We start from the raw sequence: 110,406 nt of genomic DNA on the forward strand, positions 1-110,406 counted from the left end.
TCTCCTCCGCGTACCGCAGGTCGGCCAGGCGGTAGGCCCTCTGGAAGAACCTCAGGTGCTGCCGGACGGTGAGCGCGTCGTTGAGGACCACGTGCTGCGGGCAGTAGCCGAACCGTCCGCCGTGGCGGACCACGCCCCTGGCGGGCCGCAGCTCACCGGAGAGGATCCTCAGCAGGGTCGACTTGCCGGCGCCGTTCTCACCGACGATCCCGCACAGGGACCCCGGCCGGAGCCGCAAGTCCACGCCTCGCAGGACCACCCGCCGACCGTAGGCGTGGTGCACGCCCTCGACATCCATGCCCGACATCCCCACCAATCCCGCCATGGCCCCGCGCCGCCCCCTTAACGGCCGAGGGGACCGGAACGACACGGTTGCCCGGCCGTCGCGCGGCCGGCGACCCCCGCCCCGCGGCCGGGCGCACCCCGGTCTCCCCGGCGGCGGAGCCCGGAGCGGCAGGCCGGAGGCCGGGTACGGGGGGCGCCGCACCGCGTACGGCGAGGACGCGGGGCGTACGGCGAGGACGCGGGGCGGACGGCGGCCGGGGCGCGGCACGCCGGCCGGGGCCGGGGTTCCTTCGCCCGGCCCCGCGGCCGTCGACGACGGTCCCGGCCGCTATGACCGGCCGGTGTGGCTCCCGTCGTCCGGCGTGCCCATGCCCCCGAGGAGGCTGCGCAGGCAGCGCACCGCCAGGTCGGCGGGGGAGCCGGGGCCCTGGGTGGCCGCCTCGGTGCCGGACCAGGTCTCCAGGGCGATCCGGATGGCGTCGGTGGCGGCGGCGGCGATCAGGCGCACCTCCAGCGGCTCCCGGCGGCCGTCCGCCAGCCGGGCGATGACCGGGACGAGCAGCTCCTCCGACTCCTGGTTCACGCGGTACCAGACGGCGCGCAGAGCGGGGTCGTCCGCGGCGGCGCGCAGCAGGCCGCGCGTGCGCAGCAGCGCCTCGACGGCCTGCGGGTCCGGTGTCGCCAAGGCCTGTTCGACCGCGTCGCGCAGGGCCGGGCCCAGCGCGTCACCCGGCCGTGCCCGGGCCAGCAGTGCGCGCCAGCGGTCGGCGCCGACCGTGAGCAGCGGGCCGACGGCGTCCTGCTTGGAGCGGAAGTACCGGTAGAAGGTCCGCAGCGCGACCCCCGCCCGCCGGGCGATGTCCTCCGCGGTCGTGGCCTCCGGGCCTCGCGTGGCGAAGAGCTCTGCCGCCGCGTGCGCGATGTCGAGCTGGGTGGCGGCCTTGCGGCGTTCGGTCAGCGACGGGGGAGGCGGCTCGGTGCTCACCCCAGAAGCGTACGGCCTGCGACCACCGGACGGCACGCCGTGACGTTGTGGCAAAACGTGCCACCAAGGCGTACGGTGACGCACATGAACCACCTGCATCGTTACGAAGGCCGCCGCGCGCTCGTCACCGGCGGCGGATCGGGCATAGGCCAGGCCACCGTGCTGCGGCTGCTCGCCGAGGGCGGCTCCGTCGTCGCGGCGGACGTCAGCGAGCCGGGTCTGAAGGACACCCTGGACAAGGCCGGGGCGGACGCGGACCGGCTCACCACGCTCGTCGTCGACATCGCGGACGAGACCTCGGTGCGCGAGGGCGTCCGGGCGGCGACCGACGCGCTGGGCGGACTGGACGTCCTGGTCAACGCGGCCGGCATCCTGCGCTCCTCGCACACCGAGCAGACCGGCCTCGCCGACTTCACCCGCGTCCTGACGGTGAACCTCGTCGGCACCTTCCTGGTGATCCGCGAGGCGATCCCGGCGCTGCTCGACGGCCGGGACGCGGCCGTCGTCAACTTCAGCTCGACCTCGGCGGCGTTCGCGCACCCCTACATGGCGGCCTACGCGGCGAGCAAGGGCGGCATCCAGTCCATGACCCACGCCCTGGCCGGCGAGTACGCCGGACGCGGCATCCGCTTCACCGCCGTGCAGCCGGGCTCGATCTCCTCGGGCATGACGGACGGCAGCGGGGCCAGCGGGCAGAGCGTCGGCCCCGGGCTGCCCGAGGACGCCGACATGGCCCTGTTCGCGAAGCTCTCCCCGGCGCTCGGCCAGGGGTTCGCCGGCCCGGAGACGGTCGCGTCGGTCGTCGCGATGCTGGCCTCCGAGGACGGCCGGTTCATCACCGGCACCGAGATCCGCGTCGACGGCGGCACCCACTTCTGAGGGCGTCGCCCCGGGATCCCGGAAAGGAAAGGTACGCACCATGCACGACCTGACCGGCAAGAACGTGATCGTCACCGGCGGCGCCCGCGGCCTCGGCGCGGCAGCCGCCCGGCAGGCGGTCGCCGCCGGAGCCCACGTCCTGATCACCGACGTCCTGGACGAGGACGGCGAGCGCACCGCCCGCGAACTCGGCGACCGCGCCCGCTTCCTGCACCACGACGTGACCTCGGAGCGGGACTGGCGGCGGGTCGCCGACTTCGCCGTCACCGAGTTCGGGGCGCTGCACGGCCTGGTGAACAACGCCGGCATCTCGACCGGCAGCCTGCTGGAGGCGGAGTCCGTCGAGCACTTCCGCAAGGTGCTCGACGTCAACCTCACCGGTGTCTTCATCGGCATGAAGACGGCGATCCCCGCGCTGAAGGAGGCCGGCGGCGGGTCGATCGTCAACATCTCCTCCGCGGCCGGCCTGACGGGCCTCGCCCTCACGGCCGGCTACGGCGCCTCCAAGTGGGGCGTGCGCGGCCTCACGAAGATCGGCTCCGTGGAGCTGGGCACCGCCCGCATCCGCGTCAACTCCGTGCACCCGGGGATGACGTACACCCCGATGACCGCGGCCACCGGCATCGAGCAGGGCGAGGGCAGGTACCCCAACACGCCCATGGGCCGGGTCGGGGAGCCCGAGGAGATCGCCGGCGCGGTCGTCTTCCTGCTCTTGGACGCCGCGTCGTACGTGACCGGTGCCGAACTCGCGGTGGACGGCGGCTGGACCGCCGGTCCGACCGTCGCGTACGTCATGGGGCGGTGAGCCCCGGCGGGGACGCGGGCCGGCGTCCCCGCGATGCCGTCAGTAGACGAGCGCCTGGGTGTCGTCGGCCAGGGCCTCCTGCACGAAGACCTGCGCGCCCGCGATCCGCACGCCCTCGATGACGTCCTTCTCGGTGAGGTCGCGCCGGGCCGCGCACTGGGTGCACAGCGTCACCCGGCCGCCCGCCAGGAGCGAGTCCAGCAGGTCGGGCAGCGGCGCGGCGTGCGGCAGCTCGAACTCGGCCGCGCGCCCCGGCACCGCGAACCAGGCGGACTCCCCGGTCAGCCACAGCGACACGTCGACGCCGCTGGCCACGGCCACCGCCGCCACCGTGAACGCCTGAGAACACCGCTCGGGCGCGTCCGCCCCCGCCGTCACCTTGATCACGAGCTTCTTCGCCATGCCGGAAGCGTAGCCCGCGCGGGGGTCGTCAGAACCGCGAAGGTGATCGTCACCAGCGGCGTCGCGACGCACAGCACGGTGGGACGGGCCGCCGACGGTGGCACCGTCCAGCCGTGCGCCGCCGGTGCCGGGCCCGGTGCCGACGGGACGGGCCTCGGCGGGCGGCTCATCCCGCGCGCTCCTTGCGCCGGTTGCGGGCGCAGGACGTTCGCGTCCGACACCGCGCCGTGGTCGAACGCGCGCGGGCGGTCTCCCGCCGGCCGGCGGGAGAGGCGCGGGCGGCGCAGCCGGGGACGGGCAGGGGCGGCCGGTCCAGTTCGCCGGGGGCCCGGGACGTGGCGAGCGTGCGCTCGTTCGCGGCGCGCAGACTCGCCCCGAGGCGCTCGCGGTCGGTCGCGGGGCGCGGCGCGGCCGGCTCCGCCTCCCCCTCCCGCCCGCCCCCGAGGGACCGGAGCATCACGCGCGACCCGCGGTGACCCCGGTACCGGTGCTGCGCACATCACTGCGCGACGTGGAGGCGTGGCGGGAGCAGCCGGCCCGCTTGGCCGAGACGGCCGAGCGCCCGGACATCACTCTCCAGGTGCTGCCTTGCAGGGCGGGCCCGCACGGTCTGATGAACACCGCGGTGAAGTTCCTGCGGCTGCCGAACGGCCGCGTCGTCGCCTGTACGGAGAACGCGACCTGCGCGGCGAGCGGCGGCGAGTGCGTCGAGGTCGTCGCCCCCGACCTCCCCTCCCTCGTCCCCGTCCGCGGCAGCGAGGATCCGTCCCGCGGCGCGCTCCTGTTCACGGCGCCCGCGTGGGCCGCCTTCGTGGGCGGAGTCCGACGGGAAGCGGGCGAAGGGGCCGCGTAAGCTGGGGGCGGCCCTGTCGTATGCCCCCCGCTCAAGGAGCACCCCGTGGAGATCTTCTTCGAAGCCCTGCTGGTCCTGGTCTGCGTCGGCGTTCTCGCCTTCGCCGGTCTGACCGTGAAGAAGCTGTACCAGGGCCAGCGCTGATCACCGACGCCAGGAAGTAAGTCCGATCATGATCGAGATCCCGTCCGACCTGCACAAGGACCTCGTCCCCCTCGCCTTCCTCCTCGGGAACTGGGCGGGCGCGGGCGTGCACGACTTCCCCGGCGCCGAGAAGTGCAACTTCGGCCAGGAGGTCTCCTTCACCCACGACGGCCGGGACTTCCTGGAGTACCAGTCGCACACCTGGGTGCTGGACAACGACGGCAACAAGGTCCGCCCCCTGGAGTCCGAGCACGGCTTCTGGCGCATCGACGCCCACCGCAAGGTAGAGGTCACGATGACCCGCGACGACGGCGTCATCGAGATCTGGTACGGCGAGATGGCCGACAAGAAGCCCCAGATCGACCTGGTCACGGACGCCGTGGCGCGCACCGCGGCCTCCCAGCCCTACACCGGCGGCAAGCGGCTGTACGGCTACGTCAAGAGCGACCTGATGTGGGTCGGCGAGAAGCAGACCCCCGAGGTCGAGCTGCGCCCCTACATGTCGGCGCACCTGAAGAAGGTCGTCACCCCGGAGGACGTCGAGCGCTGGGCCAAGGCCCTGCCGGACGACATGCCGGACGACGGGATCGCTTTCTTCAAGTAGTCCTAGACTCGTGGTGTGGTGAGCACCGACTGGAAGAGCGACCTCAGACAGCGTGGCTACCGGCTGACCCCGCAGCGGCAGCTGGTGCTCGAAGCCGTGGACACCCTGGAGCACGCGACCCCGGACGACATCCTCGGCCAGGTGCGCAAGACCGCCTCCGGGGTCAACATCTCCACCGTGTACCGCACGCTGGAGCTGCTGGAGGAGCTGGGCCTGGTCAGCCACGCCCACCTCGGGCACGGCGCTCCCACCTACCACCTGGCCGACCGGCACCACCACATCCACCTGGTCTGCCGGGACTGCACCCACGTGATCGAGGCCGACCTGTCGGTGGCCGCCGACTTCACCGCCAAGCTGCGCGAGCAGTTCGGCTTCGACACGGACATGAAGCACTTCGCGATCTTCGGCCGGTGCGAGAGCTGCTCCCTGAAGGGTTCAACTACCGACTCGTAAGCGAGTCGTAGGCTGGGCGTATGAAGAGCCCTCTGCTGTCCCTGCCCGGCGCCGTTCCCGCCGAGGGCGTGGACGAAGGCGTCGCCGCCCACTACGGCGACCTGTTCCGCGAGCAGCGTGCCCTCGCCGACGGCACCGGCTTCGTCGACCTCTCCCACCGCGGTGTCGTCACCGTCACGGGCGAGGACCGGCTGAGCTGGCTGCACCTGCTGCTCACCCAGCACGTCAGCGACCTGCCGCCCGGCCGGGCCACCGAGGCGCTGATCCTCTCGGCGAACGGCCACATCGAGCACGCCCTGTACCTCGTCGACGACGGCACCACCGTCTGGGCCCACGTCGAGCCCGGCACCCAGGAGGCGCTGATCGCCTACCTGGAGTCGATGAAGTTCTTCTACCGGGTCGAGGTCGCCGACCGCACCGCCGACACCGCCGTCGTGCACCTGCCGGCCGGTTCGATCGCCCAGGCCCCCGCCTCCGCCGCCGTCCGCGAGACGCCGTACGGCCGTGACCTGTTCCTGCCGAGGGAGGAGCTGGAGGCGTTCGCCGCCCAGGCGGGGCCCGCGGCCGGCATCCTCGCCCACGAGGCGCTGCGCGTCGAGCAGCACCGCCCGCGCCTCGGCTTCGAGACCGACCACCGGACCATCCCGCACGAGCTGGGCTGGATCGGCACCGCCGTGCACCTCCAGAAGGGCTGCTACCGCGGCCAGGAGACCGTCGCCCGGGTGCAGAACCTCGGCAAGCCGCCGCGCCGGCTGGTCTTCCTGCACCTGGACGGCAGCGAGGTCCACCTGCCGCCGAACGGGGCGGAGATCCGCCTCGCCGACGACGGGCCCGACGGCCGGAAGATCGGCTTCGTCACCACGTCCGTGCGCCACCACGAGCTGGGCCCGGTCGCCCTCGCCCTGGTGAAGCGGAACGTGCCGGTGGACGCCCGGCTGACGGCCGAGGACACGGCGGCCGCGCAGGAGACCGTCGTCGAGCCCTGAGGGGCGGGGCTCAGACCTCCACGAGAACCGTGAACGGGCCGTCGTTCGTCAGGGAGACCCGCATCTGCGCGCCGAAGCGGCCCGTCGCCACCGTCGCGCCCAGCGCGCGCAGCCGCGCGACGACCTCGTCGACCAGCGGTTCGGCGACGTCGCCGGGCGCGGCGGCGTTCCAGGTGGGCCGGCGGCCCTTGCGGGCGTCGCCGTACAGGGTGAACTGGCTGATGACCAGGAGCGGGGCGTCCACATCGCTGCACGACTTCTCGTCGTGCAGGATCCGCACCGACCAGAGCTTGCGGGCCAGCTGCGCCGCCTTCTCCTTGGTGTCCTCGTGGGTGACCCCGACCAGGACGCACAGGCCCTCGCCGTCGATCGCGCCCACGGTCTCGCCGTCCACGACGACGCTCGCGCCGTCCACCCTCTGCACCACTGCACGCATCCCGCAATGATGCCGTGCGCCCCCCGGGTGTGGACGGGCGGGCCCGTAGGGGGTTTTTTTCACTCCCTAACCCCCCATCTGGGGCCGATCGGGGCCTATCGGGGGCACTCGGTCACATAGTGGCCGCGCGGGGTGGCACGATGCTCCCAGACGCCGGGCGAGGGGACGGTTGAGGCACATGAGCACACCGAGTACAGGGCGGTCGTTCGGGACTGCATCGTTGACATGTCCGGGCGGGGCCGGTGGTTCCGGGGGGCCGGGCGGACCGGCCGGTCTGGAGACGCCCAGGGCGCCCGTGCAGCGCACGGACAGTCCGGAGCTGCCGAAGGACCCCCCGGAGCGTGACCTGACCGCGCTGAGCCTGCCGGAGCTGCGCACGCTGCGCCGGGACGCCCAGCGCGAGGAGGCCGACCTCAGCTACGTACGGCGGCTGCTGCAGGGGCGTATCGACATCCTGCGCGCGGAGCTGGCGGAGCGCGGATCGACGAAGTCGTCGGCCGTGGTCACCACCGCGGCGACCGGGTCCGTGGTCGAGCGGCTCTCGGAGATCCTGGCCGACGCACCGGCCCGGCAGCGTTCCTCCGCCCGCCACGTGACGCTGGCCACTCCGCGCAGCGAGGAGTGCCGGCGGCTGGCCGCGGAGATGCTCGGCGAGGTGGAGCTGTCCGACCTGACGGCCCGCACCGACGGGGAGCTGGCCGCCGGGATGGGGCGGCTCGTGCGCTACGAGCAGCAGGTTTCCGGGAACCGGCAACGGCTCCAGCGCACGGCGGACGGCTGCAGCGCGGAGATCGCACGCCGGTACCGTGAAGGGGAAGCACACGTCGACGACCTGCTGGTGTGACACGGGGGGCGGCCATCCGCACCGCCTCCGGGGCCCGGTGATCCCGGGCCGTCGCAGTGGGGGGTCGCCCGTTCGGAAGGCCACCGCCGATGCCCGCGCCCCAGCCGCAGCAGTCCCAGCCGTCGCAGTCCTCGTACGAGGGCCAGTCGTCGCCCGCTGACCAGTCGTCGCCGACGGACCGGTCCGCGCCCACGTCCGCGCTCTCGCCCGTCGTGCCGCCCGTCCTCGCCGAGGTCGTCCGGTCCGGCTTCGTCGAGGGACGGCACCGGGGCAGCCTGGTGGTCCTGGGCGCCGACGGGGCCGTGGAGCTGGCCCTGGGGGAGGTGACGGCGCCGGTCTTCCCGCGGTCCTCCAACAAGCCGATGCAGGCGGCCGGCGTCCTGCGGGCCGGCCTCGACCTCGCGGGGGAGCGGCTGGCGCTGGCCGCCGCGAGCCACTCCGGAGAACCGTTCCACCGCGACCTGGTCCGCAAGATGCTGGACGAGTACGGCCTGGACCCGGCGCTGCTCCAGTGCCCGCCCGACCTGCCGCTCGACGCCGAGGAGCGGGACACGTACCTGGCGTCGGGCGCGGTGCCCGACCGCGTCACCATGAACTGCTCCGGCAAGCACACCGCGATGCTGGCGGTCTGCGCGCAGCGGGGCTGGCCGCTGGAGACCTACCTCGACCCGGAGCACCCGCTCCAGCGGACCATCCACAGGGTTGTGGAGGACGCGGCGGGCGAGCCGGTGGCGTCCGTCGGCACGGACGGGTGCGGGGCGCCGCTGATGGCGATCAGCCTGGTCGGCCTGGCCCGCGCCTTCCGGTCCTTCGTCGCAGCCGAGCCCGGGTCGGCCGAGCGCCGGGTCGCCGACGCGATGCGCGCCCACCCGGAGTACGTCGCCGGCAGCCGCCGTGCCGACACCTGGCTGATGCGCGAGGTGCCCGGCACGCTCTCCAAGATGGGCGCCGAGGCCGTCCAGGCGGTGGCCCTGCCGGACGGCCGCGCCCTCGCCTTCAAGGTCGAGGACGGTGCCACCCGGGCGCTCGGCCCGGTCCTGGCCCGCGCCCTGACGCTGCTCGGGGTGGAAGGTCCGGTCGTCGACCGCATCGGCCGCGCACCGCTGCTGGGCGGCGGCCGCGAGGTGGGAGAGATCCGGGCGGCGTTCTGAGGCCCCGCTTAATCCCCGCGACGGGGGCGGGCACGGCGTTCTACGGTGAGCGCATGAGCCGCCGCACCGAGATCGACGTACGCCCCGTCACCGACGACGAGTTCCCCGACTGGAACCGGGCCCTGAACACCGGGTTCCTGCAGCCGCCCCTCGTGGCCGCGGAACAGGTGGAGGCCCGGCGCCGGCAGTTCGTGCCCGGCCGGTCGCTCGGCGCCTTCGACGGCGACCGGTGCGTGGCGACCTACCGCTCCTTCGACCAGGAGCTGACGGCCGTCGGAGGCCGCCCGGTCCGGGCCGACGCGATCTCCAACGTCACCGTGACCGCGACCCACCGCCGCCGCGGACTGCTCACCCGGATGATGGCGCAGGACCTGGCCGCGGCGAAGGAGCGCGGGGACGTCGTCGCGACGCTGATCGCGGCGGAGTACCCGATCTACGGCCGGTACGGCTTCGGCCCCGCCACCACCATGACCGAGTGGACGGTCGACGTGCCCCGCGCGGGTCTGGACCGCCGCTGGGCGGCCCCGGAGGACGGCGGCCGGATCGACCTCGTGGACGGCGAGGACGTCCGCAAGCTGGGCCCCGAGCTGCACGAGCGGCTGCGCCGGGCCCAGCCGGGCGCGGTCAGCCGCACCGAGCTGTGGTGGCAGTCCCGGACCGGCGTGGTGAACATGAACGGCACGCCGTGGACCGAGCCCTACTACGCCATGTACCGCTCGGCGGACGGCGAGGTCGAGGGCCTGGCCTCGTACCGGACCGACGACCACTGGGGCGACGCCAAGCAGCCGCTGAACACGGCGACCGTCGAGTGGCTGATCGGCGTGGCCCCGGCCGCCGAGCGCGCGCTGTGGCACTACCTGTGCTCGATCGACTGGGTCCAGACGGTGAAGAGCGGCTGGCGTTCCCCCGACGACCTGCTCCCGCTCCTCCTGCCGGACCCGCGGGCGGCCCGCATCACCACGCAGGCCGACTGGCTGTGGGTGCGGATCCTGGACGTCGCGGCGGCGCTGGAGGCGCGGACGTACGACGGGCGGGGAGCGGTGGTGCTCGAGGTGGCGGACCGCGGTGGGCTCACCGGCGGGCGGTGGCGGCTGGAGGCGGGGCCGGACGGGGCGTCCTGCGTGCCGACCACCGAGAGCGCCCATGTCGTGCTCGACGTCGGCGACTTGGCGGCGCTCTGGCTCGGCGACGAGTCGGCCGTACGGCTGGCCGCGCTCGGCCGGGTGCGGGAAGAACGAGCGGGCGCCGCCCGTGTGGTCGACGCCCTGCTGCGTACGTCCGGACGGCCTTGGTGCCCGGACATGTTCTGAGGTGACCCCCTTCCGCCGGTGACGGTGGACGTGTGCGCATCCGTAGCGCGTGCACGTGGATGCGCACCTCCCGCGCGCTTCCACGTGCTCTTCAGTTGTGGTTGTTGTGCGTGGTGCCCGCCGCCGGCCGGGCTCCCGGCTCCCCTCCGGAAGGGGGCCCGGCCGGCGGTGCGTCGGTTCAGCCGGACTGGGCGAGCAGCATGACGAGGATCACCGCGCCCACACCGCTGATCATGGTGTTCTTCGCCTTGATGCCGACGGACAGCGCGACGAACGCGATGAGGCCCATCGGTCCGTATTTCCACTGCACGAGCTGCTCGAACCCGATGGCCAGAGCCGCGACGACGATGGCGATGAGCGGCATGGTGGACCCCCTGTCACCGTGGTGGCCAACCCCCGTGAGGCTCGACCACGTTGCTCAAGTTGGCTGCCAACTTCTCTTTAGTTATCTCCGCTTGGAGGCGACTCATAACCACCTTTCGGTGAACTGCCCAAAGATGGCGAGAAGTTGTGGTGTTTGGTCGTGGAGCCGGAACGCACCGTCGCCGACGGGCGGAAGAGACCGCAGCGGCCCCAGACGACACATCGGGAGGTGGCCGACGAGCTGCGCGCCCGGATCAGGTCCGGGCGGCTGCCGCCGGGCCGGCGGCAGTCCGCGCAGGCCGAGTTGGCCGCGGAGTTCGGCGTGGAGCGCGGCACCGTCCGCCAGGCCCTGCGCATCCTGCGGTCGGAACATCTGCTCACCGATGTGCCCAAGGGGAGCCCCGGGACCGTCGCGCCCGCTCCGTACGGCCCCCGGGGCGGCCCCGGGGCGGCGCCGATGCCCGCCACCGCCGCCCTCGCGCCGCGGATCGCGTCGGTCTTCGCCGCCGACCACGTCGAGTTCGACGCGCTGTGCCTGACCTCGGTTCTCCCTCACCCTCCCCCTCGGGGAGGCGCTGAGGCGGGTCCACGCCGGGCGAGCGAAACCGGCCAAGGTCCACGTCCGGGTCCTGCTGCCGGGCGGTGACGTCGGTCTCGCCCTCCCGGTGGCGGCGGCGGGCGGCGCGGTGCACGAACGATGGCTGGCGATGTGCAACGTCCAGGGCCGGGTGCTCGGGCACAACCTGCTGAGCCCGCGTGCCACGCACGGCATCGACGTGCGGACTCGACCCTGTTCGCCCTCGAGCAGGGCACCGACCGGCGCGACGGCGTGTTCGTGGAGCAGTCCCGGCTGCCGTTCGACGCGCTGTGGGAGACGATCGGCCCCGAGCTCCGGCTCACGGGCCGACCGTCCCGCTCACAGCGCGGGCCCCGCGACCAGGAGGGCCAGCAGCACCGCGCCGGCCGAGCTGACGGAGGGGCTCTTGGCCTTGATGCCCACGGTGAGCAGGAGCAGGCCGACGATGCCGGTGGCGCCGTACTTCCACTGGACGAGCTGCTCGAAGGTGATGACGAAGACGGCGGAGACCAGGGCGAGGACGGGCATGGATCGTTTCCCCCCTTTCGGGACGTGCGGGAGGCCGAACTTCCGCCAACCGCGCGAAGTTGGTAACCAACTCTACCTAGGTTGTCCCCACTTGGTTGCTATCTATAAACAAGTTTCAAACAACTCCCTGTAGGTAGGTCGAAGTTGTAACGTTTGGTCGTGACTCAGGAGAACGTGTCCGTGAACGGCAGCAGAAGGCTCTCGTCCCAGGAGATCGCCGAGGCCCTGCGGGAGCGGATCCGCGGGGGGGACCTCAAGGCGGGCGACCGTCTGCCCACCCAGGCGGAGCTGGCCGAGGAGTTCGGCGTGGAGCGCGGCACCGTCCGCCAGGCCCTGCGCGCGCTCCAGGAGGACGGACTGCTCACCAACGTCAGCAAGGGCAGCCCTCCCCGCATCGCCGAGCCCGAGCCCGCCCGGGGTGATCTGCCGCAGCAGGCGATGCAGGCTCTGGGGCCCCGTCTGGCGAAGGCGTTCTCGGCGACCAACGTGCGGGTCGACGTCGTGAGTCACACCTCGGAGACGCTGGGGCTCGCGCTCAGTGAGCCGCTCCGCCTGATCCAGGAGGGGCGTCTGCACCCGGAGACGATCGAATTCCGGATCATGCTTCCGGCGCGGGACATCGCGCTGGCCTTCCCCGTCCTGGTCGGGGACGAGCAGGACGACCCGGTGCACCGGCGCTGGCTCGAGATGCGCAACGCTCAGGCCCACGTTCTGCGGCACAACCTGCGCTCCGCCGGATCCACCCACCACATCGACGTGCGGATCGCCTTCCGCGCCCTGCCGTTCACCCCGCCGATGAAGCTGTACCTGCTCAACGGCGAGGAGGCCCTGTACGGCTACTACACGGTGACCCGGCGCGAGGAGGAGTACGAGAGCCGGACGCTGGAGATGTACGACGCGCTCGGCTCCGAGTCGCTGCTGTTCTCGTTCCTCAAGCGGGCCGGCGGCCGGGACGCGGTGTTCGTGGAGGAATCACAGAAGTGGTTCGACGCCCTCTGGGAAACCATCACCACGGACATGACACTCTCCTAGTGACTTCCGACCCAGTGACTTCCGACCCAGTGACTTCCGATACGGAGCAGAAGACGGCACCGGTGAGCGAGCGGGACGAACGGCGCGAGCAGTGCGAGCACGAGCGGTCCGAGGACCTGCGGAACCTGGTCCTGGGCGCCCGGGTCGTCCTGTGGGACTTCGACGGGCCCCTCTGCAGACTGTTCGCGGGCCACTCGGCCGCCCGGGTGGCGGGCGAACTGGTGGACTGGCTGGAGACACAGGGGCTCGCGGAGCCGCTGACCCAGGAGGAGCGGGCCCGCCCCGACCCGCACGTCCTGCTGGGCGCGGTCAGCCGCAGGCACCACCGAGGCGACCTGGTCGCCGAGTTCGAGGAACGGCTGACGCGCGAGGAACTGCGCGCGGTGCCCACCGCATGGCCGACCCCGTACGCCGACCCCCTGATCCGCACGTGGTCCGCGCTCGGCGTCGGTCTCGCGGTCACCACCAACAACTCGCCCCGCGCGGTGAGCGAGTACCTGGCGACCCGGGGTCTGCTGGACTGCTTCGCCCCGCACCTCTACGGCCGCACCCGTAACCCGCACCTGCTCAAACCGGACCCGTACACCCTCGACCGCGCCCTCGGCGCGATGGGCGTCGCGCCCGCGCAGGCACTGATGGTCGGCGACTCCGCGTCCGATCTGGCCGCCGCGGAGCGGGCCGGGGTGCCCTTCCTGGGGTACGGCCACAACGAGCGGAAGACGAAGATCCTGAAAGATGCGGGCGCGCGAACGGTCGTGCACTCCCTGGAGCCGGTCCTGCGGCTGCTGTGGGAGCGGCGGTACCGCTGAAGCGCGGGGTCGTCAGTCGCAGAGCGACAACGCGTCGGCCGCCCGCAGGACGGGGAGGTACGAGGCCAGCACCGCATCCGCGCCGCCCCGCACCATCCGCAGCGCGCGTCCCGGGTGGTGGGTGAGTCCGAGGAAGCCGGTCCCGGCCGCCCGGGCGGCCTCGAGGTCGGTGAGCTGGTCACCGATGAGCAGGCAGTCGGAGGCGGGCAGGGCCAGGTGGCGCAGGGCACGGTGCACGCAGTCCGGATGCGGCTTCATGAGCCGGGCGTCGTCGGGTGACCGGCCGAAGACCCCGTCGAAGTTCGGCGCCAGTCCGAGACCGGCGAGGTACTCCCTGATCGGCCCTTCCGCGTTGTTGCTGACCAGGGCCAGGCGCTTGCCGTGGTCGAGCAGCAGGTCCACGAGGGCGTGCAGGTGCGGCGTGGGGAGCGCGGTGCGCACGGCCCGCCACTCCAGCGCGGTGACGGCGGCCTCGGCGCGTTCCAGCGGGAGGGCGCTGAGCCTGGGGACGGATCGCTCGTACATGTCCCTGAGGGGACGGAGGATGCCGTGGGAGTCGTCGCACTTCTCGACCGCGGGGTCGAGCGGCCCCCAGTACCGCCGGGCCGTCCGCTTGATCCGGTCTGCCACGGCCACCGTGGTGGAACCTGCGAACAGATCGCAGACGGGCCCATCGAAGTCGAACAGCACCGCGCGTGCGGCCCCGACCGCGCGCAGCGTTGCGGCCGGGTCGTCGAAGGGTCCCCGGTCGGGGCCAGTGTCGGTCACCGCGGCAGTCTCCCGCACGGGGCGCGAACGAGCCGTCACGACACGGACCTTCGGAGTAGGGTGACGCACCCTGTCACCGCACCGGCTCCTCCAGGTTGAGCGGAGCGCAGAGCATGACACTGTTCCAGGGGTCCGCCGCCCGCATGCGGGCCGTCGAGACCAGCGGCGACGCGAGCGCGGTCGAGGGCCCGCTCCGCGATTACCACCAGGAGACGTACGTGGTTTTGCCGCCGCGTGCGCTGCGCACTGCGGGCGAGGCCCGCTGGAAGTGCCGGGAGCCGCAGAGCGGCCTGCGGTGGTTCGACCGCCGGTGCTTCGTGTCGGAGGATCGGCTGCTGCGCGCCCTGCGGGGCCGGATCACCCACGTACCGGACGTCTTCGAGTTCGACGGGCTGCACCTGCAGCGCTTCATCGAGGGACAGACCCTGGGAAGCCTGCACGCAGCCGGTCACGCGGTCCCCCACGAGCTGCTGCGGCAGATCGTGCGGCTCTTCGGGCAGACGGCGGCGGTGACGCCGGGGGCGCTCACCGTGGAACGGCTGTGCCGCCCCGAGGACCGGCCGGAGGACGGCGACAGCGACGGCTTCATGGAACGGCTCGTCCGCTTCACCGAGGAACGGGTCTACGCGGCCAACCTGGGGGAGTTCGGGTCCCTCTTCGCGGAACTGGGGCTGGACGACGGCGCGTTCGAGAGGCTGCGCGAACACGTCGCCGGGCTCCGCGAGCGTCCCTTCTGCCTGCTCCACGCCGACCTGCACCGCGAGAACTTCATCGTGGACGCGGACCGGCGGCTGTGGACCATCGACTGGGAACTGGCATTGGTCGGCGACCCGCTCTACGAACTGGCCACCCATCTGCACCTGATGCGCTACCCGTCCTGGCAGCGCCGTCAGGTGATGGAGGGCTGGCGGCGCGCGGTCGAGGCCGCGCGCCCCGGCGGTACACACGGCTGGCGGCACGACCTGGACCTGCTCCTCGGGTACAAGCGGGCGCAGTCGGTCTTCACCGACGTCGTCAGGGAGGCCGTCTCGCTGGGCCGCGCCGGGCGCTCGCCCGGCCCCCGGGCCGCGCTCGCGGCGGAGCGTCTGCACGGCATCCTGTGCGCCGCGGCCCTGCCCCTCGGGCTGGAGCCGGTGCCCGGGCCCGCCGAGATCGGCACCGCCCTGGTGCGCTGGAGCCGCACCCGCACGGAGGGGGTGTCCTTCCCGGGCACCCTCTAGGCTCGGCCCATGAACGCCCCCGCCCCCGGCCTGCGCGAGCGCAAGAAGCAGCGGATGTTCCAGACGCTCTCGGACACCGCCGTCGAACTCTTCCTGGAGAAGGGCTTCGACGCGGTGTCCGTCGCGGAGGTGGCCGCCGCGGCCGAGGTCTCCAAGCCGACGCTCTTCCGGTACTTCCCGGCGAAAGAGGACCTCGTCCTGTACCGCATCGCGGACCACGAGGACGAGGCGGCCCGGGTGGCGCGCGGCGCGCCGGCGCCGCTCGACGCGCTGCGCCGGCACTTCCTGGCCGGGCTGGAGCGGTGCGACCCGGTGACCGGGCTCAACGACCACCCCGCCGTCCTCGCCTTCCACCGGCTGCTCTACGGCACCCCCGCCCTGGTCGCCCGGATGCACACGCAGCTGGAGCGGTCCGAGGCCGCGCTCGCCGAGGTGCTCGGCGGCGACCTGGAGGCCAGGCTGGCCGCCGGGCAGATCATCGCCGTGCAGCGCGTCCTGGCGCTGGACAACTGGCGGCGGATCGCCGGCGGGGAACGGGTCGAGGACGTGCGGGGGGACGCGGTGGCGGCGGCGGAACGGGCGTTCGCCGGACTGACCGCCGGACTGCCGGGACTCACCGCGGGGGCGGGCGGCAAAGCGGAGTGACGAAGTAAAAAATGTAACCGAGTAACGTCATTCCTCTATGCTTGCTGGAATGACGTCGACCGACCCCGCCCTCCAGCACACTCTCGACCACGAACGCGCCCACCACGAGCACTGCCGCACCGTCCTCGCCGCGATGGTCGAGGGTGCCCAGGAACACGTCGTCGCCGGCGAGGACGTCTCCGCGTCCGGTGCCGACGCGGAGGTCCTCGGACACCGGCTGCGCAGCCGGGCCAAGGAGATGCGCGAACTGCCCGAAGGGCCGCTGTTCTTCGGCCGGCTCGACTTCACCGAGCCTGAGGCGGACGGGGAGGGGGCCGGGCGGGCGCTGCACATCGGGCGGCTGCGGATCACCGAGCACCCGGCCGCCCCGCCCCTCGTCGTCGACTGGCGCGCACCCGTCTCCCGCGCCTTCTACCAGGCCACCGCCGGCGACCCCCGCGGTGTCGCCGTCCGCCGCCGCTTCGGATGGGCGCCCGGCAGCCGCGGCGACTCCGCCGACCTCACCGGTATGGAGGACGAGCACCTCGCCCGGGGCGAGTCCCGGGACAGCGGGATCGTCGCCCGGGAGATCGAGCGGCCCCGCGTCGGTCCCATGCGGGACATCGCCGCCACCATCCAGCCCGACCAGGACGACCTGGTCCGCGCCGGCCTCGGCGACACCGTCTGCGTCCAGGGCGCCCCGGGCACCGGCAAGACCGCCGTCGGCCTGCACCGGGCCGCGTACCTGCTCTACACCCACCCGCAGCGCATCCGGCGCGGCGGCCTGCTCATCCTCGGCCCCAACCCGACCTTCCTCGCGTACATCGCCGAAGTGCTCCCCGCCCTCGGCGAGACCGGCGTACGGCAGTCGACCCTGGCCGAGGAGATCGCCCGGCACCCGGTCACCCGCACCGACGACGCCCGGGCCGCCGCCCTCAAGCACGACGCCCGGACGGCCGAGGTGCTGCGCCGCGCCCTGTACGCGCGCGTGGACCCCGGCGCCGCGGGCGACCTCGCCGTCCCGGACGGTTCCTACCGCTGGCGCGTCCCGGCCGAGGCGCTGGCCCGCGTGGTCGCCGACGTCCGGGACGAGCAGCCGCCGTACACCGTCGGGCGCGAGCGGGTCCGGGCCCGGATCGTGCGGTACGTCCAGGAACGGGCCGAGCGGCGCGCCGGGCCGCGGACCAACGCGTGGCTGCGCCGCGTCGAGCGGTCCCGGGCCGTCGGGACCGCCCTGGACGCCGTATGGCCCCGGGTGCGCCCGGAGGAGGTGCTCGCGCCGCTGCTCACCGACCCGGAGGTGCTGGCGCGGGCGGCCGACCGGGTCCTGGACGCCGACGAGCAGCGGTCGCTGCTGTGGACGGGGCGGGCACCGCGGTCGTGGAAGTCGGCCCGCTGGTCCGCCGCCGACCTGCTCCTGCTCGACGAGATCGCCGGACTCCTCGAACACCCCGAGGGCTACGGCCACATCGTCGTCGACGAGGCGCAGGACCTCTCCCCGATGGAGTGCCGGGCCATCGCCCGCCGCTCCGCCTTCGGCTCGCTGACCGTCCTCGGCGACCTCGCGCAGGGCACCACGCCGTGGGCCGCGCGCTCCTGGCGCACCGCCCTGGCCCACCTGGGCCGCCCGGACGCGGCGGTGACGCCGCTGACCACCGGATTCCGGGTGCCGCGGGAGGTCGTGGGCCTCACCAACCGGCTCCTGGCCCGGCTCGGCGTGGACGTGCCGCCGGCCCGGTCCCTGCGCGGGGACGGCGAGCTGACGCTGCGCGAGACCGAGCCCGGCGCCGTGGCGGAGGCGGTCGTGGACGCCGTACGGCACGCGCTCGGCCGTCGGGGTTCGGTGGGCGTCGTCGCCGCCGACCCGGACGTTCCCCGGCTGCGGGCGGCCCTCGACGCGGCCGGCATCGAGGCCGCGGGACCCGAGGCGCTGGACGCCCGGGTGGCCGTCGTACCGGCGAGCGTGGTCAAGGGCCTGGAGTACGACCACGTCGTCGCCGTCGAACCGGCGGCGATCGCGGCTGCGGAGGGACCGGGAGGCCGCGGCCTGCACCGCCTGTACGTGGTCCTCACCCGCGCGGTCTCCCGACTGACGGTGATCCACGCCCACCCCCTGCCCTTCTGACCCCGCCCCCGCCCACTCCCGTGCACCGGGCGCCGGGCCCGGTGTCCGGCATGTCCCTCCTCGGTTCCGGTGTGGGTGCCGCCAGGATGGACGCACTATTGCAAGCAGCTTGCTTGCAATAGTTAGCGTAGTGCTGCATGGTGGAGGCATGGCATCGCTCAACGTCGGCAATCTCGGTGAGTACCTGCGCGAGCAGCGGCGCAACGCGCAGCTGTCCCTGCGGCAGCTCGCCGATGCCGCGGGCGTGTCCAACCCGTACCTGAGCCAGATCGAGCGCGGGCTGCGCAAGCCGAGCGCGGAGGTGCTCCAGCAGGTCGCCAAGGCGCTGCGGATCTCCGCCGAGACGCTGTACGTCCGTGCGGGGATCCTCGACGCCGAGCGGGACAGGGACGACGTGGAGACGCGTGCGGTCATCCTCGCCGACCCCTCGCTGAACGAGCGGCAGAAGCAGGTGCTGCTCCAGGTCTACGAGTCCTTCCGCAAGGAGAACGGGTTCGGGGCAGACACCGATGCCGATACCGACTCGGGTGCCGACGCCGATGTCGCTGTCGACGGGGCTGAAAAAGTAGAAAACCCTCATTCATAGGCAATTCCGGAGGACCATCACCATGGCCATCACCGACGACCTGCGCAAGACCTTCAGCGACCCCACCCCGCTCTACTTCGCCGCGGGCACCGCCGACCTCGCCTTCCAGCAGGCCAAGAAGGTGCCGGTGCTGGTGGAGCAGCTGCGCGCGGAGGCCCCGGCGCGGATCGACGCCGTACGCAACACCGACCCGAAGGCCGTCCAGGAGAAGGCGACGGCCCGCGTCAAGGAGACCCAGGGCAGCCTCCAGGCCAAGGCCAACGAGCTCTTCGGCTCCCTCGACGCCGACTTCAAGAAGCTCGGCGAGACCGCCCAGGACCTCGCACTGCGCTCCGTCGGCATCGCCGCCGAGTACGCCGTCAAGGCCCGGGAGACCTACGAGAAGGTCGCCGAGCGCGGCGAGCAGGCGGTGCGCACCTGGCGCGGCCAGGCCGCCGACGGCATCGAGGACCTCGCCGAGGACGTGGAGGACCTCGCGGTGGCCGTCGAGCCGGCGAAGCCCGCCCCGGCCAAGCCCGCCGCCAAGCCCGCGACGGCCAAGTCCGAGCCGGTCCGGGTCACCGAGGACAAGTCCGCCACGGCGAAGAAGGCCCCCGCCCCGCGCAAGGCCCCGGCGAAGAAGTCCACCACCGCCAAGAAGACGACGCCGCCCGCCAAGTAGTGGGGCGCGTCACGAGTGGGGAGCGGCCGGGCACCCTTGGGGTGTCCGGCTCGTTCTGCGGGTACGGTGACCGCGTAATGAAGAACCGAGTCTGGTGGTGGACGTTGTGCTGATGCAGGGGTTCGCGAACTTCCTGGGGCTGCTGAACATCGCCCTGATGGTCTTCACCGGTTTCGCGTTGATCGACGCCGCCACGCGCCGCGAGGACGCCTACCGCGCGGCGGACAAGAAGACCAAGCCGTTCTGGCTGATCATCCTCGGGCTCGCCTTCGTGGTGAGCCTGATCTTCCCGATCCTGTCGTTCCTGCCGATCATCGGCCTCATCGCGACGATCGTGTACATGGTCGACGTACGGCCCGCCCTGCGCGGCCTGTCCGGCGGCGGCCGCAGCAGCCGTCGCGGCTCCAGCAGCGACGGCCCGTACGGCCCGTACAACGGCGGACGCTGACCCAGCGGGAGGCCGGGCGGCTCAGGCCGTCCGGTCCAGCAGGACCACCGCGACGTCGTCGGCCAGTTCGCCGCCGTTGAGTTCGCGGACCTCGTTGACCGCCGCCCGCAGCAGCTCCTCGCCGCGCAGGCCCTCCGCGCGCTGACGGCGGACCATCTCCACCATGCCGTCCTGACCGAGCCGCTCCCGGCCCGCGCCGACGCGGCCCTCGATCAGGCCGTCGGTGTAGAGCATCAGGCTCCACTCGGCGCCCAGCTCCACCTGCATCCGCGGCCAGCGGGCGCCCGGCAGCAGCCCCAGCGCCGGGCCGTTGTTGTCGTACGGCAGCAGGCGTGCGGGCACGCCGGGGGCGGCGACCAGCGGGGACGGGTGCCCGGCCAGGCACAGGCCGGCGCGGCGGCCGTCCGGGGAGATGTCCACGGCGCACAGCGTCGCGAAGATCTCGTCGTCCGAGCGCTCGTGCTCCAGCACCTGCTGGAGGGTGCCGAGCAGCTCGTCGCCGCAGAGCCCCGCCAGGGTCAGCGCCCGCCAGGCGATCCGCAGTTCCACGCCGAGCGCCGCCTCGTCCGGGCCGTGCCCGCAGACGTCGCCGATCATGGCGTGCACGGTGCCGTCCGGGGTGCGGACGACGTCGTAGAAGTCGCCCCCGAGCAGCGCGCGCGAGCGGCCCGGACGGTAGCGGGCGGCGAAGCGCAGCGGGGAGCCGGCCAGCAGCGGGGTCGGCAGCAGACCGCGCTCCAGACGGCGGTTCTCCTGCGCCCGCAGCCGGCCCTCGGCCAGCCGCCGCTCCGCCGAGTCGGACCGCTTGCGCTCGACGGCGTAGCGGATCGCCCGGCTCAGCAGGCGCCCGTCCAGTTCGTCGCGGAACAGGTAGTCCTGCGCGCCGACCGCCACGGCCTCGGCGCCGCGCTCGGCGTCGCTGGAGGAGGTCAGCGCGAGCACGGCGTGCCGGGGCGCGAGCTCCAGGACGTGCCGGAGCACCGCCAGCTCGTCGTCGTCCTCCGCGTCACCGCTGCCATGGGCCGGCGTGGACAGGGCGAGGTCCAGCAGGATGCAGTGGACGTCGTCGGTCAGCAGCCGGCCGGCCTCGGTGAGGTTGCGGGCGGTGCGGACGCGGATCGGCTTGCCGGCCTGGTCGAGCAGGTCGGGCACGATCGGCGAGCCGGCCGGGTCGTCCTCGATCAGCAGCACCGTCAGGTTCGTGGGCGCCGCGCTCTCGGACCGGGCGCTCCGGGGCCGGTCGGTGCCGGTGGGAGCGTCCGTGCCGGTGTGGGTGCCTGTGCTGGTGTCCGTGGAATTCTCGCGCTTCTCCGTGGTGGTCTCTCGGGCTTTCTCGCGCCGGGTGGCGGGGTTCTCGGCCGGGCGCGTCCCGGGCGGGGCCTGTTCCTTGGGAGGGCCGCTGTCCGGGGACGCGGCGGGCGCCTGACCGCACTCCACGGCCGGGATCGCCCTCTGCCGCGGTACGGGTACGGGCATGGTGTCGGTTTCCTTCCCTCCCCCCGAGGGCATGGCGGGGCGAGGGACCTCGACCCACCGACGGGGACCATAGCGGGTGACGGCACCGCTGCGGAATGGTCCAGAACACGTCGGGCGGCCTTCGGCCACCGTCATATGCCGCGTTATCCCCCGCAGTTGGACACGTCGGCCGGGGACCTGGGATGACGAACGTCACGCGGGGCGGGGCGCCGGGCGTGGACTGGGTCACGTGGCCCGCTTCACGCCCCCGGGGCGGGCCGGCCGCTCGGCTGGGCCCGGTCCGGGGCGCGCCGCGTGGCCCGCGTCACTGCCCGGGAGCGGGCGTCTGCTCCGGGGCCGTGTCCGGCCGGACCACGCCGAGGATCGGCATCGAGCCGGCGCCCGCGAGGGTGATCGAGCGCCCAGGACGCGGGGCGTGCACCATGGAGCCGTCGCCGACGTACATGCCGACGTGACTGGCGTCGTCGAAGTAGATGATCAGGTCGCCCGGGCGCATGTCCTCGACGGCGACGTGCCTGAGCTGCTTCCACTGCTGCTGCGAGGTGCGCGGGATCGCCTTCCCGGCCGACACCCAGGCCTGCGAGGTCAGGCCGGAGCAGTCGTACGACTTCGGGCCCTCGGCGCCCCACTGGTACGGCTTGCCGATCTGCGCCGTGGCGTACTCGACCGCCTTGCGGCCCCGCCCGGTCGCCTCGGCGTCGAGGTCCTTCAGGATGCCGGAGTCGAGCCAGGCGGTCTGGGCCTTGGCCTGCGCCTCCCGCTCCAGCTTGGCGAGGCGCTCCTTCTCCTCCTTCTCCAGCTCGGACTCCAGCTTCTCGGCCGCCGCGATCTGCTTCTCGACCTTCTTCCGGGCCTTGGCCTTGGCCTTGCGGTTCGCCTCCAGCTCCTTGAAGCGGGCGGAGGCGTCGGCCGCGTAGGTCTTCAGGTCCTCCTGGGCGCGGGTCAGCTCGCCGAGCAGGCCCTTGGTGGCGCGCTGGCCCTGGATCACCCGGCCGGTGCCGTCGAGGAAGTCCTCGGGGTCGTCGCTCAGGACCAGCTTGGCCCCGTCGGGCAGGCCGCCGGTGCGGTACTGGGCGCGGGCCGCGGCCCCCGCGCGGTCCTTGAGGCCGTCCAGCCTCTCCTGGCCCTTGACGATCTTCTTGGCCAGCTCGACGATCTCGGCGTTCTGCTTCTCGGCCTTCTCCTCGGCCGCGTTGTACTCCTCGGTGGCCGAGGCCGCCGCGCGGTAGAGCTCGTCGAGCTTCTCGCGTACGGCTTCCAGGTCCTTGCCGGGCGTGGCGGCCGGGGCGGCCGCCGACGGTGACGGAGAGGGTGACGACGGGGGCGGGGACGAGGGGCCGGGGTCCGCGAACGCCGTGCCCGGTGCGGCCAGCACGGTGACCGCGCAGACCACGGCCACGGCCGCGGTCGTCAAGCCACGCTTCCCCGTACGCATACCTCGCCCCCAGACTGGTTAACCGTCAGTAACATAGCCCGCTCGAGGGATCGTGCCATGCCGGCGCGAAAAGCGACAGAGGGCGGCAGAGGCCGTGCTTTCCTCCAGCTCGCCTCCTGCTTTCCTCCCGCTTCCCCGGTGTGGGACGAACGTCGTACGGAGATCGTTCCCGGCTCGTCGGTCGCCGCCGTCGCCGGTTCACGCGCGGGGCGCCAACGCCTCCCACCGCACCGTGACTTCGCCCTGCCGCCACCGCACCGGCCCGTCCGTCACCGGCCAGTCGGCCGTCAGGTCCCGCACGGCCCGGATCCAGCGCTGCCGGGCGCCGTAGGAGGCGTAGGGCGCGGCGGCGGCCCAGGCCCGGTCGAAGTCGCGCAGGAAGGCGTGCACGGGCTCCCCGGGGACATTGCGGTGGATGAGCGCCTTGGGCAGCCGTTCGGCCAGGTCGGACGGGCGCTCCAGGGAGCCGAGCCGGGTGGCGAAGGTGACCGTGCGCGGACCCTCGGGGCCGAGGGCCACCCATACGTGCCGGCGCCCGATCTCGTCACAGGTGCCCTCGACCAGCAGCCCCCCGCGCGAGGACTCCGACGCCGGTGCGAGCCGCGCACACAGCCGCTGCCAGACGGCGGCGACCTCGCCCTCGTCGTACTGGCGCAGCACGTTCGCCGCGCGGATCAGCAGCGGTGGCCCGGGGACGGGCACCTCGAAGCCGCCGTGCCGGAAATCGAGCCCCGCGCGCGCGTACGGCTGTGCCGCCGCCACCCGGGCCGGGTCGATCTCGACGCCCACCACGCGTGCGTGCGGCGCGACCGTACGCAGGCGCAGCAGCAGTTCCACGGCCGTCCAGGGGGCCGCGCCGTAGCCGAGGTCGACGGCGACGGGGGCGGCGGCACGGCGCAGCTCGGCTCCGTGCACGGCCGCGATCCAGCGGTCCATGCGGCGCAGCCGGTTGGGATTCGTCGTCCCGCGCGTGACCGTGCCCACGGGTCGGGTGGCGGGGGCGCGGGATGGCATGCCTACGAGGGTAGGCGGCCGTCCGTGCGGCACCGGTCCACGGAACGTGGGGACCCGTCAGGGTCTCGAACGGTTGAGCGATGGGCGGTAATGATTCGGCAAAGGCCGGAAAACCGGAATGGAGCACCACCCGTCCGGTGTTCCCACCCCTTGGAGGGCACGGCAGGTCCTCCCACCGGCATGCCCGCAGCGAGGAGGAACGGCTCGTGAGCCAGTACGTCAGCAGGCTCGGGCGTCGTTCACCGGCGGCCTCCCCGCGGCTGCGGCTGCTGCGCAGGCCGCGCCGCGTCGCCATGCTCTCCGTGCACACCTCACCGCTGCACCAGCCCGGCACCGGCGACGCCGGCGGCATGAACGTCTACATCGTTGAGCTGGCGCAGCGCCTCGCCGCGATCAACATCGAGGTCGAGATCTTCACGCGTTCGACCACCGCCGCCCTCCCGCCTTCCGTCGAACTGGCGCCGGGCGTCCTCGTCCGGCACGTCGACGCGGGCCCCTACGAGGGGCTGGCCAAGGAGGAGCTGCCCGCCCAGCTCTGCGCCTTCACCCACGGCGTGATGCAGGCCTGGGCCGGCCACCGCCCCGGCCACTACGACCTCGTGCACTCCCACTACTGGCTCTCCGGCCACGTCGGCTGGCTCGCCGCCCAGCGCTGGGGCGCCCCCCTCGTGCACGCCATGCACACCATGGCCAAGGTGAAGAACGCCAACCTGGCCGACGGCGACACCCCCGAGCCCGCCGCCCGCGTCATCGGCGAGACCCAGATCGTCGCCGCCTCCGACCGGCTCGTCGCCAACACGGCGGAGGAGGCCGACCAGCTCGTCCGCCACTACGCCGCCGACCCCGGCAAGGTGGCCGTCGTCCATCCCGGCGTCAACCTCGACCGGTTCCGCCCCTTCCCCAAGGGCTCCGTACCCGGCCCGGGACAGCACGGCAACGCCCGCGCCGCCGCCCGCGCCCGCCTCGGCCTGCCCCAGGACGCGCTGATCCCGCTCTTCGCCGGCCGCATACAGCCCCTGAAGGCGCCGGACATCCTGCTGCGCGCCGTCGCCGTGCTCCTCGACGAGCGCCCCGAGCTGCGCTCCCGCATCGTCGTCCCCGTCGTCGGCGGCCCCAGCGGCAGCGGCCTCGCCAAGCCGGAGGGCCTGCAGAAGCTCGCCGCGCGGCTCGGCATCGCCGACGTCGTGCGCTTCCGCCCGCCCGTCGGGCAGGAACAGCTCGCCGACTGGTTCCGGGCCGCGTCCGTCCTCGTCATGCCCTCCTACAGCGAGTCCTTCGGCCTGGTCGCCATCGAGGCCCAGGCGGCGGGCACGCCGGTGCTCGCCGCCGCGGTGGGCGGCCTCCCGGTCGCCGTACGCGACGGGGTCACCGGCCGCCTCGTCGACGGCCACGACCCCGCCGCGTACGCGCGCGTGCTGCGCGACTTCGCCGACAACCCCGAGCTGACGCCCCGCATGGGCGACGCCGCCGCCCGGCACGCCCAGTCCTTCGGCTGGGACAGCGCCGCCGCCGCGACGGCCGACGTCTACACGGCCGCGATCCAGTCGCACCGCCGTCGCGTACGCTCGCACCATGGCTGAGGCACCGGAGAAGGCAGCACAGGTCGTCGAGGCGGCCCTGAAGGACGCCGACCTGGAGTGGGAGAGCCCGGAAACCGGCAACTACGTCGTCAAACTCCCCGGCACCCGCAAACTCTCGACGACGGTCTCCCTCCTCCTCGGCCGCCACTCCCTCTCCCTCAACGCGTTCGTCATCCGCCACCCCGACGAGAACGAACCGGCCGTCCACCGCTGGCTCCTGGAACGCAACCTCAAGCTCTACGGCGTCGGTTACGCCGTCGACCGCCTCGGCGACGTCTACGTCACCGCGAAGCTCCCCCTGGCCGCCGTCACCCCCGACGAGATCGACCGTCTCCTCGGCCAGGTCCTGGAGGCCGCCGACGGCGCCTTCAACACCCTGCTGGAGCTGGGCTTCGCGTCCGCCATCCGCAAGGAGTACGCGTGGCGGACCTCGCGCGGCGAGTCGACGCGGAACCTGGAGGCGTTCCAGCACCTCATCGAGCGCTCCGGCGCCTGACCGAACTCAGCCTCCCGGCGCTCCTCGCGCGCCGCTCACCCGGTACCGCCCGGGGGTGACCCCCACCAGACGCTTGAAGTGCCGGGTCAGATGGGCCTGGTCGTAGAAGCCGGTGGCGCCCGCCACGTCCGCCGGGGACCCTCCGGCCAGCAGCAGCCGCCGGGCCCGGTCGACGCGGCGGGACATCAGGTACTGGTGCGGCGCGATGCCGTAGGCCCGGCTGAACGCCCGTACGAGATGCGCCGGGTGCGCGGACACGAGCGCGGCCGCCTCCTCGAGTCCGATGCCCGCGACGACCCGCTCGTCGAGCAGTTCGCGCAGCCGCCGGGCGAGCACGGGGTCCCGGCGCGCGGCGTCCGTGCCCTCCGCGGGGCGCAGATGGGCGCGGAGCCGCTCGCCGATCAGCGTCAGCCGGCTCTCGGCCTCCAGCTCGTCGCCGGGGAGGGCGAGCGCGGAGTGCAGCTGCCCGACCCGCCGCCGCAGCACCGGGTCACGCAGGTCGGGCGCGTCCACGGCCGCCCCGATCAGCTCGTCGCCCAGCCGGGAGGCGTCCAGGTACAGGACGCGCTTGCGGAAACCGTCCGGGGTGGCGGGGGAGCCGTTGTGCGGCACGTGCGGCGGCAGCAGCGACACCGTGTCGTGCGGGGTGCCGTGCTCGTGCCGGTCCAGGTCGTACCGTACGGCGCCGTCGTCGACGATGAGCAGCGTCCAGGCGTCGTGGACGTGCATCGGGTAGGCGTACTCGGTGTAGTGGGCGTGGAAGACCTCGACGACGCCCGGGACACCGGGCCGCCAGGCGGAGACGTTCGGCTGGGTGCTCCGCTGGTCCTTCCGTCCGCCGGCCATGCAAAAAACGTACAAGACCGGGAGGGACGCGGACCGGCAGTCTCACGGTATGAGCACGCACGACGCAGCCCCCGAGGCCACGGAGACTCCCGGGGCCGAGACCCCCGTCCGCTTCGACACCAAGATCGCCGTACTGCTGCGCGAGGACCTGGAGACCTGGCAGCGCCTCAACGTCACGGCCTTCCTGGTCAGCGGCCTGGGCAGCCAGTTCCCCGAGATCGTCGGGGAGCCGTACGAGGACGCCGACGCGGTCGGCTACCTGCCGATGTTCCGCCAGCCGGTCCTGGTCTTCGAGGGCACGAAGGAGACGCTGACGACGGCCCACGCGCGCGTGCTGTCCCGCGCCCTGCCCCGCGCCCTGTTCACGTCCGACCTCTTCGCCACGGGCAACGACCGCGACAACCGCGCGGCGGTACGTGCCGTGGCGACGGCGGACCTGGACCTGGTGGGCCTCGCCGTGTACGGCCCGAAGAACGCGGTGGACAAGGTGATGAAGGGGGCGCGGATGCACCCGTGAGCGGGGCGCGGGTGCACCCGTGAGCGGGGGTCGGGTGCACCCGTGAAGCGGGCGGGCGGGATCAGACGGCGCCGGCGTCGACCCGGGGTGCGGGGGCACGGGACGTTTCCCGGGCAACCGGTGTCTCGTCGTCGTCCGGCAGCCCCCGCATGAGCCCCCAGTACCCGGCGGCGGCCACCGTGCCGACGACGGCGCAGATGCTCCACAGCCACTCGGCGCCCCAGTGGTCGATGACGAACCCGGACATCAGCGGCGCGACGAGGGCGGCGACGGCCCAGGACATGGTGTACATGCCCTGGTAGCGCCCGCGCCCGTGCACGGGGGAGAGACGGACGACGAGCCCGGTCTGGGTCGGCGCGTTGACGATCTCGGCCAGCGTCCACACGCACACGGTGAGGGCGAAGGCCCCGACCGACCCGGCGAAGGCGGTGAGCCCGAAGCCGTACCCGGCCAGCAGCGAGGAGACGACGAGCAGCAGCCGCGGATCGCGGTGCTCGATGAAGCGGGTGACGGGAATCTGCAGGACGACGATCAGCACGCCGTTGACGGCGATGGCGAGCCCGAAGTCGGCGGGCGTGAACCCGGCCTCGCCCATGGCGACGGGCAGTCCCAGATACCCCTGCTGGAAGATCACGGCGACGAGGAACGACAGCCCGACGACGCTCATGTACCGCCCGTCGCGCACCACGGTCCACAGGGAGACGGCGGTGTCCTTCTCGCCGGCGTCGGCGGCCCCCGTCCGCTGCGGCCGGGACTCGGGCAGCTTCACGAAGACGAGAACGGCGCAGACGAGCGTCATCCCGGCCTCGATCAGGAACCCGGCGAGATAGCTGACCTCGGCGATGAACCCGGCCGCCATGGAGGAGACCGCGAAGCCGAGGTTGATCGCCCAGTAGTTGAGCGAGAACGCCCGGACCCGGTCCTCGGGCCGCACGATGTCCGCCATCATCGCCTGCACGGCCGGCCGGGAGGCGTTGCTCGCCATGCCGACCAGGAAGGCGACGGCGGCGATGGCCACCGGGTCCCGCACGAACCCGAGCAGCGCGACGGACAGCGCGGTGGAGGTCTGCGCGACGAGCAGCGTCGGCCGCCGCCCCATCCGGTCGGTCATCACCCCGGCGCCCAGCGAGGACACGACCCCGCCGAGCCCGTGCAGGGCGGCGACCAGACCGGCGTACGAGGCGGAGTAGCCGCGGTCGATGGTCAGGTACAGCGCCATGAAGGTGGCGACGAAGGCACCGAGCCGGTTGACCAGGGTGCTGGTCCACAGCCACCAGAACTCGCGGGGGAGCCCGGAGACGGTCTCGCGTGCGGCACGTCTGAGTCCGGCGACTGGCATGGTTCCCCCGAGGTGACTGAGGCTCGTGTAAGCGTCCGATGCGGTGAGCACAACTTACGAATCCGCGGGGGCGGGGGGCCACTCGATTAACACTTCCCGTCAACCGTCCGCCCACCGGGCGCCCGCGCGGGGGACCGGGCCGTTGGATTACGCTCAGTCGTATGGCCGACGCACCGTACAAGCTGATCCTCCTCCGCCACGGCGAGAGCGAGTGGAACGAGAAGAACCTGTTCACCGGCTGGGTGGACGTCAACCTCACCCCGAAGGGCGAGAAGGAGGCGACGCGCGGCGGCGAGCTGCTCAAGGACGCCGGCCTGCTGCCCGACGTGGTCCACACGTCCGTCCAGAAGCGCGCGATCCGCACGGCCCAGCTCGCGCTGGAGGCCGCCGACCGCCACTGGATCCCGGTCCACCGCCACTGGCGCCTCAACGAGCGCCACTACGGCGCCCTCCAGGGCAAGGACAAGGCCCAGACGCTCGCCGAGTTCGGCGAGGAGCAGTTCATGCTGTGGCGCCGCTCCTACGACACCCCGCCGCCGCCCCTGGACCGCGACGCCGAGTACTCCCAGTTCTCCGACCCGCGCTACGCGGTCCTCCCGCCGGAGCTGCGCCCGCAGACGGAGTGCCTCAAGGACGTCGTCGGCCGCATGCTGCCCTACTGGTTCGACAGCATCGTCCCCGACCTCCTGACCGGCCGCACGGTCCTGGTCGCCGCCCACGGCAACTCGCTCCGCGCCCTGGTCAAGCACCTGGACGGCATCTCGGACGCGGACATCGCGGGCCTGAACATCCCGACGGGCATCCCGCTGTCGTACGAACTGAACGCCGAGTTCAAGCCCCTGAACCCGGGCGGCACGTACCTCGACCCGGACGCGGCTGCGGCGGCGATCGAGGCCGTGAAGAACCAGGGCAAGAAGAAGTAACGCCCACGAGTTGGCCCCCTCCCTGCGGTTCTCCGCTGGGAGGGGGCTTCTCTCTGCCTCTGGGGGCAGGACGACGGAGCCGTGCGCTCTCCGGGCTCCGGCTCCCGTCTCCACTCCGCAGTCTCATTGCGTCGGCCAGGCATCCGCGACCACGAACGAGAGCTGGGTGACGTCCAGCAGGTCCTGGACCTGGAGGAGGCCAGGCTGCGACAGGTCAGAGACCGTGCCGCGGCGACTGGGTGAGGTGGGCATCGGTTTGCCTCGATCCGGGTTCAGTCCGGCCGGGCAGCAGGCCTGAGCCCGTCCATCAGGAGGTTCAGCAGTCGGTCGGCCATGGCTTCCCGCTCAGGCCGGGGGGCCACGGTGAAGATGCCGATGAGGGATGCGGCAATGTCTTCGGCGGTGACGTCGCGGCGGAGGTCGCCCGCCGCGCGGCCGGCGTCGAGAATCGCCGTGATGGCCGTCAGAAGCTCGGTCCGGGTCTGTGCATGGGCGATCTCGCCCGACTCGATCATCGCGAGCAGCGTGTCGAGCATGCCGTTCTTGGTCGCGATCCAGTCCCCGAACAGGTCCATCCAACGCCGCATCGCCGCAGCCGGGGGCAGTTGACCGAGCAGATCGCGCGCGCCGCTCGTCAGCCGCGTGACCTGGCCCCGGTAGACCGCATCGACCAGCGACTCACGGGTCGGGAAGTGCCGGTAGAGCGTGCCGATGCCGACCCCGGCTTCCCGGGCGATCGCACGCATCGACGGCTCGGCGTCTGCCGACGCGAAAACACGGCTCGCCACCGCGAGCAACTGGTCGCGATTACGGGCCGCGTCCGCCCGCGGCGCGCGGGCCTCGGACCCGCCCGAAACGGAACACGCTCCGGTTGTGTTACGGTCATTCATGTAAACGGAGCATAGTCCGTTTAGGGGACTTCCAGCTCAGTCACAGGGAGGCATGCGCACATGCAGGAACGGAGCAGCAGGGCGGTCCGCCTCGACTCATTCGGCGGCCCCGAAGTCCTGGACGTCCAGGAGATTCCCACTCCGCAGGCCGGCCCCGGACAGATCCGCGTGCGCGTCTCCGCGGCCGGCCTGAACCCGATGGACTGGAAGATGATCGCCGACGCAGACACTGCGGCCCTCTTCGGCTTGAGTCTCCCGACTGGGTTCGCGACCGACTACGCGGGAGTGGTTGACCAGGTGGGCGACGGGGTGACCGGATTCGAGCCGGGCGACCGGGTGTTCGGAGGGGCCTTGTCGCGCGCGGCCGCCGACTTCGTGGTGGTCGAGCCGGACGGGTCGATCGCGGCGAACGAGGCGTACCACACCCCTGATGGCGTCGACGACCGCACCGCGGCCACCCTCACGATCGCCGGCCGCACGGCATCCGCCGCCCTCGCCGTGGTCGGCCTGGGCCCGGACGACACCGTGCTGATCGGCGGCGCCGGAGGCGGGGTCGGGGTGTTCGCCGTGCAGCTGGCGCGGATCGCAGGAGCGCGCGTGATCGGGACAGGATCTCCCGCATCGGCCGATTACCTGCGCGAACTGGGAGCTGAGCCGGTCGCCTACGGCGAGGGCCTGGCCGACCGAGTCCGGGCCCTCGCGCCTGGCGCTGTCACCGCCTCCCTCGACCTGCACGGAACGGACACGGTGCACGTCGCAAGGGAACTCGGCGTCCCGGACAGCCGTATCTGCACCATCGCCGGGCAGGTCGACGGCGTGCCGACGGGCAACGGCGCGAACGCGGCTCCCGGTGCCCTCGAAGAGATCGCCGGCCTGGTCGCGGCGGGCCGGCTGCGGGTACCCATCGCGGCAACCTTCCCGGTCGAGCAGATCCGCGAGGCGGCGGAGCTCCAGGCCGGCCACCGGGTGAAGGGCAAGGTCGTCGTCGATCTCTAGCTGCATCCAGGGTCTGACAGGCACGCGGCGTGCCAGTGAGCGCCGGGCTGCGGGGCATCCCCCGACTTCTCGCCCGGCACTGCGTCACTGACGAGGTTCCCGTGTCCCACTCCCATGCCCGGCTCACCGTCCACGGCAGACCGCCTCGGCGACGTCTACGTCACCGCGAAGCTCCCCCTGGCCGCCGTCACCCCCGACGAACCGTGGACTACGTTGTGCAGTCATGACTGCCGGGACGGCTGCGCGCCACGCAATGGATTGATGACCCGGTGCTCCTCTGAGCACCGTAGGGGCCGGTGTCGGCCTGCTGCTGGGACGAGGAGCCCGCGCCGCCGCGAGGGCTGTGCCTCCGTCGTATTGATCACAGGCTCGCCCCATCAACCGCGACAGGCGAGCACCGTGTCCGGCACCGACACCTACGACGCCGCCGGGTCGCGGCGCCACCGGGACCGCCTGCTGCCCCTTCTCGGCCGCACCCTGGCGAAACGCTGAGGCCGCGGCCCTGAGGCGGGTGAGGCCGTCGCGGTCACCCCGGTCAGGGAGCCGGGTCGGACGGTTCCACGATTGCGCGCAGTGCCGTCAGGTGGCCCTGGTACGCGGTCCGGCCCCGCTTGGTCAGCCGGAGCCACACGCGCTGGCGGGTGTCGCGGACGGCTTTGCGCTGTTCGACGTAGCCGGCGTCCATCAGGACCGTGACGTGCTTGCTCAACGCGGAGGCAGAGAGGCCGAGTTGGTTTTGGACCAGGGCGAATTCCGCCTCCCCGGCGCCTTCCAGCAGCGCGCAGATGCGCAGGCGGTGCGGGGCGTGGATGGTGGTGTCGAAGCCGTCTAGCGGGTCGCCGCCTGCGCCGCTCACGCGGTCCTCCGGTGCAGGCGGACGAAGGCGAGGTGGAAGCCGACGGACACGGCCGCGCCGATCAGGGAGGCCGCGATCAGCCACACCAGGTCTCCCGTGGCGCCGAAGGCGTACGGCCCCCCGACCAGGAGGAGCGGAAGGCCGATCATGAGCGGCAGCGTCGCCCGCTTCGGCAGGACGTCCAGCCGCAGTGCCACGCCGGTCTTGTCGCGCCACGCCTTCGTCGCGACGGAGAGCAGCGCCGCGTAGAGCGCGGTGAGGGTCAGGAGGGTGGCCATCCAGGCGGGGCGCGGCAGCAGCCAGTCGCCGTCGGCCATGATGCCGCCGAGGACGATCGGAAGTACGGCGACGTAGAGCGTCAGCGTGACGAAGAACCAGGTCGGCCATGGTGTGGCCGTCAGTGCCGTCGCCGAGGCCCGGACGCGCTCGGTGTCGGCCAGGGCGGCGCGGGCCTGCTCCGGCGTGAGGGGTACCCCGTTGGTTTCCATGTCGGAAACAGTAGCAGCCTGTTTCCGACATGGAAAGTGGCGAGTTTCCGGAGTGGCAAGTGGGTGGTTTACGGTGCCGCGGGGCCTCAGTTCCCCGCGGGTGGCGCCTCGGAGCCGGCCCCGGCCTCGACCGCGTATCCGGGGACGGACGGCCACCGCACCGTCAGCACCACGGACTCCTCCTCCGCGTACCAGGAGTGGTCGACGCCCCTGCCCCACACGACGTAGTCGCCCTGTTCGGCGAGGACGACGCTGCGGCCGGGGAACTCCACCCGGAAGCGGCCGCTGACGAGGACCTGCAGGGCGGTGCGTTGCTCGCCGGTGACCCAGTGGGCGCGCTCGTCGCCCTTCGGGTGGACGCCCCACTTGATCTCCACGTCCTCGCTGTGCCGGGGATCGGAGACGTCCTTGAAGTGCCCCAGCAGCCATCCCCGGTCCAGTGCCGCGTCCTCGCCCGCGTTGCCCACGTACACGTCGTCCGTCATGGTCCCGCAAGCTAGCAGCCGCCTGTCCCGGGGAACCGCTGTCGTCAGGCCGGTTCCACCGGCAGCCACAGTTCCGTCGTCGCCGTCGTGAAGTCGTCCGACCGGTCCAGGACCGTGACGATCGACGGGCCGGGGCGCAGGCGCCACGGGTTGGACGGGAACCACTCGGACGCGGTGGCCGCCCAGGTGGTCTGAAGGGCGTCCGGGTAGGGGCCCGAGCTGCGGAAGACCGCCCACGTGCCGGCCGGGACCTCGATGGCGTCGAGGTCGTCGGGGGCCGGGGTGCCGGCGGAGACGGCCACGCCGTGGAGGTAGGTCAGCTCCGTGCCCTCCGGACTGTCCTGGGCCACGTCGTCGGTGACCTGGAGCAGGCCCGCCGGGTCCGTGTCGCCGAGGGACTTCAGACGGGCGTGGGCCTCCTGGGGGAGGGCGGCGATGTGCTGCCGGATGTGTGGGTTGACGCCCTCGTGGATGAGCGGGACGCGGGTCGCGTGGCCGATCAGGCGGAAGGCGGGGCGGTCGGTGAAGCGGGTGTCCATGGGGGTGCTCCCTTCGACGGTCAGGCGGAACCTGAGCTGCGGCTGTGTCCGAAGGGGGCCGCCGTCGCGGCGTACCTCGCGCGGGGCGGCGCCGTGGACCGACCGGAACGCGCGTCCGAACGCCTCCGTCGAGCCGTAGCCGTATCGGACGGCGATGGTCAGCAGGTCGTCCTCGCCCCGTACGACGTCGGCGGCGGCCACCGTCATGCGGCGCCGCCGGACGTACTCCGACAGCGGCATGCCCGCCAGCGACGAGAACATCCGGCGCAGGTGGTACTCGGTCGTGCCGAGGCTCGCGGCCAGCGCGGGGACGTCCGGTTCCTCGCCGAGGTGGTCCTCGACCAGGTCGGTCAGGTGGTTCAGTGCCGGGATCATGCGGCCTCCCTTCGGCATCCACCGTGGCAGGGGGCACACCGGCGGCGCCCGATCGCTGCGGTCCGGTTCGGTCGGCCGCGGTCGGTTCGGTCAGGAGGGCACCGGCAGCGGGGGCTGGTGAGGCCAGGTGAAGGCGTACGCGAGGGATTGACCATCCGGTCATGCCGAGCGCCGAGACGACACCGATGGCGGACTACGTCCGGCCGTAGGCGGGTCCGCCCGCTCAGCTCGCCGGTGTCAGGTGTCCGCGGTTGCCGCGGCGGCCCCGCAGGGTCTGCCACACCGCCCCCAGGGCCAGCGACTGGACCAGGGCCGAGAGCACGATGCCGCCGACGAAGAACCACGCCGGGGTGTCGCCGCCCCAGCCGGCCTCCCCGAGCCAGGCCACGAAACCGAAGGCCGGGAAGGTGAACAGGGCCGGCCAGACCCAGACGAGGGACGCGTCGGGGCCGCTCGCGAACAGGGGTTGTGCCACGGCGAGCGCCATCGCACCGCCGACCGCGGTGAGGTACACCGCCGAAACGCGGTTCGCGAGAGCCAGGCGGACGACGGTGCGTATGCGGTGGGTCCGGTCGGTCCGGTCGGTCCGCCGGGTCCGGGCGTTGTTCGGCTGGGTGCTGTTCATGGGTTCCGGGCTCCCCGGGGTGGTGGTCGTGGTCGTGCTCCTGAACCAGGGTCGACCGGGAGCCCGCCCCGGGCCTGAGTACCCGTACTCAAGTCCGGGGTGACGCGGTACCCGCCCGCGGGAGGCCTGCCCGGCCTATACCGACAGTGGGACCTCGTGGATCTCGTCCGCCTTGTGGCCCGCGCGTTCGTGCACACGCTGGACCGCCTCGGCCGACGGCCCCTCCGAGAGGCAGTAGATGGTGCCGGAGGCCGGGTCCGCCCACGCCTGTTCGAAGTGGACGTTCTCGTCCTTCTCCAGGGCCAGGTCGGCCTGGTGGGCCTGGTGCAGCTGGTCCGAGGTGATGCCGTGCATCCCGTGGTGTACGTCCATGAAGTGAGCCATGGCGCCTCGCACCCCCTTCAGGGTCCTTCTTCCAGGGTGCGCCCGTATGGCGGCCGGGGCGACCCCGGCCGTCACACCACAGTCCACCGGTACCGCGTGCGGGTGGACCGCTACCGCCTCAGCCGCACTGGCAGGGGCTGCCCGACTGGCAGCCGCAGCCGCAGCCCGAGCCGCAGCCGCACGCGGCGATCAGCGGGAGGCTGCGGATCTCGGTGGGCTGCTCGGTGGGGCGTTCCTGTGCGGGGTCGGGCTTCGTGCTGGGGGAATCGGCCATGGTTCCTCCTGGAAGCGGGCGCGTGGATCTACGGGTCCCTGGATCCCTGCGATTTCTGGCTCTCGGGTCCATTGCACGCCCCCAGCGGCCGTCGCATCAACGGCGCACGGGAGCGAACGCGCGCCCCCGGCCCGCTCCCGCGCAGGCTTTGCTCAGGCCCCCTCGACCTGCGTCGCCGGCTGGATGTCCGACTGGAGGTCGTCCGCGTGCTCGCCGGTGACCAGGTAGACCACGCGCTTGGCGACCGCGACCGCGTGGTCGGCGTACCGCTCGTAGTAGCGGCCCAGCAGGGTGACGTCGACCGCCGTCTCGATGCCGTGCTTCCAGCGGTCGTCCATCAGGTGCTGGAAGAGGGTGCGGTGCAGGAGGTCCATCGCGTCGTCGTCCTGCTCCAGCTGGAGCGCCAGGTCGACGTCCTTGGTGATGATCACCTCGGCCGCCTTCGCCATCAGGCGCTGCGCGAGCTGGCCCATCTCCAGGATGGTGGCGTGCAGGTCGTGCGGCACCGCACGCTCCGGGTAGCGCAGCCGGGCCAGCTTGGCGACGTGCTGGGCCAGGTCGCCCGAGCGCTCCAGGTCGGCGGACATCCGCAGCGAGGTGACGACGATGCGCAGGTCCGTCGCCACCGGCTGCTGGCGGGCCAGCAGGGTTATCGCCCGCGCCTCCAGCTCGTGCTGGAGGTCGTCGACCTTCTGGTCCGCCTCGATGACGGCCTCGGCCAGCTTCAGGTCGGAGTCCAGGATCGCGGTCGTGGCGCGTCCGATGGCCGACCCGACCAGCCGGGCCATCTCCACCAGACCGTCACCGATCGAATCAAGTTCCTCGTGGTACGCGTCCCGCATCAGGGTTCCCTCTCGTACGTCCGTTTAAGGGGCTCGAAGAGCGGCCACGCGCCCCTCGCCGTGCCCCCACGCTTACACGTTCCGGCCTGTACGCGTCCGTTTCCGGCACCCCAAATGAACCGTCCCTGGCTCCAAGGTGAACTCTGGGCGACGAGTGTTCGAGGTCGCACCCGGATGGCTGGGGCCCGGACGTACCCCGTGCCTAACCTGGAGACATGGACGTGAACGCGGCGGTCGCCGCAGTGGCGGCGATCGCCGGAGTACTCACCGGTGTCATCGCCATGCTGGCGTTCCGCTGGAGCGAGCGGGAGCAGAAGCGCCCCACGCGCACCTCGCTGCACACCGATCCCGTGCTGCCGCCGGGGGTCGACACCGTCCTGTCCGTACTGCGCTCCTCCGCCGTCGTCCTCGACGAGGCCGACGCGGTCGTCAAGGCCAGCTCGGCGGCGTACGCCCTCGGCCTGGTCCGGGGCGGCAAGCTCGCCGTCGAGCCCATGCTGCAGATGGCCAGGGACACCCGGCGCGACGGGGAGATACGGCAGGTCGAGCTGGACCTGCCGCGGCGCGGGAACGGGCGGGGGGAGGCCCTCGCCGTCTCCGCGCGGGTCGCGCCCCTCGGCTCCCGGCTGGTGCTGCTGCTGGTCGAGGACCTCACCGAGGCCCGCCGCATCGAGGCCGTACGCCGCGACTTCGTCGCCAATGTGAGTCATGAGCTGAAGACGCCGGTGGGGGCGCTGTCGCTGCTGTCCGAGGCCGTGATGGACGCGGCGGACGACCCGGAGGCCGTGGAGCGGTTCGCCGGGCGCATGCAGATCGAGGCGACCCGGCTCACCAACCTCGTGCAGGAGCTCATCGACCTCTCCCGGGTCCAGAACGACGACCCCCTCGACGACGCCGAGCCCGTCCGGGTGGACGAGCTGGTCGCCGAGGCCATCGACCGCTGCCGGCACGCCGCCGGCACGAAGCAGATCACCATGGCCGCCGGAGGTACGGCGGATCTGCACGTGCGCGGCAACCGAGGACAGCTCGCCGCCGCCCTCGGCAACCTCGTCGAGAACGCCGTCAACTACTCGCCGGCCCGCACCCGCGTCGGCATCGCCGCCCGCCGCGTCGCCGCCACCGGCGGCGACCTGATCGAGATCGCCGTGACCGACCAGGGCATCGGCATCTCGGAGAAGGACAAGGAGCGCGTCTTCGAGCGCTTCTACCGCGTCGACCCGGCCCGCTCCCGGGCCACCGGAGGCACCGGTCTGGGTCTCGCGATCGTCAAGCACGTGGTCGCCTCGCACGGCGGGGAGGTCACGGTGTGGAGCGCCGAAGGCCAGGGCTCCACCTTCACCCTGCGGCTGCCGGAGGCGGGTCCCGCCCGCGACCGCGCGCAGCGGCGGTCCGACCGCGCCGGGCTCAGTGGCGAGACCGAGCGGTCGTCCTCATCCCCCCATTCCCCCCATACATCCCCGTACGAAACATTTCCCGCCCCGGAGGTCCTTCCGTGACCCGTGTGCTCGTCGTCGAGGACGAGGAGTCCTTCTCCGACGCCCTGTCGTACATGCTCCGCAAGGAGGGCTTCGAGGTCGCCATCGCGACCACCGGCCCCGACGGACTCGACGAGTTCGAGCGCAACGGCGCCGACCTCGTGCTCCTCGACCTGATGCTGCCCGGCCTGCCGGGCACCGAGGTCTGCCGCCAGCTGCGCGGCCGCTCGAACGTTCCCGTGATCATGGTGACCGCCAAGGACAGCGAGATCGACAAGGTCGTCGGGCTGGAGATAGGGGCCGACGACTACGTCACCAAGCCCTTCTCCTCCCGCGAGCTGGTCGCCCGCATCCGTGCCGTACTGCGCCGGCGCGGCGAGCCGGAGGAGGTCGCCCCGGCCGCCCTGGAGGCCGGTCCCGTCCGCATGGACGTCGACCGGCACGTGGTGACCGTCGGCGGCACCAAGATCGACCTCCCGCTCAAGGAGTTCGACCTGCTGGAGATGCTGCTGCGCAACGCCGGCCGGGTGCTGACCCGCATGCAGCTGATCGACCGGGTGTGGGGCGCCGACTACGTCGGTGACACCAAGACCCTCGACGTGCACGTCAAGCGGCTGCGCGCCAAGATCGAGCCCGACCCGGGCGCGCCGCGGTACCTGGTGACGGTGCGCGGGCTGGGGTACAAGTTCGAGCCGTAGGCCGGCCCACGGGTCGCAGGACGTGACGAAGGGCGGGGCCTCACGGAGAGGTCCCGCCCTTCGGGCGTACGTGTCGTCGTACGTGCGTGCCGGCCTACGGCGCTCAGTGGCCGGCTTCGGCGTCCGCGCCGGTGCCGTTCTCCTGGGAGGTGCCGTCGGCCGAGGTGCCGTCGGCCGGGGCACCCGACTCGCCCGAGGGCGCACCGGCGGACTCGCCGGTCGAGGGGGCACCCGAGGACTCGCCGTCGGCCGGCTCGCCCGAGGCGTCGGCGGAAGCCGTGCCGGAGGGCGTCGCGCCCGGGGCCGACGGGACGTCGCTCGGACCCCACTCGGTGAAGTAGCTCTCGGCGGGAACGACGAGGGCGCGCAGGCTCACCTCGCCGGTCTTGCTGAAGGTGAAGGTGATCTTCTGGGCGTTGCCGTCCTGGAGCGCCTCGCGGCTGCTGGGCAGCACGGCGGCGGCGTTGCCCTCGCCGCCGAGGATCAGGGAGCCGCCGGCCGGGACGACCAGGTCGCCCTTCTCGCCCTTGGCGGGCTTCAGCTCGGCGGACTTGCCGGCGTCCGGGACGGTGACGGACTCGAGGGTCTGGTCCGTCCGGCCGTTGTTGAACAGGGTGACGGCGACCACGGCCGGGCCGGTCGACTCCAGATCGGGCTGCGTGATGACGACCGCGTTCTGCACCTCGATGTCGCCGACGGTCGTCGCAGCGTGGTCCGGCTTGATCTCCAGCGTCTGGGCGTTGTGACCGGCACCGCACGCGGCGAGCGAGGCGATCGAGAACGCGATGGCGGCGGCGGCGAGGGCACCGCGTCGAAGGCTGCTGCTCACGGCGGCGGCAACTCCTTGGACTCGAGCGTGGTGGCGGCAACGGATAAAGCCGCCCTAAGTGGCTGTCAGCGGCCTTAGGCTACCGAGCCGTTCTCGGGCCGCCGCACCCGACCCTCCCCGAAGTCGCCCGGCTTCGCTCGGCAGGCGGTAGGGCGCGGGCGCGGTCGGAGCCGGGTACGGGCGTGGCCCCGACCGCGGTCCGGGGGCGGGCCGGGTGCGGCCCGGGTGGCGTTCGGGGTCGTTCCGTGCGTCGTTTTGCGGCTCGTACTCGTCCGACATTCAGCTATGAAGCCCTCCGCCATACCGGCCGTGGATCGGTACGCGAAATTTCCGTGAAGGAATGCGCGGGCGGCCAGGAAATTGATCACCGGTGGGCCCGGCGGGGCACCTCGTGATCAATTCCGGATTCGTCCGGAACCCCGCCACGGCCACCGAACGGAGTAGCGGAAGTCGCACACGCGGAACCGGACATATCGGTCTCTTCGGGCGCACGGTGTCGGCTCCGGGAGCGTGTGACGTGCGTGTTTCGGGCGGCCGGAACAGCCGCTCCGACCTGCGAATACTTTCTTCCGCTCGCCCGGCGCAGCACGTTCCTGTTGCTGTTGTCAAGCCCCGAGATATGCCCTGACCTGCGAAAACGCCATTCAGAAGACGCCGTTTCCGTGTTACCCTGGATAGCCACGGAAGGGGTACCTGTCACATGACGTTCAAGGTTGGCGACACCGTGGTCTATCCCCATCACGGGGCCGCGCTGATCGAGGCTATCGAAACTCGCCAGATCAAAGGCGTGGACAAGACCTACTTGGTGCTGAAGGTCGCCCAGGGCGACCTGACGGTACGTGTGCCAGCGGACAATGCGGAGTTCGTCGGCGTGCGTGATGTGGTCGGTCAGGACGGGCTGGACCGGGTCTTCGAGGTGCTGCGCGCGCCGTACGCCGAGGAGCCCACGAACTGGTCGCGTCGTTACAAGGCAAACCTGGAGAAGCTCGCCTCCGGCGACGTCATCAAGGTCGCGGAAGTCGTGCGCGACCTGTGGCGGCGCGAGCGCGAGCGCGGACTCTCCGCAGGTGAGAAGCGCATGCTCGCCAAGGCCCGCCAGATCCTGGTGAGCGAGCTGGCCCTCGCGGAGAACACCAACGAGGACAAGGCGGAGGCCCTGCTCGACGAGGTGCTCGCCTCCTGATCCAACCGGTCCCGACCCGACCGGATCCGAGGTGAGGCGCAGACCGTCAGCCGCTCGGTTCAGCGCACTGAAATGCCGCGGTGCCCGATGACATCCTTGCTGTCGCCGGGCGCTGCGGCATGTTCGTACCCGGGTACCCGGACACGGTTTCCGGCATCCGGACGTCCGGATGCCCATGATCCTCGTACGCTCGTCCCGGGAGGCTTCCCCGGATCCTGGCGTGCCGGGCCCGGGCTGCTGGCTCGACCAGGGTCACGGAAGGGTCCGGTCAAGGCGTCGCGCCCGGCACGGTGAGGCCATACCCAAGTAGGTCGAGCACACAAACCTGACAGGAACCGATGTCTGACGAATCGCGTCCCTCGCCCGCCCGGCAGGCGCCCGCCACCCGTACGAACACACCGACCGCCGCCGTGATTCCGGCCGCGGGCCGGGGCGTGCGGCTCGGCCCGGGCGCCCCCAAGGCCCTGCGCGCGCTGGGCGGTACGCCCATGCTCATCCACGCGGTCCGGGCGATGGCCGCCTCCCGCGGCGTCTCCCTCGTCGTGGTCGTCGCACCGCCCGACGGTGCGGCCGAGGTCAAGAACCTCCTCGACACGCACGCGCTCCCCGAGTGGACGGACTTCCTCGTGGTGCCCGGCGGCGAGACCCGGCAGGAGTCCGTACGGCTCGGCCTGGACGCGCTGCCGCCCGAGTACGACATCGTCCTCGTCCACGACGCGGCCCGGCCGCTCGTGCCGGTGGACACGGTGGACGCCGTGATCGAGGCCGTACGGGAGGGCGCGTCCGCCGTGGTGCCGGCCGTGCCGCTCGCCGACACCGTCAAGCAGGTCGAGCCCGCCGCGGCGCCCGGCGAGCCGGAGCCGGTGGTGGCGACGCCGGAGCGGGCGCGGCTGCGTGCGGTGCAGACCCCGCAGGGCTTCGACCGCGCCACGCTGGTGCGGGCCCACGAGACGGTGACCGACGACGTCACCGACGACGCGAGCATGGTCGAGCAGCTGGGGCTCACCGTGGTGGTGGTGCCGGGGCACGAGGAGGCGTTCAAGGTGACGCGCCCGCTGGACCTGGTGCTCGCGGAGGCGGTACTGGCGCGCAGGAGGCTGAACGATGGGTTCTGAAACGGCTGGGACGTCCCGGGCGGACGCGCGGGTGCTGCTGCCGCAGGTCGGGATCGGTACGGACATCCACGCCTTCGAGGACGGGCGTGAGCTGTGGTGCGCCGGGCTGAAGTGGGAGGGCGAGGGCCCCGGGCTCGCCGGGCACTCCGACGCGGACGTCGTCGCGCACGCGGCGTGCAACGCGTTGTTCTCGGCGGCGGGGCTCGGTGACCTCGGGCAGCACTTCGGCACCGGGCGGCCGGAGTGGTCCGGTGCGTCCGGGGTGACGCTGCTGGCGGAGGCGGCGCGGATCGTGCGGGAGGCGGGGTTCCGGATCGGGAACGTCGCGGTGCAGGTGGTCGGGGCGCGGCCGAAGATCGGCAAGCGGCGGGAAGAGGCGCAGGGTGTGCTTTCCGCGGCCGCGGGGGCGCCGGTGTCCGTGTCGGGGGCGACGACGGACGGGCTGGGGTTCCCCGGGAGGGGAGAGGGGCTGATGGCGGTGGCCACGGCGTTGGTCGTGCGGGTGGCTTAGGTCCTGTCCCGGCGGATCAGGTCGCAGGACAGGCACGGCACCTCGTCGACGCCGGTGAGCGAGGTCTGGTGCGTGCAGCCGCAAGGCGGAGGAGGGCGTCGACGCGGAGCGTCGGCGACCGACGACAACGCCGCGGACGCGCGTGCCGGGCCCCGCGTCCGGGGCATGATCCGCCGGACAGGCCCTGGACGGCGGGTGGCTCGGACGGCGGGTGGGTCCCCCCGCGTCGCCCTGCCGTGCGGGGCTCCGCACGGCGCCCCGCCAGGGGCGCCGCCCCTGGACCCCGCCTGTGTCCGCCCACCGCCCGACCCGGTCGCGCAACAACGCGGCACGCGTGCCCTGGGCACTGTCCGGGGCCTACTACCCTGGACTCGTGACTATTCGCCTGTACGACACCAGCGCCCGGCAGATCCGTGACTTCGCCCCCCTCACGCCGGGCTGCGTCTCGATCTACCTGTGCGGTGCCACCGTGCAGGCCGCCCCCCACATCGGGCACGTCCGGTCCGGGCTGAACTTCGACATCATGCGCCGCTGGTTCGCGTACCGCGGCTACGACGTCACGTTCGTCCGCAACGTCACCGACATCGACGACAAGATCATCAAGAAGGCGGCCGAGCAGAACCGCCCCTGGTGGTCCATCGGGTACGAGAACGAGCGGGCGTTCAACGACGCCTACGCCGCCCTCGGCTGCCTGCCGCCGACGTACGAGCCGCGCGCCACCGGCCACATCACCGAGATGGTCGAGATGATGCGCGGCCTCATCGAGCGCGGGCACGCCTACGAGGCCGACGGCAACGTCTACTTCGACGTACGGTCCCTGCCGGGCTACCTGTCGCTGTCCAACCAGGACCTCGACGACCTGCGCCAGCCCTCCGAGGACGGCGAGACCGGCAAGCGGGACCCGCGCGACTTCGCCATGTGGAAGGCGGCCAAGCCCGGCGAGCCGAGCTGGGAGACGCCGTGGGGCCGGGGCCGGCCCGGCTGGCACCTGGAGTGCTCCGCGATGGCGCACAAGTACCTGGGCGAGGAGTTCGACGTCCACGGGGGCGGGATCGACCTGATCTTCCCCCACCACGAGAACGAGATCGCCCAGGCCAAGGGCTTCGGCGACGCCTTCGCCCGCTACTGGGTGCACAACGCCTGGGTCACCATGAGCGGCGAGAAGATGTCCAAGTCGCTCGGCAACAGCGTGCTCGTGAGCGAGATGGTCAAGAAGTGGCGGCCGGTCGTGCTGCGGTACTACCTCGGCACCCCGCACTACCGCTCCACCATCGAGTACAGCGAGGAGTCCCTGCGCGAGGCCGAGTCGGCGTACGCGCGCATCGAGGGCTTCGTGCAGCGGGTGACGGAGCTGGCCGGCCACACCGTCGAGCCCGCCGCCGAGGTGCCGCCCGCCTTCGCCGAGGCGATGGACGACGACCTGGGCGTCCCGCAGGCGCTCGCGATCGTCCACACCACCGTCCGGCAGGGCAACAGCGCGCTGGCCGCCGACGACAAGGAGGCCGCCGTCGGCCGCCTCGCCGAGGTGCGGGCCATGCTCGGCGTGCTCGGGCTGGACCCGCTGGACGCGCAGTGGGCCGGGGAGCAGGAGCAGGGCGAGGACCTGAGGCACGTCGTCGACAGCCTCGTACGGCTCGTGCTCGACCAGCGCGAGTCCGCGCGGGCGCGCAAGGACTGGGCCACGGCCGACGCCATCCGCGACCGGCTCGGGCAGTCCGGACTGGTCATCGAGGACGGCCCGCAGGGTCCCCGCTGGAGCCTCGGCTCCCGCTGACCCGAGTCCGCACTCACAGATCGACTCGTAGATCGATTGTGCCGCCCGGCCCTCCGGGCGGCACACTGCATAAGACGCACGTACGACGCACACTCCCCGAAGACACAGAAGAGCGGAGACGGGTAACTCATGGCCGCGAACAACCGCCGCATGTCCGGCAAGAAGGGCGCGCAGGTCGGCAGCGGTGGCAAGCGACGCCGTGGCCTGGAAGGCAAGGGGCCGACGCCCCCCGCCGAGATGCGCAAGGGGCACGCCAAGCAGCGCGCCGCCAACGCCAAGGCGCGCCGCGCCACGGGCCGCCCGCAGCAGCGGCGCGGCGGCGGCCGGTCGACGTCCGAGCTGGTCGTCGGCCGCAACCCGGTCGTCGAGGCCCTGCGCGAGGGCGTGCCCGCCTCCACGCTCTACGTCCAGCAGTTCATCGACAACGACGAGCGGGTGCGCGAGGCCCTCCAGCTCGCCGCCGACCGCGGCGGGATCAACCTCATGGAGGCCCCGCGCCCCGAGCTGGACCGGATGACCAACGGGCTGAACCACCAGGGGCTCGTGCTCCAGGTGCCGCCGTACGAGTACGCGCACCCCGAGGACCTGGTCGCCGCCGCCCACGACGAGGGCGCGGACCCGCTGATCGTCGCCCTCGACGGCGTGACCGACCCGCGCAACCTCGGCGCGGTCGTCCGCTCCGTCTCCGCCTTCGGCGGTCACGGCGTCGTCGTGCCCGAGCGGCGCGCGGCCGGCATGACGGCGGGCGCGTGGAAGACGTCCGCCGGTACGGCCGCCCGTACGCCGGTGGCCCGTGCCACCAACCTCACCCGGGCGCTGGAGCAGTACCAGAAGGCCGGCGTCACGGTCGTCGGCCTCGCCGCCGACGGCGAGGCCGAACTCGGCGACCTGGAGGCTCTGGACGGCCCGGTCGTCATCGTCGTCGGCAGCGAGGGCAAGGGCCTGTCCCGACTCGTGGGCGAGACCTGCGACATCCGGGTCCGGATCCCGATGCCGGGTGGGGCCGAGTCCCTCAACGCGGGTGTGGCGGCGGGGATCGTGCTGTACGAGGCGGCGCGTCGGCGGGGCTGACCCCGGCACGGCGGCGTCGTTGAACGGGTGTTCGCCGTATAGCTCGAACGGGGCGTTCGAGGCTGTCCGGACATGCTTGACGCGGTCCGGACAGATCGGGGCGGTCAAGGCAGTGTCCTAACGACACGTCACTCGGTTAGATGAGTGTGGACACCAGAACACCCCGCACACCCACGGGGGACCGCTCGTCGGGATACGACGACGCTCCCGCGCTGAGCATGGTGAAGGTGCCGAGCGATCCGGCCCAGGTCATCGTCAACCACGCGAGCTTCCGCGTGCAGTTCGGTGCCTCCGCCCGGCGGACCCAGTCCCCGCGGATCGCGCGGCACCTGAGCGCCACCCAGAACACCGCCCGCGTGCCCGCCGCCCCGGCCCGCCGTCGCGCCGTCGTGTGGAGCGGGCGCTCCGACCCGGACGACACCGGCGCCCACCGGCTGCTCCAGGCGGTGCGCGCGGGTGCCGGTCACCACGCCGACGACCCGGCCGCCGACCTCTCCGCCGACGCCGGAGCCACTCAGGTCATCCCCCGGGTCGGCCTCGACGGCGGCCCCCTCGACTACGACGACGGCCCCGCCACCGAACCGATCGAGGCCCCCCTCGTCGGCGCCCAGCGCGGCCCCGTCCCCGACGGCACCCGGCTGCTGCCCGCCATGCGCACCGTCGGCAGTGCCTACGACGAACCCGCCTACGACACGCTGGACTTCGGGACCGGACCCGGCGGGCACGGACCCGACGGCTACGCCGACTACGACGACCCGGAGCAGGGCGAGCCCCGCAGCAGGCGCCGCACCGACGACCCGGCGCGCCACGCCTACTTCCCCGGCCGCCGCATGAACCTCGGCGTCGTCCTGCTGCCGCTGCGCGTCTTCCTCGGCTTCATCTCCATCTACGCCGGCATGGGCAAGCTGTGCGACCCCGTCTACTTCGACGGCGGCGAACGCGGCTCCATGGTCAAGTGGCTCAACACCCTGCACCCCTGGGACGTCGCCGAGCCGCTGCGCCAGTTCGCCCTCGCCCACCCGGTGGGCGCCGGGCTGGTCATCGCCTTCCTCCAGGTGCTGGTGGGCGTCCTGACCGTCCTCGGCTGCTGGCAGCGCGTGGCCGCCGTCATCGGCGCCGGCCTGTCCGCCGCGCTCCTCGTCACCGTCAGCTGGAAGAGCGTCCCGGTCTACGACGCGCCCGACATCATCTACCTCGCCGCCTGGTCCCCGCTGATCATCGCCGGGGCACCCGTCTACTCCGTGGACGGCAGGCTCGCGAGCAGCGCCTGGCGCCGGCTCGGCCCCCACTCCGACATCTGGGACCTGCGCCGCTACGTCCTGCGCCGCGGCGCCCTCATCACCTTCCTCGTCGCCGGGATCACCCTCCTGGTCGGCTCCGTCCTCGGCGGCGCCGTACGGGACGCCGACCGCGTGGTCGTCCCCGGGCCCGGCGAGGCCCCGCGCAACGAACTGCCCGGCTCGCCGCTCCCGCAGGAGCCCGGTACGCGCGGGCCGAAGACCTCGTCCCCGGAGGCCTCCGCCTCGCCCACCCAGGGTGCGACCGGCGGCGCGTCGGCCCCGGCGAAGGACGGCGCGAGCACGCCGGGAGCGACCCGCGACAGCAACGGCACCACCACCGGCGGCGGTACGCCCAGCCAGACCCAGGGCACCACGGGGCAGGCCCCGCCCCGGCAGTCCTCCCCGGCCGGCCAGGCGCCGAGCACCACGGCGGGACCGACGTCGGGCGGCACCTCGACCGGCGGCAGCGGCGGGGGCGGCTCCACCGGCGGCACCGGGAGCGGTGACGACGGCGGCTCGTCGTCCACCGGGGAGCCCGGCGGACGCCTCGTGGGGGGTCTCCTGGGCTGACGGCGCCAGGCACCCCGCACAACGCCGGCAGGGCCCCGCACAGCGCGTGCGGGGCCCTGCTCCGTACTGCCTGCGTGTGTACGGTCCTCAGCGGCCGCCCAGCGCCGCCAGCTCCCTGGCCGCCTCGGTCAGGTCCTTCGCGGTGTCGATCGCCCGCCAGTAGGAGCCCTGGGGGATCGGGAAACCGGCCAGGCGGCGTTCGCGGGCCAGCCGGGGGAAGGTGGTGCGCTCGTGGTCACCGCGCTCCGGGAGCATCGCGGCGAACTCCGGCGAGAAGACGTACACGCCCGCGTTGATCTCGAACGTCGACGGCGGCGCCTCGATGAAGTCGGTGATGTGGCCGAAGCCGTCCGTCTGCACGGCGCCCCACGGCAGCCGCGGACGGGCCAGGGCGAGGGTCGCGACGGCGTCCCGCTCGGCGTGGAAGTCGGCCATGTCGCGCAGCGAGAAACGGGTCCAGATGTCGCCGTTGGTGGCGTACCAGGGCCGGTCGGGGTGCGGGAGACGGGCGGCGGCGTACCTGAGGCCGCCGCCGCGGCCCAGCGGCTCGGTCTCCACGACGGTCGTGACGGACAGCGGCAGATCGGCGCTCTCCAGCCACTTCTGCAGCACCTCGGCCAGGTGACCGCAGGAGACCACGACGTCGGTGACGCCCTCCTCGGCGAGCCAGGCGAGCTGATGGCCGATGATCGGCGTCCCGGTGCCCGGGATCTCGACCATCGGCTTGGGCCGGTCGTCGGTGTAGGGGCGCAGCCGGGAACCCTGCCCGCCGGCCAGGACGACGGCTTGAACGGGGCGACGGGACGCGGCGTTCGGATCGGTCATGCCCGAACTGTACGCGGCGCCACGGCCGCCCCCGCAGGGCACTCAGCCGTGCGCGGCCAGGACGCCCGAGGCGAAGGCGGTGTCGCAGACGGGGCGGGCGTACGACTGGGCGCGCGTCGGGCCGTACGCCTTCACCGCGGCGCGGCCCAGCGCGCGGGCGATGGACGCGCAGTGGTCGGCCAGCGACGGGCGCTCGTTCACCGCCTGCTGGAGGTGGGTCAGCGCGACGCCCGGGTCCTCCTCCTGCAGCTCGGTCAGCAGCCGGTCGCGCAGCACCTCGTGCGGGGCGCGGGCGGCGCGGGCGGAGGAGGCCTTGGACGACGACGCCTCGGACGCTGCGAGCACCGAGTCCGAGGGATCCCCGGACCAGTCGACGCGGGTGACCGCGAGAGTCCCGGAGAGCACCAGGACGACGGGCAGGACGAAGGCGAGAGAGCGGCCGATCCGGCGGGCGGGGCCCCGGCCGCGTCGCGTCTGTCGGGTGGTGGAGTGCTTCACGGAGTGCTTCACGCGAGTGAGGGTAGCGCCCGGTAATGATTTGGCGACATTTAGTCACCCCATCGGGGGATGAACGACGGGCGCGAACCGGATAGGGGGTTGACGAACACCGGTCGAAATGTCGGGCGTGCCGGGGTATTTGTCGACAACGAGAAGAGCCCCGCAGCAGGCCGCGGGGCTCTTCTCGTCAACGCGGGTGAAATCACCCGGACGCGTGGTTTCTCAGTCGGTGAGGCGCTCGCCCGTGGAGGACGAGAACACGTGCGTCTCGCCCGGACGCGGCACCACGTGGACGGTCGCGCCCTTCTCCGGCACCGCACGGCTGCTGACGCGGACCACGAGGTCCTTCGTCTCGCCGCCGACCTCGACCGTGCCGTAGATGTAGCCGTCGGCGCCGGTCTCCTCCACGACGTTCACCGAGACCGCCAGACCGGCCGGGGCGTCCGCCGCGTCCTTCGACAGGGTCTTGGAGGCGCCGCCGTTCAGCTCCACCACGTCGAAGTGCTCCGGACGCACACCGACGGTGACCGTGCGGTCGCCCTTGTCGGCGGCGGCCTTCAGGGCGTCGCGGTTGACCGGGACGACGCTGTTGCCGAACTTCACGCCGCCGTCGGTGATCGGGACCTCGACCAGGTTCATGGCCGGGGAGCCGATGAAGCCGGCGACGAAGAGGTTCGCGGGCTTGTCGTACATGTTCCGCGGGGTGTCGACCTGCTGGAGCAGACCGTCCTTGAGCACCGCCACGCGGTCGCCCATCGTCATGGCCTCGACCTGGTCGTGCGTGACGTAGACGGTGGTGATGCCGAGCCGGCGCTGGAGCGAGGCGATCTGCGTACGGGTGGAGACGCGGAGCTTGGCGTCCAGGTTGGACAGCGGCTCGTCCATGAGGAACACCTGCGGCTCACGCACGATGGCGCGGCCCATCGCCACACGCTGACGCTGACCGCCGGAGAGCGCCTTCGGCTTGCGGTCCAGGTACTCGGTGAGGTCGAGGATCTTCGCGGCCTCCTCGACCTTCTGCCGGATCTCCGCCTTGTTGACGCCGGCGATCTTGAGCGCGAAGCCCATGTTGTCGGCGACCGTCATGTGCGGGTACAGCGCGTAGTTCTGGAACACCATGGCGATGTCCCGGTCCTTCGGCGGCAGGTGCGTCACGTCGCGGTCGCCGATGCGGATGGCACCGCCGTTGACGTCCTCGAGCCCCGCGAGCATCCGGAGCGAGGTGGACTTGCCACAACCGGACGGACCGACCAGGACGAGGAACTCGCCGTCCGCGATGTCGATGTCGAGACCGTCGACGGCGGGCTTGGTGGAACCCGGGTACACACGGGTCGCCTTGTCGAACGTAACTGTGGCCATGGTGAATGGGCCCCCTTCTACCGGCAGGAACGTGCCGGACGATCCGTTGTAGGAAGGTGGTGGTGTAGTCCACACGGGTGAAGCTGAGCAGGACGGTACCCGGCGTTCACCTGATCTGTCAGTAGCCGGGAGTCTGTGAATTTCGCCGAAATTTTCGAATCACATCGTTCACCGGCTCTGTGTACAGTGGAGCAGCCTGCGCGCGCCCGCCGCGCGCGTGCCTCCTTAGCTCAGCTGGTCAGAGCGCCGCTCTTGTAAAGCGAAGGTCGTCGGTTCGAATCCGACAGGGGGCTCCGCAGTGACAGGGCAACGCCCCCGCGATCCCGGATCGCGGGGGCGTTGCCGGTGGTTCCCGGTTACTTGCCCTCCGGGAGCGGCTCGGCCTCGCAGACCGTGCCGGGGGCGGGGAGCCTGCCGTTGAGCAGGTACGCGTTGACGGTGTCCTGGACGCAGGTGTTGCCGCTGTCGTAGGCGCCGTGTCCCTCGCCCTCGTAGGTCAGTTCCACGCCCACCTTCTCGCCGAGGCGTTCCGCCATGCGGGCGGCGCCCTCGTACGGGGTGGCGGGGTCGCCGGTGTTGCCGACGAGGAGGATCGGCGGTGCGCCGGGGGCGCTGACCTCGGGGTGCGGGGCGGCGCCGGGGACGGGCCAGCCGTCGCAGGTGAGGGCGGACCAGGCGAGGCCGGGGCCGAAGAGGGGGGAGGCTTCGAGGAAGTCGGGGAGACGGGACTTCACGTCGGCGACGGTGTAGCGGTTGCTGGAGTCGTCGCAGGTGATGGCCCGGAAGGCGTCGTCCTCGTTGCTCTCGTCCGGGTCGGTGCCGTCGGCGTCGTCGTCCGGGTCGCCGCCCCTGCCGTGCTGGCCGAGGGCTTCGGCGAGATCCTCCAGGACCTCGCCGTTGTCGTCGGTGACCGCCTCCAGGCCGACGCGGAGGGCGGGCCAGTAGTCCTGGCGGTAGAGGGCGCCGGTGATGGCCTCGATGAGGGCGTCGCCGTCGACTTCGCCGCCGCCGGGAGTGGGGAGCGGGCTGTCGTCGAGGGCTTCCTCGAGGCCGACGGTGAGGTCGACGATGTCCTCGGCGTCGTCGCCGAGTGTGCAGCCCTGCCGGGCGCACCAGTTGGCGAAGTGTTCGAAGGCGAGCTGGAAGCCGCCGGCCTGCGCGAGGGCTTCCTCCATGGCGTCCCGGGTGGGGTCGACGACGCCGTCGAGGACGGCGCGGCCGACGTGTTCCGGGAACAAGTGGGCGTAGACGCCGCCGAGTTCGGTGCCGTAGGAGATGCCGAAGTAGTGGAGTTCGTCGTCGCCCAGGACCTGGCGCAGCAGGTCCATGTCCCGGGCGGCCTGGGTGGTGCCGACGTAGGGGAGGACGTCGCCGGAGTTCTTCTTGCAGGCGGCCGCCGTTTCGCGGTTGAACCGGACGAGGGCGTTGGTCTCGTCGCCGCCGTCGTCGGGCGTGTGGTCGATGTCGTCCTCGTCGGGGAGGCCGGCGTCGAGGCAGCGGACGCCGCTGCTGTCGCCGACGCCGCGCGGGTCGAAGCTGACGAGGTCATAGCGGGTGCGCAGCTTCTCGTAGTCGGGGGCGAGGCCGGGCAGGGTGGCGACGCCGGAGCCGCCGGGGCCGCCGAAGTTGAAGAGGAGGGAGCCGATCCGGTCGTCCGGGGTGCCGCTGGTGCGGGCGCGGATGAGCGCGAGGTCGATGGTCTCGCCGGAGGGGTCTTTCCAGTTCAACGGCGTACGCAGGGTGGCGCACTGCCACCGGGTGCCGTCGGGGAGTGCCGTGGGGGCCTCGCCGCCGCCCTGGATGGGGGAGGGGGCGTCGCAGGGTTTCCAGTCCAGGGACTGGGTGCGGAGGTTGGTCAGGGCCTGTGCGTCGGTGGTGGTGCCGCCGGTGCCGCGTTGCCGGTCGCCTTCCCGGTCCGTGGGCGCACAGGCCGTCAGGGAGGAGGCGAGCAGGGTGGCCGTGGACAGCAGGACGGCGGTGGATATCGCTCGTGCTGTGGGCATGGCCTCAGCCTCTGGCGGCCGGGCGGTGGACGCATGGTGTGGCGTCCGTTCGGGTGGGGAGCGGGGCCGGTTTCGGGTGGGCGCGGGGCCCCGCCGGTTTCGGGTCGTCGTGGGTGGCGGGGCCCCGGCTCGGATCAGGAGGAGCGGTTGGCGCTGGAGGGGCCGAAGAACTCGATCTCGGCGATCGCGACCTGCTTGTCGGCGGATGCCGCGTGGGCGGACTCGATGGTGAAGCGGACCTTGGTGACCTCGCCGACGCGGAACGGGCGTCGCTGACCGCCGGCGCCCTGGTCGAGGGTGAGGTCGCGGGTCTTCACCGAGCCGTCCTTCATGGTGATCGTCGCCTTGATGCGGTGCGGCAGGGCCGACTCCTGCAGCTTGTTGGCGCGGGAGGAGACACCGGGGGTGATGATCACGTCGAGCAGGCGGGTCGGCTCGGTGAAGGTGGCCTCGACCCATTCGCCCTGGCCGGACTCCGAGATGCCCGGGCCCCACCAGGTGTTGCTGAGCTTGTCGATGAGGAGTTTCGGGTCGTGGCCGGGGAAGGAGTGCGAGGCCTTGATCCCGTCGGGGGAGACGGGGGCGCGCTTGGCGAAGTGGTCGCGGGTGTTGTCGATGCCCTCGGGGATGTACATGAAGCCGAGGACGGCCAGGGTGGCCACGACGGCGACGGTGATCCAGGTGCCGATGCGGTCGAAGACCCGGCGCAGGCGGGGGCGGTCGCCGGCCCAGGGGGTTTCCCGGCGGCGTCCGCCGAAGAGCCGGCGCCACCAGGGGGCACGCGTGGTGGCCTGGTCGCCGCTCGCGACCAGGGGCATCGCGCAGCGGGCGCAGTAGTGGCGGTCGGGGCGGTTGGGGGTGGAGCACCAAGGGCAGGGCGGGCCGTTGGCGATGTCCGGCTGGTGGCCCGGGGCGCGGACCTGGGGGCGGTCGGCGTCGGGGCGGCCGGGCAGCACGGGGGCGACGGCCGGCGGAGGTGTGGGGGCCGGGGCCTCGGGGTCGGCGACGGGGACGAGGAGGGAGCGGGCCCGGTCGGACATGGTGTCGCTGAGGGCCGCCGGGGCGGGGGCCGGAGGCGCGGCCGCCGCGGAGGGCAGCGGGGCGGTCGGGGCCGTCTCGTCGGGCGCGGGGTCGCGGTTCTGGGCGGTCGTGCCCGGCGAACCGGCCTGACCTGCCCGGCCCGCGTCGCCCGTCGTCCCGTCGGCGGCCGGGGTGCCCTCCGGGCCCTCCGTGCGGCGCTGCCGGGGCAGGTTCGGGTTGTCGCCGACGGCCCCCGGGGCCGGTGCGGCGGTGCCGTCGGAACCCGACGGCGGAGCCGCAGCGGGAGCAGCGGCGGAAGCGGGTGCGGGCGCCGTGGCCGGGCGGTCGGTGCGGGCCGGGGGTACGCCCGCGCCGGCGAAGGCGTCGAAGGCGGGGCTCTGGTCGGACTTGGCGACCGCGGGCCGGGCGTTGCGGGCGGCGCCGGTCTGTTCCCAGCTGAGTACGGCGCCGCACGCGTCGCAGAAGGACTGGCCCGGTTCCGCGCGGGTTCCGCACTCGGCGCAGTTCTGCGTGGTCATCTCTCCGGGGTCCTTTCGGAGGCGGTCACTTCGACCGTGTAGGGCATGTGGGCGGGGCGGGCGGCGGCGACGAGGGCGTCCAGACGGTGGGTGTCGGCCGGTTTCGGGTCGGGCAGCCGGAGGGCGACGTGCAGGTAGGGGCGGGGGCGGCCGGGGAACGGGCCGAGCGGGCGGGCGTTCCACTGGGCGCCGCCGCTCTCGGTGATCTCCGGTTCGACGCCGAAGGCCAGCCGTACGGCTTCGGCCAGCCCCTGCCGGGTGCCGCGTACGCGGTGCAGCCGGGCGGCGGCGGCGACGGCGGCGCGCAGCCGGGGCTCGGGTTCGGTGCCGTCGGTCTCGGCGCCGACCCAGGTGCCGAGCCACTGGGCGAAGTCGGCCGGGGTGAGGGCGGGGTCGAAGTAGGTGTCGAGGCAGTCCAGGACGCTGAGGATGGGGGCGAGGACGTCGTCGAGTCCGCCGACGAAGCGCAGCGCGAGGTCGTCGTCGGCGAAGACGGCGGGCAGCATCGAGGCGATGGGCAGGGAGGAGCCGAGCCCGTCCACGGAGCCTCGCCGGGAGGCGGGGGCGGACGTCATGCGCCGTCGCCGATCACGCGGACCCGGTGGTCGTAGGAGAAGACCAGGGCGGGGGCTTCGAGGTCGATGCGGTCGGTGGGGTCGCCGCGCTTGCCGGTGAGGGGGTCGGCGGGGTGCAGGACGACCTCGTCGACGAGTTCGACGCCGGGCACGCGCTGGAGGACGGCGAAGACCTCGCCGGCCTGCACGGGGCGTCCGAAGGGCCAGCCCTTGCCGTCGGCTCCGCCGGTGAGCGGGTCGAGGTGGCGGTAGAGGGCGTCGTGGGTCTGGCGGCGTACGCGGTCGGCGTCGACGTCGCGGAAGGCGTGGACGGTGGCGACGACGGTGACGCCCTGGTAGTACGGCGGTCCGACGGAGAGGCGGGTGCCGATGAGGCGGCGTTCGTCGAGGTGGCGGGTGATGCGGCCGAGGAGGGCGTCGCCGGGGACGAGTTGTTCGAAGCGGAGGCGGCCGCCCGGGTCGGGGACGGCCTGGGGGACGACGAGGACCCGGACGGCGTGGGCGCCGTATTCGTTCTCCTCGCCCTCCAGGCAGGTGATGCGGGCGGTCTCCGGGGCGGCGCGGCGGGCGAGCTCCTCGTAGTCGCGCAGGGTGACGGCGCGCTCCTGGGCGCGCAGGGTGATCGGTGCGCGGAGCTTGGCCTCCTCGACGGTCTCGCCGTCGACGCCCCCGCGGGCGGCCTCGCGGTTGACGACCTCGGAGACGTACGGGATGGAGGTGCGCAGCACCTGTACGGCGCCGCGGGCGACGTTGCCGGCCCTGCCCCCGCCGGTGCGGTAGCGGCGGGCGCGGATGACGGCGCCCTTGGGCGGGACGGTGCCGTACTGGCGCAGGGTGCCGTCGGCCTCGCGGACGGCGGGGCCGAAGGCGATCTCGCCGGTGGCGGCGTCGAGGGTGACGTGGTGGTCGTCGGGGCGGGAGCCGGCGAAGTGGGGGACGACCTGCCAGTCCTGCCAGCCGTCGTCGGCGGCGGTCTGGAGCAGGACGGGCGGGTCGTCGGCGACGACGGGGGCGTGTTCGAGCCGGATGCGCTGGCCGGGGAGGCCGGTGGACTCGCCGAGGGCCTCGTCGTACACGGTCTCGGCGTGGACCGTGCCGGTGGTGCCGCCGACGGTGTAGGCCTCGGCGGAGCGGATGGTCGGCGAGGCGGTGTAGAAGGGCTGGCCGGGCAGGGGGTCGGTGACCCGGCAGCGGATCCAGCCGGCCTCGTGGCCGCCGTTGCGGGACAGGACGTGGCCGCCGGGCACGTGGAGGACGATGTCGCCGGGGCGGTTGAGGCCGCCGGTGCCGTCGCGGTCGACGTCGCAGGGCTGCCAGCCGTCCTCGGTCCAGGCCTCCCACACCAGGGGCGGCTGGCGGGGGTCGACGCCGACGCCGTCGACGCGGCTGTCGAGTTCGAGGGCGAGCGCGCAGTGCGGCACGGCGTTGGTGAGGCCGATGAGCATGCAGTCGCCGGGGGCGGGCGCCTCGGCGAAGCACATCAGGTCCTTGCCCTCGGCGAGGTCGGTGGTGCGGTCGGTGACGGCTTCGCCGCTGTGCTGCACGACCAGGCGGCCGAGTGCGCACGGTACGACGGTGAGGTCGGCGGTGGTGGTGAAGACGACGGCCTCGTCGCGTTCGGTGCGCAGGGTGGCGACCTCGGTGCCGACGGGCACCAGGATGGCGTCCTCCTGCGGCGCCGACAGCCAGAAGGTGACGTCCGTGCGGGCGGCGGACGGCGGGAACAGGGTGATGCCGACCAGGTCGAGGAAGGCCAGGTGGTTCTTCTCCGGCACCCGGTTCAGGCGGTAGACGATCTGGTCGGCCATGTGGGCGACGGTCTCGACGAGGGTGACGCCGGGGTCGGAGACGTTGTGGTCGGTCCACTCCGGGGCGCGCTGCTGGATGTAGCGCTTGGCGTCGTCGACGAACTGCTGGAAGCGGCGGTCGTCGAGGTTCGGGGAGGGCAGGGACATCAGCGATCGCTTTCGGGAGAGCCCGGGAGGCCCGCGGGGCCGGCCGGACCGTCGGGGAGGTCCGGCTCGTCGTGTGAGGGGATGACGTAGAAGGGGAAGACGAGGCTGCGCGGGTTGTTGGTGCCGCGGATGGAGTAGCGCACGTCGATGTGGAGGACGCTCTGGTCCTCGCCGGCGGTGACGTCGACCTCGTGGACCTCGATGCGCGGCTCCCAGCGGTCCAGGCTGGTGTACACCTCGTGCTGGATGCGGCCGGCGGTCTGCTCGTTGACCGGCGCGAAGACGAGGTCGTGGATGGCGCAGCCGAACTCGGGACGCATCGGCCGCTCGCCGGGGGCGGTGGCGAGGACGAGCTGCATGGCCTCCTCGATCTCCCGCTCGCCGCTGACGAGGGCGATGCCGCCGGTGGGCCCGATGCGCAGGGGGAACGACCAGCCGGAGCCGACGAACTGTTCGGCCATCAGGGAGCCACCTGCCCTTTCCGTTTCCTTCTGCCGGCCACCCCGAAGTGCCGGTGCGGTCGTGCGGTCATCCGAACGGGTACTTGATCTCGTTGACGAAGAAACCGCCGTAGAGGTCGAGTTTGCCGCCGGTGATCTTCGTGTTGGCGGCCGTGATCGTCGCCAGGCCGGTGGCGGTGAGGGTCGCGGCGCCCGACGAGGTCATGAGCAGGGCGCCGCCCATGGCGTTCACGTCGACCACGCCACCGAGCGACTTGAGGCTGACCAGGCCCTTGCCCTCCATGGTGAGGGGGCCGCCGCTCCTGATCGTCACCGACCGGCGTCCTTCGAGGGTGAGGCTCGTGCCCGCCTCCACCGACACCGAGCGGCTGCCGGTGATGGTGACCGAGCCCTTGCTGTCGACGGTGATCTCCGTCTTGGTGCGGTCCAGGTTGATGGTCAGCCGGTCGTTGCCGCTGGCGATGCGGACACCCTGCTTGCGTCCGCCGGTGCGCTGGCTGAGCAGGTCGACGCGGTTGCCCGTGCGGTCGGACAGGGTGTGCCGGGCGGCCTTCTTCTTCAGGCCGTCGTGCAGGGGCACGTCGTTCTTGGTCGGCACGTCCCGGCCGTTGTAGAGGCCGCCGATCACGAACGGGTGGTCCAGCGCCCCCCGGTCGAAGGCGACGAGCACCTCGTCGCCGACGTCCATGGGGAAGATGCCGCCGCCCGCCACGCCGCCCAGCTGCACGCTCCGTGCCCAGTCGCTGACGTAGGTGTCGTCCAGCCACGGGAACTGGAGCTTGACCCTGCCCTGTTTGAGGGGGTCCTGCACGTCGGTGACGATGGCGTTGGCGACACTGGGCAGCCGGGTCGCGCCGGCGGGGTCCACGGCGCCGCCGCCGCCGGAGGCGAGCCCGTACAGGGAGCGCCACTGGCGGCCGCTGACGGTCAGCCAGGTCCGGTAGCCCTCGCTGTCGCCGAAGTGGTGGCGTGCCGAGGTGACGGTGTACTTGCCCTCGAAGGGCTTGCCGACGTCGGAGAGGGCCACGGGCACGCCGGGCCGCAGGTCGGGGCTGCCCTTGACGGAGATCTCCAGCTCGGCGAAGGAGGACGTGACGTCGGCGGCGAGGGCCTTCGCGGCGTGCCGCACCTCGTCCTGCCGGTCGTAGGGGTGGGCGGTCTCGACGAGCTTGGCGGTCTTGAACGCGCCCGCGGCCTTGCCGGGGGTGGAGCCGATGGTGATGCCGGGGTCGGTCTGGGCGGGCGCGGTCTCGACGATCTTCTTCTTGGTGGTGACGTTCCAGCCCCGCGACTCGACCTCGCCGACCTGGTCGGCGGCGGTCACCGCGGCGCGCAGCCGCATGATGTCGTGGCGGGCCTGGAGGACGAAGGCGCTCTGGTCGCCGTCCGTGTTCGGGGAGGGCGCGCCGGACGCCGGGTTCGGTTTGACGAAGCGGAGCTTCCCCTTGGCGTCCACGTACATCACCATGTTGTTCTCGTCGGCGAGCCGGGCCAGGAAGTCCCAGTCGGTGACGTTGGACTGGCTGATGAACCCGTAGGCGCCCTTCGTCGGATCGATCCGGCCGACGGACACGCCGTCCGTGCCGGCGAGTTTGCGGGCGATGTCGGACGCCTTCTGGTTGCGGTAGGCGGCCACGCGGCGCTGGCGCATCATGCGGTGCCCGAAGTCGTAGCCGCGGATCACGGTGTAGCTGCCGGTGCCGTCGAAGTCGGCCTCCATGGCGGTGACCTCGCCGGTCAGCAGGGGCTTGCCGATGCCCTTTCCGTCGGCGACGGGGGTGATGACGACCCGGGTGCCGAACTGCACCCCGAGCCTGTCGAGGACCCTGCGCTTGGGGTCGCGGAAGGTGAGGCGGAAGGCGGCGGGCACGCCGACGCCCTGGTCGACCCAGCCGTCGACGAGCATCAGGGCGATGTCGTCGGGCAGTTCGGCGGAGCCGACGCGCACCTTGACGATGCTGGAGAACGCGGGACGCACCATCAGCGAGCCACCTCCTCGGCGGCCGGCAGCATGAGCTGGGTGCCGGTCGGCAGGCGGGACGGGTCGTCGATGCCGTTGGCCTCGGCGATGGCCCGCCAGGCGTTCGCGCTGCCGTACTCCCGCCAGGCCAGCGACTGGAGCGAGTCGCCCGCGACGACCCGGTGCACGCGCTGCGCGGTGAGCGCGCCCGAGGTCGGGTTCTGCCCCTGGGTCGGGCCGGGAATCTCGACCAGCGTGACCTGGCAGGTGGCGCGGATGGGGACGCCGGTGGTGCTGAAGAGGGTGTACGACGCCTCGACGGACGCGACGTAGGCGGTGAACCGGGCGGTGGAGAACGATCCCCACTCGAAGACCACCCAGGGCGGTGACGGCTGGTCGGCGCCGAGGCTCTTGGTGGTGACCTCGCAGCAGTCCAGCAGTGACTCGACCTTCTTCAGCACCGTGGTGGCGTCGGGCTTCATGGAGGTGTCCAGGAAGATCTCCAGGGTCATCTCCCGTGGCTCGGCGCCCAGGAACTCCGGCTTGGCGGCCTCCCGTACGGCCGCCACGGGGGTCGCGTTCCACTGAGCCCGGCGGGTGAGGGTCAGCTGGGCCGGGTTGAACTCGAAGTCGAAGGTGCGCATCAGCCCACCGGGCGTGGTGGAGTCCCCGGTGGGAGGTTCGTGGATGGCGAGGTTGGCGCGTACGAGGCTCTTGCCGGCGCCCTTGCTGCTGGCCATGGGTCTTCCTTTCTGTTCTTCGGCGCCGTCAGTCCGTGAACCCGTGGTGGGCGATCTCCAGGACCTCGTTGGCCACGGACAGGTTGCCGGGGTCGAGGCTGGGGCCCTGCCAGCTGACGGGCAGGACGTCGATCAGTCCCCAGCGGGCGACCAGCGACCCGTCGGCGCGCAGGGCGGAGATCTGCGCGGTGGGCCGCTTGATGCCGGTCTGCACGGAGGAGATCCACTTGGCGACCTTCGCCGTGTCCGGGGTGAGGGGGCGGGTCAGCCGGATGTTGGAGTAAGTGACGCGGGTGGGCAGTTGCCACACGAAGCCGTTGTTGCCGCCCTCCTGGCGCTGCTCCACCTCCACCTGGGTCGACAGGCCCTCGCACCCGTTGAAGTAGCCGAGGCTCTCGCCGTCGATGGCGAGGCTGAACCAGATGGAGGAGCCCGGGTCCTGGCGGGTCATCGGGTCGGCCTTTCTGTCGGAGGGAGGGGAACGGTCGTGGGTGGGCGGGCGGTCGGTCCGGTCGCTTCGGGCCGGTCGGTCTCTTCGGCCTGTCCGGTGCGTTCGGCGCGTCCGGCGCGTTCGGTCAGCGGGGGTCGCGCAGTCTGCCGATCCGTTCGCGGTCCATGCGCAGTTCGGTGCGGACGAGGCGGGTGACGCGGCCGACGATCCGGTGCACCAGTTCGTCGAGCTGGAACTCGGTGAGCTGACGCGGGTCGAAACCACCGTCCGGGACCGCCGTGTACTCGGGCGGCCGCCGGCCCTCCCCCGGGTTGGGCTCGGCGGGGGCCGCCGAGTACGGGGGCGGACTGCCGGGCGGGGAGGCGCTGTACGGCGGCGGTGGTGGCTCGGCCGGGCCTTGCGGGGAGGAGGGGGGCCGGAAGCGCGTGAGGGTCTCGGCCAGGGCGGCCGCGGCGCTCGACGCCAGGGCACCGGTGGTACGACCGGCCCGGCTGCCGCGGCCGGACGCGCGCTGGACCGGAAGCGCCGAGGCGTCGCCGGGCGCGGCCGGCGCGGCGGTGACGGCAGGAGCCGCGGGTGCGGCGGGCACCGGGTCACCGGTCGGCGGCGCGGGCGCCGCCGCGGCGACGGGGAGGGCCGGACGGGGCGCCGACGCGGCGGGCGGCGTGAGGGGGGCCACCGGGAGGGGCGCGCCGGAGACGGACGGGGGAGCGGGCCGGCGCAGGGGCACGGCCTTCGTGGCGGAGCGCTGGACGGCGGGGGGCTTGGGCCCGGCGCCGCCGGTGGCGGGCAGGGGCGGCGGCGCGGGGGGCGTGAGGGGCGCGGCCGCCGTCGTGATCGTGGGCGCGCTCCGCCGGGGCGTCGGAGAGGACACCGGGAGAGGGGAAGGGGCGGCCGGAGAAGGGACGGCCGGGGAAGGGTGCGGTGCCGCGAAGGGCGGTGTGGTCGTGAAGGGCGGCTGTGCCGTGAACGGCGGTGACGCCGGACTCGCCGCGGTCGTGACCGGGGTGCCGCCCGGCGCGGTGGCCCGCTGGACGGGCGGAGTGGTACGAGGCTCGGTGGCGACCGGAACGGGGGCCGCTGCGGGGAGGCGGGAAGCCGAGGGCGCGGTACCGGCCGGAGGCAGGGAGGCACCGAGCGCGGAGGGGCGCTGCGCGGGCGGTGTCGCCGGGGCCGCGGCAGCGGGGGGTGCGGCAGGGCGTACGGCGTTGGCCGGGCCCGAGGAGGTGGGGGCGCCGAGTCCCGGACGACGGGGCGCGGCACTGCGCTGCACGGGGTGGACCGGGGCGGCCGGGGAGCCACTGGTCCCCGGCCGGCTGCTTGCGGGCCGGTGGGTCTGAGTACGGCCGGTCTCCGTGCGGGGGGATTCCGCCGGGCGGGTCTCCGGCCGGTTGAGGGGTATGGAGGGGGGGTGGCCCGTCGCGTTCTGGCCGACGGGGGATTCCGGGCCGGCGACGGGGCTCTGGGCCGGGACCGATCGCTGGACGGGGGGTGCCGCGGGGGTGCCGCCGTGCGGTGCCGGTGCCGGGGGCGTGGAGGGCGAGCCGGGCAGGCCGGTGGCCGGCCTGCCGGTGGCCCGCTGGACCGGGGACGCCGTGGGCGCGGGGGAGGGCGCTTCGGACGGACGGTGGGACGGCGGAGGCGCCGTGAGTCCCGAGGACGGTGGCGTCTGGGTCGGCTTCGACTGGTCGGCGGCCGCCCGGCGTTCGACCGGGGACTGGGCGCTGGCCGGGGCGCTCGGGGCGCCGGGTGACGTGGAGGGGCGGCTCGCCGGTCGCGCGGGGGCCGCATCGCCGCCGGGGGCCGTCGGCGGGGTGATGCGGGCGACGGCCCGCTGAACCGGCGCGGGCGGTGTGCCCGGTGCCGTGGCCGACGAGGCGGCCGAAGGGGCGTTGCGCGAGGGGGCGGCCGGTGAGGTTCCTGCGGCGGGCGTCGGCGCGGGGGACGACGAAGGCGCCGAGGGAGGCGTCGCGTTGCCGGTGTCCGTGCCTCCGGCGCCGGGCGCGGGCGCGGGCGCGGGCATGGCGGAGCGGGTCGCCGACGCGCGCTGCACCGGGAGGCCGGATGCGGCGTGGTCGGATGCCGGGGTGGTGCGGGGGCGCGTGGTGGGCGTCGGGTGCGTTCCCGGCACGGACGCGTTCGCGGATGCCGCCCGCTGCACGGGGAGTTCGCTCGTCGTCGTCCCCGTCGTCCCCGTCGTCCCGGTCGGCGCGGGGCCGGTCCGCGGCACGGGGCGCTGCCCGGGGGCGGGGGCGGGGGCGGAGGCAGGGGCAGGGGCCGCCGTGTCGTCGCCGGAGCGCGAAATGGGAGGCCCGAGGCCCGCCCTGGGGCGTCGGCCGGCCGACCGCTGGACCACGGGACCCGCCGACGTGGCGCCGGGTGAGGTCGGCCGACGCTCACCGGCCGAGCCGGATTCCGCGGCGTGCGCGGATTCCGGGGCGGGCGCGGGTTGGCGTGTGGCTCGCGGGGCCGGTGTGCTGCCGGGTGCCGGGGTGCTTCGGTCCGGTGCGGGTGCGGGTGCGGGTGCGGGTGCGGGTGCGGGTGTGGGGGCGGTGCCCGCTTCGCGCACCGCGCGCTGGACCGGCGTGTCGAACCCGTGCGTACCGTCGTTGCGGGCCGTGGTTGCGGGTTCGGTGTTGTCGCCGGTGTTGCGTGTGGCTCGCGGGGCCGGTGTGCTGCCGGGTGCCGGGGTGCTTCGGTCCCGTGCGGGCGCGAGTGTGGGGGCGGTGTTGGTTTCGCGCACCGCGCGCTGGACCGGCGTGTCGAACTCGCGCGTACCGGCGTCGCGGGCCGGAGGCGTGGGTGCGTCGGTGCCGGGCTCGCGTATGGCGCGCTGCACCGGCGTGACGGATGACGTACCGGCCTCGCGAGTCGTTGCCGTACGGTCGCCGGACCCGGGCTCGGTGCCCCGCACGGGGGTGTCGGACGCCGGTCGGTTGCCCGAAGCGGGCTCGGAAGCCGGGGTGTTGGCGGACTCCGTCCGTTGTACGGGAGGAACGGCCGGGGACGGCGGATCGGCGGGTGCCGCGGGCCGGGGCCGCGGGGGTACGGCGGGCCGCACCGGAGCGCCGGGATCCGCTCGGTCGCCGTCCGCCGACGTGGGCGCCGTTCCGGAGGACTCCGGCGGGGAGCCGGCGGTCCGGCGGCTCGCGGGCAGGGACCGGCGCTGCACGGCCGACGCCCCGGTCGGGGCCTTGGTCAGTCCTTGCCGCGGGTTGGGCGCGACGGGCGGTACCGGCGTCACCCGCACCCCGCGCGCGGACCGGGCCGGCGGTGTGCTCGCCGGCGCCGTGGACGACGGGACCGGCGCCGCCCCGGCGGAACGCGCCGCCCGCTGCACCGGCGGCGTGGCCGTGGACGCCGGCTGCGGTGCCGGTGCGGGTGTCGACGCGCCCCTGCGTGCCCGGGGCGTACGCGGTTGCGCACCCGAGGCGGAGGTCCGGGTCGGCGCCACGGAACCCGCGGGAACGCCGGGGGCGCCGGTCTCGGAGGTATCCGCCGGTATCGCGCGCAGGGGCGCGACCGGCATCCGCTGGACCGGAGGCGGGCCCGGCGGGGGCGCCAGGGGCGTGGAGGACGGCTGGCGGGCCGGGGTGCCGAAGGCGCCCGACAGCAGGCTGTCACCGGCCGCCGGGTTCAGTACCGCCGGGGACGGCGCGCTCGTGAACGACGGGTTCTGCCACGTCGGAAGGCGGCCGCCGAAACCGGCGTCCGCCACTCCCGTACGCGGCGCACCCGTCGCCCGCTGGATCGGCGGCAGGCCGGTCCAGGCGGCGACGGCGACGGGCGCCGGTCCGGTCGCGGGACCGGCGCCCGGACCGGCGGAGGACGCCGTACTCCCGCCCGCACCCGAGCCCTCGTCCGAAGCCGCGACCGACCCCGGCCCCGACTCCGGAACCGGACCCGCGGACAGCGCGGCTCCGCCCCGGTCGCCGTCGACGACGTCGTCCCGACGGCCCCGCAGCCGGTCCAGGAATCCCACCGATCAGCCCTCCGCCGTGCCACGCGTCACGAGGGACGCGATCTGGTCCGTGTACCGGCGGCGGTCCTGGTGCTCCAGATCCAGGATCGCCTCCAGGCTCCAGTGGAAGTGGTAGGCGACGTACGCGATCTCCTCGTGCAGCCGGTCGGTCGCGTACGTCACGATTCCCCCAGGCGGCTCCCGCCGAGTTCCACCTCGAAGGCCTCCGAGCAGTGCGGGCACGCGACGGCCGCGCGGGTGTGCCCCTCCGCGTTGATCTGGCGGTAGAAGTCCTGGAGGAACGCCAGGTCGGAGGCGAACATGTTCTCCACGATGCCGTCGTGCACCGACGGCAGCGTGCCCAGCCGGGTGATGACCCGGCCGAGCAGAACCACCGACAGGTACGCCGGGTTCTCCTGCACCCGCACGTCGCGCAGCGGGATCAGCTCGTCCCGGGCCGTCGACAGGCGCATCACGCCGTCCCGGTGCACCGTGCCCGCGTCGTCGACGTACCCGCGCGGCAGCTCGAAGGGGAACTCGGTCCGCAACTCCTGCCGCGGTGCCGTCTCGACGGGCGGGGCGGCGGGCCCGGCGGGAGGTCCGGCCGGGGCACCCGCCGGTGCCTCCGCCGGCGCGGCGGCGGGAGCCGAACGGGGGAAGTCCGCTCCCGCCGCCGCGGTCTGGGGTGCCGCGGCAGGCGCCTTGGCAGCCATACGCCGCATTACTCGATGACCAGTTCTTCGAACACGATGGTGACGGTCTCGGTCAGCGCGGAGGCCTCGCCGGCCTTCACCGGGCTCATGTCGAGCTTGCTGCACCAGGCGTTGCGCAGGTTGTACCGCTTGACCGGGTTGTCCTCGTAGTCCATCACGATGATCGAGGCGTTCTTGCGGGCGGAGGACATACGACCCTCGAGCGAGTCGTTGATCCACTGCGTGAACGCGGACGACTGGGTCATACCGCGGACGACGGTGCAGGAGCCGTCCTTCGCGGAGCCCGGCATCACGGCGATCTCGAGCTTGCCGGTCGCGCCGTTGTTCTGCGGGTACTTGATGACGTCCTGCTCGAGGGTGATGCCGTTGACCTCGGAGAGGTACTCGATCATCACACCGTCGATCTGCAGACCGAAATTGTGTGAAGTAAGGGAGTCACCCGGGTTCAGACTCATGTGTTCTCAGTCCTTCTGAGGCTTTTGACGATGGCGTGGGCGCGAGCGTGGGCGCGGGCGTAAGGGGCGGAGCACGCCGCCCGCTACTCCTCCAGCTCCCCGCCGCCGCTGGAGAACTGGGCCAGCCGGAAGATCACGAACTCGGCGGGCTTGACCGGCGCGATGCCGATCTCGCACACGACCCGGCCCAGGTCCACCGACTCCGGCGGGTTGGTCTCCTCGTCGCACTTGACGTAGTACGCCTCGGACGCGCTCTGGCCGAACAGGGCGCCGCTGCGCCACTCGTTGACCAGGAAGGCCGAGATGTTGCGGCGGATGCGGGCCCAGAGATTGTGGTCGTTCGGCTCGAAGACCACCCACTGGGTGCCGATCAGGATCGACTCCTCCAGGTAATTGAAGTACCGGCGGATGTTCAGGTAGCGCCACGCCGGGTCGGAGGAGAGGGTGCGGGCGCCCCAGACGCGGATGCCGCGGCCGGGGAAGGAGCGGATGCAGTTGACGCCGATCGGGTTGAGCAGGTCCTGCTCGCCGCGGGTGATCTGCAGTTCCAGGTCGACGGCGCCGCGGACGACCTCGTTGGCGGGGGCCTTGTGCACGCCGCGCTCGGAGTCGTTGCGGGCCCAGATGCCGGCGACGTGGCCGCTCGGCGGGACCAGGCGGGACTGGCCCGTGGCCGGGTCGAAGGACTTGATCCAGGGGTAGTACAGAGCCGCGTACTTGGAGTCGTAACCGGCCGTCTCCTGGCGCCAGACGCGTATCTGACGGGCATTCTGGCCGGGCGGCGGGTCGATGATGGCGACGCGGTCGCCCATCAGCTCGCAGTGGGCGATGAGACCGAGCTGGACGGCCTTGACGGCCTCCAGGTCGATCGCGCCGCGCTGGTAGGCGGCCATCAGGTCGGGCACCGCGACCATGGAGATCTCGTCGATCGCCTCCAGGCCGCCGAAGCCGGTGCGGTCGGCGGAGTCGCCGATGTACTCGGTCGGGCCGGGCTGCGCGCTCTCGGCCCGGTCCGGGACGGCGGGGGCGGCGGACGGCGGCGCGGGCAGCACCACGGTCTGGTTCTCCGGACGGACCAGCTGCGCGGCGGGCGCGGCCTCCGTCACGGTGATGAGCTTGGAGCGCTCCTTGACCTGGGTGACGACGTAGGAGCGGTTGCCCTTCTTGGCGCTCACGTCGAAGGTCTCGACCGGCTTGTCGCCGTCCTTGACGATCAGCTTGAAGCGCTCGGCGGGGCCCTCGCCCTCGGGGTCGGCCACCTCGACGGTCAGCGGGCCGCTCTGGCCGGCGGCGGTGGCCGTCACGGCGAAGGTGCCGAGCTGCCTGGGCTCGGCGGCGGGCAGCGCGGCCTTGGCGGTGCCGCCGGTGACGGCGGCGGGGGCGGTGCTGCCGCCCGCGGTCTCACCGGCGACGGCGTCGTCGGCGGAGCCGCCGACCCGGACGATGTAGGCGGCGGAACCGCCGTTGTTGAAGAACCCGTAGACGGAGTGCGCGAGGTAGTACCCGCCGGTGAAGTCACCGAAGGCCGCGACGTACTGCGTCCAGTTGGTCACCAGCGTGGGCTCGTTCAGCGGGCCGGTCGGGGCGAGACCGACGAAGGCCGCCACCGACGTGCCCACTCCCTCGATCGGGCGCGAGCCGCTGGCCACCTCCTCGACGTAGACGCCGGGCGACAGGTAGGACGGCATGCTCTGCTCTCCTCGGGGTACGAGACAGGACGCCCCTCAGCCTCACGCGCGCGTTGCCTGTGCCGAAACGCCCTCCGGTGCCGGTGTGGGGGCATGGTCATTGCCCCTGGTCGTGCCCGATGGGGCAGACTCCCGGTCCTTCCCGGCCCTTCCCCTCCGAGACCCCTGGCGGTCGTCCGGCGTTTCTGATTCAACATCTTGTGTCGACTGCCAGTTCGCCAGGATGTCATCTTGCGATCAAGTCCCGTTCCGGTCGTGCCGTTTCGCCGCACCGGGGTCTGCCCCGCGTGAGCGGGGGCGGTGACGGGGTGCCAGAAGGGGATCGTCCGTGTCGGACCGCTTGAACCAGACGCCGGGACACCGCACGGCCGGGGCCGCCCCGGCCCCGCCCCGCCGGCAGGGACGTCAGCAACCGCCACTGGCCTTGCTGCAGGCCGCGGCGGGCAACCGGGCCGTCGCCTCGGCGATCAGGCGTGGGTCGGGTACGGCCATCCAGCGCGCGGCCGGTACGGCGCAGCTCCCCCGGGACGCGGTGGTGGCGCGGGCGACCGCGCCGGCGGCGGACGACCTGGCGATCACGCCGGTGACCGGGACCGAGCGACCGGGGGGCGGGACGCGCCAAGGGGAGGCCGCGAAGACCGAGCAGCAGGCGGCCGTGGACGAGGTGGCGGCCCAGAAGGAGGCGGTCGCGGCCGCGTCGCTGGCGCGGGCGGGCGCCGAGGCCGACGTGTGGAAGGCGTCCGGGGAAGCGGTCGAGGCGCACAAGAAGGCGGCGGCCGCCCGGGGCAGGGCGGAGAAGCTGGAAGGCGCCACCGGGGCCGCGGAGCGGAACCGGAGGAGCTCACTCGAGGCCGAGGAGAAGTACACCGAGGCGGCCGGGACGGCGATGGAGAAGCAGCAGACCGCCGAGGAGAGGGCGGGCGAACTCCAGCACACCGAGCATGGGGAACGCGCGGCGGCGAAGGCGGCCCGTGCCGAGGAGCGGAAGTACACGGAGGAGGCCGAGGAGGCCGAGGAGAGGCGGAAGGACGCCGTGGACAGGGCGGCGGACTTCACGAAGCAGGCCGACGAGGCCAGGCGGAGGCAGGAGGCCGCCGAGGCCAGGGTGGCGCAGCTCAGGAAGCAGGCCGAGGAGGCCAGGGAGCAGCAGGAGGCCGCCGAGGCCGCGGCACGGGCGAAGGCGGAGGCCGAGGACGAGATCGCGCGGAGCGTGAAGAAGTGGGCCGAGGCGGCGGCCAAGGCGCTGGAGCAGGCGGGGGAGGCCGAAGAGGAGGCACGTCGGCAGGCGGGGGAGATCAGGACCGCCGACGACGCGCGGAAGAAGGCCGCCGAGGAGGCGAACGCGTGCGTCGAGGACCGGGACAGGGCGCAGGAGCAGGCGAAGGCGGCCGGGGACCTGGCAGCACGGCGCGAGAAGAACGCCGACGTCGCGGCGCGGGAGCGCGGCAAGGCCGAGCGTGAGGCGGCACGGCACAAGAAGGCCGCGGACACGGCGCTGAGACAGGCCGACCGGGCCCAGGCCGACGCGGACAGGCAGGCGCACATCGCGGCGGAGCGGCGTCAGCAGGCGGAGGCGGCCCGCGCCGAGGAGCGGGCGCACGCGCGGGACGCGGCCGAAGCACGGAACAGGGCGGCGGCCGCGGGGCAGCGGCAGTTGGACCGGAGGGCGGACCAGACCACGGCGACGACGGCGTTGAGCGCGGCGAAAGAGGCCCGGGAGGCCGAGAAGGCGAAGGAGGCCGCGGCGGAGGCCGCGAAGAAGAACGAGGCGGAAGCGGCGGAGCGGACGGGCGAGGCGGAGCCGGCGGGTACGGGCAAGGCCGACGGGTCCCTGCGCAAGCGTGCCACGGGCGCGGTCAAGAAGGCCTCCGCCAAGGTCAAGTCGTGGGTCGACGTGCCCGACCTGGCGGCCCTCCGGCTCAGTGCGCCGTACAGCGGAACGCAGCGGTCGGAGGCGACGAAACTCGGGGACACCGGGAGGGTGCACGGCACCGCGGTCCAGCAGCTCGTCGAGAACCCGATCAACGTGACCAGCGACGCCACCGGGACCTTCAACGACCTGGCGGCGCTCAAGGACTCCTTCGGCAAGCGCCATGAATCGGGTCCGGCTTCCCACGGGCACCGGAAGAACGTGAACACCAAGCCCCTCGCCGCGACGACGAACGCCCTGATGACCACCAACGACGTCGTGAAGATCACCGACAACGCCATGAGGATCACCGAGAACGTGGCCGGAGTCGCCGAGCTCGGCGCCGCCGGCGGTGGCCTCAACATCGCGTTCTCCTCCTTGACCGCCGGCCGCGACCTCAAGGTCCTCAAGGACACCCATGCGCAGCGCAAGGAACTGAAGGACCACTTCAAGGGCGAGGTCGCGAAGCGCGACCGCAGACTCCGGGAGGTCCTGGAGGACCTGGGGGCGGCCAACACCAAGCTGGCCCAGGAATCGATCAGGCTGGCGGCCGCCGAGCCCGGCGAGGAAGCGGCGGCCCTGCGGGCCGTCGAGGACGAGCGCACCCTCATCGACGGCCTGCGGCAGGAGCTGACGGGGCACCTGGCCAGTGGACGGGACTACGCCGTGAAGAAGAAGGGGAGAAAACTCAGGCACCGTGCCACCAACCTCACCGGCAACGTCGCGCGCACTACCGCGGGCGCCGTGGCGATCGCGGCCGCGGCGGGAGCGGTCTCCGGCGGGATCGGAGCCGGTGTGGTGGGCGGCACGACGGCACTGGCCCTGGGCGGATTCGCGGCCGAGAAGGGCGTGCGGAAGGGCAACAAGCGCTACAACTCGGTCCGGGACTACCAGAAGCACGCCCGGACAACCCCGGCTCAGGAAGGAACACCGGCGCCCGAGGCGCCCAGGCTGGACAAGGACGGCCGGGGCAGGAGGAGCGACGCGCTGAAGGAGGCGGTCATGGTGACGCACTCCATCAAGCAGGGAAAGCGGCAGCTCAACGCGCAGGAGATCTACGCGCAGGCCGCCGGGCCGGCCGTCCCCGCGAGCGAGAACGTCCCCGAGGACATCCGGCGCGACGCCCGCGCGTTCCTCAAGTCCCTCAAGTGCGGCCCGGACCAGCACAACCAGTCGGAGAAGGAATGGGAGGCGTCGCTCAACGACCCCGAGCAGCAGACGGAGTGGGAAGAGGCGATAGCCAAGGCGCTCTCCTCGCTCTGAGCACCCTGCGCCGTGGCCGGGGGCGGCGGCGGGGCGCTGCCCCCGACGTTGCCCTCGGGTACCTGCCGGGGGCGGGCGCCCTCCGGTAGGGCTGGTGGCCACAGGTCCGGTGTCGAAGGGAGCCATGGTGCGCGCGCACGAGGAAGCCACCGAGCAGAAGGCCGTGCGGGGTGGTCGGGCTCCGCACCGGGCCGTGGCCGCGCCCACCACAGCGGTGAGCGGTGCACCGATGACCCCCGCGACGGTCATGGCGCTCCAGCGCTCCGTCGGCAACCACGCCGTCCAGCGGCTCATCGGCCGGGACGAGCACCAGCACGGTGCCGGCTGCGGGCACGACGGTTTCGACGACAAGAGCCCGCAGGGGCAGGTCCAGCTGCTCAACGAGGCCATGGCCACGCCGAGCAGCCCGCTCGGCGGGTCCCTGCGCTCCGAGGCGGAGTCGTTCTACCAGACCGACCTCTCTCCCACCCGCGTCCACGACAACCCGGTGGCCCAGCGCGCCACCGCGGCACTGGGCGCGCAGGCGATGACGGTCGGCACCCATGTCTTCCTCGGTCCGCAGGCGGCCGGCCGCAAGGACGTCATCGGCCATGAGCTGGGCCACGTCAAGGAGAACCTGTCGGGCGTCCGGGAGACGGGCAACGACAACGGTGCCGGACTCGCCGTGACCGACCCGGGCCAGGGCTCCGAACGGGCCGCGGAGGCCGACGGCGCCGCCTTCGGCGCGGGCGCGAAGATCGCCCCGTCCGTCGCCGCCCGGGGAGCGGTCACGGACCACGCGGACGACACGGAGTAGAACGGTACGGATCCGATGAGCCTGTGGACTTCCCTGGAGCCCGCGTCCGCCACCGTCGATCCCGGCAGCAGTACGCGCGTACGGCTGCGGGTGCGCAACACCGGTGACGTGGTGGACGAGTACCGGTTCGAACCCGTCGGGGACGTGGCCCCCTGGACGACGGTCGAGCCGCCGACGCTTCGCCTGTATCCGGGCACGACCGGCACGGTGGAGCTGACGTTCGCTCCGCCGCGTACGCCGGACGCGGCGGCGGGGCCGAACCCGTACGCGGTGCGGATCACGCCGACGGAGCATCCGGATGCGGTGACGGTGCCGGAGGGGAACCTCACGATCACGGCGTTCACCGAGGTGCGGGCCGAACTGGTACCGCCGACGGTGAAGGGGCGGTTCCGGGGGCGGCCGCGGCTGGCGGTGGACAACCTCGGCAACACGAAGGTGACCGCCTCGGTCGCGGGCAGCGACACCGGCGACCACCTCTCGTACGAGATCCGGCCGTCGAACGTGCAGATCGAGCCGGGCCGTGCGGCGTTCGTGGAGACGACGCTGAAGCCGAAGCAGATCATCTGGTTCGGGTCGAAGGAGGAACGGCCGTACAAGCTGGCGGTACGCCGCTCCGGCGTCGATCCCACCGACGTCGAGGGCACCTACGTCCAGCGCGGCTTCCTGCCCCGCTGGCTGGCCACCTTCCTCGGCATCTTCACGGCCCTCGCGCTGGCGTTCGTGATGATCTGGATCGCGTACAAGCCGCAGGTCCGCACCAGCGCCACCGAGCAGACCCAGCAGGCGGGCGCCGCGCTGGCCCCCAGTCCCAGTGCCAGCCCCCAGACCCTGCCCAGCACCGCCGAGTCCGCGCCCGCGAAGGAGCCCGAGCAGCCGGCCGCCGGGGAAACCGAGAAGGACGGCGGGGGTGCCGACGGCTCGGGAGACGGCGGCGGAGAGGACGAGAAGCCCGCCAAGCCGGCCGTGAAGCCGGTGGTTCCCGCCCGGAACGTCATGCTGCGCAACGCAACCACCCACATGTGCGCCGACATCCCCGGCCGGGGCAAGGGCGAGATCAACGGGGTCGTCCAGCAGGCCAACTGCCACGAAGAGGGCGACAACGAGTACTGGCACCTCGAAGTGAAGTACCCCAAGGGTGGCCCCGGCGGCGTGCCGCTCTTCCAGATCCGCAACGCCACGGACCAGTTCTGCATGGACCTGGGGGAGTACGGCGCACGCCCCGTGGGGACGGGGGTCGCCGAGTTCCACTGCGACGGCACGAAGGCCGACAACCAGCTCTGGTGGGTCGACAAGCAGGAGAGCGGGGACTACTGGATCCGCAACTTCGCCAGCAACAACAAGTGCCTGAACGTGAAGGGCCAGAACGCCGGCACCGAGACTCCGCTCAACATCGCCGACTGCACCAACACGGACGACCAGGAGTGGAAGATCATTCACCCGAACAAGGAGTGACCCCGTAGCCCGGGCAGCCGCCCGACCAGGCACCTTGGGGCAGCCGGTACTGCCCCGAGTGCCGGTGCTCCGCCGGGAGTTGAGCCGTAGCCTCGCCGCGTGAGCCTGTGGACTTCCCTGGAGCCCGCGTCCGCGACTGTGGACCCCGGCAGCAGTACGCGTGTGCGCCTGAGGGTGCGTAATACCGGTGACGTGGTGGACGAGTACCGGTTCGAGCCGGTGGGGGACGTGGCCCCGTGGACGACGGTCGAGCCGCCGACGCTTCGCCTGTATCCGGGGACGACCGGCACGGTGGAGCTGACGTTCGCTCCGCCGCGTACGCCGGACGCGGCGGCGGGGCCGAACCCGTACGCGGTGCGGATCACGCCGACGGAGCATCCGGATGCGGTGACGGTGCCGGAGGGGAACCTCACGATCACGGCGTTCACCGAGGTGCGGGCGGAGTTGGTGCCGCCGACGGTGAAGGGGCGGTTCCGGGGGCGGCCGCGGCTGGCGGTGGACAACCTCGGCAACACGAAGGTGACGGCGTCGGTCGCGGGCAGCGACACCGGTGATCATCTGTCGTACGAGGTGCGGCCGGGGAACGTGCAGATCGAGCCGGGCCGTGCGGCGTTCGTGGAGACGACGCTGAAGCCGAAGCAGATCATCTGGTTCGGGTCGAAGGAGGAGCGGCCGTACAAGCTGGCGGTACGCCGCTCCGGCGTCGATCCGACGGAGGTCGAGGGCACGTACGTGCAGCGCGGGTTCCTGCCCCGCTGGCTGGCGACGTTCCTCGGTGTCTTCGTGGCGCTCGCGCTGGCGTTCGTGATGATCTGGATCGCGTACAAGCCGCAGGTCCGCACCAGCGCCACCGAGCAGACGCAGCAGGCGGGGGCCGCGCTGGCCCCCAGTCCCAGTGCCAGCCCCCAGACCCTGCCCAGCACCGCCGAGTCCGCGCCCGCCGAGCAGCCGAAGTTGCAGGAACCGGCCGGGCAGGAGACGAAGGACGACGGCGGCGGCGCCGAGAAGGACGACGAGGGCAAGGGCGGCGGGGAGAGCAAGAAGCCCGACAAGCCGACCGTGACGCCGGTGGTCCCCGCCCGGAACATCCTGCTGCGGAACACCACCAGCCACATGTGCGCCGAACTCCCCGGCCGGGAGAAGGGCGAGCTCGACGGACCCGTCCAGCAGGCCGTCTGCGACGACACCGACGGGGACAACCAGATCTGGAACCTCGAGGTGAGGTTCAAGAAGGCCGGCCCCGGCGGGGCGGACCTCTTCCAGATCCGGAACATCAAGGACAAGTACTGCATGGACCTGCCCGACCACGGCTCCGCCGCAGTGGGGACGCCCGTCACCGAGTTCCACTGCGACAACGAGGTCCCGACCGACAACCAGGTCTGGTGGATCGACAAGCAGGAGAGCGGGGCCTACTGGATCCGCAACTTCGCCAGCAACCAGAAGTGCCTCGGCGTCGAGGGCGCGAACGGCGGTGCCCTCTTCTCCAAGATGGTGCTCGACAACTGCAGCAACGTCGACGACCAGGAGTGGGAGATCATCCACCCGAAGAGGGGCTGAGGGTCAGGCGGTCCCGGCGGCGGTCACCAGCCGCCTTCTCCCGGGACCAGCCGGCCGGCCTTGCGGTACTCGCGGCGGGCGCCCTCCAGGAGGTCGTCCGCCGTCACCGTGTCGTCGCGTCCGGCGGCGAGGTAGGCGGCGGTGACCACGGCGCTGCGGATCGAACCGCCGGCCAGCTCGAACTCCCGGGCCAGCGGCTCCGCGTCGATGCCGTCGGAGCAGGGGACCCGGGACAGGCCGTGCCGCCAGAGCGCCAGGCGCTGCTCGGCGTCGGGGAAGGGGAAGTCGACCACCAGGTCCAGGCGCCGGGTGAACGCCTCGTCGATGTTGGCCCGCAGGTTGGTGGTGAGCAGGGCGATGCCGTCGAAGGACTCCAGGCGCTGGAGCAGGTAGGCGCTCTCCATGTTGGCGTACTTGTCGTGCGCGTCCTTGACCTCGGAGCGCTTGCCGAAGACGGCGTCCGCCTCGTCGAAGAGCAGTACGGCGTCGGTGCGGTCGGCCTCCGTGAAGATCCGCTCCAGGTTCTTCTCGGTCTCGCCGACGTACTTGTCCACGACCGACGACAGCTGGACCACGTACAGGTCGAGGCCCAGGTCGGCGGCGACCACCTCCGCGGACAGGGTCTTGCCGGTGCCGGACTCGCCCGCGAAGAGGCCGAGGACGCCCCGGCCGCGTCCGCCGCCCGCGCTGAGCCGCCAGTCGCCGAGCACGCGGTCGCGATGGCGGGCGCGCAGGGCGAGCTCGCGCAACTGGACCAGGGGCTTGTCGGGGAGGACGAGGTCCCGCCAGTCCACGGCCGGCCGGATGCGCCGGGCGTGGCTCTCCAGGCCGGAGGCCGACTGCCGGCGGGCGGCGAGCCGGACGTGGTCGGCGGTGACCGGGGTGCCGTCGAAGGCGGCGAGGGCGCGGGCGGTGTGCGCGGCCCGCTGGATGCGGTCTCCGCCGAGCCGGTACGGGGCGACGGCCGTGGCCAGGTCGAACCCGTCGGCGTCGGTTCCCAGCGCGGCCCGCCAGGCGGCGGCGCCCCCGGCCCGGCGGCCCGGTGCGTCAAGCACCAGCGGGTCGGTCGGCGACCAGTGCGGGTCGTACGGGCGGGGGTCCGTCAGCAGGACGGTCACGTCCCTGGCCGCGGTCAGCGCGCGCACCAGCGGGCCCGGCTTCTCGGGCAGACCCGCCACCACGACCGCCCGGTCGCCGAGGCGGGCCTCGCGCAGCAGCTCGGGGACGTGGTCGGCGGGCTCGGTGCAGCGCAGCGCGTCGACACCCGCGGCGTCCAGGGCGAAGGCGAGCGCGGCCAGGCCGTCGCCCTCACGCGGTTCCCGCAGGTAGGCGGTGAGCGGGCCCTCGTGCAGTCGGGCGGCCAGCCGGCGGACGAACGCGTCCGCGTCGGTGCCCGCGGCGGGCAGCGGGTCCGGCATCGGGAGCAGCAGGCCGAGGAGCCCGGCGTCCGGGGTGTCGTCGCCGAGCAGATGGCCGATCAGCCGGTCAGGGGCCCGCAGCGAGCGGGTGAGGAAGGGGCGCTCGGGCTCCTCCACCTCCAGCATCCCGAGGGCGCGCAGCGGCGCGGACGGGTGGAACCGGGCACGGGCCGCCGCCGCGTGCTCGGGCACCCCGCACAGGTCGAGGGCGAGGCCCACGGTGGCGCGTCGGCGGCTGACGTCGTTGTTGAGATAGCCGTAGAGCGGCTCGAAGGTGCGGTCGACGTCCGGGGCCAGGGCGACGAGCAGGACGGCGGTGTCCAGCTCGGTCAGCCGTGCCCGCCCGGCCAGCCGCGCCAGCCGGTCACCGGGGCCGGCCGGGGAGCCGGCGCGGCCCGGAGTGTCGTCGAGGCGGGCCGGAGAGCCGGCGTGGGCCGGGGGCTCCGCGGTCTCGGACGCACCGGTGCCGGACGGCCAGGTGCGCAGCAGGTGGTGGACGGCCTCGTCGGGCAGGTACAGGCCGCGCAGCGGGTCGTCGGCCGTGGGGTCGTCGGCGGTGCGGTGCTCGACCAGCGAGGTCACCCGTTCCCGCAGGACGCCGAGCCGGACGAGCAGCGCCCGCGCGGGGTCGCCGGACGGGCCGGCGGCCGGTGGGCGGTCGGTGCCGGGAGTGTGCACCGTCGGTGGCGGGGGCACGGGCGTCGCTGATGTCACTGGTGTCACTGCCGTTTCGTACGACCGTCCGGGGTGGCCTTGCGGACGGCGCGCGCGGCCGCCACCTGGTGCGGCCGGTGGGAGCGTCCCTGGGGGAGCGGCGGGTCGCCCTCCATGCCGCCGATCCGGACCGTCGCGCCCTCGGTGACCGGGGGCCCGGCGTCGTACTCGGGGAAGGCCGGGAAGGGCGCGGTCACCACCAGGTCGAGGGACGGCTTCAGCTCGCCGCCCAGGGCGGACCAGATCTCGGCGAGGGACCGGGACTCCGTCTGGATGCCGGCCACGGTCAGCGGCACGGACAGACCCAGCGCGCCCAGTGAGCCGGGGAGTTCGGAAGCCGGCAGCAGCTCGCGAGGCAGCAGGGTCGCCAGGACCGCGGACAGCAGACGGTGTTCGTCCTGCGGGGTCTTCGTCCAGGCCGTCACCAGGTACGACAGCCGGAACCAGCGCGGCGGCTGGCGGCGCTTGACGACGATGTCGTCCTCGTCGCGCACCGACATCTGGCCCCGGTGCCTACGGCTCACGTCCTCGCGGATGTCGTACAAGTAGGTGTTGACCACGGGGGCGTTGCGCCGGGCCGCCCAGTCACGGGTGGGTGCCTCGAAGGCCACGTCGATGCCCGAGTCCGTCAACGCCCCGCTCGTGAGGAGGGTCTTGAGGACCTCGTCCACCTCGTGGATCACGCTCGCGCTCCCGCCTTGCCCGTCCTGGGCATCCGTTGTCCGGGACACCCGTCGTTCGATCGTGCCCCGGGGCACTCCCGGCCGCACGCGCCACGGGGACGGCGGCCGGGCAGCACGCCCTGCCCGTGCGGCCCGAAAGGCCCACGTTCGATTGCCCGTTCGGTCAGATGTAGCCTTCCCGGAGGGCATAGGCCACGGCATGCGCGCGGTTGCGCAGATGGAGCCGCGTGGTGAGGCCGTGCATGACGTTCTTGACGGTGCGTTCGGAGTAGGACAACTTGCCGGCGATTTCTCCGGTGTCGAGACCCTCGGCGACCAGCCGCAGGACGTCCACCTCTCGGGGTGCGAGGCCCAGCGAGGGGGCGCCGGGGCGGCCCGCCGCGCCCCGGTGCAGGGTGCCGACCTGGCTGATCAGCCGGCCCAGCAGGTCCGCGGGCAGGTCGCCGTCGCCGCGCGAGGCGGCCAGTACGGCCTGCACCAGCCGGTGTGCGGTGGCCTCGTGCCGCCAGACGATCGCGCCGACGCCGCACTCGACGACGTCCAGCAGTTCGCTCTCGCGGATCGCGCCGACCACGAGCACGGCGCGCGCTCCCTCGCTGCGCACGATCCGGCGCAGCCGGGTGAGCGCCGGGTCGTCGAGCGCGTCCTCGATGAGCAGGGCCACCGTGCCGGGCCCCGACTCCTCGCGCAGGTCTATCTCCGGGTGCCGGCGCAGCTGGCTGACCGCGCCCTCGCGACTGATCGGGTCCGGAGCGGACACCGCCACCGGCACGCGCCGGTCGACGACGCCGGCGGCCTGGCCGGAACCGCGCGCCGAGGTGGCGGTGGTGATGGATGTGGTGGTGTTCCGGGGTGAGTTGAGCAACCGTTTCCCCCCTCTTCACGTGCCCGCAATACGGCACAGGCCGGTAGCGGATGTGCGTGTTCCACACTTATGGGACTGCTGGGACTTCGCAATCGTGGACCACCACGAGGTACACCACGAGACCTGGGCGCCGACCCCCACAAGGGGCCGCCGGGCAGGTGTCCGGGCAGGCGTCCGGGCTCGCGCGAGGGCGCGGGGGCCCGTGGAAACGGCCGCGCGCCACCGTGACCCGCGCCACTTCGGACCACCGTTCCCCTCGGTGATTCGTCTCACACCCGGGGGAGCACCGTCCACCACAGGAGGCACCGATGACCGGACCGCTCCGTGAACGCGACGACGCGCACGCGCTGTTGGCCGCCGAGATCGAGCGTGCCCGGGCCGGCACCGGCCGCCTCGTCCTGCTGCGCGGCGCCAGCGGCACCGGGCGCACCGCCGTACTGGAGACCGCGGCCCGGCACGCCGAGGACCGGGGCCTGCGGGTGCTGCGCGTGCGCTGCTCGCCCGAGGACACCCCGGTGCCCTTCGCCATGGTCCTCCATCTCCTCGGCCCGGTCCCGGAGTTCACCGACATGGCGCCCGGCGGCGACGACCGGGGCAGCGCGGCCCGGCTGTGGCGGCTGCTGCGCTCGTACGCGGCCGAAGGGCCGGTCCTGGTGGCCGTCGACGACGTCCACCTCGCCGACGACTCCTCGCGCCGCTGGCTGGCGGAGGCGGCCCGGCACGTCGACCGATTACCGGTCCTGCTGGTCGCCACCGAGCGCAGCCAGTACGACATCGACCCGCGGCCCCCCGGACTCACCCAGGCGCTCTCGCCGTCCCTGGTGCGCACCCACACCCTGGCCCCGCTCAGCGACACGGCGGCGGCCGGGCTGGTCCGCGACGCCTTCCCGCACGCGTCCCCGCCCTGGACGCGGGAGGTCGTACGGGCCGGCGCGGGCAGCCCGCTGCTCCTGCACGCCCTCCTGGACGACCTCGGCGGCACCCCGCACCCCGACGGCATCCCGCCCGTGCCGGACAGCTGCGCCGCGCTGTACCCCGGGTCCTACCCGGCGGCCGTCTCCTGGTGGCTGAACAGCGCGGGCCCCGAGACGGCCGACGCGGCCCGCGGCCTCGCCGCCCTGGAACAGGCCTGGCCCGCGGGCCCGCCACCGCGCCGGGGCGCGCTCCGGCATGCCCTCCCGCACCAGCGGACACCGGCATCCGAGCCCGTGCCCCGGCACCCGCACGACGCCCCGGCGGTGCGGTCGCGCCGGCCCGCCGCCACCGCGCCCGGCTGCCGGGACGTGTGGAGCGCGGACGCGGGGGACGCCGGGCGAGACCCGTGGGCAGCGCCGTCGGAGTACGCGCGCGGAACGGACTTCCCGGCGTTCGGCGGGCCGGGCCTGCTGGCGGAACTCGGGGAGCACGGCCCCTACCCGCACCCCACCGAGGCGCAGTACCCGCCGCACCTCACCGAGGCGCAGTACCCGCCGTCCACCACCGAGGTGCCGTACCCGCCGTACCGGGACCCGTACCCGTTCCCGGAGTCCGCCCCGTACGGCGGCCGCCCCGAGCCCGCACCCGGCGGCGCCGGCTACGGCCGCACCGACCCGCCCGCGTCCGCCCCGCACCCGGCGGCGCTCCGGCACGCCCCCCGCCCGCCCGCGGAGCGGGGGACGGCCGGGGCCCCGGTCGGCGTGCTCGCCGAGGCGGTCGGGGCCGACCCCGTGCGGATCGAGGGCTGGCTCGCCGCCATGACGCGGCTCGGTCTGCTGCGTCCCGACGCCGACGGCCGCCCCCGCTACGCGCACCCGCTGCTGCGCGACGCCGTCCTCAGCGGCTGGCCCCGGCCGCGCCGCGAGGCCGTGCACCGGGCGGCCGCGGAAGCGATGCTGCGCCGCGGCGCGCGGGTCGAGGCGGTCGCCCGGCACCTGCTGCGCACCCCGGCAGTCGGCCGGTCCTGGGCGCTGCGCGTCCTGCGCGACGCCGTCACGGTCGCCGTGCACGACGCCCGGCCCGCCGACGCCGTCGGCTATCTGCGCCGGGCCCTGGACGAACCGCTGTCCGACGACCTCCGGCAGCGGCTGCTGACCGAACTGGGCTCCCTGGAGTACGCGTCGGCCGACACCCCGGCCGCCATCGCGCGGCTCGCCGAGGCCCAGAACCTGCCGGCCGAGCCGCGCAACCAGGTGCGTACGGCCGTCGCCCTCGGCACCGCGCTGGCCGGCCGCGGCGAGATCAGTACGGCGATGGAGGTACTGCGCCGCACCGAGGGCCGGCTGGCCGCCCATCCGGGGCTCGCCCGCACGGTGCAGGCCGCCGGCGCGCTGCTGTCCGACGAGGACCCGGCGACCCGGCAGGAGGTGTACCGGTGGCTGTCCGACACCGGCCGGCACTCCCCGGAACTGATCGGCACCGCCGGACAGGCCCTGCTGGTGCGGTACGCGGCGACGGCCGCGCTGATCTCCGCCGACGAGGCGATGACCCGGGTACGGGACCTGCTCGCGCAGCCCACCGACCCGCTCGCCGAACCCTTCCTCCTCGGCACGGCCGCCGCGGTCGCCCAGTGGGCCGACGAACTCGACGAGGCCGAACGGCTCGTGGAACGCGGCCTGGCCGGACAGCACCCCGCCCTGCTGCACCCGATGCGGCACGCGCTGCTCAACACCCGCGCCGACATCGCTGCCTCCCGCGGCGACCACACCCGGCTGCTCACCCTCGCCGCCGACCCCGGACCCGGACCCGGCCCCACCAACCGGGACGCCCACGCCCTGATGGCGCTGGTCCACACCGGCCGCAGCGACGAGGCACTGCGCCTCGCCGACCGTTTCGACCTGCGCGAGGTCCCGGAGAACTGGGAGCTGAACCGCTACCTGTACGCGCGGGGCGTGCTGCGCGCCGCCACCGGCGATCCCATGGGAGCGCTCCACGACTTCCTGGAGTGCGGCCGGCGCCAGTCGGCCCGCGAGGTGGTCAGTCCGGTCGTCACCCCGTGGCGGACCGCCGCCGCCGAGATACGGCTGGCGTTCGGCGGCGGCCCCGAGGCGCTGGCCCTGGCGACGGAGGAGCTGCGGCTGGCCCGGGTGTGGAACACCCCGCGCACCGTGGGCCGCGCCCTGCGGGTGCTGGGCACCGCGACCGGCGGGCGGCGCGGTCTCGAGCTGGCCGAGGAGGCCGTACGGACCCTGCGCGACGCGGCCGTCGACACCGACATGGAGCTGATCCCCGCGCTGCTCGCCCAGGGACGCCAGCTCCTGGACGCGGGCGAACGCGGACGCGCCCGGTCCCGGCTGCGGGAGGCCGCCGACCTGGCCGAACGCAGGGGCGCCCGGCGCTGGCTCCACCTGGCCGGACAGGCGCTGCGCGAGGGCGGCGCACGAGGCCCCGCGGCGACCCGCACCGGCGCCGGCGCGCTGACCGGCAGCGAGCGCCGGATCGCCGAACTGGCCGCCGACGGCCGCACCAACACCGAGATCGCCGAACTCCTCCACCTCGCCCGGCGCACCGTGGAGACCCATCTGACCAGCACCTACCGCAAGCTGCGGATACGGCGCAGGACGGAACTGCCGGGCGCGCTGGAGCGCGGCGGACACCGGGAACGGGAGCCGCACCCGGACACCCGGTGCTGATCACGGGACGGCCGGCGGGCGCGCTCCTCACAGGCCGCGCAGCAGCCGCCCGATCTCCGTCTGCTCGGTCGCCAGCGGGTTGCCGTCCTCGGCGTTCCACAGGCTGTTCTGCAGCACACGGCCGAGGGACCAGGCGCGGGCGCGCTCCCGGTCGAGGCCGAGGACGTCGGTCATGGCGTCGAAACGCCACCGGGTCTCGGCCGGGTCGTAGCGGTTGTGGAGGGCGGGCAGCAGATCGAAGCCGGGGTCGCCGGCCAGCGGCTTGGGGTCGATGGCGAGCCAGGGGGCGCGGTCCGCGGCGAGCACGTTCTCGTAGTGCAGGTCCCAGTGGAGCAGCCGGTCGCCCGGCTCGTCGGCGACCTCCCGCACGGCGGCGGCGCAGTCGGCGACCAGCCGTCGGTCCGCCGGGTCGGGGAGGCGCGCCAGCGTCCCGGGCGTCCGCTCCAGCATGCCCCGCGCCATGTCCCCGAGCCGCCGCACACCGGGCGGCGCGGGCGTCGCGGTGAGGCGGGCGAGCAGCCGGGCGATGACCAGGACGGCCTCGCGGGAGTCCTCGACGTGAACGAGCATCCGGCCGGCGTCCAGCCGCTCCAGGAGCATGGTCCCGGTGGCCGCGTCGTGGTCGAGCAGCCGCACCGCTCCGTCGCCGGCCCACGCCTCCAGCGCGAGGGGCTCGCCCTCGGTCTCCGCGTCGGGGATCTGGAGCTTCAGCACGGCCTCGGTACCGTCCCGGCGCACGACCGGGAGCACCAGCGCCGCCACCCCGTGCATCGCCGGCCCGTCGAGCCGCAGTCCCCACTGCTCCAGGAACCCGGCGGCCAAGTCGGGCAGCCCGTCGACGAACGCACGCCCGGCCGCCCCGTTGTACTTGACCTGCGCAGCCGCGAGCCCTTCCGGAACGTCAATCACCCATCCGACGCTACATGCGCCCCCCCGGCCGCGGGCAGTCGCATCCGCACAGCTGCGGGCAGTCGTGCCTCCCCCAGTGCCTGAACGGCCTGGAGGTACTCCCAGGCGGCACGGGTGGGCGCAACGGCACCCCGCGCCCCCGGGCCGCGCGCCCGTCCCCAGCTCATCCCACGGGCACCCCGCGCCGCCGGGCCGCGCGCCCATCCCCAGCTCACCCCACGGGCACCCCGCGCCCCCGGACCGCCCATCCCCAGCCGCAACCCCGGGGCGTCATCCCACCGGCTCCCGCACCGCCCGGTCCGCCGGCACCCCGTGCTTCGGCGCCTTCGCCGTCACCATCACCCCCGCCACCACGCCCGCCAGCAGCATCACACCGGCCGCCACCCAGATCGCGACCGTGTACCCGTGCACGATCCCCTCCCGCACGATCAGCTCCCGCTGCGCGGGGTCCCTCAGATGCGCCGCGATCCACGACGCACTCGTACTGGTCGCGATCGTGTTGAGCAGCGCCGTACCGATCGAGCCGCCCACCTGCTGCGAGGTGTTGACCGTCGCGGAGGTCACACCGGAGTCCTTGGGGGCGACCCCGGCGGTGGCCGTGGAGAACACCGGCATGAAGGTCAGGCCCATGCCGAGACCCATCAGGAGCAGCGCGGGGAGGATCTCGGTGACGTACTCCGAGTGCACGGTCATCCGCGTCAGGATCACCATGCCGCCGGAGGCGAGGAGCATGCCGGGCACCATCAGCATGCGCGGGCCCACGTGCGGCAGCAGCCGCGCGGAGATCTGGGTGGAGCCCACGACGATCGCGGCGGTCAGCGGCAGGAACGCCAGGCCGGTCCGCACGGGGGAGTAGCCGAGGATGACCTGGAGGTAGTAGGTCATGAACAGGAACAGCCCGAACATGCCGATGACCGCCAGCATCATCGTCAGGAAGCAGCCCGCGCGGTTGCGCTCCCGGATGACGTGCAGCGGCAGCAGCGGCGTCCGCGCCCGGGTCTGCCACCACACGAACGCGGCCAGCAGGACCACGGCCAGGGCGAACAGCGCCAGCACCAGCGGGTCGGTCCAGCCCCGGGGCTGGGCCTCGCTGAAGCCGTAGACGAGGGCGACGAGGCCGCCGCAGCCGAGGATCACGCCGGGCACGTCGAGCCGGGCCTCGGCGTGGCCGGGCCGGTCGTGCAGCAGGGCGAACGCGCCGATCACCGCCACGACCGCGATGGGGATGTTGACGTACAGGCACCAGCGCCAGTTCAGGTACTCGGTGAGCACACCGCCGACGATGAACCCGATCGCGGAGCCGCTGCCGGCCAGCGCGCCGTAGATGCCGAACGCCTTCCCGCGTTCCTTCGGGTCGGTGAAGGTCGTCGTCAGCAGGGACAGCGCGGACGGCGCCAGAACGGCGGCGAAGACGCCCTGGAGGGCGCGCGCCCCGAAGAGCATCACCGACGTGGTGGCGGCGCCGCCGATCGCCGAGGCGGCGGCGAAGCCGATCAGCCCGATGACGAAGGTGCGTTTGCGCCCCACCAGGTCCGCGACCCGCCCGCCGAGCAACAGCAGGCCGCCGAAGGCGAGGGTGTACGCGGTGATCACCCACTGCCGGTTGGCGTCGGACATGTCCAGGTCGCGCTGGGCCGAAGGCAGCGCGATGTTCACGATCGTCGCGTCGAGGACGACCATCAGCTGGGCCAGTGCGATGACGACCAGCCCCCACCAGCGGTGGGGATCGGTCTCCGCGGGCGCGGCGGGTTCCCCTGGCCGACCTGTCCGGGAGCCACTCATTTCGCCAGAAGAACACGATTCGGGACGTGTCGCATCCCGTTGCCCGAGCCGTCGCGCGGATCGGCACGCCGGCCGCCGGTCATGGTTCGAGGACCACCTTCCCGGTCGTCCCCCGGGTCTCCAGGGCGCGGTGCGCGGCGGCGGCGTCGGCGAGCGGGAAGCGCCGCACGGCCGGGACGAGCCGGCCCTCGGCGGCCTCGGCGAGGGCCCGCAGTTCGAGAGTGCGTACCGGGTCGGCACCGCCGGCCTTCTCCGTCATCACCGGTCCGAGGACCTGCTGGGAGACACCGTCCACGAGGTACGGGGCGCCGTCGTGCGGGCCCTCGCCCGACCAGCCGAAGACCAGGTGCCGGCCGCCGGGACCGAGCAGGGCGACCGCCTCGCGCGCCACGTCGCCGCCGACGCCGTCGAAGACGACGGTGGCCGGCCCCCCGCCCAGGTGGGCGCGGACCTTCGCGGGCCACCGCGGCTCCGTGTAGTCGACGGCGAGATCGGCGCCGTTCGCGGTGACCAGCGCGGTCTTCTCCGGACCACCGGCGAGGCCGACCACCGTGGCGCCGGCGTTCTTCGCGTACTGCACCAGCAGTGTGCCGATACCGCCCGCGGCGGCCGTGACCACGGCCACGGAACCGGGGCCGAGGTCGGCGAACTGCAGGATCCCCATCGTCGTACGCCCCGTGCCGATCATGGCGACGGCCTCGGCGAAGTCCAGGTTCGCGGGGATCTCGTGCAGGCGGGCGAGATCGGTGACGGCGAGCTCGGCGTAACCGCCGGGGGCGAAGCCGAGGTGGGCGACGACGCGCCTGCCCAGCCAGCTCGCCGGCGTGCCCGCTCCGAGGGCGTCCACGACGCCGGCGACCTCGCGGCCCGGGATCGTGGGCAGCTCGGGAAGCGCGGGCGCCGGACCCTGAACGCCCTCGCGCAGGGCGGTGTCCAGCAGGTGGACGCCCGCCGCACGGACGGCGATCCGGACCTGGCCGGGGCCCGGCGCCGGGTCCTCGACCTCGTCCAGGACGAGGTTCCCGGCCGGGCCGAAGGCGTGCAGTCGGATGGCGTGCATGGCTGAACCCCCAGGGTGGCGAGCGGTGCTGTCGCGGACCCCACTGAACGACCTCAAGCCTGCTTGAGGTCAAGCTCGCGCCGCCCGAGGGCGAGGGAGACCGCGGTCAGGGCGCTGTTGAAGGAGACCTCGGAGAGCAGACCGGGGGAGGCGACCTGGTCGCCGGCGAGGTAGACGCCGTCGCCGCGGTCGACGGCCGGCCGGTCGCGCCAGGTGCTGCCGGGCGGGTCGACGGCGCCGGTACGGCCGTTCGCGACCGCCTCGCGCCGCCAGGTCAGCCGCTCGCGCCAGCCGGGGAAGCCGAGGTCGAGCAACTGCTCGGCGCGGGCGGTGCCGTCGGCCTTCGACTCGTGCGGTGCGATGGGCACCTGCCCCTGGATGAGCTGCTCGCCCGCCGGTGCGAGCGTGCGGTCCTGCGCGGTGAACCGCTCGATCCACCCCGGCGCGTCCAGGTCGGAGACGGCGAAGGCGTCGCCGCGCCGGGTCCGCACGGCCAGGTCGACCAGCGTGGTGCGGCCGCTCGGCCAGGTCAGCGCCGGGTCGTCCAGCAGACGGCGGGCCGCGTCGAGGGAGGTGGCGACGATCACGGGGGTGTCGGTGGGGAGCGTGTCGACGCGCGAGAGCGTCTCCATCCGGACGCCGAGGTTCCAGGCCAGGGCGGCCATCCGGTCCACGACCCCGGACCAGCCGCCGCGCGGATAGTGCGCCTCGGGCGGCAGCTTGGCGGCCCGCCGCAGCCGCTCCTGCACGAAGGCGGCCGACAGCGAGCCCGGATCGTGGTGGAAGAGGGCGACGGCGCAGTAGTGGGCGGCGGCCCGCGCGCCCTCCTCGCCCGCGATCCCGGTGGCCCAGGTCAGGAAGTCGGTGTCGACCGGGGCCGGTCCGACTCCCCGGCGCAGCAGCTTCAGCATGGCGAACGGCGGGGTGCGGCGCAGCGCCCCCTTGTGGCGCAGCCGCAGCCGGGCCGCTTCCAGCGGCGGGATCGGCGCCAGCGGGCCGATCAGGTCGCGCCGGCGCAGCCACGCCCAGTGCGGGCCGCCGTTGTAGAGGGCGTGCGGGCCGTCGTTGGTCCGGTAGGGGCCGTCGGCGGTCCGGGCACGCCCGCCGAGTGTGTGGTGGGCCTCGTGGACGGTGACCTTGGCGCCCGCCTCGGCGGCGGTGATGGCCGCGGTCAGTCCGGCGAAGCCGCCGCCGATCACGGTGATGCGATGCATGGCTCGGGTTCTCCCTCGGGTCGGGGTCGCGGTCGGGTCGCCTGGCGCGGCGCCTGTCCGCCCGTACGACGGTCGCGGGGGCGCGGGATGTGACATACGGCCGGGAGAAGAAGTGTTTTCGCAGGTCGGAGTTGGTTGTCAGTGGCGGGGTGCAGCATGGGCCCATGGCGAGGAGAACGGCGCGGACGACGGGCACGGCGGGCGGGCGCGGCACGACGGCGGTACGGGCGGCGAGACGCCCGGAGCTGCGGCTGCCGCCGCTCACGCCGTTCGAGGACGACGGGGGACTGGAGCCCGACGGGGACTACGACGCGCTGGACTTCCGGGAGACGGACCTCACCGGCCAGGACGGCGCGGGCGCCCGTTTCATGGACTGCGCGCTGACCGGCTGCGCGCTGGACGAGGCCTCGCTGCCCCGCGCCCGGCTGCTCGACACCCGCCTCACCGGCGTCCGGGGCGTGGGCACGAACCTCGCGGAGGCGACCCTGCGCGACGTCGAGCTGCTCGACGCCCGCCTCGGCGGCACCCAGTTGCACGGCGCCGTGCTGGAACGGGTCCTGATCCGCGGCGGCAAGATCGACTACCTCAATCTGCGCCGGGCGCGCCTCAAGGACGTCGTCTTCGAGAGCTGCGTCCTGGTCGAACCGGACTTCGGGGGCGCCCGTCTGGAGCGGGTCGGGTTCGTCGACTGCGCCCTGAAGCAGGCCGACCTCAGCGCGGCCACCCTCACCGACGTGGACCTGCGGGGCGCCGCTCCGCTGGAGCTGTTCCGCGGCGTGGACCGCCTCTCGGGCGCGGTGATCAGCCCCGCCCAGCTCCTCGACCTGGCCCCGGTGCTGGCGGCGGAGCTGGGGGTGCGGGTGCTGGCGGAGGGGTAGGGCCTCCCGGCCCCGCCGGCGCGGTGGAGGGGCCGTCCGGGGCCGAGGGGCCGTGCGGGGCCGGGCCGCTCAGCCGGCTGGTGTGTGCCGTGTCGCCTCGCGTGCCTCGGCGAGGGCCTGCTTCCTGAGGGCGCCGCCGAACAACTGCATCGTGGCGGCGGCCAGGACGTCCTCCCTGCCGATGGTCCGCCCGTCCCCGCTGCGGGTGGACCAGGCCCCGAGGGAGTCCTTGGGGAACGGGGCCGGATCCGGGGCCGGTCCGTCCGGCGTCACCAGCGCGACCGCACCGAAGCGTTTGACCCCGCCCTCGCGGACGACCATGGCCGCGTCCCGGGCGAGGCCCGTCAGGAACACGCTCGCGATTCCGTCCAGGTCGCGGACCATCACCGGGACGGCCGTCACTCCCCGGCTCCGCAGCAGCTTCCTCACCCCGGCCTCGAACCTGTGGGCGCCGGCCACGGCACTCGGTCTGCGCGACCGGCTGCGCCTGGAAGGGGGCTCCAAGGCACCCTGGGCGTCGTACAGGCCGCCGTCCAGGCGTCGAAACGTCGGGCTGTGGGCGTACCACTTGTCGCCCACCTCCAGTTCGACGTTCCGGCCGATCGCCGTGAGAAGGTCCCGCGGCAGCAGCTTCTTCCGGGCCTCCTCCGCCGCCGCTCCGCGGGCGCCGTCGATGATCTCCGTCAGCACGGTCCGCGTCACCGACGCGGCGGCCTGCGCGGCCGCCCGGGAGACGTGCATCGAGGTCACGTCCCTGAACACCGTTCTGACGAGAGAGGGCTTGAACGGCGGGACGTCCGGAACCGTCCGGGCCCGCCGCCGGGTCACTGCCTGCACTGTCACTCCTGTACGTCCCGTACGTCCTGTCTGGCGGCGGATGCCGCCCCCGCCACCGTCCAGACCGCCATGCCCCACAGGCTGAGCGCGCAGACGACGCCCACCACGAAGCGAACGGTCCCGTCCGAGCCGTCCGTGAGCCACACGACCAGTCCCGCCGCCCCGGCCAGGGTCAACAGGGCCGCCGGCACCCGCAGCCGGGGCTGCTCGAACACCGCCGCGAGCGGGAGGAAGTGCAGCCCGACGACGGTCGCGACCAGCGGAGGAATGAGTGCCGGCGCCCCGGCGCGAGCGCACACCACCGCTGTGACGACGATCAGCAGCCACTGAAGAGCGTTGATCTGGTTGAACCGCCGGCGTCGGTCGGCGGGGAACGGGCCCCCTGCCGACGGGGGCAGGAAACGGCGCGCGGCGAGCATCAGCCCCAGGGCGACGGCACAGCCGGCCACGACCTCGGCCAGTCGCGCCGTGCCGTCGAACCCGCTCATGGCCAGCAGCCACCAGCCGAGCCCGAACAACGCGAGGAACCCCACCCCTGACTTGAACATGATCGACACCCTAGGCGGAAGGGGCCCGTTCAGTCCCAGCACCTGTCGATCCGCCCGGCGAAGTCGTCGTACCCGACTCGAAGGCGCGGACCGCCGGCCGGTTCCCCGGACCGGTGTCCGCGGTGACGCGTTCGGCGCGGGCAGGCGATCACGAAGCGCTTTTGCGCGCGCTGCCGCCGGTCGCGCCGGGCCGTGGCGTTCAGGGCACTCGTGGGAAGCGGGCCTGGAGGGACCAGATCGCCGGGTTGTCCGCCAGGTCCTCGTGCAGGTCGGTGAGGTCGGCGAGCAGGTCGTGCAGGAAGTCCCGGGCCTCCCGGCGCAGTTCGGTGTGGGAGAAGGACAGCGGGGGTTCGGACGCCGGTACCCATTCCGCCTCGATGTCGACCCAGCCGAAGCGGCGCTCGAAGAGCAGGCGGTCGGCGGACTCGGTGAAGTCCAGCTCCGCCCGCTGCGGCCGGGCGGCCCGGGAGCCGGCCGGGTCCCGGTCGACCTGCTCCACGATGTCGCACAGCGCCCACGCGAAGTCGAGCACCGGCACCCATCCCCAGGCCGTGGACAGCTCCCGGTCCGCCTTGGTGTCGGCGAGGTACACGTCCCCGCAGAACAGGTCGTGCCGCAGGGCGTGGACGTCCGCGCGCCGGTAGTCCGTCTGGGGCGGGTCCGGGAAGCGGGTGGAGAGGGCGTAGCCGATGTCGAGCACGCAGGAGATGGTGTCACGGACAGCGGCGGCGGGACGGACGGGTGCGCGTCGGCGGACGCGGATCCGTCCGGCCCCCGGGCGTGCCCGCGCTCCGTCTCCGCCACCGGGCGGCCGCGCACCCGGCCCGCTGCCGCCGCCGCGGGCGGCGGTCCGGCTCGGGCGGTGAAGGGCCCAACTGCACCTGGAGTACCGGCTTTTCCCCCCGTCACCCCGGTCTCTATCCTCGTCCCCAATCCCGGCGTGCAAGGTGTCGTCGGGGGAGAGGAAGCAAGCATGGACGGGTTGAAGCCGGACGATCCCGAACGGATCGGCAGGTACCGGTTGCTCGGCAGGCTCGGTGAGGGCGGCATGGGCCGGGTGTATCTGGCGCGCTCCGACCGGGGCCGGACGGTGGCCGTCAAGACCGTCCGTGAGGAACTGGCCCGCATGCCGGACTTCCGGCGGCGCTTCGCGCAGGAGGTGAAGGCGGCGCAGCGCGTCGGCGGTGAGTGGACCGCGCCGGTGCTGGACGCCGACACCGAGGCGGCCACCCCCTGGGTCGCCACCGGGTACGTCGCCGGGCCCTCGCTCGCCGAGGTCGTCGACCGGCAGTACGGGCCGCTGCCCTCCCCCACCTTGCGGGTACTGGCGGCGGGACTGGCGAGGGCGCTTCAGACGATCCACGGCGCCGGCCTCGTCCACCGTGACCTCAAGCCCTCCAACGTCCTGGTGACGATCGACGGCCCCCGGGTCATCGACTTCGGCATCGCCCGCGCCCTGGACGCCTCCACGCAGTCCGCCGAGGGGCTCACCAAGGCCGGTGCCGTCGTCGGGTCGCCCGGCTTCATGTCCCCCGAGCAGGTGCGCGGGGAGAAGGTGTCGTACGCGAGTGACGTCTTCTGTCTCGGCGCCGTGCTCGCCTACGCGGCGACGGGCCGGATGCCCTTCGGCACCGACGAGGGCGGGCTGCACTCGCTGCTCTTCCGCATCGCGGCCGAGGAGGCGGACCTGACCGGGGTTCCCGAACCCTGGCAGGGCGTCGTCTCGGCCTGCCTGGCGAAGGAGCCCGAGAAGCGCCCCACCCCCGAAGAGCTGTTGACGTCGATCGAGGACATGGCGGGCGAGGACGGCGCCCCGGGCGGTGCCTGGCTGCCCGGCGAGGTGCTCGCGGAGCTGGGCCGGCACGCCGTGCAGCTCCTGGACAGCGAGGACCCGGAGGACCGGGTGCCGGCCGGGGCGGCTTCCGCCGCGGGTTTCGGGCCGCCGCCCGCCGCGTACGGTCCGGCGACGCCCCCGTGGCAGGGCCCTTCGCCGCTCGGCGCGGGACCCGGGGCCGTCCGGCCGTCGCCGTACTCCACCCCGGCCCCGGTGGCGGCGCGCGTCGCCCCGTCGCCGTACGCCCCGCCGCCCGCCCGCCCGGCGAAGGGGCTGGCCACGGCGCTGAACGTCTTGCTCATCCTGTTCGCCGTGCCGGTGCTGTTCGAGTTCAACGTCCTCATGGCCGTCCACGACGAGCTCGACGGGCGGCCCGGTTCGTCGTCCCCCAGGGGCATCGACGGCTTCAGGGCGCTGCAGGTGACGGGTTTCGTGGCCGAGGGCCTGGGCCTGCTGGTGCTGCTCGCGGCGGCGACCGTGTGGGTGTGCTGGTTCCGCCGGATGAGGCAGAACGCCGAGGCGTTCGCGCCGGGCCGCATCCGCTACAAGCCGGGCCTGGCGGTGGGCGCCTGGTTCATCCCCGTCGGCAACTTCTTCCTGCCCAAGCAGATCGCCAACGACATCTGGACGGCGACGACCGGACGTCCGGCGGGAGCCGGACGGTGGCTGGTGCACACCTGGTGGTGGCTCTGGGTGCTCCACCTCGCGACGGAACTGAGCGCCTACCGGACCTGGGACGAGGAGAAGACCGCGGACGACGCCATGGGGACCGTCATCAGCGCCCTGGGCGGCGATGTCGTCGCCGTCGTGAGCACCGTGTTCGCCGTGCTCTTCGTCTCCCGGCTCACCAGGCTCCAGGGGGAGCGCGCCGAGGGGAGCGTCGGGGCCGCCCGGGTCCGCTGAGGTCAGTTCGCCGCCGTGGCCCGGCTGACGGCGTCGCGCAGCAGGGCGCGGCGGCGTTCGTGCGCGTCCTCGGGCTCGTCGGCGGTCGCCGCGTAGACGTTGCTGACCGGCGACCAGGCCATGGACATGGCGATGACGAGGGCCAGCACGTCGAACGGGTCGCCCGGCCGCACCCGGCCCGCCGCCTGGGCCTCGGCGATGGCCCGGAGCTTGGCGTCGTCGCGGCGGTCGGCGTCGTCGACCAGGTGCCCCGCCGGGCGCCGCTCCAGCCGCGCCCAGGTGGCCAGCCGGATGAGGTCGGGGCGGCGCAGGTACTCGTCGTAGAGGCGTACGGCCCAGTCCGCGAGGTCGTCGGCGTCGATCGGCACGACGTTCACGATGCGGTCCAGCGAGCCGAAGAAGATCGCGTCGAACAGCCCGTCCTTGCTGCCGAAGTACGCGTAGAGCTGGGCCTTGTTGGTGCGGGCGGCGGCCACGATCCGCTCGATACGCGCCCCGGCGATCCCGTGTTCGGCGAACTCCCGGGTCGCGACGTCCAGGATGCGCCGGTGGGTGGCGGCTCCGCGCGAGGTCAGGGGCTGGTCGGGAGTGCGGTCGGGCATGGCCCCAAGGGTATCCCACAGTCAAACAGAACAGTTGGTTTGCTTGGTGCCCCGGGTGCGCCTACGCTCGAATAGACCGAACAGTCTGTCTGAGGAGCCGGGGAGAATCATGAGGACCACCGTGGGCTGGCAGGCCGTGCCCGGGAACGGCACCGCGACGACGCCGACGCTGCGCCGCGCACCGCTGGAACGGCGCGACCTGCGCCCCGACGACCTCGCCGTCCGGGTCGACTACTGCGGCGTCTGCCACACGGACCTGCACGCCCTCCGAACCCGCGGCGGCACGGACGGGGGGCCGGACCCCCTCGTCCCCGGACACGAGTTCACGGGCGTGGTGACCGCGACGGGGACCGAGGTCACCCGGTTCCGGGCCGGTGACCCGGTCGCGGTCGGCAACATCGTCGACTCCTGCGGCGCGTGCGCCATGTGCCGGATCGGCCAGGAGAACTTCTGCCACGCCTTCCCCACCCTGACCTACGGCGGCACCGACCGGGTCGACGGTTCGGCCACCCTCGGCGGCTACTCCCGTGAGTACGTGCTCGGCGAACGGTTCGCGTACTCCCTCCCGGCCGCTCTGGACCCGGCCGCCGCCGCCCCGCTCCTGTGCGCCGGGATCACCGTCTGGGAGCCCCTGCACGCCCTCGGCGCCGGACCCGGCACCCGTGTCGCCGTGGCCGGTCTCGGCGGCCTCGGCCACCTCGCCGTGAAGTTCGCGGTCGCCCTCGGCGCCGACACCTCGGTGATCAGCCGGTCGCCGGACAAGGCCGAGGACGCGCGCCGACTGGGCGCGCGTGAACTCGTCGTCTCCACGGACCCCGAGCGGATGGCCGCCGCGCGCGACCGGTTCGACATCCTCATCGACACCGTCTCCGCCCCGCACGACCTGGGCGCCTACCTCCGCCTGGTCGCGCTGGACGGCACGCTCAGCCACCTCGGCCACCTGGGACCGGTCACCCTGGAGACCCTCGACCTGCTCATCGGCCGCAAGAAGCTCAGCTCCGCGGGCAGCGGCGGCCGGAAGGGCACCGCCGAGATGCTGGCCTTCTGCGCCGCGCACGGCATCACCGCCGACATCGAACTCCTCCCCTCCGCCCGCGTGAACGAGGCCCTGGACCGGCTCGACCGGGGCGACGTCCGCCACCGCTTCGTCCTCGACCTCTCCGACCTGGACGGGTCCGGGCCGCAGGGCCCGGCGGACGGATAGGTTGCCGGAGTGATCCTCACCCCGCTCGCCCTCGCCCCCGACCGCGACATCCCGGGCCCCGTCCTCACCGAACTCACCGCCCTCTACGCCTCCCAGCGTGCCTTCCACGCCCTCAGCGGCGACTTCCCCGACCCGGACGATGTCCGCCCGGAGCAGGTGGCGGCCGCGCTCGCCGACGAACTGGCGCGGCCCGGCGCGGAGGTGCTGCTCGCCCGGGACGCGAGCCGGCTCGTCGGGATCGCGGTGACGCTCGCCCGGCATCCCGACCCGTCCGACCCGGACCCGTGGATCGGGCTGCTGATGGTGGACGCGGGCCTGGCGCGGCAGGGGCACGGCCGACGGCTCGCGTCCCTCGTCGAGGACCGCTTCCGCGCCGCGGGCCGCACCGCCGTACGGCTCGCCGTTCTGGACGGCAACACCGCCGGACTCGCCTTCTGGACCGCGCTCGGCTACACAGCCCTGGACCACCGCCCCGACCTCGGAGCCGGCCGCCCCTGCACGGTGCTGCGCAAGGAACTGGAGAGCGACCGGCCGCGCACCCCGCGCCGCGCCGCCCGCGTCGCCGTCCTCGACCCCGAGGGTGCGGTCTTCCTCCTGCGCTACGACAACGTCGAGGTCGGCGTGCACTGGGCGATGCCCGGCGGCGGCCTGGAGGCGGACGAGAGCCCCCGCGAGGGCGCCCTGCGCGAGGTGCGCGAGGAGACCGGCTGGACCGACCTGGAGCCCGGCCCCCTGCTCTGCACCTGGGAACACGACTTCACCCACCTGGGCGTCGGGCCCGTCCGCCAGTACGAGCACGTCTACGTCGCCCGGGGCCCCCGCCGCGAACCCGCCGGTCCCGGCCTCGCCGCCGCCCATGCCGCGGACGGCATCCTCACCTGGCGCTGGTGGACCCCGGCCGAACTCGCCGAGGCGCCCGAGCCGCTCTGGCCGCCGGACCTGGCCCTGCTGCTCGAGGGCTACGAGGGCGGCGTCGGCCTCGAAGGCCTCGAAGGCCTCGAAGGGTGACCCTCACCGCCTGTCCGGCTTGCCGTCCCCGCGCAGCCAGTCCTCCCAGATCCCGGTGAAGTCCTCGTCCGGCGCCGACTTCTCCACGTACGCCGTGAAGTCCCCGGTGTCCGCGTTGCCGTGGCGGTGGGCGGCGGCCCAGCCGCTCAGCAGGTCCCAGAAGGCGTCGTCGCCGACCGTCTGGCGGATCTTGTGCAGGACCATCGCGCCGCGCTGGTAGACGGGGCTGTCCGAGATGTGCGCCGCGTCGGGCGGGTCCGCGGGAGGGAACGCCCAGATCGAGTCGTTCGCGTCCGCGTCGTCGTAGTACGTCCCGTCGTACAGCGCGTCGAAGGTCTCCTGGGCGGAGTCGCCGCCGTGGTCCTCCTCCCACAGCCACTCGGCGTAGGTGGCGAAACCCTCGTTGAGCCACATGTCCCGCCAGGTCTTGGGGCTGACGGAGTTCCCGTACCACTGGTGGGCCAGCTCGTGGACGAGCAGGACGGTGTCGGGGGCGCCGGGGAAGTAGGGCCGGTTCTGGGTCTCCAGGGCGTACCCGGCGTCCTCGTCCCGGTCGACGATCGCGCCGGTGGCGGAGAAGGGGTAGGGGCCGAAGTTCTCCTGACCCCACGCCATGATCTCGGGGATCCGCTTCAGGACCTTCCGGCTCGCGTCGGCCTGCGTCGGGTCGACCGCCGTGTAGACGGACAGGCCGTCGTCGGTGGTGGAGCGGGCGGTCTCCCACTCGCCCACGGCGACCGTGACGACATGGCTCGCCATCGGCTCGGCGGTGTGCCAGGTGAACGTCGTACGGCCGTTCCGGGTCCGCTCGTCGCGCAGTTCGCCGTTGGAGACCGCGCCGAGGCCCTCCGGCACGGTCACCGCGAGGTCGTACGTCGCCTTGTCGGAGGGATGGTGGCTGCCGGGGAACCAGGCCATCGAGCCCGTCGGCTCACCCAGCCCGACCGCGCCGTCGGCGGTGGGCAGCCAGCCCTCCTCGGAGTCGTCGGGGTCGGTGACGGTCTGCGGCTCGCCGGAGTACCGGACGGTCACGCGGAACGTCTCCCCGTCGTGCAACTCGTCGGCCGGACGCACGGTCAGCTCCTGCCCGGCCCGGTTGAAGCGGGCGTCGCGGCCCTCGACCTCGACCGCCTCGACGTCCAGGCCCTTGAGGTCCAGGTTGAAGGCGGAGAGATCCTCGGTGGCCCGGGCGGTGATCGCGGCGGTGCCGGTGAGGTGCCCGGCGTCGGCGTCCGTGTCGGGGTCGTAGTCCAGGGTCAGGTCGTAGTGGCCGATGTCGTAGCCGCCGTTGCCCGCCTTGGGGAAGTACGGGTCGCGCACCCCCGAGCCGCCGGGGGTGCCGTCGACCGAGCCGCCGCCACTGCATGCCGCGAGGGCGAGGGCGGTGGCGGCGGTCACGAGCAGACGGGGGGTGCGCACCTCGTGATCCTATGGGGCGTTTCACGTGAAACGCCCGCTGGGACCGGCTGCGGGGAGCCGAGGGGGCCGGGAGGTGGTGGTTCAGCGCGTGCCGGCGAGCCTAGTTCAGCGCCGCCGCGCCCGCCCGGGCGAACTTCTCGTCCAGGGTGCCCGAAGGCGCGCCCGCGACGCCGATGCCGGCGATCGGTGCCTTGCCCGCGGTGACCGGCACCCCGCCGCCCAGGAACAGCGTGCCGGGGATGTCCTTCAGGTTCGGGGCGTTCTCCAGGCGGCCCTCCAGCTCGCTGGTCGGGGCGTTCCAGGAGACGGCCGTGAACGCCTTCCTCTCGGCCGACTCGTAGGACTGCGGGCCGGCGCCGTCACCGCGCATCGTGAGGATCGTGTTGCCGTTGCGGTCGACGACCGCGACCGTGATCCGCTGGCCTTCCTTCTCGGCGGCCTTCAGCGCGGCCTGCGCGGCCTCGGTGGCGGCGTCGATCGTCAGGTGCGTGGAGGTGGTGGTGTCACGCTTGCCGGCCGCGGTGGCGGGAGCGGCGGACACCGCGGCGTCCTGGGCGCTCTCGGGGGCGGAGGCGTTCGCGGCCACCGTGCCGAAGGTGCCGGCGGCGACGGCGGCGAGCACGGCACCACCGGTGGCGACGCGGGCACGACGGGAGAGGGTCTTCTTCATGGCGGGCTGCTCCTCCGGGTGGGGCGGTCGGGTTCGTGCTCTCCACTCTCCGGCCGGGACCGGGGGCGCACGGTCGACGTTCCGGCTGCTCGTGGGCGGCGGAACGGGTGACGGCGGGGTCGTCCGATCGGTTGACCCGGAGGGCGTCCGAGCAGGGCACCATGGGAGTGTTCACGCAGCTCAGCGGTCTTCTGCGGCACGTTGTGGGACGGCAACGGCAGGAGACACGGGCACAAGGAGGCGGGTGCCGGATGCCGAAGCCGTACGACCCCCCGGACGCCCGGTGGCTCGGCGCCGTCATGCACGTGGCGTTCTTCCTGCTGCTCGGCGGTGCCCTCGCCCGTTTCCTGCTGCGCCACCCCGGTGAGCCGCGCACCCCGTGGATCTTCGCCCTGTCCCTCACCCTCGCGGCGCTGCACCTGCTCGGGCCGGTCCTGAGCGGTCCCCAGCCGTCCGGTCCCCAGCCGTCCGGCCCCGGCACTGTGCCCGCCCGGCCTCGCCTGGCCTGGCTGGGGCTGGTGGTCGCGGTCTGGATGGTGCTGGTCGTGCTCGCGCCCAGCTTCGCCTGGTGTGCGGTGCCCCTCTTCTACACCGGCCTGCGCACCCTGCCGGTCCGGGCGGCGCTCGTCCTGGTCACCGTCCTGACGGTGTTCGTCGTCGCCGCGCAGCTGCGGCTCGCGGGGGGCTTCGACCCGAACCTGCTGCTCGCCCCGCCCGCCGTCGCCGCCATCGCCGCCGCCGTGTTCCTGCACACCGAACGGCAGGCGGCCCGGCAGCGCCTCCTGATCGACGACCTGATCCGCACCCGCCGCGAACTCGCCGCCTCCGAGCGACGCGAGGGCACCCTCGCCGAGCGCCAGCGGTTGTCGATGGAGATCCACGACAGTCTCGCCCAGGGGCTGTCCAGCCAGCGGATGCTGCTCCAGGCCGCCGAACGGATCTGGGAGTCGGACCCGGACAAGGCCCGCATCCACGTCCGGGGCGCCGCCTCCGTCGCCGAGCACAACCTGGCCGAGGCCCGCCGCTTCGTCCACGACCTGGCCCCGGCCGACCTCGCCCGCGGCGGCGGGCTAGAGGCGGCGTTGCGGACGCTGGCCGAGCGGGAGTCCGGCGACCACCTCGCCGTGCGCGTCCACGTCGAGGCCGGTGCCCGCGTCCCGGCGCTGCCCGCCCGCGTCGAGTCGGCGCTGCTGCGCGTCGCCCAGGGCGCCCTGGCCAACGTCCGGGAACACGCGGGGGCCGCCAACGCCGCGCTCAGCCTCACCCTCCTCGACGACGAGGTCGTCCTGGACGTCACCGACGACGGGCACGGCTTCGACCCGGCACGGCCGTCCGAGGCCGGCGCCGGGGTCCGCGGACACGGACTGCCCGCCATGCGCGCCCGGTTGCGCCAGCTCGGCGGCACCCTGACCGTCGAGTCCGCGCCCGGCGAGGGCACCGCCCTGTCCGCCGCCGTGCCCCTGGACCCGTCCCGAACCGACCCGCCGGACCCGGCAGACCCGCCCTCCCCGCCGGACCCGGCCGACCCGCAGGAGGCCCCCCGATGACCGACCCGGCAGCCGGCGGACCCGCCCCCGTCCGCCTCCTGGTCTGCGACGACCACGTCGTCGTACGCGCCGGACTCCTCGCCCTGCTCGACAGCGCCCCGGGCATCGAGGTGGTCGGCGAGGCGGGCACCGGCGAGGAGGCGCTCGCGCTCACCGCACGACTGGAGCCGGACGTCGTCCTGATGGACCTTCAGCTCGGCGCGGGCATCGACGGCGTGGAGACCACCCGCCGCCTCACCGCGGGCACCGGCCGTGCGCCGCACGTCCTCGTCCTGACCACGTACGACACCGACGCCGACATCACCCGCGCCATCGAGGCGGGCGCGACCGGCTACCTGCTGAAGGCCGAGCGCCCCGAGGAGCTGTTCGCGGCCATCCACGCCGCCGCCCAGGGCCGTACGGCGCTGTCCGGGCCGGTCGCCGGCCGGGTCATGGCCAGCCTGCGCAAGCCGAGGCCCGCCCTCACCGAGCGCGAGCGCGACATCCTGGCCCAGCTCGCCACCGGACTCGGCAACCGGGAGATCGCCCGCGCCCTGTTCATCAGCGAGGCCACGGTGAAGACGCATCTGCGCCGCATCTACGACAAGCTCGGCGTCGACACCCGCGCGGGCGCGGTCGCGGTGGCCAAGGAGCAGCGCCTGCTGCCGTGACGGGACGCACGCAGGCCCCCCGGCCGGACGTCCGGGGGGCCTGCGTGTGCGGCGAAGCGACGGGGAACGTCAGACGTTCACACCGAAGTCCTGGGCGATGCCCACGAGGCCCGAGGCGTAGCCCTGGCCGACGGCGCGGAACTTCCACTCGGCGCCGTTGCGGTACAGCTCGCCGAAGACCATGGCGGTCTCGGTGGCCGCGTCCTCGGACAGGTCGTAGCGGGCGATCTCGGCGCCGCCGGCCTGGTTGACGATGCGGATGTAGGCGTTGCGCACCTGGCCGAAGTTCTGCGAGCGGTTCTCGGCGTCGTAGATCGAGACCGGGAAGACGATCTTGTCGATGTCGGCCGGGAGACCCGCCAGGTTGACGTTGATCGCCTCGTCGTCGCCGGCGCCCTCACCCGTGCGGTTGTCACCGGTGTGGACGATCGTGTTGTCCGGCGTCTGCTTGTTGTTGAAGAAGACGAAGTGGGCGTCGGAGTAGACCTTGCCCTGCGTGTTGACCGCGATCGCGGAGGCGTCGAGGTCGAAGTCGGTGCCGGTGGTGGTGCGGACGTCCCAGCCGAGCCCCACGGTGACTTCGGTCAGGCCCGGAGCCTCCTTGGTGAGCGAGACGTTGCCACCCTTGGACAGGCTTACAGCCATTGTTGGGAGTCCCTTCCCTCGTTTACGTACGGCAAGAAAGCTACAGCTACCACCATGAACGTCGAGAGGGGTCCACAAGGTTCCGCCTCTCTTTACTTTCTTTACCGAGAGCGGGCCCGGATATTGGGATGACGCGGGCCCTCGGGGAACGGGAACATGGAAGGCATGTCCGGTCCCCATGTCATCCGCGGCTCCGTCTCCCTGCCCGAGGCCGAGCTCGTGTGGCGTTTCTCGCGCTCCTCGGGGCCCGGCGGGCAGCACGTCAACACCACGGACACGGCGGTGGAACTGCGCTTCGACCTGGCGCGCACCGAGGCCCTGCCCGAAGTGTGGAAGCGGCGGGCGCTGGAGCGGCTGGCAGGGCGGCTGTCCGGCGGGATCGTCACCGTCCGGGCCTCCGAGCACCGCTCCCAGTGGCGCAACCGCGAGGCCGCCGCAGTACGCCTCGCCGCCCTCCTCGCCGAGGCCACCGCGCCGCCGCCCCGGCCCCGCAGGCCGACCCGGATCCCGCGCGGCATCAACGAACGCCGGCTGCGGGAGAAGAAGCAGCGCTCCGAGACCAAGCGGGGGCGCTCCCCGAAGAACTGGGACTGACGCCCGGTCAGTGGCCCGGCCGGTCCAGCTCCAGCACGCCGACCGTCTCCTCCCCGGCCTTCTCGCCGTTCGGACGAAAGCCCAGGTTCAGGTAGAAGTCCTCGGGGCCGTGCGCACCGGGGTGCCAGGTGACGAAGCACTCCTCGCCGCCGCGGCGCCGGACCTCGGCGGCCACCGACTCCACGGCGAAGCGGCCGTATCCCCGGCCCTGTTGCCCCGCGTCGATGTTCAGGCGCCACAGGCCCGAGCGCAGCGCGCTGCCGTCGTCGTACCAGTCGATGCCGAAGAAGGCCATGAGGAAGCCGACGGGGCGGTCGCCGTCGAGGATCAGACGCGGCCAGGCCTTCTCACCGTGGACGTACGCCTCGGCGAGGGACTTCACGACCGGGGAGACGGCGAACTCCTGGTCGGGCCGCACCCGTATCGCGAGGGCGGCCTCGATGTTCGCGGGAGTGATCGGCTCGAGTCGCACCCCGGTACTCGTCGTCATGCGCGCACCCTAGGCGGGGCGCGGGGGCACGAGCGAGCGATTTCCCCGCTCAGCCCAGCTGCCGGTACCGCCCCCGGAAGTAGGTGAGCGGCCCCCCGTCCGCGCTCGGCAGCGCGGCCGTCAGGACCCGGCCGATCACGAGCGTGTGGTCGCCGGCCGGCACCCGCCGCTCGGTGCGGCACTCCAGGGTCGCCAGGGCGCCGCCCGCCAGCGGCGCCCCGGTCGCCCCTCCCCGCACGTACGGGATGTCCGCGAACAGCAGGCGGTCGCTGACGCGGCCCTTCATCGCGAAGCGGCCCGCGATGTGCCGCTGGCTCTCGGAGAGGACGGAGACCGCCCACAGGGGCTGTTCGTCGAGGAGGTCGTCCATGCGGGAGCCCTCGCGCAGGCTGACCAGGACCAGCGGCGGGTCCAGGGAGACCGACATGAAGGCGGTGGCCGTCATGCCGACGTCCTCGCCGCGCGGCGCCAGGGGGTCGTCGGGGTCCAGCGGCGGCTCCTGCGCGGTCACCAGCACCACGCCCGAGGCCAGCCGGGACATGGCGGCACGGAACTCCTCGTTGCTCACCCCCTCAGCATGCCCGGAGGCGGGCGACGGGAACGGAGACGCGGGGGACGTGAGGGCCCCGGGGGACGTGAGAGAGGGAGTGTTCGGCACCCCGTCACGCTAGTCTCCGGTGCGTGCGCCCGGCATCGGACCCCGGTCCGAACCGGGACCTAGGACCACGGGAGGAGGCCGGGGGAGGAGACGTGCGCATACCCACAAACTTTGCGTTCGGTAAACGCACAGGGAAAGCGCGGAATCCCCACTCAATTGTTCAGGTTTCGCTGTGACTTGAGTCACAAGGGGCGGTAATTGTTGACCCTGTGTACCGAGTGGGGAGCGCGCTGTGATTCAGTGGCGGGGAACCTGCAAGAGCACGATCCGGGGCACCATCAGTAAAGGCGCCGAAGAGAACCCTTGATTCACTGCGAGGTCTCGGGGGGAGGGCGAGCATGGAGACCGACTCGGAGCCCTATGTCCGCCTTGCGTCCCTGCGGCAGTTGCACCAGGCCATGGCCGACATGAACAAGGCCCGCAGCCTGGCCGACACCCTGCAGGCCGTCGCCGACGGCGTCGTCCAGGCCCTCGGGTACGAGCTGGCGTGCGTCAACCTGGTCGGCCCCGACGGCGACCTCGTCGTCGCCGCCTTCGCAGGCAACCAGGCCGCCGAGGCGCTCATCACCGGCCGCTCGGGCTCCCGCGAGTCCTGGGACCGGCGGCTGAACATGGGCGAGCAGTGGGGCGACCTGATCTTCATACCCCACACCGAGGGCTGGGTCCTCGACGACGACGACGTCCCGCAGTGGTACACCGACGGGCCCGCGCCCCGCTTCGAGGACGAGTGGCACCCCTCGGACCGGCTCTTCGCCCCGATGTACGCGCCGGGCCCGCAGGGCGGCGGCAGCAGCGGCGAGCTGATCGGCGTCCTGTCCGTGGACCGGCCGCGCAACGGCCGCCGTCCCGGCGCCTGGGGCCGCGAGGCTTTGCAGATGTACGCGTTCCAGGCCGCCATCGCGATCAGCAACGCGCGGCTCCGCTCCAACATGCAGCGCGCCCTGGTCCGCCTCGAGCGCGACCAGCAGGCGCTCAGGGCGAGCGAGGAGAGCTTCCGGCAGGCCTTCGAGTACGCCCCCTCCGGCATGGCCATCGCCGAGATGGGCGGCGACCAGCACGGCCGCATCCTGCGCACCAACGACGCGCTCTGCCGCCTGCTGGGCCGCCGCGCCTCCGCGATGCGCCGCTACGCCTTCTCCGACCTGGTGCACCCCGAGGACATCGGCACCCTGCTGCGCACCTCCGCCGAGGGCGGCCGGGCCGAGCTGCGCCTGGGCCGCCGCGACGGCACCTACGTCTGGGTCTCGCTGCGCAACAGCGTCGTCGCCGACGCCGCCGACGGGCCGCGCTTCCTGCTCACCCACGTCGAGGACATAGAGGAGCGCAAGCGCCGCGAGCTCCAGCTCGCCCACCGTGCCTCCCACGACTCGCTCACCGGCCTGCCGAACAGCGCCGAGCTGCGCTCCCGGCTCGCCGCCCGGCTGTGCCAGCGCCCGCAGTCCTCGCACGCGGCCGTGGCCGACGCCATGGACGCCGCCTACGGGCACTCCGCCGTGTTCGACTCCGGCGGCCACACCTTCGACTTCTCCGCCGTCGCCGAGCCGTACGGCGCCTTCGACCACCACGTGCACGCCGTGGCCCCCCAGGACGGGCGCGACGACGGAACCAAGGGGCTCGCGGTCCTCTTCTGCGACCTGGACGGCTTCAAGTCGATCAACGACCGGTTCGGGCACAACGCGGGCGACGCCGTGCTCATCGAGGTCGCCCGTCGGCTCAGCGGCGGGGTCCGCGACGGCGACACCGTGGCCCGGCTCGGCGGCGACGAGTTCGTGATCCTCGCCAACGGGCTCGGCCGGGCCGACGCCCAGGACCTCGCCGTACGGCTGCGCAACGAGATCATCCAGCCGATCCGGGCCGAGGGCCGGGCCGTCCGCGTGGGCGCCAGCTTCGGCATCGGCTGGGCCCACTGCGGCATGACGGCGGACGAAGTCCTGAAGTCAGCTGACGAACGGATGTACGTCGAGAAACGATCTCGTCCCAAACAGCACCGCCGGGCCGGATGATCCGCAGGTCAGCCCGTTGATGCGGTATGGGTCACCCGTTCGGGTCAGTCGGAGCGGGTAGGCTCGCTCTCTCACACACCCGTAACCGCACCACGCACCGCATCTGGTTAGGAGACCAAGGGATGACGCCCGGCAACAACGGCGCGAGCACGCCCGAGGACGACGACCCCTTCGGCTACCTCTACGCCGACGGGCAGGCCAACGGGGCCCAGCCGCCGTCCGGTGGCTACGGCTACCCGAACTCCGTCAACCGGGTGCGTCCCGTCGGCACACGGCAGTACGGCGCACCGCAGGGCCAGGCCGCCCCGCCCCAGCAGGGCGCGTACGGCCAGCCGCAGGGGGCGTACGGGCAGCCGAACGCGCACTACGCCGCGCCGGAGACCTTCCCCGGCGGTGGCGGCCCCGGGGCCCCGCAGCAGCCGTCGGGACACGGCGGGGGCGGCGGGCGTCGCGGCCCCAACACCAAGGGCCTGCTGATCGGCGCGGTGGCGGTCGTCGCCGCGGTGGTCATCGGCATCGCCGTGGCCATGACGAGCAGCGGCTCCGACGACGACAAGGGCGGCAACGAGGCGGGCGGCGACGCCGGCCCCACCCAGTCCCAGAGCAGTGAGCCGAGCCCGTCGGCGAGCGAGAGCGCCGAGGAAGACGTGGAGCTGCCCTCCATCGAGGCGAAGGCGATGCGGCTGGGCGGCTCGGCCTCCCTCGCCTCCGAGGTGGAGGGCGCCGAGTCGGACGGCGGCGTGTACGTGGCCAACCTCAACCAGCCGGGCGCCTCGGTCACCTGGACCGTGGACGGCATCCCCGAGGACGGCCTGTACACCCTCTTCACCACCTACAGCGCGGCCGGCGAGGACCAGTCGATGACCCTCACGGTCAACGGCAAGGAGTTCGGCAGCAAGCTGAACCTGGGCAATTTCGCCCACGCCGAGGACGGCGACTTCGCCAAGGGCTGGACCAAGACCTACGCCTGGCCCACCCTCAACAAGGGCACCAACACCATCACCCTGTCCTGCGCCGACGGCGACAAGTGCAACGTCCTGCTGGACCAGTTCTCCCTGAAGAAGGGCCAGGTCAAGAACTAGGACCGGCCCGCGGCGGACGCGGCGGCCCCCGGCCCGGTCAGGCCGCGCCCGCTTCCGCCGTCACCGCGACCCCGCGCCCGAGCAGTTCCTCGTACGCCGCCCGGTCGAACTCGCCCGCCACCGGCGACAGCACCGTCGCCGCGGACAGGGCGACGGCGCGGGTCAGCCGGTCCGGCCAGGGCAGGTGCTCCACCAGCCCGGAGAGCAGGCCCGCCACCGCGGAGTCGCCCGCGCCGGTCGGGTTGCCGTGGACGCGGGCCGGCGGGGCGGCGCGCCAGCGGCCCTCCGGGGTCACCGCGAGCAGCCCCTCGGCGCCCAGCGAGGCGACCACCGAGCGGGCACCGCGGCGCCGGGCGGCCTGCGCGGCCCGCTGCGGTTCGTGCGAGCCGGTCAGCTCGGCCAGTTCGTCGGCGTTCGGCTTGATCAGGTCCGGGCGGGCGGCAAGACCCCGCCGCAGCGGCTCCCCGCTGGTGTCCAGCAGCACCGGCACGCCCGCGGCGCGCGCCGCACGCACCAGCCCGGCGTACGCGCCCACCGGGACGCCCGGCGGCAGGCTGCCGCACAGGGCCACCGCGGCGGCGCCGGTCAGCAGGTCCTCGTAGGCCGCCTGGAAGGCGTTCCACTCGGCGGGAGCCACGGCCGGGCCCGGCTCGTTGAGCTGGGTGGTGTCGCCGGTGCGCTCGTCGACGACGGCGACGGTGCGCCGGGTCGCCCCCGCGACCTGGACCAGCGCGTCGGTCACCCCGGGCACACCGGTCAGCCCCGCGCGCACGACGCCGCCGGTGGTGCCGCCCGCGAAGCCGGTGACCGTCACCTCGTGCCCGAGGGCCGCCAGCACCCGGGCCACGTTCAGCCCCTTGCCGCCGGGACGCTCGGTCACCTCGGTCACCCGGTGGGAGGCGTGGGGCCTGAGGCCCTGGACGCGGTAGGTGATGTCGAGCGCGGTGTTGAGAGTGACGGTGAGGATCACCGTGCCGACCTCCCCCGATCGTGTGCGGCTGGGTGTGCCCGCGGAGCTGTGCTCCACGACACGATCATGCCAAACAGCGGGCGGGCGGCCCAGCCCCCGGTCGGCCATCCCCGGGGGCGAAGGAGCGGACTCGGGGACGGATCAGCCCAGTTGGGGATCGACCACCCAGGCGCCCCGGCGCATCACGCCCACCAGGTCGAAGGCGTCGTCCAGGACCACCAGGTCGGCGTCCTTGCCGGGTTCCAGGGAGCCGATCCGGTCGTCCAGGCCCAGCAGCCGCGCCGGGTTGGCGGAGATCGCCGCGACGACGTCCCCGACGGGCAGCCCGTCCACCGTCACCGCCCGCTTGAAGGCGCGGTCCAGGGTGAGCGTGGAGCCCGCGATCGAGCCGCCCTCCACCAGCCGGGCCACCCCGTCCGCGACCTCGACCTCCAGCGGGCCGAGCAGATAGCGGCCGTCGCCGAAGCCGGCCGCGTCCATCGCGTCGGTGATGAAGGCGACCCGTGCGGCACCCGCGTGGTGGAAGGCCAGCTGGAGCGCGGCCGGGTGCAGGTGCGTGCCGTCGTTGATCAGCTCGACGGTGATCCGCTCGTCCTCCAGGAGCGCCGTGATCGGTCCCGGGGCGCGGTGGCCGACCGGGGGCATCGCGTTGAAGAGGTGGGTGGCGACGGTGGCGCCCGCGTCGATGGCCTGGACCGTCTGCTCGTACGTCGCGTCGGTGTGCCCGACGGCCGCGATGACGCCGTGCTCGACGAGCAGCCGTACGGAGTCCAGGCCGCCGGGCAGCTCGGTCGCCAGCGTCATCATCCTCGCGTGGCCGTGCGCCGCGTCGACCAGCTTGCGCACCTCGGCCGGGTCCGGGTCGCGCAGCAGCTGCTCGTCGTGGGCGCCCTTGCGGCACGGGGAGATGAACGGTCCCTCGAAGTGGATGCCGGCGATGTCGCCCTGCTGCGCCAGCTCGGCGAGCATCCCGGCGTGCCGGGCGAGGAAGTCCAGATCACCCGTGACGGCGGAGGCGACGACCGTGGTCGTGCCGTGCCGGCGGTGGGTCTCGACGCCCTTGAGGACGTCCTCGGCGGTGCCCCCGGCGAAGGAGGCGCCGCCGCCGCCGTGGTTGTGGATGTCGACGAAGCCGGGGACCACCCAGTGGCCCGACACGTCGACGACCTCGGCGTTCGGGGGAGCCGTGTCCGAGATCCGCGTGCCGTCGACGATCACGCGGCCGTCGTCCACGGTCCCGGTGGGCAGTACCACCCGGGCACCGGCGAGAACCTTGCTTGGGGCCATCAGGTGGTTACCTCCGGGGGAGTCGCGGCCGCGGCGGCCGTGGAAGCGGTGGATGTCGGAGCGGTCGGAGCAGCGCCGTCGAGCAGGTCCCAGGCCATCAGCCCGGCACCCAGGCAACCGGCGGTGTCCCCGAGTGCGGCGGGGACGATCTCCGGCAGTTTCTGGAAGGTGACGCGCCGCCGGACGGCGTCCCGCAGCGGTGTGAACAAGGTTTCCCCCGCCTCGGCGAGGCCGCCACCGATGATCAGGACGCGCGGGTCCAGCAGGGTGAGCGCTGTGACCAGTCCGTCGGCGAGCGCGTCCACGGCGTCCCGCCACACGGCGAGCGCGCGGGCGTCGCCCGACTCGACGGCCTTGGCGCAGTCGGCGGCGTCCGCCTCCGGGTCGCCCGAGGCCTCGGCCCACGCCTGGCTGACCGCCGACGCGGACGCGAACCGCTCCAGACAGCCGCGCTGCCCGCACGGACAGGCGATGCCGCCGGGGCGCACGACGACATGGCCGATCTCGCCCGCGAAGCCGTGCGCGCCCGCCTCGACCCGGCCGTCGATGCCGATGGCGCCCGCGATCCCCGTGCCCAGCGGCACGAACAGGAACCGGTCGGCACCCTGCCCGGCACCGATCCGGCCCTCGGCGAGCCCGCCGGTGCGCACGTCGTGGCCGAGGGCGACGGGAATGCCGCCGAGCCGCTCACCGAGCAGCCTGCGCAGAGGTACGTCGCGCCAGCCCAGGTTGGCCGCGTACACGGCGACGCCGCGCTCGGCGTCGACGATGCCGGGGACAGCGACGCCGGCGGCACCGGCCGGCTCGCCGAAGCGGTCCGCGCCGTAGGCCCGCAGCTCGGCGGCGAAGTCGAGGATGCCCGCGACGACCGCCTCGGGCCCCCGCTCGCGGCCGGTGGCACGGCGCGCCTGGTGCAGCAGTTCGCCCCCAGGTCCCGCCAGGGCGGCCTTCATCCCGGTGCCGCCCACATCGAGGGCGATGACATGTCTCACGGGGACAGTGTGGCCCGTCTACCCGGGAGAGGTCTAGTCCACTCCCGTGGTGTAGACCTTAATCCGTTAAGCGAACACGCGAACGAGCAATGAACAACGAGCAGTCGTCGGCAGGGTTGGGGAACAGGGTGCAGCGGCGTAGGACAGGAACGATCGCGGTGGTGTCCGCACTGGGCATGACGGCGGTCCTCGGCGGCTGCGGGCTGACCGGCGACTCCGACGGGGTGACCCTGAGGCTCGTCGCCGCCGACTACGGCGACGGCAAGGAGAACAGCTCCCAGAAGTACTGGGACGAGCTGGTCAAGTCCTACGAGGCCAAGAACCCCGACGTGCACGTGGACGTCACCGTCTACTCGTGGAACGACGTCGACCGCAAGGTCCGCGAGATGGTCGAGGCGGGCAAGGCGCCCGACATGGCGCAGATCGGCGCCTACTCCGACTACGCGGCCAAGGACCTGCTCTACCGGGCCGACGACGTGCTCTCCATCCCGGTCCAGGCCGACTTCGTCTCCCAGCTTGCCGCCGCCGGCCAGGTCAACGGCGTGCAGTACGGCCTGCCCTTCGCGGCCTCCACCCGCGTGCTCTTCTACAACAAGACCCTCTTCAGCGAGGCCGGTGTCCAGCCGCCGAAGTCCTGGGACGACCTCGCCGAGGCCGCCGAGGCGCTCGAGGAGAAGGGCGTGAAGTACCCGTACGCCCTGCCGCTGGGCCCCGAGGAGGCGCCGGCCGAGACGATGCAGTGGATGCTCAGCGGCGGTGGCGGCTACACCGACGACGTCGGCACCTACTCCGTCGACTCCCCGCAGAACGTCACCACCTTCACCTGGCTGCGCGACGAACTGGTCGGCAAGGGCCTCACCGGACCCGTCGCCCCGGGCAAGCTCAACCGCGCCGCCGCCTTCGACGCCTTCGCCAACGGCGACGTCGGCATGCTCAACGGCCACCCCTCGCTGATGAAGGCGGCCGCCGACAAGGGCGTGAAGTACGGGATGGTGACCACCCCGGGCGTGGACGGCGAGAGCAGGAACACCCTCGGGGTCTCCGACTGGATGACGGCCTTCAAGAAGAACGGCCACCAGGAGGAGATCGGCGACTTCCTCGACTTCGTCTACAGCGAGGAGAACGTCCTCGACTTCTCGCGCGAGTACGGCCTGCTGCCCGTGACCACCTCCGCCTCCCAGACCATGGGCACCGCGCCGGAGGACAAGAAGCTCAAGCCGTTCCTGGACGAGCTGCTGCTCTCCCAGCTGTACCCGGTCGGCAAGGCCTCCTGGGCCTCGGTCAGCGCGGACGTCAAGAAGCACATCGGGGAGGCGGTCGCCCCCGGCGGCAGCCCCGAGGAGGTCCTCGGCGAGATCCAGGCGACGGCGATGCGGGCGAGCAGCGCGGAGTAGCGGCCGCGTTGTCGGTGGCGGGCGGTACGGTTCCGTACATGGACCCGGGAGAGCTGGCCGAGCGGGAGCGGAGCATCCTCGCACTGGAGCGCCGGGGCTTCAGCGGCCCCGGCGCCAAGGAGCGTGCCGTCCGCGAGGAGCTGGGCCTGGCCCCCGTCCGCTACTACCAGCTCCTCAACGCCCTCCTGGACGACCCCCGCGCCCTGGCCGCCGACCCGGTGACGGTCAACCGTCTGCGCCGGGTGCGGGAGTCGCGCCGCGCGGAGCGCTGAGGTTGGCTCCGGCACCGGCGGGATAGGTTCGCGGTATGGGCAGCCACCAGGACTCCACCCGAGACGACTCCCCACACCCCCTGCCGACGCCCGCGACGGCCGCCGGACGCGAAGGGCTCGCCGCCCTTCTCGCCGACCCCGGCCGCGCGGTGGTCGCGCTCGACTTCGACGGCACGCTCGCTCCGATCGTGCCCGACCCCGACCGGGCCCGCGCCCACCCGGAGGCCGTACCGGCCCTCGCCGCGCTCGCCCCGAAGGTCGCCTCGATCGCCGTGATCACCGGCCGCCCCGCCGAGGTCGCCGTCCACCACGGCGGCTTCGCGGACGTCCCCGGCCTCGACCGCCTGGTCGTCCTCGGCCACTACGGCGCCGAGCGCTGGGACGCCGCGACCGGGACCCTCGCCACGCCCGCACCGCACCCCGGCGTCGCCGCCGTCCGCGCCGAGCTGCCGGGGCTGCTGGAGCGGTCCGGGTCCGCGGCGCAGGGCACCCGGACGGAGGACAAGGGCCACGCGGTCGCCGTCCACACCCGCCGCGCCCCCGACCCACAGGCCGCCTTCGAGGCCCTGCGCGCCCCGCTCGCCGGCCTGGCCGCCCGCCACGGCCTGATCGTCGAACCCGGCCGCATGGTCCTGGAACTGCGCCCACCCGGCATGGACAAGGGCGCGGCCCTGCGTTCGTACGTCCACTCCCTCGACGCCGGCTCGGTCCTCTTCGCCGGCGACGACCTCGGCGACCTCCCGGCCTACGCGGCCGTCGACACCCTCCGCACCGAGGGCACCCCCGGCCTCCTGGTCTGCAGCGGCAGCGACGAGGTGACGGAACTGCGCAAGCGCGCGGACGTCGAGGTCCCCGGCCCCGCCGGGGTCGTGGCCCTCCTGGCAGCCCTCGCCCGCCGACTGGCCTGAGACGGCGTCACGGCCGGTTCCCCGGACCGTCACAGGCGTGTCCGGACACCGCGGGCGGGGCAACCCGGTCTGCGGCTGCCGCGCTCTTGCACGGCGTAACGCCTGCTCAGTGGGGCACAGGCCCAGGACCGTGGAGGAACCCGTCATGACCGCTCGGAAGACCCCGATGCTCGCCCTCGCCGCCGTCGCCCTCGGCCTGGCGCTCACCGCCTGCGGCAACGGCGGCGACGGCGGGGGCCCCTACGACGCCCTCGCCTCGGGTTCCCCCACCGCCACCGCGTCCCCCACGGCCGACGAGGAGACCACCACCGGCGGCACGTCCCCGGACGCTCCGAAGGCGGCGGACCCGGACGCTCCGAAGGCGGCGGACCCGGACGCTCCGAAGGCGTCGGACCCGGACCGGGCCAAGGGGGAGGGGGAGAAGTGCACGGACCGGCGGAACTACGCCGGTGACCCGAGGCCGAACGCCGAGATCAACTCGATCGGCGAGGAGACCGGCACCTGCCCCGAGCCGCAGTCCGGCGGCACGCCGTCCGGTACCCCGAAGCAGGACGGGGTGAAGTGCACGGACCAGGTGAACTACGCCGGCGACCCGAGGCCGAACGCCGAGATCAACTCCATCGGCGAGGAGACCGGCACCTGCCCGCCGGTGCAGGACAAGTAGCCCGCGTCAGCCGCGCAGCGCCTCCAGTTGCTCCAGGAACCAGCGCGCCGGGGGCAGCGCGGTGCCGGCGGCCGCCAGCCGCTTCGAGCGTTCGGCCCGTTCCCCCGCCGGCAGGCCGAGCGCCGTGTGCAGGGCGTCCGCCGTCCCCACCACGTCGTACGGGTTCACGACCACCGCGTCCCGGCCCAGCTCCTCGTACGCCCCCGCCTCCCGGGACAGCACCAGCGCGCACCCCGCGTCGGAGACGACCGGGACCTCCTTCGCGACCAGGTTCATGCCGTCCCGGACGGGGTTGACGAGCGCCACGTCCGCCAGCCGGTACGCCGCCAGCGACCGTGCGAAGTCGTCCTTCAGGTTCAGCACGACCGGCGTCCACCCCGGCGTGCCGAACTCCTCGTTGACCGCGTTCGCGAGCCGCTCCACCTCGGCCGTGTACTCCCGGTACACGGCGAGGTCCTGCCGCGAGGGGTAGGCGAAGGCGACGTGCACGACCCGCTCGCGCCACTCCGGCCGCCCGGCCAGCAGCTCCCGGTAGGCCAGCAGGCCCCGCACGATGTTCTTGGACAGCTCGGTGCGGTCCACCCGCACGATCGTGCGGCGGCCCTCCCCGATCTGCTCCCGCAGCTCCGCCATCCGCTCCTCGACGTCGGCCTCGTGCGACCGCTTCCGCAGGAAGTCGCCGTCGGCGCCGAGCCCGTGCACGCCGATCTCCGTGCCGCCGAGCCCGCCGACCAGCGCGTCGCAGCAGGCGGTGAACGCGTCGGCCCAGCGCCGGGTGAGGAACCCGAGCCGGTCGGCGCCCAGCATCCCGCGCAGCACCTGCTCGGCGATGTCGTCCGGCAGCAGCCGGAAGTAGTCGACCGGGGCCCACGGCGTGTGCGAGAAGTGGCCGATCCTGAGGTCCGGGCGCAGCTCGCGCAGCATCCCCGGCACCAGCGTCAGGTGGTAGTCCTGCACGATCGCGACCGCGCCCTCGGCCGCCTCCTCGGCCAGCGCCTGGGCGAAGGCCCGGTTGTACGCCTCGTAGGACGCCCACTGCCGCCGGAACTCCGCGTCGAAGACCGGCTCCAGGGGTGTCTGGTACAGCATGTGGTGCACGAACCACAGCACGCTGTTGGCGATCCCGTTGTACGCGTCCGCGTGCACGTCG

108 protein-coding genes, 1 tRNA gene and 1 pseudogene (2 of these 110 cut by a window edge) are annotated in these 110,406 nt (G+C 73.3%); 51 read left to right on the top strand and 59 right to left on the bottom strand.

What is annotated here, in order from left to right; genetic code table 11:
• Together NI25_RS21315 and NI25_RS21320 are read right to left on the bottom strand one after the other, a co-directional pair.
• Nucleotides 1-298, bottom strand: the 5' end (the start) of a protein-coding gene (locus tag NI25_RS21315) for an ATP-binding cassette domain-containing protein (RefSeq protein WP_061447013.1). The gene continues 308 nt to the left of window position 1, outside the view; 298 of the gene's 606 nt are visible here — the first part of the coding sequence; its start codon is at nt 296-298; its stop codon lies beyond the left edge, outside the window.
• A 315-nt stretch (nt 299-613) separates the two neighbouring features.
• Nucleotides 614-1,270 carry a TetR/AcrR family transcriptional regulator gene (locus tag NI25_RS21320; protein ID WP_061443976.1) on the bottom strand — a complete coding sequence of 219 codons (657 nt, stop codon included), beginning with the start codon at nt 1,268-1,270 and terminating at the stop codon, nt 614-616.
• 84 nt (nt 1,271-1,354) lie between these two features.
• On the opposite strand from NI25_RS21320, the gene NI25_RS21325 reads away from it, so the two are divergent.
• Together NI25_RS21325 and NI25_RS21330 are read left to right on the top strand one after the other, a co-directional pair.
• Entirely contained in the window at nt 1,355-2,149 is a 795-nt protein-coding gene (locus tag NI25_RS21325; protein WP_061443977.1) for an SDR family NAD(P)-dependent oxidoreductase, read from the top strand.
• Nucleotides 2,150-2,189: 40 nt separating this feature from the next.
• Nucleotides 2,190-2,954: a glucose 1-dehydrogenase gene (locus tag NI25_RS21330; RefSeq protein WP_061443978.1), complete on the top strand. Its 765-nt coding sequence runs from the start codon at nt 2,190-2,192 to the stop codon at nt 2,952-2,954.
• Between the two features lie 39 nt (nt 2,955-2,993).
• On the opposite strand, the gene NI25_RS21335 is transcribed toward NI25_RS21330, so the two are convergent.
• A complete protein-coding gene (locus NI25_RS21335; RefSeq protein WP_003974797.1) occupies nt 2,994-3,356 on the bottom strand; it encodes a DsrE family protein in 363 nt (120 codons plus the stop codon).
• Nucleotides 3,357-3,492: 136 nt separating this feature from the next.
• On the opposite strand from NI25_RS21335, the gene NI25_RS40290 reads away from it, so the two are divergent.
• The 4 genes from NI25_RS40290 to NI25_RS21365 all read left to right on the top strand — a co-directional run bounded on the left by NI25_RS40290 (nt 3,493) and on the right by NI25_RS21365 (nt 6,396).
• Nucleotides 3,493-4,209 carry a Scr1 family TA system antitoxin-like transcriptional regulator gene (locus tag NI25_RS40290; protein WP_420710734.1) on the top strand — a complete coding sequence of 239 codons (717 nt, stop codon included), beginning with the start codon at nt 3,493-3,495 and terminating at the stop codon, nt 4,207-4,209.
• A gap of 172 nt (nt 4,210-4,381) precedes the next feature.
• Nucleotides 4,382-4,957 (top strand): FABP family protein, encoded by a 576-nt coding sequence (locus tag NI25_RS21355; RefSeq protein ID WP_061443979.1) that lies wholly within the window; start codon nt 4,382-4,384, stop codon nt 4,955-4,957.
• Between the two features lie 15 nt (nt 4,958-4,972).
• Complete coding sequence (locus NI25_RS21360) at nt 4,973-5,410, top strand: Fur family transcriptional regulator (RefSeq protein ID WP_061443980.1); 438 nt, start codon at nt 4,973-4,975, stop codon at nt 5,408-5,410.
• 20 nt (nt 5,411-5,430) lie between these two features.
• On the top strand, nt 5,431-6,396 hold the full coding sequence (locus tag NI25_RS21365; RefSeq protein ID WP_061443981.1) for a YgfZ/GcvT domain-containing protein: 966 nt from the start codon (nt 5,431-5,433) through the stop codon (nt 6,394-6,396).
• 10 nt (nt 6,397-6,406) lie between these two features.
• Here NI25_RS21365 and dtd read toward each other — a convergent pair whose 3' ends face one another.
• Nucleotides 6,407-6,832, bottom strand: coding sequence for a D-aminoacyl-tRNA deacylase (gene dtd, locus NI25_RS21370; RefSeq protein WP_061443982.1), 426 nt, complete (start codon nt 6,830-6,832; stop codon nt 6,407-6,409).
• A 178-nt stretch (nt 6,833-7,010) separates the two neighbouring features.
• Here dtd and NI25_RS21375 point away from each other — a divergent pair, with 178 nt between their 5' ends.
• The 3 genes from NI25_RS21375 (at nt 7,011) to NI25_RS21385 (ending at nt 10,137) form a co-directional block, all read left to right on the top strand.
• Nucleotides 7,011-7,676, top strand: a complete 666-nt coding sequence (locus NI25_RS21375) for an aerial mycelium formation protein (protein ID WP_107071790.1) — start codon at nt 7,011-7,013, stop codon at nt 7,674-7,676.
• Nucleotides 7,677-7,765: 89 nt separating this feature from the next.
• Complete coding sequence (locus NI25_RS21380) at nt 7,766-8,827, top strand: asparaginase (RefSeq protein WP_199560990.1); 1,062 nt, start codon at nt 7,766-7,768, stop codon at nt 8,825-8,827.
• A gap of 53 nt (nt 8,828-8,880) precedes the next feature.
• Nucleotides 8,881-10,137 (top strand): GNAT family N-acetyltransferase, encoded by a 1,257-nt coding sequence (locus NI25_RS21385; protein ID WP_061443984.1) that lies wholly within the window; start codon nt 8,881-8,883, stop codon nt 10,135-10,137.
• Between the two features lie 178 nt (nt 10,138-10,315).
• Here NI25_RS21385 and NI25_RS21390 read toward each other — a convergent pair whose 3' ends face one another.
• On the bottom strand, nt 10,316-10,501 hold the full coding sequence (locus NI25_RS21390) for a hypothetical protein (RefSeq protein WP_061443985.1): 186 nt from the start codon (nt 10,499-10,501) through the stop codon (nt 10,316-10,318).
• Between the two features lie 153 nt (nt 10,502-10,654).
• On the opposite strand from NI25_RS21390, the pseudogene NI25_RS21395 reads away from it, so the two are divergent.
• Nucleotides 10,655-11,404, top strand: a pseudogene (locus NI25_RS21395) (winged helix-turn-helix domain-containing protein); the annotation flags it as partial.
• Nucleotides 11,405-11,416: 12 nt separating this feature from the next.
• On the opposite strand, the gene NI25_RS40300 reads toward NI25_RS21395, so the two are convergent.
• Complete coding sequence (locus tag NI25_RS40300) at nt 11,417-11,605, bottom strand: hypothetical protein (RefSeq protein WP_061447016.1); 189 nt, start codon at nt 11,603-11,605, stop codon at nt 11,417-11,419.
• A 153-nt stretch (nt 11,606-11,758) separates the two neighbouring features.
• Here NI25_RS40300 and NI25_RS21405 point away from each other — a divergent pair, with 153 nt between their 5' ends.
• Together NI25_RS21405 and NI25_RS21410 are read left to right on the top strand one after the other, a co-directional pair.
• Nucleotides 11,759-12,637, top strand: a complete 879-nt coding sequence (locus tag NI25_RS21405) for a winged helix-turn-helix domain-containing protein (RefSeq protein WP_107071791.1) — start codon at nt 11,759-11,761, stop codon at nt 12,635-12,637.
• Nucleotides 12,586-13,446: an HAD family hydrolase gene (locus NI25_RS21410; protein WP_061443986.1), complete on the top strand. Its 861-nt coding sequence runs from the start codon at nt 12,586-12,588 to the stop codon at nt 13,444-13,446. Before NI25_RS21405 ends, NI25_RS21410 begins: the two co-directional genes overlap by 52 nt.
• Nucleotides 13,447-13,458: 12 nt before the next feature.
• On the opposite strand, the gene NI25_RS21415 is transcribed toward NI25_RS21410, so the two are convergent.
• Complete coding sequence (locus tag NI25_RS21415; protein ID WP_061443987.1) at nt 13,459-14,214, bottom strand: HAD family hydrolase; 756 nt, start codon at nt 14,212-14,214, stop codon at nt 13,459-13,461.
• 113 nt (nt 14,215-14,327) lie between these two features.
• Here NI25_RS21415 and NI25_RS21420 point away from each other — a divergent pair, with 113 nt between their 5' ends.
• From NI25_RS21420 to NI25_RS21445, 6 genes are all read left to right on the top strand, one after another.
• Nucleotides 14,328-15,434 carry an aminoglycoside phosphotransferase family protein gene (locus NI25_RS21420; RefSeq protein ID WP_061443988.1) on the top strand — a complete coding sequence of 369 codons (1,107 nt, stop codon included), beginning with the start codon at nt 14,328-14,330 and terminating at the stop codon, nt 15,432-15,434.
• A 9-nt stretch (nt 15,435-15,443) separates the two neighbouring features.
• A complete protein-coding gene (locus NI25_RS21425) occupies nt 15,444-16,079 on the top strand; it encodes a TetR/AcrR family transcriptional regulator (RefSeq protein WP_061443989.1) in 636 nt (211 codons plus the stop codon).
• 49 nt (nt 16,080-16,128) lie between these two features.
• Nucleotides 16,129-18,183, top strand: a complete 2,055-nt coding sequence (locus NI25_RS21430) for a HelD family protein (RefSeq protein WP_061443990.1) — start codon at nt 16,129-16,131, stop codon at nt 18,181-18,183.
• A gap of 148 nt (nt 18,184-18,331) precedes the next feature.
• Nucleotides 18,332-18,769 (top strand): helix-turn-helix domain-containing protein, encoded by a 438-nt coding sequence (locus NI25_RS21435; RefSeq protein ID WP_061443991.1) that lies wholly within the window; start codon nt 18,332-18,334, stop codon nt 18,767-18,769.
• Between the two features lie 22 nt (nt 18,770-18,791).
• On the top strand, nt 18,792-19,430 hold the full coding sequence (locus NI25_RS21440) for a hypothetical protein (RefSeq protein ID WP_061443992.1): 639 nt from the start codon (nt 18,792-18,794) through the stop codon (nt 19,428-19,430).
• A gap of 112 nt (nt 19,431-19,542) precedes the next feature.
• Nucleotides 19,543-19,878, top strand: a complete 336-nt coding sequence (locus tag NI25_RS21445) for a DUF2516 family protein (protein ID WP_199561115.1) — start codon at nt 19,543-19,545, stop codon at nt 19,876-19,878.
• A gap of 21 nt (nt 19,879-19,899) precedes the next feature.
• On the opposite strand, the gene NI25_RS21450 is transcribed toward NI25_RS21445, so the two are convergent.
• From NI25_RS21450 to NI25_RS21460, 3 genes are all read right to left on the bottom strand, one after another.
• Nucleotides 19,900-21,354, bottom strand: a complete 1,455-nt coding sequence (locus NI25_RS21450; RefSeq protein WP_061443993.1) for a PP2C family protein-serine/threonine phosphatase — start codon at nt 21,352-21,354, stop codon at nt 19,900-19,902.
• A gap of 304 nt (nt 21,355-21,658) precedes the next feature.
• Entirely contained in the window at nt 21,659-22,789 is a 1,131-nt protein-coding gene (locus tag NI25_RS21455) for a C40 family peptidase (protein ID WP_107071792.1), read from the bottom strand.
• Between the two features lie 198 nt (nt 22,790-22,987).
• Entirely contained in the window at nt 22,988-23,803 is an 816-nt protein-coding gene (locus NI25_RS21460; protein WP_107071793.1) for an SAM-dependent methyltransferase, read from the bottom strand.
• 206 nt (nt 23,804-24,009) lie between these two features.
• On the opposite strand from NI25_RS21460, the gene mshA reads away from it, so the two are divergent.
• Nucleotides 24,010-25,383, top strand: coding sequence for a D-inositol-3-phosphate glycosyltransferase (gene mshA / locus NI25_RS21465; protein WP_061443995.1), 1,374 nt, complete (start codon nt 24,010-24,012; stop codon nt 25,381-25,383).
• On the top strand, nt 25,376-25,879 hold the full coding sequence (locus NI25_RS21470; protein WP_061443996.1) for a YbjN domain-containing protein: 504 nt from the start codon (nt 25,376-25,378) through the stop codon (nt 25,877-25,879). Before mshA ends, NI25_RS21470 begins: the two co-directional genes overlap by 8 nt.
• Before the next feature lie 6 nt (nt 25,880-25,885).
• Here NI25_RS21470 and NI25_RS21475 read toward each other — a convergent pair whose 3' ends face one another.
• Nucleotides 25,886-26,725: a helix-turn-helix transcriptional regulator gene (locus tag NI25_RS21475; RefSeq protein ID WP_061443997.1), complete on the bottom strand. Its 840-nt coding sequence runs from the start codon at nt 26,723-26,725 to the stop codon at nt 25,886-25,888.
• A 49-nt stretch (nt 26,726-26,774) separates the two neighbouring features.
• Here NI25_RS21475 and NI25_RS21480 point away from each other — a divergent pair, with 49 nt between their 5' ends.
• Complete coding sequence (locus NI25_RS21480; protein WP_061443998.1) at nt 26,775-27,242, top strand: DUF2000 domain-containing protein; 468 nt, start codon at nt 26,775-26,777, stop codon at nt 27,240-27,242.
• A gap of 61 nt (nt 27,243-27,303) precedes the next feature.
• Here NI25_RS21480 and NI25_RS21485 read toward each other — a convergent pair whose 3' ends face one another.
• Complete coding sequence (locus NI25_RS21485) at nt 27,304-28,581, bottom strand: MDR family MFS transporter (protein WP_061443999.1); 1,278 nt, start codon at nt 28,579-28,581, stop codon at nt 27,304-27,306.
• Nucleotides 28,582-28,742: 161 nt separating this feature from the next.
• Here NI25_RS21485 and NI25_RS21490 point away from each other — a divergent pair, with 161 nt between their 5' ends.
• A complete protein-coding gene (locus tag NI25_RS21490) occupies nt 28,743-29,504 on the top strand; it encodes a phosphoglyceromutase (RefSeq protein ID WP_061444000.1) in 762 nt (253 codons plus the stop codon).
• 123 nt (nt 29,505-29,627) lie between these two features.
• Here the strand turns inward: NI25_RS21490 and NI25_RS40525 are convergent, their stop codons facing one another.
• Nucleotides 29,628-29,756: a hypothetical protein gene (locus NI25_RS40525; RefSeq protein ID WP_267886340.1), complete on the bottom strand. Its 129-nt coding sequence runs from the start codon at nt 29,754-29,756 to the stop codon at nt 29,628-29,630.
• Between the two features lie 20 nt (nt 29,757-29,776).
• Nucleotides 29,777-30,394 carry a TetR/AcrR family transcriptional regulator gene (locus tag NI25_RS21495; protein WP_061444001.1) on the bottom strand — a complete coding sequence of 206 codons (618 nt, stop codon included), beginning with the start codon at nt 30,392-30,394 and terminating at the stop codon, nt 29,777-29,779.
• Between the two features lie 60 nt (nt 30,395-30,454).
• On the opposite strand from NI25_RS21495, the gene NI25_RS21500 reads away from it, so the two are divergent.
• Nucleotides 30,455-31,390, top strand: a complete 936-nt coding sequence (locus NI25_RS21500) for an NADP-dependent oxidoreductase (RefSeq protein ID WP_061444002.1) — start codon at nt 30,455-30,457, stop codon at nt 31,388-31,390.
• Between the two features lie 535 nt (nt 31,391-31,925).
• Here the strand turns inward: NI25_RS21500 and NI25_RS21505 are convergent.
• The 8 genes from NI25_RS21505 to phoU form a co-directional block, all read right to left on the bottom strand.
• Nucleotides 31,926-32,246: a transcriptional regulator gene (locus NI25_RS21505; protein ID WP_061444003.1), complete on the bottom strand. Its 321-nt coding sequence runs from the start codon at nt 32,244-32,246 to the stop codon at nt 31,926-31,928.
• Nucleotides 32,243-32,734 carry a hypothetical protein gene (locus tag NI25_RS21510; protein ID WP_061444004.1) on the bottom strand — a complete coding sequence of 164 codons (492 nt, stop codon included), beginning with the start codon at nt 32,732-32,734 and terminating at the stop codon, nt 32,243-32,245. The genes NI25_RS21505 and NI25_RS21510 overlap by 4 nt, the downstream gene beginning before the upstream one ends.
• A gap of 86 nt (nt 32,735-32,820) precedes the next feature.
• Nucleotides 32,821-33,219, bottom strand: a complete 399-nt coding sequence (locus NI25_RS21515) for a hypothetical protein (RefSeq protein ID WP_061444005.1) — start codon at nt 33,217-33,219, stop codon at nt 32,821-32,823.
• A 44-nt stretch (nt 33,220-33,263) separates the two neighbouring features.
• Nucleotides 33,264-34,133, bottom strand: coding sequence for an AraC family transcriptional regulator (locus NI25_RS21520; RefSeq protein WP_061444006.1), 870 nt, complete (start codon nt 34,131-34,133; stop codon nt 33,264-33,266).
• A gap of 223 nt (nt 34,134-34,356) precedes the next feature.
• Nucleotides 34,357-34,758: an SCO4225 family membrane protein gene (locus NI25_RS21525; RefSeq protein WP_061444007.1), complete on the bottom strand. Its 402-nt coding sequence runs from the start codon at nt 34,756-34,758 to the stop codon at nt 34,357-34,359.
• A 135-nt stretch (nt 34,759-34,893) separates the two neighbouring features.
• Nucleotides 34,894-35,142: an SCO4226 family nickel-binding protein gene (locus NI25_RS21530; RefSeq protein ID WP_102928109.1), complete on the bottom strand. Its 249-nt coding sequence runs from the start codon at nt 35,140-35,142 to the stop codon at nt 34,894-34,896.
• Between the two features lie 118 nt (nt 35,143-35,260).
• A complete protein-coding gene (locus tag NI25_RS39745) occupies nt 35,261-35,416 on the bottom strand; it encodes a hypothetical protein (protein ID WP_164883312.1) in 156 nt (51 codons plus the stop codon).
• Nucleotides 35,417-35,568: 152 nt separating this feature from the next.
• The gene (gene phoU, locus NI25_RS21535; RefSeq protein ID WP_061444009.1) at nt 35,569-36,258 is read right to left on the bottom strand and encodes a phosphate signaling complex protein PhoU; all 690 of its coding nucleotides are present in this window, start codon (nt 36,256-36,258) and stop codon (nt 35,569-35,571) included.
• 215 nt (nt 36,259-36,473) lie between these two features.
• Here phoU and NI25_RS21540 point away from each other — a divergent pair, with 215 nt between their 5' ends.
• Nucleotides 36,474-37,754 carry a sensor histidine kinase gene (locus tag NI25_RS21540; RefSeq protein WP_061444010.1) on the top strand — a complete coding sequence of 427 codons (1,281 nt, stop codon included), beginning with the start codon at nt 36,474-36,476 and terminating at the stop codon, nt 37,752-37,754.
• On the top strand, nt 37,751-38,431 hold the full coding sequence (locus NI25_RS21545; protein ID WP_052842909.1) for a response regulator transcription factor: 681 nt from the start codon (nt 37,751-37,753) through the stop codon (nt 38,429-38,431). Before NI25_RS21540 ends, NI25_RS21545 begins: the two co-directional genes overlap by 4 nt.
• A gap of 103 nt (nt 38,432-38,534) precedes the next feature.
• On the opposite strand, the gene NI25_RS21550 is transcribed toward NI25_RS21545, so the two are convergent.
• A complete protein-coding gene (locus tag NI25_RS21550; RefSeq protein WP_061444011.1) occupies nt 38,535-39,260 on the bottom strand; it encodes a copper chaperone PCu(A)C in 726 nt (241 codons plus the stop codon).
• A 700-nt stretch (nt 39,261-39,960) separates the two neighbouring features.
• Between NI25_RS21550 and NI25_RS21555 the strand changes: the two genes are divergently transcribed.
• The 6 genes from NI25_RS21555 to NI25_RS21580 all read left to right on the top strand — a co-directional run bounded on the left by NI25_RS21555 (nt 39,961) and on the right by NI25_RS21580 (nt 46,764).
• On the top strand, nt 39,961-40,443 hold the full coding sequence (locus NI25_RS21555) for a CarD family transcriptional regulator (RefSeq protein WP_003953493.1): 483 nt from the start codon (nt 39,961-39,963) through the stop codon (nt 40,441-40,443).
• A gap of 338 nt (nt 40,444-40,781) precedes the next feature.
• Nucleotides 40,782-41,558 (top strand): 2-C-methyl-D-erythritol 4-phosphate cytidylyltransferase, encoded by a 777-nt coding sequence (gene ispD, locus NI25_RS21560; protein WP_061444012.1) that lies wholly within the window; start codon nt 40,782-40,784, stop codon nt 41,556-41,558.
• Nucleotides 41,548-42,069 carry a 2-C-methyl-D-erythritol 2,4-cyclodiphosphate synthase gene (gene ispF / locus NI25_RS21565; protein ID WP_061444013.1) on the top strand — a complete coding sequence of 174 codons (522 nt, stop codon included), beginning with the start codon at nt 41,548-41,550 and terminating at the stop codon, nt 42,067-42,069. The genes ispD and ispF overlap by 11 nt, the downstream gene beginning before the upstream one ends.
• 373 nt (nt 42,070-42,442) lie before the next feature.
• Nucleotides 42,443-43,843 (top strand): cysteine--tRNA ligase, encoded by a 1,401-nt coding sequence (gene cysS, locus NI25_RS21570; protein WP_061447020.1) that lies wholly within the window; start codon nt 42,443-42,445, stop codon nt 43,841-43,843.
• Between the two features lie 129 nt (nt 43,844-43,972).
• Nucleotides 43,973-44,914: a 23S rRNA (guanosine(2251)-2'-O)-methyltransferase RlmB gene (gene rlmB / locus NI25_RS21575; RefSeq protein ID WP_061444014.1), complete on the top strand. Its 942-nt coding sequence runs from the start codon at nt 43,973-43,975 to the stop codon at nt 44,912-44,914.
• A 140-nt stretch (nt 44,915-45,054) separates the two neighbouring features.
• Nucleotides 45,055-46,764, top strand: coding sequence for a DoxX family protein (locus tag NI25_RS21580; RefSeq protein ID WP_061444015.1), 1,710 nt, complete (start codon nt 45,055-45,057; stop codon nt 46,762-46,764).
• 87 nt (nt 46,765-46,851) lie between these two features.
• Here NI25_RS21580 and NI25_RS21585 read toward each other — a convergent pair whose 3' ends face one another.
• The 3 genes from NI25_RS21585 to msiK all read right to left on the bottom strand — a co-directional run bounded on the left by NI25_RS21585 (nt 46,852) and on the right by msiK (nt 49,446).
• Entirely contained in the window at nt 46,852-47,589 is a 738-nt protein-coding gene (locus NI25_RS21585) for a nucleotidyltransferase family protein (RefSeq protein WP_061444016.1), read from the bottom strand.
• Nucleotides 47,590-47,631: 42 nt separating this feature from the next.
• Nucleotides 47,632-48,087, bottom strand: coding sequence for a hypothetical protein (locus NI25_RS21590; protein ID WP_061447021.1), 456 nt, complete (start codon nt 48,085-48,087; stop codon nt 47,632-47,634).
• Between the two features lie 222 nt (nt 48,088-48,309).
• A complete protein-coding gene (gene msiK / locus NI25_RS21595) occupies nt 48,310-49,446 on the bottom strand; it encodes a diacetylchitobiose ABC transporter ATP-binding protein MsiK (protein ID WP_061444017.1) in 1,137 nt (378 codons plus the stop codon).
• Nucleotides 49,447-49,665: 219 nt separating this feature from the next.
• On the opposite strand from msiK, the gene NI25_RS21600 reads away from it, so the two are divergent.
• Nucleotides 49,666-49,739, top strand: a tRNA-Thr gene (locus tag NI25_RS21600).
• A 63-nt stretch (nt 49,740-49,802) separates the two neighbouring features.
• On the opposite strand, the gene NI25_RS21605 is transcribed toward NI25_RS21600, so the two are convergent.
• The 9 genes from NI25_RS21605 to NI25_RS38735 form a co-directional block, all read right to left on the bottom strand.
• Nucleotides 49,803-51,449 (bottom strand): alpha/beta hydrolase, encoded by a 1,647-nt coding sequence (locus tag NI25_RS21605; RefSeq protein WP_061444018.1) that lies wholly within the window; start codon nt 51,447-51,449, stop codon nt 49,803-49,805.
• Between the two features lie 134 nt (nt 51,450-51,583).
• Nucleotides 51,584-53,008, bottom strand: a complete 1,425-nt coding sequence (locus NI25_RS21610) for an NADase-type glycan-binding domain-containing protein (RefSeq protein ID WP_061444019.1) — start codon at nt 53,006-53,008, stop codon at nt 51,584-51,586.
• Nucleotides 53,005-53,583: a phage tail protein gene (locus NI25_RS21615; protein ID WP_061444020.1), complete on the bottom strand. Its 579-nt coding sequence runs from the start codon at nt 53,581-53,583 to the stop codon at nt 53,005-53,007. The genes NI25_RS21610 and NI25_RS21615 overlap by 4 nt, the downstream gene beginning before the upstream one ends.
• On the bottom strand, nt 53,580-55,538 hold the full coding sequence (locus tag NI25_RS21620) for a putative baseplate assembly protein (protein ID WP_061444021.1): 1,959 nt from the start codon (nt 55,536-55,538) through the stop codon (nt 53,580-53,582). The genes NI25_RS21615 and NI25_RS21620 overlap by 4 nt, the downstream gene beginning before the upstream one ends.
• Nucleotides 55,538-55,999: a GPW/gp25 family protein gene (locus tag NI25_RS21625; protein ID WP_061444022.1), complete on the bottom strand. Its 462-nt coding sequence runs from the start codon at nt 55,997-55,999 to the stop codon at nt 55,538-55,540. The genes NI25_RS21620 and NI25_RS21625 overlap by 1 nt, the downstream gene beginning before the upstream one ends.
• A 67-nt stretch (nt 56,000-56,066) precedes the next feature.
• Nucleotides 56,067-57,980 (bottom strand): VgrG-related protein, encoded by a 1,914-nt coding sequence (locus NI25_RS21630; protein WP_061444023.1) that lies wholly within the window; start codon nt 57,978-57,980, stop codon nt 56,067-56,069.
• On the bottom strand, nt 57,980-58,699 hold the full coding sequence (locus tag NI25_RS21635; RefSeq protein WP_061444024.1) for a LysM peptidoglycan-binding domain-containing protein: 720 nt from the start codon (nt 58,697-58,699) through the stop codon (nt 57,980-57,982). The genes NI25_RS21630 and NI25_RS21635 overlap by 1 nt, the downstream gene beginning before the upstream one ends.
• 28 nt (nt 58,700-58,727) lie before the next feature.
• Nucleotides 58,728-59,150 (bottom strand): phage tail protein, encoded by a 423-nt coding sequence (locus NI25_RS21640; protein ID WP_061444025.1) that lies wholly within the window; start codon nt 59,148-59,150, stop codon nt 58,728-58,730.
• A 124-nt stretch (nt 59,151-59,274) separates the two neighbouring features.
• Nucleotides 59,275-60,024 carry a hypothetical protein gene (locus NI25_RS38735; protein ID WP_107071796.1) on the bottom strand — a complete coding sequence of 250 codons (750 nt, stop codon included), beginning with the start codon at nt 60,022-60,024 and terminating at the stop codon, nt 59,275-59,277.
• A gap of 658 nt (nt 60,025-60,682) precedes the next feature.
• Between NI25_RS38735 and NI25_RS21650 the strand changes: the two genes are divergently transcribed.
• Nucleotides 60,683-60,988 carry a hypothetical protein gene (locus NI25_RS21650; protein ID WP_148315148.1) on the top strand — a complete coding sequence of 102 codons (306 nt, stop codon included), beginning with the start codon at nt 60,683-60,685 and terminating at the stop codon, nt 60,986-60,988.
• A gap of 2,147 nt (nt 60,989-63,135) precedes the next feature.
• On the opposite strand, the gene NI25_RS39750 is transcribed toward NI25_RS21650, so the two are convergent.
• The 4 genes from NI25_RS39750 to NI25_RS21670 form a co-directional block, all read right to left on the bottom strand.
• On the bottom strand, nt 63,136-63,294 hold the full coding sequence (locus NI25_RS39750) for a DUF6760 family protein (RefSeq protein ID WP_007450918.1): 159 nt from the start codon (nt 63,292-63,294) through the stop codon (nt 63,136-63,138).
• Nucleotides 63,291-63,833 (bottom strand): hypothetical protein, encoded by a 543-nt coding sequence (locus NI25_RS21660; RefSeq protein ID WP_061444029.1) that lies wholly within the window; start codon nt 63,831-63,833, stop codon nt 63,291-63,293. Before NI25_RS21660 ends, NI25_RS39750 begins: the two co-directional genes overlap by 4 nt.
• Nucleotides 63,833-64,279 (bottom strand): phage tail protein, encoded by a 447-nt coding sequence (locus tag NI25_RS21665; protein ID WP_030405220.1) that lies wholly within the window; start codon nt 64,277-64,279, stop codon nt 63,833-63,835. The genes NI25_RS21660 and NI25_RS21665 overlap by 1 nt, the downstream gene beginning before the upstream one ends.
• A gap of 83 nt (nt 64,280-64,362) precedes the next feature.
• A complete protein-coding gene (locus NI25_RS21670) occupies nt 64,363-65,967 on the bottom strand; it encodes a phage tail sheath subtilisin-like domain-containing protein (RefSeq protein WP_061444030.1) in 1,605 nt (534 codons plus the stop codon).
• 328 nt (nt 65,968-66,295) lie between these two features.
• Between NI25_RS21670 and NI25_RS21675 the strand changes: the two genes are divergently transcribed.
• The 4 genes from NI25_RS21675 to NI25_RS21690 all read left to right on the top strand — a co-directional run bounded on the left by NI25_RS21675 (nt 66,296) and on the right by NI25_RS21690 (nt 72,944).
• Entirely contained in the window at nt 66,296-69,139 is a 2,844-nt protein-coding gene (locus NI25_RS21675; RefSeq protein WP_078884690.1) for a hypothetical protein, read from the top strand.
• A 124-nt stretch (nt 69,140-69,263) separates the two neighbouring features.
• Entirely contained in the window at nt 69,264-69,935 is a 672-nt protein-coding gene (locus NI25_RS21680; protein ID WP_078884691.1) for a DUF4157 domain-containing protein, read from the top strand.
• Nucleotides 69,936-69,950: 15 nt separating this feature from the next.
• Nucleotides 69,951-71,387 carry an RICIN domain-containing protein gene (locus tag NI25_RS21685; RefSeq protein WP_061444032.1) on the top strand — a complete coding sequence of 479 codons (1,437 nt, stop codon included), beginning with the start codon at nt 69,951-69,953 and terminating at the stop codon, nt 71,385-71,387.
• Between the two features lie 99 nt (nt 71,388-71,486).
• On the top strand, nt 71,487-72,944 hold the full coding sequence (locus tag NI25_RS21690; RefSeq protein WP_061444033.1) for an RICIN domain-containing protein: 1,458 nt from the start codon (nt 71,487-71,489) through the stop codon (nt 72,942-72,944).
• A 23-nt stretch (nt 72,945-72,967) separates the two neighbouring features.
• Here NI25_RS21690 and NI25_RS21695 read toward each other — a convergent pair whose 3' ends face one another.
• The 3 genes from NI25_RS21695 to NI25_RS21705 all read right to left on the bottom strand — a co-directional run bounded on the left by NI25_RS21695 (nt 72,968) and on the right by NI25_RS21705 (nt 76,624).
• On the bottom strand, nt 72,968-75,040 hold the full coding sequence (locus NI25_RS21695) for an ATP-binding protein (RefSeq protein ID WP_199561117.1): 2,073 nt from the start codon (nt 75,038-75,040) through the stop codon (nt 72,968-72,970).
• A 41-nt stretch (nt 75,041-75,081) separates the two neighbouring features.
• Nucleotides 75,082-75,759: a DUF4255 domain-containing protein gene (locus NI25_RS21700; RefSeq protein ID WP_061444035.1), complete on the bottom strand. Its 678-nt coding sequence runs from the start codon at nt 75,757-75,759 to the stop codon at nt 75,082-75,084.
• A gap of 163 nt (nt 75,760-75,922) precedes the next feature.
• A complete protein-coding gene (locus tag NI25_RS21705) occupies nt 75,923-76,624 on the bottom strand; it encodes a helix-turn-helix transcriptional regulator (RefSeq protein WP_206210570.1) in 702 nt (233 codons plus the stop codon).
• A gap of 308 nt (nt 76,625-76,932) precedes the next feature.
• Between NI25_RS21705 and NI25_RS21710 the strand changes: the two genes are divergently transcribed.
• Nucleotides 76,933-80,232: a helix-turn-helix transcriptional regulator gene (locus tag NI25_RS21710; RefSeq protein ID WP_061444036.1), complete on the top strand. Its 3,300-nt coding sequence runs from the start codon at nt 76,933-76,935 to the stop codon at nt 80,230-80,232.
• A gap of 27 nt (nt 80,233-80,259) precedes the next feature.
• On the opposite strand, the gene NI25_RS21715 is transcribed toward NI25_RS21710, so the two are convergent.
• The 4 genes from NI25_RS21715 to NI25_RS21730 form a co-directional block, all read right to left on the bottom strand.
• Nucleotides 80,260-81,141 (bottom strand): aminoglycoside phosphotransferase family protein, encoded by an 882-nt coding sequence (locus tag NI25_RS21715; RefSeq protein WP_061444037.1) that lies wholly within the window; start codon nt 81,139-81,141, stop codon nt 80,260-80,262.
• A 270-nt stretch (nt 81,142-81,411) separates the two neighbouring features.
• Nucleotides 81,412-82,923, bottom strand: coding sequence for an MFS transporter (locus NI25_RS21720; RefSeq protein ID WP_061444038.1), 1,512 nt, complete (start codon nt 82,921-82,923; stop codon nt 81,412-81,414).
• 79 nt (nt 82,924-83,002) lie between these two features.
• Nucleotides 83,003-83,983 (bottom strand): zinc-binding dehydrogenase, encoded by a 981-nt coding sequence (locus NI25_RS21725; protein ID WP_061444039.1) that lies wholly within the window; start codon nt 83,981-83,983, stop codon nt 83,003-83,005.
• Nucleotides 83,984-84,036: 53 nt separating this feature from the next.
• Nucleotides 84,037-85,197, bottom strand: coding sequence for an NAD(P)-binding protein (locus NI25_RS21730; protein ID WP_061444040.1), 1,161 nt, complete (start codon nt 85,195-85,197; stop codon nt 84,037-84,039).
• 164 nt (nt 85,198-85,361) lie between these two features.
• On the opposite strand from NI25_RS21730, the gene NI25_RS21735 reads away from it, so the two are divergent.
• On the top strand, nt 85,362-86,075 hold the full coding sequence (locus NI25_RS21735; RefSeq protein ID WP_061444041.1) for a pentapeptide repeat-containing protein: 714 nt from the start codon (nt 85,362-85,364) through the stop codon (nt 86,073-86,075).
• 69 nt (nt 86,076-86,144) lie between these two features.
• Here NI25_RS21735 and NI25_RS21740 read toward each other — a convergent pair whose 3' ends face one another.
• The 3 genes from NI25_RS21740 to NI25_RS21750 form a co-directional block, all read right to left on the bottom strand.
• A complete protein-coding gene (locus tag NI25_RS21740) occupies nt 86,145-86,918 on the bottom strand; it encodes a hypothetical protein (protein ID WP_061444042.1) in 774 nt (257 codons plus the stop codon).
• Nucleotides 86,915-87,460, bottom strand: coding sequence for a hypothetical protein (locus NI25_RS21745; RefSeq protein WP_061447024.1), 546 nt, complete (start codon nt 87,458-87,460; stop codon nt 86,915-86,917). Before NI25_RS21745 ends, NI25_RS21740 begins: the two co-directional genes overlap by 4 nt.
• Nucleotides 87,461-87,659: 199 nt before the next feature.
• Complete coding sequence (locus tag NI25_RS21750; RefSeq protein WP_061444043.1) at nt 87,660-88,160, bottom strand: hypothetical protein; 501 nt, start codon at nt 88,158-88,160, stop codon at nt 87,660-87,662.
• Between the two features lie 273 nt (nt 88,161-88,433).
• Between NI25_RS21750 and NI25_RS21755 the strand changes: the two genes are divergently transcribed.
• Complete coding sequence (locus NI25_RS21755; RefSeq protein ID WP_061444044.1) at nt 88,434-90,197, top strand: protein kinase domain-containing protein; 1,764 nt, start codon at nt 88,434-88,436, stop codon at nt 90,195-90,197.
• 2 nt (nt 90,198-90,199) lie between these two features.
• On the opposite strand, the gene NI25_RS21760 is transcribed toward NI25_RS21755, so the two are convergent.
• Nucleotides 90,200-90,799: a TetR family transcriptional regulator gene (locus tag NI25_RS21760; protein ID WP_061444045.1), complete on the bottom strand. Its 600-nt coding sequence runs from the start codon at nt 90,797-90,799 to the stop codon at nt 90,200-90,202.
• A 109-nt stretch (nt 90,800-90,908) separates the two neighbouring features.
• Here NI25_RS21760 and NI25_RS21765 point away from each other — a divergent pair, with 109 nt between their 5' ends.
• Complete coding sequence (locus NI25_RS21765; protein WP_061444046.1) at nt 90,909-92,003, top strand: NAD(P)-dependent alcohol dehydrogenase; 1,095 nt, start codon at nt 90,909-90,911, stop codon at nt 92,001-92,003.
• Between the two features lie 9 nt (nt 92,004-92,012).
• A complete protein-coding gene (locus NI25_RS21770; protein ID WP_061444047.1) occupies nt 92,013-93,011 on the top strand; it encodes a bifunctional GNAT family N-acetyltransferase/NUDIX hydrolase in 999 nt (332 codons plus the stop codon).
• Nucleotides 93,012-93,014: 3 nt separating this feature from the next.
• Here NI25_RS21770 and NI25_RS21775 read toward each other — a convergent pair whose 3' ends face one another.
• Entirely contained in the window at nt 93,015-94,430 is a 1,416-nt protein-coding gene (locus tag NI25_RS21775; RefSeq protein WP_061444048.1) for a M1 family metallopeptidase, read from the bottom strand.
• Nucleotides 94,431-94,530: 100 nt separating this feature from the next.
• Entirely contained in the window at nt 94,531-95,100 is a 570-nt protein-coding gene (locus tag NI25_RS21780) for a GlcG/HbpS family heme-binding protein (RefSeq protein WP_061444049.1), read from the bottom strand.
• Between the two features lie 251 nt (nt 95,101-95,351).
• Between NI25_RS21780 and NI25_RS21785 the strand changes: the two genes are divergently transcribed.
• Together NI25_RS21785 and NI25_RS21790 are read left to right on the top strand one after the other, a co-directional pair.
• On the top strand, nt 95,352-96,647 hold the full coding sequence (locus NI25_RS21785; protein WP_061444050.1) for a sensor histidine kinase: 1,296 nt from the start codon (nt 95,352-95,354) through the stop codon (nt 96,645-96,647).
• The gene (locus NI25_RS21790) at nt 96,644-97,297 is read left to right on the top strand and encodes a response regulator (protein WP_061444051.1); all 654 of its coding nucleotides are present in this window, start codon (nt 96,644-96,646) and stop codon (nt 97,295-97,297) included. Before NI25_RS21785 ends, NI25_RS21790 begins: the two co-directional genes overlap by 4 nt.
• Before the next feature lie 69 nt (nt 97,298-97,366).
• On the opposite strand, the gene NI25_RS21795 is transcribed toward NI25_RS21790, so the two are convergent.
• Entirely contained in the window at nt 97,367-97,942 is a 576-nt protein-coding gene (locus NI25_RS21795) for a TerD family protein (RefSeq protein ID WP_030191275.1), read from the bottom strand.
• A gap of 156 nt (nt 97,943-98,098) precedes the next feature.
• Here NI25_RS21795 and arfB point away from each other — a divergent pair, with 156 nt between their 5' ends.
• A complete protein-coding gene (gene arfB, locus NI25_RS21800; protein ID WP_061444052.1) occupies nt 98,099-98,536 on the top strand; it encodes an alternative ribosome rescue aminoacyl-tRNA hydrolase ArfB in 438 nt (145 codons plus the stop codon).
• Between the two features lie 7 nt (nt 98,537-98,543).
• Here the strand turns inward: arfB and NI25_RS21805 are convergent, their stop codons facing one another.
• Complete coding sequence (locus NI25_RS21805; protein ID WP_061444053.1) at nt 98,544-99,026, bottom strand: GNAT family N-acetyltransferase; 483 nt, start codon at nt 99,024-99,026, stop codon at nt 98,544-98,546.
• A 49-nt stretch (nt 99,027-99,075) separates the two neighbouring features.
• On the bottom strand, nt 99,076-99,684 hold the full coding sequence (locus NI25_RS21810; RefSeq protein WP_061444054.1) for a flavin reductase family protein: 609 nt from the start codon (nt 99,682-99,684) through the stop codon (nt 99,076-99,078).
• 338 nt (nt 99,685-100,022) lie between these two features.
• Between NI25_RS21810 and cdgB the strand changes: the two genes are divergently transcribed.
• A complete protein-coding gene (gene cdgB, locus NI25_RS21815) occupies nt 100,023-101,687 on the top strand; it encodes a diguanylate cyclase CdgB (protein WP_061444055.1) in 1,665 nt (554 codons plus the stop codon).
• Nucleotides 101,688-101,809: 122 nt separating this feature from the next.
• Nucleotides 101,810-102,769, top strand: coding sequence for a carbohydrate-binding protein (locus NI25_RS21820; RefSeq protein ID WP_061444056.1), 960 nt, complete (start codon nt 101,810-101,812; stop codon nt 102,767-102,769).
• A 37-nt stretch (nt 102,770-102,806) separates the two neighbouring features.
• Here NI25_RS21820 and NI25_RS21825 read toward each other — a convergent pair whose 3' ends face one another.
• From NI25_RS21825 to NI25_RS21835, 3 genes are all read right to left on the bottom strand, one after another.
• Nucleotides 102,807-103,739, bottom strand: coding sequence for a 1-phosphofructokinase family hexose kinase (locus NI25_RS21825; RefSeq protein ID WP_061444057.1), 933 nt, complete (start codon nt 103,737-103,739; stop codon nt 102,807-102,809).
• 141 nt (nt 103,740-103,880) lie between these two features.
• Nucleotides 103,881-105,026 carry an N-acetylglucosamine-6-phosphate deacetylase gene (gene nagA, locus NI25_RS21830; protein WP_061444058.1) on the bottom strand — a complete coding sequence of 382 codons (1,146 nt, stop codon included), beginning with the start codon at nt 105,024-105,026 and terminating at the stop codon, nt 103,881-103,883.
• Entirely contained in the window at nt 105,026-106,018 is a 993-nt protein-coding gene (locus tag NI25_RS21835; RefSeq protein ID WP_078884692.1) for an ROK family protein, read from the bottom strand. The genes nagA and NI25_RS21835 overlap by 1 nt, the downstream gene beginning before the upstream one ends.
• A gap of 176 nt (nt 106,019-106,194) precedes the next feature.
• On the opposite strand from NI25_RS21835, the gene NI25_RS21840 reads away from it, so the two are divergent.
• The 4 genes from NI25_RS21840 (at nt 106,195) to NI25_RS21855 (ending at nt 109,256) form a co-directional block, all read left to right on the top strand.
• Nucleotides 106,195-107,412: an extracellular solute-binding protein gene (locus tag NI25_RS21840; RefSeq protein ID WP_199561118.1), complete on the top strand. Its 1,218-nt coding sequence runs from the start codon at nt 106,195-106,197 to the stop codon at nt 107,410-107,412.
• Between the two features lie 38 nt (nt 107,413-107,450).
• The gene (locus tag NI25_RS21845; protein ID WP_061447026.1) at nt 107,451-107,684 is read left to right on the top strand and encodes a DUF3263 domain-containing protein; all 234 of its coding nucleotides are present in this window, start codon (nt 107,451-107,453) and stop codon (nt 107,682-107,684) included.
• Between the two features lie 35 nt (nt 107,685-107,719).
• On the top strand, nt 107,720-108,592 hold the full coding sequence (otsB, locus tag NI25_RS21850) for a trehalose-phosphatase (RefSeq protein WP_061444060.1): 873 nt from the start codon (nt 107,720-107,722) through the stop codon (nt 108,590-108,592).
• 145 nt (nt 108,593-108,737) lie between these two features.
• Nucleotides 108,738-109,256, top strand: a complete 519-nt coding sequence (locus NI25_RS21855; RefSeq protein ID WP_061444061.1) for a hypothetical protein — start codon at nt 108,738-108,740, stop codon at nt 109,254-109,256.
• 6 nt (nt 109,257-109,262) lie between these two features.
• On the opposite strand, the gene NI25_RS21860 is transcribed toward NI25_RS21855, so the two are convergent.
• Nucleotides 109,263-110,406: the 3' portion of an alpha,alpha-trehalose-phosphate synthase (UDP-forming) gene (locus NI25_RS21860; protein WP_061444062.1), read on the bottom strand. The gene runs 245 nt beyond the window's last position; 1,144 of the gene's 1,389 nt are visible here — the last part of the coding sequence; its start codon lies beyond the right edge, outside the window; it ends in the stop codon at nt 109,263-109,265.

Source organism: Streptomyces sp. CCM_MD2014 (genome assembly GCF_000772045.1).
In the GTDB taxonomy this organism is placed as follows: Bacteria; Actinomycetota; Actinomycetes; order Streptomycetales; family Streptomycetaceae; genus Streptomyces; species Streptomyces salinarius.

Excerpts from the sequence above, each read along its gene's own strand:
- NI25_RS21375 (WP_107071790.1), top strand. The coding sequence starts at position 7,011 with ATGAGCACACCGAGTACAGGGCGGTCGTTCGGGACTGCATCGTTGACA.
- NI25_RS21525 (WP_061444007.1), bottom strand. The coding sequence starts at position 34,758 with ATGAACAGCACCCAGCCGAACAACGCCCGGACCCGGCGGACCGACCGG.
- NI25_RS21820 (WP_061444056.1), top strand. The coding sequence starts at position 101,810 with ATGACGCCCGGCAACAACGGCGCGAGCACGCCCGAGGACGACGACCCC.
- NI25_RS21665 (WP_030405220.1), bottom strand. The coding sequence starts at position 64,279 with ATGAGTCTGAACCCGGGTGACTCCCTTACTTCACACAATTTCGGTCTG.
- NI25_RS21435 (WP_061443991.1), top strand. The coding sequence starts at position 18,332 with ATGGCATCGCTCAACGTCGGCAATCTCGGTGAGTACCTGCGCGAGCAG.
- NI25_RS21685 (WP_061444032.1), top strand. The coding sequence starts at position 69,951 with ATGAGCCTGTGGACTTCCCTGGAGCCCGCGTCCGCCACCGTCGATCCC.
- NI25_RS21420 (WP_061443988.1), top strand. The coding sequence starts at position 14,328 with ATGACACTGTTCCAGGGGTCCGCCGCCCGCATGCGGGCCGTCGAGACC.
- NI25_RS39745 (WP_164883312.1), bottom strand. The coding sequence starts at position 35,416 with ATGGCCGATTCCCCCAGCACGAAGCCCGACCCCGCACAGGAACGCCCC.
- msiK (WP_061444017.1), bottom strand. The coding sequence starts at position 49,446 with ATGGCCACAGTTACGTTCGACAAGGCGACCCGTGTGTACCCGGGTTCC.
- NI25_RS21495 (WP_061444001.1), bottom strand. The coding sequence starts at position 30,394 with ATGAATGACCGTAACACAACCGGAGCGTGTTCCGTTTCGGGCGGGTCC.
- NI25_RS21680 (WP_078884691.1), top strand. The coding sequence starts at position 69,264 with ATGGTGCGCGCGCACGAGGAAGCCACCGAGCAGAAGGCCGTGCGGGGT.
- NI25_RS21625 (WP_061444022.1), bottom strand. The coding sequence starts at position 55,999 with ATGGCCGAACAGTTCGTCGGCTCCGGCTGGTCGTTCCCCCTGCGCATC.
- rlmB (WP_061444014.1), top strand. The coding sequence starts at position 43,973 with ATGGCCGCGAACAACCGCCGCATGTCCGGCAAGAAGGGCGCGCAGGTC.
- NI25_RS21430 (WP_061443990.1), top strand. The coding sequence starts at position 16,129 with ATGACGTCGACCGACCCCGCCCTCCAGCACACTCTCGACCACGAACGC.
- NI25_RS21460 (WP_107071793.1), bottom strand. The coding sequence starts at position 23,803 with ATGCCATCCCGCGCCCCCGCCACCCGACCCGTGGGCACGGTCACGCGC.
- NI25_RS21725 (WP_061444039.1), bottom strand. The coding sequence starts at position 83,983 with ATGCACGCCATCCGACTGCACGCCTTCGGCCCGGCCGGGAACCTCGTC.
- NI25_RS21540 (WP_061444010.1), top strand. The coding sequence starts at position 36,474 with ATGGACGTGAACGCGGCGGTCGCCGCAGTGGCGGCGATCGCCGGAGTA.
- NI25_RS40525 (WP_267886340.1), bottom strand. The coding sequence starts at position 29,756 with ATGCCCACCTCACCCAGTCGCCGCGGCACGGTCTCTGACCTGTCGCAG.
- NI25_RS21335 (WP_003974797.1), bottom strand. The coding sequence starts at position 3,356 with ATGGCGAAGAAGCTCGTGATCAAGGTGACGGCGGGGGCGGACGCGCCC.
- NI25_RS21530 (WP_102928109.1), bottom strand. The coding sequence starts at position 35,142 with ATGGCTCACTTCATGGACGTACACCACGGGATGCACGGCATCACCTCG.
- NI25_RS21780 (WP_061444049.1), bottom strand. The coding sequence starts at position 95,100 with ATGAAGAAGACCCTCTCCCGTCGTGCCCGCGTCGCCACCGGTGGTGCC.
- NI25_RS21790 (WP_061444051.1), top strand. The coding sequence starts at position 96,644 with ATGACCGACCCGGCAGCCGGCGGACCCGCCCCCGTCCGCCTCCTGGTC.
- NI25_RS40300 (WP_061447016.1), bottom strand. The coding sequence starts at position 11,605 with ATGCCCGTCCTCGCCCTGGTCTCCGCCGTCTTCGTCATCACCTTCGAG.
- NI25_RS21660 (WP_061444029.1), bottom strand. The coding sequence starts at position 63,833 with ATGCGGCGTATGGCTGCCAAGGCGCCTGCCGCGGCACCCCAGACCGCG.
- NI25_RS21385 (WP_061443984.1), top strand. The coding sequence starts at position 8,881 with ATGAGCCGCCGCACCGAGATCGACGTACGCCCCGTCACCGACGACGAG.
- NI25_RS21510 (WP_061444004.1), bottom strand. The coding sequence starts at position 32,734 with ATGGAAACCAACGGGGTACCCCTCACGCCGGAGCAGGCCCGCGCCGCC.
- NI25_RS21485 (WP_061443999.1), bottom strand. The coding sequence starts at position 28,581 with ATGCCAGTCGCCGGACTCAGACGTGCCGCACGCGAGACCGTCTCCGGG.
- NI25_RS21805 (WP_061444053.1), bottom strand. The coding sequence starts at position 99,026 with ATGACGACGAGTACCGGGGTGCGACTCGAGCCGATCACTCCCGCGAAC.
- NI25_RS21720 (WP_061444038.1), bottom strand. The coding sequence starts at position 82,923 with ATGAGTGGCTCCCGGACAGGTCGGCCAGGGGAACCCGCCGCGCCCGCG.
- NI25_RS21640 (WP_061444025.1), bottom strand. The coding sequence starts at position 59,150 with ATGACCCGCCAGGACCCGGGCTCCTCCATCTGGTTCAGCCTCGCCATC.
- NI25_RS21440 (WP_061443992.1), top strand. The coding sequence starts at position 18,792 with ATGGCCATCACCGACGACCTGCGCAAGACCTTCAGCGACCCCACCCCG.
- NI25_RS21555 (WP_003953493.1), top strand. The coding sequence starts at position 39,961 with ATGACGTTCAAGGTTGGCGACACCGTGGTCTATCCCCATCACGGGGCC.
- NI25_RS21380 (WP_199560990.1), top strand. The coding sequence starts at position 7,766 with ATGCCCGCGCCCCAGCCGCAGCAGTCCCAGCCGTCGCAGTCCTCGTAC.
- NI25_RS21840 (WP_199561118.1), top strand. The coding sequence starts at position 106,195 with ATGACGGCGGTCCTCGGCGGCTGCGGGCTGACCGGCGACTCCGACGGG.
- NI25_RS21520 (WP_061444006.1), bottom strand. The coding sequence starts at position 34,133 with ATGATCCCGGCACTGAACCACCTGACCGACCTGGTCGAGGACCACCTC.
- arfB (WP_061444052.1), top strand. The coding sequence starts at position 98,099 with ATGGAAGGCATGTCCGGTCCCCATGTCATCCGCGGCTCCGTCTCCCTG.
- NI25_RS21425 (WP_061443989.1), top strand. The coding sequence starts at position 15,444 with ATGAACGCCCCCGCCCCCGGCCTGCGCGAGCGCAAGAAGCAGCGGATG.
- NI25_RS21620 (WP_061444021.1), bottom strand. The coding sequence starts at position 55,538 with ATGTCCCTGCCCTCCCCGAACCTCGACGACCGCCGCTTCCAGCAGTTC.
- NI25_RS21475 (WP_061443997.1), bottom strand. The coding sequence starts at position 26,725 with ATGGCCGGCGGACGGAAGGACCAGCGGAGCACCCAGCCGAACGTCTCC.
- NI25_RS21745 (WP_061447024.1), bottom strand. The coding sequence starts at position 87,460 with ATGTTCAAGTCAGGGGTGGGGTTCCTCGCGTTGTTCGGGCTCGGCTGG.
- NI25_RS21755 (WP_061444044.1), top strand. The coding sequence starts at position 88,434 with ATGGACGGGTTGAAGCCGGACGATCCCGAACGGATCGGCAGGTACCGG.
- NI25_RS21605 (WP_061444018.1), bottom strand. The coding sequence starts at position 51,449 with ATGCCCACAGCACGAGCGATATCCACCGCCGTCCTGCTGTCCACGGCC.
- cdgB (WP_061444055.1), top strand. The coding sequence starts at position 100,023 with ATGGAGACCGACTCGGAGCCCTATGTCCGCCTTGCGTCCCTGCGGCAG.
- NI25_RS21330 (WP_061443978.1), top strand. The coding sequence starts at position 2,190 with ATGCACGACCTGACCGGCAAGAACGTGATCGTCACCGGCGGCGCCCGC.
- otsB (WP_061444060.1), top strand. The coding sequence starts at position 107,720 with ATGGGCAGCCACCAGGACTCCACCCGAGACGACTCCCCACACCCCCTG.
- NI25_RS21500 (WP_061444002.1), top strand. The coding sequence starts at position 30,455 with ATGCAGGAACGGAGCAGCAGGGCGGTCCGCCTCGACTCATTCGGCGGC.
- NI25_RS21760 (WP_061444045.1), bottom strand. The coding sequence starts at position 90,799 with ATGCCCGACCGCACTCCCGACCAGCCCCTGACCTCGCGCGGAGCCGCC.
- NI25_RS21325 (WP_061443977.1), top strand. The coding sequence starts at position 1,355 with ATGAACCACCTGCATCGTTACGAAGGCCGCCGCGCGCTCGTCACCGGC.
- NI25_RS21445 (WP_199561115.1), top strand. The coding sequence starts at position 19,543 with ATGCAGGGGTTCGCGAACTTCCTGGGGCTGCTGAACATCGCCCTGATG.
- NI25_RS21730 (WP_061444040.1), bottom strand. The coding sequence starts at position 85,197 with ATGCATCGCATCACCGTGATCGGCGGCGGCTTCGCCGGACTGACCGCG.
- NI25_RS21710 (WP_061444036.1), top strand. The coding sequence starts at position 76,933 with ATGACCGGACCGCTCCGTGAACGCGACGACGCGCACGCGCTGTTGGCC.
- NI25_RS21580 (WP_061444015.1), top strand. The coding sequence starts at position 45,055 with ATGAGTGTGGACACCAGAACACCCCGCACACCCACGGGGGACCGCTCG.
- NI25_RS21795 (WP_030191275.1), bottom strand. The coding sequence starts at position 97,942 with ATGGCTGTAAGCCTGTCCAAGGGTGGCAACGTCTCGCTCACCAAGGAG.
- NI25_RS21735 (WP_061444041.1), top strand. The coding sequence starts at position 85,362 with ATGGCGAGGAGAACGGCGCGGACGACGGGCACGGCGGGCGGGCGCGGC.
- NI25_RS21610 (WP_061444019.1), bottom strand. The coding sequence starts at position 53,008 with ATGACCACGCAGAACTGCGCCGAGTGCGGAACCCGCGCGGAACCGGGC.
- NI25_RS21470 (WP_061443996.1), top strand. The coding sequence starts at position 25,376 with ATGGCTGAGGCACCGGAGAAGGCAGCACAGGTCGTCGAGGCGGCCCTG.
- NI25_RS21630 (WP_061444023.1), bottom strand. The coding sequence starts at position 57,980 with ATGGTGCGTCCCGCGTTCTCCAGCATCGTCAAGGTGCGCGTCGGCTCC.
- ispD (WP_061444012.1), top strand. The coding sequence starts at position 40,782 with ATGTCTGACGAATCGCGTCCCTCGCCCGCCCGGCAGGCGCCCGCCACC.
- nagA (WP_061444058.1), bottom strand. The coding sequence starts at position 105,026 with ATGGCCCCAAGCAAGGTTCTCGCCGGTGCCCGGGTGGTACTGCCCACC.
- NI25_RS21670 (WP_061444030.1), bottom strand. The coding sequence starts at position 65,967 with ATGCCGTCCTACCTGTCGCCCGGCGTCTACGTCGAGGAGGTGGCCAGC.
- NI25_RS21490 (WP_061444000.1), top strand. The coding sequence starts at position 28,743 with ATGGCCGACGCACCGTACAAGCTGATCCTCCTCCGCCACGGCGAGAGC.
- NI25_RS21515 (WP_061444005.1), bottom strand. The coding sequence starts at position 33,219 with ATGACGGACGACGTGTACGTGGGCAACGCGGGCGAGGACGCGGCACTG.
- NI25_RS21635 (WP_061444024.1), bottom strand. The coding sequence starts at position 58,699 with ATGGCCAGCAGCAAGGGCGCCGGCAAGAGCCTCGTACGCGCCAACCTC.
- ispF (WP_061444013.1), top strand. The coding sequence starts at position 41,548 with ATGGGTTCTGAAACGGCTGGGACGTCCCGGGCGGACGCGCGGGTGCTG.
- NI25_RS21845 (WP_061447026.1), top strand. The coding sequence starts at position 107,451 with ATGGACCCGGGAGAGCTGGCCGAGCGGGAGCGGAGCATCCTCGCACTG.
- NI25_RS21585 (WP_061444016.1), bottom strand. The coding sequence starts at position 47,589 with ATGACCGATCCGAACGCCGCGTCCCGTCGCCCCGTTCAAGCCGTCGTC.
- NI25_RS21480 (WP_061443998.1), top strand. The coding sequence starts at position 26,775 with ATGAGCACGCACGACGCAGCCCCCGAGGCCACGGAGACTCCCGGGGCC.
- NI25_RS21765 (WP_061444046.1), top strand. The coding sequence starts at position 90,909 with ATGAGGACCACCGTGGGCTGGCAGGCCGTGCCCGGGAACGGCACCGCG.
- NI25_RS21855 (WP_061444061.1), top strand. The coding sequence starts at position 108,738 with ATGACCGCTCGGAAGACCCCGATGCTCGCCCTCGCCGCCGTCGCCCTC.
- phoU (WP_061444009.1), bottom strand. The coding sequence starts at position 36,258 with ATGCGGGACGCGTACCACGAGGAACTTGATTCGATCGGTGACGGTCTG.
- dtd (WP_061443982.1), bottom strand. The coding sequence starts at position 6,832 with ATGCGTGCAGTGGTGCAGAGGGTGGACGGCGCGAGCGTCGTCGTGGAC.
- NI25_RS21455 (WP_107071792.1), bottom strand. The coding sequence starts at position 22,789 with ATGCGTACGGGGAAGCGTGGCTTGACGACCGCGGCCGTGGCCGTGGTC.
- NI25_RS21785 (WP_061444050.1), top strand. The coding sequence starts at position 95,352 with ATGCCGAAGCCGTACGACCCCCCGGACGCCCGGTGGCTCGGCGCCGTC.
- NI25_RS21365 (WP_061443981.1), top strand. The coding sequence starts at position 5,431 with ATGAAGAGCCCTCTGCTGTCCCTGCCCGGCGCCGTTCCCGCCGAGGGC.
- NI25_RS21450 (WP_061443993.1), bottom strand. The coding sequence starts at position 21,354 with ATGCCCGTACCCGTACCGCGGCAGAGGGCGATCCCGGCCGTGGAGTGC.
- NI25_RS21355 (WP_061443979.1), top strand. The coding sequence starts at position 4,382 with ATGATCGAGATCCCGTCCGACCTGCACAAGGACCTCGTCCCCCTCGCC.
- NI25_RS21390 (WP_061443985.1), bottom strand. The coding sequence starts at position 10,501 with ATGCCGCTCATCGCCATCGTCGTCGCGGCTCTGGCCATCGGGTTCGAG.
- NI25_RS21615 (WP_061444020.1), bottom strand. The coding sequence starts at position 53,583 with ATGACGTCCGCCCCCGCCTCCCGGCGAGGCTCCGTGGACGGGCTCGGC.